This is a genomic window from Streptomyces zhaozhouensis (genome assembly GCF_900230195.1).
Taxonomy (GTDB): Bacteria; Actinomycetota; Actinomycetes; order Streptomycetales; family Streptomycetaceae; genus Streptomyces; species Streptomyces zhaozhouensis.
Genome location: NZ_OCNE01000003.1, coordinates 55,845 through 168,722, shown reverse-complemented (window position 1 = coordinate 168,722; position 112,878 = coordinate 55,845). Strand labels below are relative to the sequence as shown.

Here is a 112,878-nt window from a genome sequence, read left to right as displayed (position 1 = left end):
GCCCAGGCGGTGGGGCTGCCGATCGAGCGGGCGCTGCCGCTGGAGGACCCGGACGGCAGGCCCTGGTGGCGGCTCACCGACCCGTACGGCGGGCTGGCGACCCGCACCGGTCAGCCGGAGCGGAACCTCTTACTGCCCGGCGCGCGGGAGGTGCTGGTCTCCGCGCGCTACGTCAGGGACCGGCCCTCGGGGGAGGTGACGCGGCTGGTGGTCACGTTGCGCGGCACCGAGGCGCGCCAGCGTACCGAGCGGGGGAACGCGGAGCTGATCGCCACCGTGGCCCACGAGTTGCGCTCGCCGCTGACCTCGGTGAAGGGCTTCACGGCGACGCTGCTGGCGCGCTGGGAGCGGTTCACCGACGACCAGAAGCGGCTGATGCTCCAGACCGTCGACAGCGACGCGGACCGGGTCACCCGGCTGATCACGGAGCTGCTTGACGTCTCCCGGATCGACTCCGGCCGGCTGGAGATCCGCCGGCAGCCCGTCGCGCTGGACGAGGCGGTGCGGCGGCGGGTGGACGCGCTGATCAACGGTGGTCTGGACCCCGAACGCTTCCTGTTGGACATCCAGGACGAACTGCCCAGCCTCTGGGCCGACCCGGACAAGATCGACCAGGTTCTGGTCAACCTGCTGGAAAACGCGGTGCGTCACGGAAGCGGTAGGGTCACCATTGGGGTGCACCGAGCACCCGCGACCAGGACCCGCCAGGAAGGGACGGCCGTCACCGTGAGCGACGAGGGCCCCGGCATCCCCGAGGACGCCATGCAGCGGGTCTTCACGCGTTTCTGGCGCGGCAGCCAGCACGGCGGCACCGGCCTCGGGCTCTACATCGTCAAGGGCATCGTCGAGGCGCACGGGGGCACGGTCACCGTCGGCCGCTCCACGGGGGGCGGCGCGCGCTTCCGATTTATCCTGCCCGCGGGCACCCCGGCCTTTCTCCGCTGACGTCCCACCGGACCAGCGCGGCCGGCCCCGTGGGCCCACCCAGGCGTGTCCAGGCCGCCGCACACCCCCCTTAGACTCGGGTCCCGGGTCCGCGCGGGGCCGCGGCGGAGCCCAAGCCATCAGGAAGCACGGGAAGAGATGTCGGCACCCAACAAGTCGTACGACCCGGTCGAGGTCGAGGCACTGAAACCAGAGGAGATCGACGGGGCCAGGGACGCGGCGCTCGCCGCGTTCGAGGCCGCCGCCGACCTGGAGGCGCTGCGCGAGGCCAAGATCGCGCACACGGGCGACCGTTCGCCGCTGGCGCTGGCCAACCGGGAGATCGGCGCGCTGCCGCCGCAGGCCAAGGCCGCCGCCGGCAAGCGCGTGGGCCAGGCGCGAGGCGCGGTCAACAAGGCGCTCGCCGCCCGGCAGGCCGTGCTGGAGGCGGAGCGGGACGAGCGCGTGCTGGTCGAGGAGGCGGTGGACGTCACCCTCCCCTACGACCGCGCGCCCGTCGGCGCCCGGCACCCGTTGACCACCCTCTCGGAGCGGATCGAGGACATCTTCGTGGCCATGGGCTACGAGGTGGCCGAGGGGCCCGAGGTGGAGACGGAGTGGTTCAACTTCGACGCGCTCAACCTGGACCCCGACCACCCGGCGCGCTCCACGCACGACACCTTCTTCGTCGCCGACGAGCGGGGCGGCCCGGACTCGGGCCTGGTGCTGCGCACCCACACCTCGCCGGTGCAGATCAGGTCGCTGCTGGACCGCGAGCCGCCCGTCTACGTGATCTGCCCGGGACGCACCTACCGCAGCGACGAGCTGGACGCCACGCACACCCCGGTCTTCGGGCAGGTCGAGCTGCTGGCGGTCGACGAGGGGCTGACCATGGCCGACCTCAAGGGCACGCTGGACCACATGGTCCAGTCGCTCTTCGGCCCGGAGATGCGGACCCGGCTGCGGCCCAACTACTTCCCGTTCACCGAGCCCTCCGCCGAGATGGACATGGTCTGCTTCCGCTGCCACGGCGAGTCCGTGGGCGACCCGGACCGGCCCTGCCGCACCTGTGCCAGCGAGGGCTGGATCGAGCTGGGCGGCTGCGGCGTGGTCAACCCCAGGGTGCTCGTCGCCTGCGGGATCGACCCGGAGCGCTACAGCGGCTTCGCCTTCGGCTTCGGCATCGAGCGGATGCTGATGTTCCGGCACGGCGTCGCCGACATGCGGGACATCATCGAGGGTGACGTGCGGTTCACCCGGCCGTTCGGGAGTGAGATCTGATGCGCGTGCCCCTTTCCTGGCTCCGGGAGTACGTCGACCTGCCGTCCGAGGTCGACGGGCGCGAGGTGGCCACCCGGCTGATCTCCGCCGGTCTGGAGGTCGAGCTGGTCGAGCGCCTGGGCGCCGACCTGACCGGCCCGCTGGTGGTCGGACGGGTCCTCGCCATCGAGGAGCTGACCGAGTTCAAGAAGCCGATCCGCTACTGCCAGGTCGACGTCGGCCAGGCCAACGGCACCGGCGAGCCGCAGAACATCATCTGCGGCGCGACCAACTTCGCCGTCGGCGACAAGGTCGTCGTGGTCCTGCCGGGCGCGGTGCTGCCCGGCGGGTTCAAGATCTCGGCGCGCAAGACCTACGGACACGTCTCCGAGGGCATGATCTGCTCGGCGCGCGAGCTGGGCGTCGGCGAGGACCACGACGGCATCATGGTGCTGCCGCCCGAGCACGAGGTGGGCACGGACGCCATCACGCTGCTCGAACTCCTCGACGAGGTGCTGGACATCGCGGTCACCACCGACCGCGGCTACTGCCTGTCGATGCGCGGCGTCGCGCGGGAGACGGCCACCGCGTTCGGGCTGCCGCTGCGCGACCCGGCGCTGCTGGACGTGCCGGCGGCCGGCGGCCCGGGGCACCCGGTGCGGATCGAGGACGAGACGGCCTGCGACCGCTTCGTCGCCCGCACGGTCTCCGGGGTGCGGCCCGACGCCAGGTCGCCGATCTGGATGCGCCGCCGGCTCCAGAAGTCGGGGATGCGGCCGGTGTCGTTGGCCGTCGACATCACCAACTACGTGATGCTGGAGCTGGGTCAGCCCCTGCACGCCTACGACGCGGCCCGGCTGAACGGCACGATCGTGGTCCGCCGCGCGGCGGAGGGGGAGCGGCTGACGACGCTCGACGGCGTCGAACGGAAGCTGCACCCGGAGGACCTGGTCATCGCCGACGACCGGGGGCCCGTCGGCCTCGCCGGCGTGATGGGCGGCGCGGACACCGAGATCGCGGACGCCCCGCACGAGCCGCGCAGCCCGCTGGCGCCCGAGGTGGGCACCACCGACATCGTGGTCGAGGCCGCGCACTTCGACGCGGTCACCATCGCGAGGGCCTCCCGCCGCCACCGGCTGAGCAGCGAGGCGTCGCGCCGCTTCGAGCGGGGCGTGGACCCGGCGGCGGCCGGCGCCGCCGCGCAACGCGCCGTGGACCTGCTGGTGTTGCTCGCCGGCGGCACGGCGGGCGAGGGCGTCACCGACGTCGGGACGCCGGCCCCGCCGGCCACCGTCGAGATGCGCGCCGACCACCCCGACCGGGTGGCGGGCGTGACCTACGGCCGGGAGGTCGTGGTCCGCCGGCTCCAGGAGGTCGGCTGCGCGGTCGACGGCTCCGACATCCTGGACGTCACGGCGCCGACCTGGCGTCCCGACCTGACGGAGCCGAACGACCTGGCCGAGGAGGTGCTGCGGCTGGAGGGCTACGAGTCGCTGCCCTCCACGCTGCCCAGGCCCCCGGCCGGGCGCGGCCTGACCGAGGGGCAGCGGCTGCGCCGCCGGGTGGGCCGCGCGCTGGCCGGCGCCGGCTATGTCGAGACGCTCAACTACCCGTTCGTGGGCGAGAAGGCGCTGGACGCGCTGGGCCTGCCGGAGGACGACCCGCGGCGCCGCGCGGTGCGGCTGGCCAACCCGCTCTCCGAGGAGGAGCCGCAGCTGCGCACCACGCTGCTGCCGGGGCTGCTGGAGACGTTGCGCCGCAACCACGGGCGGGGCGGCGGTGACCTGGCGCTCTTCGAGAGCGGCCTGGTCTTCCGGCCGACCGGCCTGGAGCCGGCGGCGATCCGGCCGCCGGTCACGCGTCGGCCGACCGACGAGGAGATCGCCGCGCTCCGGGCGTCGGTGCCGCCGCAGCCGCGTTCCGTGGCCGTGGTGCTGGCCGGCGCCAGGGAGCCCGGCGGCTGGTGGGGGAGCGAGCGCCCCGCCGCCTGGGCCGACGCCGTCGAGGCCGCCCGGGTGGTGGCCCGCGAGGCGCGGGTGGAGCTGATCGTGGAACGCGACCAGCACGCCCCCTGGCACCCCGGTCGCTGCGCGGCGCTGCGGATGCGGGTGGCGGGCGAGCGCCTGCTGGTCGGGCACGCGGGCGAGCTGCATCCCCGGGTGGTGAAGGCGCTGGGGCTCCCGGAGCGCTCCTGCGCGATGGAGCTCCACCTCGACCTGCTGAAGGGCGCCTCCGGCGGCCCGGTGGCCGCGCCCGACATCTCCACCTTCCCGGTGGCCACCCAGGACGTGGCGCTGGTGGTGGACAACGCGGTGCCCGCCGCCGAGGTGGAGGGTGCGCTGCGCGCCGGCGCCGGCGAACTGCTGGAGTCCGTGCGGCTGTTCGACGTCTTCACCGGCGAACAGCTGGGCGCCGGACGGAAGTCGCTGGCCTACGCGCTGCGCTTCCGCGCCCCCGACCGGACGCTGACGGCCGAGGAGGCCACCGCGGCCCGCGAGGCGGCCGTGGCGACGGCGATCTCCCGCACGGGGGCGACGCTGCGGGGCGCGTGACGCCGGGGGCGTGACGCCGGGCGGTGCGGCGGCGCCGCCGCACCGCCCGGCGTCGTCGCCCGGGGCTCCAGGCGCACGCGCACCGGTGCCGCGACCGGCCGTGCGGGGGCGCGGGGAACCACGCGGTCGGCCCGCCCTGCGCGCCGGTCACGACAGGCCACCGGGGCCGCCCGGCGCCGCGACCGCTGTCGACCGCGCCCCGCCACCGAGGCCCCCGGTGGGGCGTGCGACGCCGGGGAGAGCCCCGCCCGCGTTCAGTCCGGCAGCGGCGCCGCCTCGGTGCGGGCGGCCAGCGGCGCGAAGAGGTCGCCCAGCCGCTCCAGCCTGGCCGGCAGCTCGGCCAGCGTGAACGCCAGCTCCTCGGGGCGCCCGCACTCCTCGATCTCCTCCCAGGTGACCGGCGCGGAGAGCGTCGGCAGCGGCCGGGCGCGCAGCGTGTACGGGGTGGCGGTGGTCTTCCGGGCGGCGTTCTGGCTGTGGTCGATGAAGACCTTGCCGGGCCGCAGCCGGCGGGTCATCACCGCGAGCGCCAGTTCGGGCAGCTCCCGCGCGGCCTCGGTGGCCAACCTCTTGGCGTAGGCGGAGGTCTCCCGCGACGACGCCGGCTCCACCGGGCACAGCAGGTGCAGCCCCTTGGACCCCGACGTCTTGGCGTAGCAGGTCAGCCCGTCGGCACCCAGCCGCTCCCGCAGCCACAGCGCCACCCGGCAGCAGTCGACGACCGTCGCCGGCTCACCCGGGTCCAGGTCCAGCACCAGCCGGTCGGCGACGTCGGGCGCGTCGAGCGTCCACTGCGGGGTGTGGAACTCGACGACCAGGTTCGCCGCCCACACCAGCGAGGGCAGGTCCGCGACGACCAGCTGCCGCATCGTGCCCCCGCCGGAACGCGGCACCTCGCCCGTTCTCACCCAGTCGGGCGTGCCGGGCGGCACGTTCTTGGTGAAGAAGCGCTGCCCGGTCCCGCCGTCCGGATAGCGCAGCAGGCTGAGCGGGCGATCGACGAGGTGGGGCAGGAGCAGCGCGCCGTTGCTCGCGTAGTGGTGCAGCAGCTCGCCCTTGGTGGTGCCGTCGGAGTAGAGCACCTTGTCCAGGTTGGAGAGCGTCAGTCGACGGTCCTCCACGGTGACCACAGGCATACATTGAGACTGGCATGGTTGGCGCGAAAGGGGCAGATCATGCGATCCATCTGGAAAGGGTCCATCTCCTTCGGTCTGGTGACCATTCCCATCAAGGTGGTCAGCGCGACCGAGAACCACTCCGTCTCGTTCCGGCAGGTGCACGCCGTCGACGAGGGCCGGGTCCGCTACCGCAAGGTGTGCGAGCTGGACGGCGAGGAGCTGAGCGGCGACGACATCGCCAAGGCGTACCAGGCGGCCGACGGGACGCTCGTCCAGATCAGCGACGCCGATCTCGGGGCGCTGCCGCTGCCCACCGCGCGGACCGTGGAGATCCTCGGCTTCGTGCCGATCTCCGGCGTCGACCCCTACCAGCTGGACCGTTCCTACTACCTGGCGCCCGACAGCGGCGCGGCCAAGCCCTATGTCCTGCTCCGCGAGGCGCTGCGCCGTTCCGGGCAGGCGGCCGTCGCCAAGCTGGCGATGCGCGGCCGGGAGACGCTGGCCCTCGTCCGCACCAGGGAGGACGAGGACGTGCTGGGGATGCACACCCTGCTGTGGCCGGACGAGATCCGTTCCTCGGAGGGGCTGGCGCCCACGGAGAAGGTCACCGTGCGCGACGCCGAGCTGGACATGGCGGACACGCTCATGGACACGCTGGGGTCGGTGGACATGTCGGAGCTGCGCGACGAGTACCGGGCGGCGGTGGAGACCCTGGTCAACGCGAAGCTGGAGGGCATCGAGCCGCCCAGCCCCGGCGAGGAGGCGGAACGGGGCGGGCGGGTGGTCGACCTGATGGCCGCGTTGGAGGACAGCGTGCGCAACGCCAGGGAGTCGCGGGGGGAGGGCGGCGAGGAGGCCACGGTCACCGACATCTCCGGCGGATCGGGCGGCGCGGGCGGTTCCGGCGGAGGGAAGAGCGGCGGGAAGCGCGCGGCCAAGAAGTCGGCGGCCAAGAAGTCCTCGTCTGGCGGCTCCGCCAAGAAGACGGCGGGCAAGCGGAGCGCCGCGAAGAAGACCGCCGACAAGAAGGCGACCGCGAAGAAGTCGACCGCCAAGAAGAGCACGAGCGGGAAGACGTCGGGCGGCAAGACCGCCGCCGCACGCCGCCGCGCCTCCTGACCGCGCCTCGCGCCGGCCGGGCCGCCGCCCGCTCCCGGCGGCGACCGGCGCGGCCGTGCCCCCACGGGAGCCCCCGGCGGATGGACCGCGCCGGCCCGGTCGGCCGGGCGGTCGCTTCCGGGGCCGTCGGTCCGAGGACGTCGCTCAGGTCGGTCAGCCCGGGTAGGAGTAGAAGCCGGCGCCCGACTTCCGCCCCAGCTGGCCGGCGGCCACCATGCGCAGCAGCAGCGGCGGGGGAGCGTACAGCGGCTCCTTGAGCTCCTCGTACATCGAGGCGGCGATCGACGCCACGGTGTCGAGCCCGATCAGGTCGGCGACCTTCAGCGGCCCCTGCGGGTGGGCGCAGCCCAGTTCCATCCCCGCGTCGATGTCGTCACGGCTGGCCGCGCCCGCCTCGTACATCCGCACGGCGGAGAGCAGATAGGGGATCAGCAGCCCGTTGACCACGAAGCCGGAACGGTCCTGTGCCCGGATCGCGTGCTTGCCCAGCACGCCGGTCACCAGGGCCTCCGCCCGCTTCATCACGGCCTCGCCGGTGGTCAGCGCGGGGACCAGCTCCACCAGCCGCTGCACCTGCGCCGGGTTGAAGAAGTGCACGCCGAGAACCTGTGCGGGGCGACTGGTCGCCACCGCGAGATTGACCAGTGGAATGGCCGAGGTATTGGAGGCCAGGATCGCGTCCTCCCTGGTCACCACCTGGTCAAGCACCTGAAAGATCTCGGTCTTGACCTGTTCGTTCTCGACGACGGCCTCGATCACCATGTCGCGGTCGGCGAACTCGCCCAGGTCGGTGGTGAACGACAGCCGCTCCAGCGCCGCGTCCCGGCCGGCGACGTCGATCTTGCCGCGCTCGACGGCCCGCTCCAGCGAGTTGACCAGCCGGGTCCTGCCCAGCTCCAGCGCCTCGCCGGTGGTCTCCGCGACCCGCACCTCAAGCCCGGCCCGCGCACACACCTCGGCGATGCCGGCCCCCATCTGCCCGCACCCGACCACGCCCACGCGCTCGATATCCGTCACACCGTGCCCCTTCGCCTGAAACCGTTCGAAGCCGGACGCCGTCCCGCCGTCCGCCAGGGGCCCGACGTTACCCGCGCGGTGCTCCGCGACCGGCGCCCGGGTCCAGCGCTGCTTCTTCCGGGTCAGTCCTCAAGGACGATCGGCTCGTAGGCGCGGGCGTAGTCGGACAGGAACTCCGTCGCCTCCCGCGGGAGGGGGAGGCGCACGGAGACCGAGTACTCCAGGACGCGCTTCCTCGCGCCGTAGCGCCACACCTCGTAGTCGGGGGCGGCCTCCCAGAGCCCCGGGTAGCGCTCCGCGCTCCCCAATGCTCCCAGCAGCCCGGCCAGGTCCATGGCCGGGACCTCCTCGCCCGGCACGTCCGCCGGCAGCCGGACCCGCTCGCCACCGCCGGCGAACCACGCCGGCCGCCCCTCCGCCAGGGCGGCGAGCTGCTCGGGGCCCAGCGTGTACCAGGGGCCCTCCTCGGTCAGCACCAGCCAGCGGTCGGAGCCGGTGTGGCGGAAGATGTCGCAGCTCTCGCCTTCGAGGACACGCTCGCCGTAGTGGTAGCCGGGCTGGCGCACGGTGTGCGGGGTGCCGCCGGCCTCGACCGTCAGACTCCGCCCGTACCCGGTCATGATCGTTCGGAACTCGGCAAGGAACGCGTCCCTGTGCTCCCAGTCGGTCAGACAGGAGAGGTGCAGCGCCCCCTGGAAGAACGAGGCGCCCGGCCGCCACGTCGCGCGCAGCAGCGTGTAACTCTCCACCAGTGCGGTCCAGCCCGGAACCTGCAGCACGAAGGCGCCGCAGATCTGGCAGCTGGTGAAGTCGTCGGCCATCGGTGGACACCTCTCTCACGGGCTGGGGATCAGCCTAGACGCGGCACGGGAACGATGTATCCCCGGTCGTTGACCGGGCCGTTCGGCGGGAACTCCCCCGGCGGGAACACCCCGTCGCCGTCGAAGAAGCGGAGCTGGTCGTCACGGCTGATGACCACCTCGGTGTGGTCGGTCGTCTTGTAGTCGAGGTCCCGGCTCATGCTGTCCCGCTGGCCGAGCAGCCGCTCCATGTCGTTCGGCGGCCCGGGAAGCCGGTCCTCCGGGTGGGTGTGCGCGATGAAGTCGAACCCCTGGCCACGCAGGTCCCGCGGGATGGCGGAGGTGAACTCCGTGCCCCGGAAGAGGCGCAGCTGGCCGGCGGGGTTCTGGATGATCGCGTGCTCCACGCCCGCGAACCGCTGCAGCTCGGCCATGTGGGAGACGTTCACCTCGGCCGTCCTGATCGGGATGTGCCCGTGCAGTTCGAGGTCGCGGGCGAGCTGCCGCGCCTTCGGGCTGAGCTCCCGGAACGGGATCTGGCCGCCGGGCAGCCGCGAGGAGCCCTTGAACACGTTGGCCATGCCACGCATCCCGGCGGCCACGTCGCCGAGGCCGCCGGTGGCGAGCCCCTTGACGCCGCGCAGCAGGCCGCCCGCCGTGGTGATGCCCTTGAAACCGGGGATGCAGTCCAAAGCGGCGAACGCGACGTCGAGGAGTCCGGCCTCCCCGCGCGCGTACTTGATCAGGGTGTCGGCGAGGACGACGAGCGCGGCGGCGAGGACGACCCAGGCCAGCGGGCCGCCGATGATCATCACGACGATGCCGAGGACCGCGACGACGACCTTGCAGACCTCGACGAAGGTGTCCCAGTTGTCGGTCACCCACTTGATGGCCTTCTCGTACCACTTGCGGTTCTGGATGCCGGCGTCGGAGGCCTCGTCGATGTCGCGGGCGCACTCGCGCGCCGCCTCCTCGCGCATCTCCTGGGCGTCCAGCGCGAGTTGACGCGCGGCCGAGAGCCGTTCCTCCGCGTCGTGCACCCTGCTCTGGGCGGCGCCGGCCGCCGCCTCGGCGGCCTGGCGGTCCCGGGACGCGGCGCGGACGTCCGCCTCGTCCGGCGGCTCGACGTCGTCGCGCTCGCCCTCGCGCTGGAGCCGCTCCGCCTCCTCGCCGGCCCGGCCCACCCAGTCCTCGGCGTCCCCCAGCGCCGACCGCGCGGCGGCCAGGTCCGCCTGTGCCGTGATCGCCCGGTCCAACGCGCGGTCGGCCATGCCCTGCGCGTTCTGGAGCCTGGGCCAGTACGTCTGGAGTGCCCGGGAACAGAGGTCGTAGGAGTCCTCCAGCTTCGTCAGGTTGTCCGGCACGCCCTCGAACTCCCGGCGGAACGCCTCCGCCGACAGCCCCGCCCACTCCAACATGGCGCGTTCGCCCGCCATGCCCCGGATCTTCCCCAGCGCCTCGCCGACGTCGTCCGCGAACTCCTGGAGCTCGTCGGCCAGTTCACGCACCTCGTCCGGATCCCCCGGCGTCGGGTCGCGGTCCATGTCCACCGGAGACCAGTCAGCTGGTCGCGCCACCCGTCCCACCCCCTCGCGTACGCCCCCTGGGCACGCTCCTCTCCTCACACGCTCCGGGAGCCCGGACGGTTCCCCGTCGGCGGACGCGTTCTCGCCACCGCTCCCGGCCCGGCGTCAACCGGGCGGCGCGCCCGGCGGTGTGAAAACCCGAAACCCGGGCGCCCCCGGGTGTGTCAACGGTGGGGGAGCGCCTGATTCCGTCACGCTGTGCTGGGCATGTAGAACGGAACGGACGCGTCTGGGGGTTCACTCATGGGTCGGATCAGCCGCCGGGGCTTCGCCCTGGCCTCGATGGCCACGCTGGTCGGCACGTTCAGCACGGGATCGGTGGCCGGGGCCAGGGAGCGGGGCGGTGCCGTGCCCGCCGCCGACGGCGCCGGGGACGGCGCGGTGCCGCTCGCCGAGGAGTTGCGCGGGATGTGGATCGCCTCGGTCAGCAACATCGACTGGCCGGCCCAGCCGGGGCAGTCGGCCGACACCGTCCGCTCCGACCTGGTCAAGCTGCTGGACGTCGCGGTCCGCTGGGAGTTGAACACGGTCTTCCTCCAGGTGCGGCCCACCGCCGACGCGTTCTGGCCCTCGCCGCACGAGCCCTGGTCCGAGTGGCTGACGGGCACCCAGGGCGAGGACCCGGGCTGGGACCCGCTGGCGTTCGCCGTCGAGGAGGCGCACGCGCGGGGGCTCGCGCTGCACGCGTGGTTCAACCCGTACCGCGTCGCCACCCACACCGACCCGTCCCGGCTGGCGGCCGACCATCCCGCGCGCCGCGAGCCGAGCTGGGCCGTGCCCTACGGCGGGCGGCTGTACTACAACCCGGGGCTCCCCGAGGTGCGGGAGTTCGTGCAGGACGCGATGATGCACGCCGTCACCTCCTACGACATCGACGGCGTGCACTGGGACGACTACTTCTACCCGTACCCGGTGGCCGGCGAGTCGTTCGACGACGACGACGCCTTCGCCGAGCACGGTGGCGACTTCGCCGACAAGGGCGACTGGCGCCGGAACAACATCGACCTGCTGGTGCGCGAGATGCGGGACCGGGTCGCCGAGGCCAAGCCGGAACTGCCCTTCGGCGTCAGTCCGTTCGCCGTCTGGCGGAACAAGTCGACCGACCCGCTCGGCTCCGACACCCGGGGCGGCGTGCAGACCTACGACGACCTCTACGCGGACGTGCGCACCTGGGTGCGGGAGTCCTGGGTCGACTACGTGATCCCGCAGATCTACTGGGAGATCGGCAACGAGGCCGCCGACTACGCGGTGCTCGCCGCGTGGTGGTCGGAGGTCGCCGACGGCACGGACGTCGCGCTCTACCTCGGCGAGGCGGCCTACAAGGTGGGCGACCCGGCGCAGCCGGCGGCCTGGCAGGAGCCGGGCGAGCTGTCCTCGCACCTGGCGCTGACCGCGGAACGGCACCCCCAGGTCGGCGGGCATGTCTTCTACTCGGCCAAGCAGGTCGCCGCCGACCCCCTGGGCGCGCTCACCCGGGTCTGGGAGGACCACTACCGCTCCGGTTCCTGAGGAGGGGGTCCCGCCACCGGGTCGCGCTGTTCGCGAGTGGCTACTCGGAACCGGTGCCCGGCTCAGACGGTCGGAACGGTGCCGCCGTCGATGACGTACTCCGCGCCCACGGTGGACGAGGCCCGGTCCGACACGAGGAAGCCGACCAGGTCCGCGACCTCTTCCGTCGTCGCGAACCTTCCGATCGGAACCCCTCCGAGGGAATCCATCAGGCTCCGCTCCGCCTCTTCGCGGGTCAGTCCGTTGCCCTCGGCGAGCTGGTCGATGAAGCCCGCATACGCTCCGGTCCGAATCCCCCCGGGGCTGACGGCGTTCACTCGCACGCCTCGTGGGGCCAGTTCGTTCGCGAGACCCTTGCTGTACGTACGCAGGGCACCCTTCGCTGACGCGTACGGCAACGTCGCGTCGTGCAACGGCATCTGACGCTGAATCGACGTGACGTGGACAACCACTCCCGATCCCGCCTCCACCATGGCCGGCAGCAGTGCGCGATCCAGTCGGACGGCTCCCAGGAAGTTCAGGTCGAGTTCCGCCAGCCAGTGCTCCTCAGTCGCCGCGGCGAATCCGCCAGGCGGGGTCGACGATCCTCCGACGACGTGCACCAGGATGTCCAGCGCACCTCCCTCGGAGATCCTGGACACCACAACCTCCACACCGCCCACCGTGGAAGTGTCCGCCTCGATGAACCGGTCGGGGCGCTCGTAACCGCCGGGCATAGTGCGTGCCGTGGTCCACACGTCGGCACCCATCTCTCGCAGTCTCTCTACGACGGCCTTGCCCGAGCCCTTCGAACCGCCCGTGACCAGCGCCCGGCGACCGTTGAGACGATCGCGATCTGAACGAGACATTTTTCTCTCCGCTGAAGATTGGTAATGGGGCGCGTGCGGTCAGGCCGGGTGGTTGGCGATGACGAGTTCGGCGATGAGGTCGTCCCGCAGCGCGAACCGGTAGTCGAGCTCGGCGACGCCTCCCGGGAAGGTGCCTTCGAGCCGCACGGTGACCACCCAGTGGGTGTCATCGACGCGGTGAGCGCCGATCCGCTCGGTCGTGTACGCGAACTCGGACCCGGCGTCCCGCAGGAACGCGTAGGTCTCCTCCCGGCCGCGGAAGGTCTCGTCCTGGTCGACGATCACCGCGTCCTCGGCGAGGAACGACGAGGCGGTGTCAGCGTCGCGGACGATGTGGGCGCCCAGGAACTGGCGCACGGCGGTCGGGAGCAGAGCGGACGGAAGACCGGTGTGCTGTGTCATGAGCCCACCGTGTGACCTCGCGGCGCGGGAGGGTCAAGCCGTGGACCCTCCCCCGGGGGGAACGTTCAGAATGAGGGCGTGCTGACCATCGGCGAGTTCTCGCGGCTGACCCACTTGAGCGTGCGGACCCTGCGCCGGTATCACGAGGCGGCCCTGCTGGAACCCGCCGTGGTGGACGAGGCCACCGGTTACCGCTACTACGGCGTCGATCAGATCCCGACCGCGCAGGTCATCCACCGGCTCCGCGAGCTCGACGTCCCCCTGAGCGATGTGCGGCAGATCCTGCGGACCCCCGACCCCGGTGTCCGGGCGGCGCTGGTCGCGGAGCACCTGCGACGCCTCGAAAACGCGCTCGACCGCACCCGGGCCGCAGTCGTGTCGCTGCGCCGCCTCCTCCGGCCCGACCCCGCGCCCATCGACGTCGAGCTGCGTGCGGAGCCCGCACGGACGGTCGCGGCGGTGGAGGCCGTGGTCGGGCATCGCGACATCGAGACCTGGTACGCGGGCGCGATGGCCGAATTGGAGGCGGCCGTCGCCGGCGACGTGACCGGACCGCCGGGCGGCAGCTACGACAACGCCCTTTTCGAGCAGGAGCGCGGTCACGCGCTCGTCTACCTGCCGTCAGCCGCGCCGCCTCGCACCGGACGCGTGCACCCCGTGAGTCTGCCGGCCGCGGAACTCGCGGTCACCACCCATGTCGGCGAGCACGACGACATCGAGGTCACGTACGGCGAACTCGGGACCTGGGTGGTGGAGAACGCGATGTCGGTGGCCGGGCCGGTGCGGGAGGTCTACGTTGTCGGCCCCCGTGACACGAGCGACCCCGCTGCGTGGCGCACCGAGATCGGCTGGCCGGTCTTCCGAGTCACCTGAGGCGGTCGGTGCGGTGCGGAGCCTGGGAACGACGGGGCGCACACGTTGAGCCTCGCGCACTCACGAGGGGGGCACCGAGGCTCGATACCGTACGCGAGCCGGCCTGGACACCGCGATGTCAGCGGCGCTGATGCCGTGGCGGAAGCCGAGGGCCGTCCACGATCCGGGCAAGGTCCTCCTGGAGGTGGTCCTGACGGTCGCCTTGGCCGGTGACTGCCTCGCGGATGCCGGCGCCGCGGGCGGAGCCGGCTGGGTGCGGGCCGGTGGCCTCCGGCCCGACGGCCTCCCGCCTCATCGACACCCTCGCCGCCTCCGACGAGAAGGCCCCGGCGGCGGTCCGTGCCGCCCGGGCCGAAGCGCGCGCCCGCGTCTGGGAGTCGGCCGGCGAGCGGGCGCCGGACGCGGACGGGGCGGTGACCGGGGGCCCGGCAACCCGCACCCCCTACGACAGCAGCCCGCCACCGGAGGAGTGGAACCCGGCGTCACCCCGAGACGAGCCCCGGGCCCCCGCCTGACCACCCGCGATCCACGGCACGAAACGGCCCACCGACTCCGTCGGCGGACCGTCATGAAACCGCGAGGCTGGGCGGGCGGGGGAGCCCGGGGGAGCGGACCGGAGAATTAACGCGCGGGTAGTGGTCTACTCCTCAAGGTGTTCGTACCATCACGCCCATGCTGGTAACGCTGATAGCCGCTGCCCGCAGTTCCTCGCTTCTGGACGCCCGGTTCGACGACGAGCGCCCCCTGGACGCGGCCGGATGGCAGGCCCTGGAGCACGCCATCCCGATGCTGCTGCCGCTGGCGGCGGCCGAGTTGCGTTACTGCTCCCCGACGCCGTGCAGTCGCCAGACCGGGGAGGCGCTCGGTCTGGCGCCGTTGGCCCAACTCGCCCTGCGCGACTGCGACATGGGCCGGTGGCGCGGCATGACCCTTCAGGAGGTGACGCTGCGGGAGCCGCAGGCGGTCGACGTCTGGCTGGCCGACCCGAGGTCCGCGCCGCACGGCGGGGAGTCTTTGCTGGCCTTCGTCTCCCGGGTCGGGACCTGGCTGGACACCCGGCCCGTCGAGGGGGAGGGGCTGATCGTGGCGGTCACCGAACCGGCCGTGATCAGGGCGGCGATGCTCTACGCGCTCAAGGCGCCGCCCGCCTCCTACTGGCGCACCGAGGTCCATCCGCTCTCCGTGGTCAGCCTGAGCGGCTGCCGGGGGCACTGGACCCTGCGTCTCGGGTGAGCCGCTCCACCCCCTCGCCGGTCCACTGGTCAGGGCCCGCGCCGACCCGGGCGGCGCCTCCCCCCACTCGAACGCCGCCCCCGCCGCCCCCGCCGGACGCGGGTCGGGCACCATGGAGGCATGAACGCGCGACCGGTGCTGGTCTTCGACGGCGACTGCGGTTTCTGCACCACCTCGGTGAACTTCGCCGAGCGTCGGATCAGACCCGACTGCACGACGGTCGCCTGGCAGTTCGCCGACCTCGACGCGCTCGGCGTCACGGAGGAACGCGCGCGGCACGAGGTGCTGTGGGTGACGCCGAACGGCCGGGTGTACGGAGGGGCCGCCGGCGTCGCGAAGCTGCTGATGCGGGCCGGCGGCGTCTGGGCGCCGCTGGGCGCGGCGCTGATGATCCCGCCCGTCAGCTGGCTGGCGGCCGGCGTCTACCGGCTGGTCGCCCGCAACCGCCAGCGGCTGCCGGGCGGCACCGCCGCCTGCGCCCTGCCTCCGCCCCCGGGCGCCCGGCGGTAGCCGACCCGGGTCAGCGGTAGACCAGCAGCGCGGGCAGCCCCTGCTCGCGGCTGGAGAACTCCTCGCTGACCAGGGCGAACGTCGCGGTCTCCGGGTGCCACAGCGGCGCCACCGGCCGGCTCGTCACCACGCCGGTCTGCCGTACCATCGCCGTCTCGCGCTCCGCCGCGTCCTCGTCCAGGCGCATCACCGTGCGGGACTCGCCGGTCTCGACCGAGAGGGCCACCAGCGCCCCGGGGAGGGCGCCCACGGACGGCTGGTAGGCGTGGAGCGAGTCGCCGGGCCCCAGGAACGGGATGAGCTCCTCGTGCCCCTCGGTCGGCGCGGCCTCCCACGTCGGGGCTCCGGTGGTCAGGTCGAAGGCGACCAGTTCGCCGCCGGTCTCGCCCGGGGTCGAGGTCGGGACGAGGAGCAGCTCTCCCTCCCCGTCCGACACCACGGGGCAACGCACGCTCGGGGCCGCGCAGTCGGCATGGCGCTCGGGGTCGAAGTCCACCCGGTGGGAGACGGCGGCGAGGTTGTCGCTTACCACCAGGACCGCGTCGTCGCCGACGCCTCCCTCGCCGTCACCGAGGGAGGCGGTGACGGTGAGCGGCTCCAACGCCAGGACCCCGTCGACGGACAGCGTCCCGTCCTCGTACTCCGGGGTGTACTCCCAGGCCCACGACTCGCCGCCGTCCTCGTCCAGGCCCCGGACCGAGCCGCCGGCTCCCGCGTCGTGGACGGCCTGCTCGCCGCAGCCGCGCCGGGCCACCAACTCGCCGTCGAGCACCTGGTATCCGACGTCGGCGCAGCCGTCCTCGTAGCGGTTGGCGTACCAGAGCTGTTCACCGGTGCTGATCCGGTAGCCGGCGCCGCCGGTGGCCGAGCCGCCCGCGAGGGCGACCGTGTCGCCGATGATCGCCGGCTCGTCGAACGGGCCGGGGGGCGCCGGCAGTTCCACTGGCCAGGTGACCAGTTCCTGACCTGTGGTCAGGTCCAGCACCGTCAGCATCTCGCAGTGGCCGCCCTGGAGCAGCGCGATCCGGTTCTCGTCCGCGTTCGCCGAGACCGGGCACTCCCGTTGACTGCGGTCGGTGTTCCGCTCGACGTTCACACGCCACAGCTCCTCGCCGGTGCCCGGGTCCATGGAGACGACCGCGCTGTCCACGACCCGGACCAGGGCGCCGTCCACGAACCACGCGCCGCGCGCCACCAGCGGGGACCGCTCGGGGGAGACCCCCGGCGCCGACTCGGACAACACCAGGGAGCCCTCCGCCGGTTCGAGGTCCCTCGGGGCGTCCTCGACGGTGGTGTCCGTGTCCCCGTCGTCGCCGCCGAGCAGCAGCCAGGCGACGCCCCCGCCACCGGCGAGCGCCAGCACCAGGGCGACGGCGAGCAGCGCCCCGGGGACGCGCCGACGGCCGGGCGGCGGGGAGGGGGGCGGGCCGAACCGCCCCGGCGGCGGCGAGTTCGGCGGCCCGGGGAGCGGGGCCCCCGAGTACGGGTTGGTCCCTGGCTGTCGCATGGCGGATCCCTCGGGAAGGTGACGGACGGCGGGGCGGTGCCCGTCGCCCGACTGCGACGGCGCGGAACGGGCGCACGAGGCGTACAGCCCCTCGTCGGTCACGACGCTCGGCGGACCGTGTCGGTTCCGGCGCGGGGGGATCGGACAGGCGTCCGACCGCGCGCCGGGCGGGGCGGCGCGCGGGGGAGGCGTCAAAGGGGGCACGCGCCAACGGAGTTGACTACGCAAAGTGTCCAGTTGATTTCAGCCATCCCCGAACGCCGCGCACCGGAACCGTCACCCGGGGGATCTGTCCGGTGGCTCGCCGTGCTCGTCCGGCTCGGGGCGGACCGCGGTCATGGCCGAGATCTCCCTGATGTCCCGTCCGGTGAGGGTGATCTGCCCCGCGCCCCGGTTGTGCGGGACCTCCCGCAGCCGCGCCTTGCGGCGCAGCCAGCGCGCCGACCACGGCAGCCAGCGCGCGGCCTCCTCGGGTGTGTAGTGGAACAGCTCGCCCTCCGGAGTCCCAGGTGCGGGCACGTCCCGCTCGGGTTGGGGTGGTGGCGGCGGTTCGTCGTCGGCCCGGAGCAGGTCGGCGACCGGCACCTCAAGCGCCGTGGCGATCCGGTGGAGGCTCGCCTCGCTGGCGCCGGCCAGGCCGCGTTCCAGACGGGAGATGTGGCCTCGGTCCAGATCCGTGAGCCGGGCCAGTTGTCGCAGGCTCATCCGTCGCACCACGCGGATGGCACGGATCGCGGTGCCGTTCGGTGTCACGTTCAGAGGATAGGGGCACGCACGATGCGTGAGCAACTATTGAAGATCAGTAACTATCCATTAAGGCATTGTAGTTGCTTATTGGGAAGGCCCGGTAAACCTCGGTCAACCTGGGGGCGTGGCACATGCTGATCCATGGCTGATTTGGGGCTGGTGCGTTGCCCTCAGGTGCGGCAACCTACAGTGCATGACTCAAGACTGGGCACGACTGGGAACGATGTTGAAGCGCGCGCGGGAGAGCCGTGGGCTTCAACAAAAGTTCGTCGCCAAGTCCCTGACCGTGGAGCGCGGCGCCATCTACAACATCGAGAAGGGCGCCATCAAGAAGCTCACCGGCACCATCAACCGCTATGCGGAGATGGTCGGTTGGGCGCCGGAGTCGCTGCGGCTCGTCCTGGAGGGCGGGGACCCGGTGACCGTCGACGACATCGAGCGGTCCACGGCGGGCAAGGGGCAGGCGGAGCCGGCCGTCGCCGGCGACCCCGGCCAGGCGGGGCTGTCCCTGGTGGTACGCAAGGCGCTCTCGCAGGGAGAGTTGATCGACTCCGAGGTTCAGTCTCTGGGCACACCGGATGGACAGATCCAGGTGGCGATCGTCGCCAGGGCTCAGCCCGGCGCGACGGCGGCCCAGCTCGACCAGGCCGGCATGGTGTGGGCGCGGGTGCGCCTCGCGCTGATCAAGGCCCTCGACGAGGAACAGGGCGGCGGACGCTAGGCGCTCCGCCCGCGCGCACGATCTGCTGAGTTGCCTTGAGGCATCGTGTGAGCCCAGTAACCAGACGTCTGAGCCCCCACCCGTTCCCCCGGAGAGAAAGGCTCCGCAAACGCCGTCCCCGACCCCAGGGCCGCGCGGCCGCCCCGGCCGCGCGGCCCGCGTGCGTGCCGGCAGGGGAGGGTGGCGCCGGGCTGTCGGGTCACGGGGGCGCGCCCTCAGGGAGCCGGGAGGGGCACGGGGGTGAGTGCGCGCAGGCGCGCCCAGCGGTTGGAGCGGAGGAACGCCGCTGCCCGTTCCCCCGTCGCCCGGTCGACGGTGGCGCCCGTCTCGTTGCCCGTGCCGAGGTCCCTGGCCGTGACACGCAGGATGTCGTTGGCGTCGCAGTCGGCCGTCACCTCGATCCGGGGCACGCCGCGGGGAGCGGGTGGCAGGGCGAGTTCGAGCACCGCGAGGGTCCGGTTGCGCGCCGCTTCCTTGAGCTCGCCCTCCACGACGTGGAGCACGGCCACGGGCTGGTCGTCCGTGTGCGTGGTGAAGATGTCGGAGCGCTTCGTGGGGATCGTCGTGTTCCGCTGGAGCAGCTTGGTGGTCGTCCCCCCGTTGGTCTCGACGCCGATGGAGTAGGGGGCGACGTCGAGGAGCATCATGTCCCGCACCGCGCCGGTCAGGACGCCCGCCTGCAGGGCGGCGCCCCCGGCGACGGCCCCGGGGGCCAGGCCCCGGTGGGGCTCACGGCCGTCCGTGAGCCGGCGGATCAGGTCGCCCACCGCGGGCATCCGGGCGGCGCCGCCCGCCACGACCACCTGGTCGATGTCGGCGGGCGTGTACTCGGCGTCGGCGAGGACGTGCTCGACGGGGGCGCGGCAGCGTTCCAGCAGGTCCCGGGTGAGCGTCTCGCACTCCTCGCGGGTCAGCTCCTCTTCGAGGTGGACGGGGCCGTCCGGCCCGGTGGCCAGGTAGGGCAGCCGGACGGTCGCGGCGCGCGCCGCCGACAGCTCGATCCTCGCGGCCTCGGCCGCCTCGCGCAGCCGCTCGGCCGCGGCGGCGTCGCCGGCGAGGTCCACGCCGTGCCGCCGCCGTACGCGCTCGGTCAGATGCCTGACGATCCGCCGGTCCCACTCGTCGCCGCCGAGCCAGCTGTCGCCCGCGGTGGCCTTGATCTCCACGACGCCGTCGCCGAGTTCGACCAGGGAGACGTCGAGGGAGCCGGCGCCGAGGTCGAAGACGAGGACGGTGCAGTCGTCACGGTGCGCTCCGTAGGCCATCGCCGCGGCCGAGGGCTCGTTGACCAGCCGCAGGACGTTGAGCCCGGCCCGTTCGCCGGCCCGCAGCAGCGCGGCCCGCTGGTCGCGACGGAAGCCGGCGGGCACCGCCAGCACCGCGTCGGTGACCGGGTGGCCGAGGTAGCCCTCGGCGTCCTCGCGCAGCCGGGCGAGTACCTGTCCGGCGACGTCCTCGGCGGTCAGCCGGACGTCCCCCCGCGCGAGGCGCCGGCCGGTGCCCAGCCACAGCTTGGCGGCGCGCGCGGTGTGGCCGGGGTCGGTGAGGGCCTGCCGCTCGGCGGCCGTGCCGACGAGGACGTCCCCCTCGGCGGTGAGGGCCACCACGCTGGGGGTGGTGAGCGCGCCCTGGGCGTTGGGGACCAGCGAGACCTCGCCGCCCTCCAGGACGGCGACGGCCGCGTGCGCCGTGCCGAGGTCGATGCCGACGGCCCGACGCGCCCGACCCGCCCGCCGCGCAGTGTCCGGTCCGCCGTCCGGTGCCGCCGTCGCCCCGGCGGTCTCGGTGGCCTCCGCGGCGCCTGCCGTCCTGGCGTCCCCGGCCGTTCCGGCGTCCCCGGCCGTTCCGGCGGCCTCGGTGTAGGGGGCGGTCGGGGGCGCGGCGTGCCGCTGGATGAGGGTGGTGACGGCGTCCGGCCAGGGGGTGGAGCCGAAGAGGTCGTCCTCCGGTTCCCAGTGCGCGCCGATCCGCTCCAGCAGCGCGGTGAGCGTGGGCCGTTCGCCGGGCGTCTTCGCCAGGCAGGCGTCGACCAGTTCGCGCAGCGGCCCCGTGAGCCCGTCCAGCCGGGGCCGCGCGTTGACCACCCGGTGGAGCACCGCCAGCGGTGGGCCCTCCCCGAAGGGGCCGGACCCCGTGGCGGCGAAGGCGATCACCGCACCGAGCGCGAACACGTCGCCGGCCGGGCCGATCTCGCCGCCCTCGGCCTGCTCGGGCGACATGAAGCCCGCCGTCCCCACCACCAGGCCGGTCGCCGTCAGCGCGGTGTCCTCCCGCGTCCGCGCGATCCCGAAGTCGATCACCCGCGGCCCGTCGGCGGCCACCAGCACGTTCGACGGCTTCAGGTCCCGGTGCAGCACCCCCACGGCGTGGATGGCCCCCAACGCCTCCACCAGCCCCGCCGTCAGCCGCCACACCGCGTCGTCGGGAAACGGCCCCGCCGCGCCGACCGCCGCCGCCAGATCGGGTCCCGGGACATAGGCGGTCGCGACCCACGGCGGGTCGTCCTCCGGCCCGGCGGCCATCACGGGGGCCGTGAACGCCCCGCCCACCGCCCGCGCCGCCGCCACCTCCCGCGCGAACCTCCGCCGGAACTCCGCCTGCCGCGCCAGGTGCGGGTGCACCGTCTTCACCGCGGCCGCCCGCCCGCCCGGCGACCGGCCGAGGAACACCTCGCCCATCCCGCCGGCACCCAGCCGGCCCCGCAACCTGAACCCGCCCACCTGCTCCGGGTCCCCGGCCCTCAGCGGCTCCACCCCGGCCTCCTTCGTCACGCCCCACCCAACGGACCGGTGCCAACGCCCGGTGTCCACAGGCAGGTTACGTTCCCCGGCGCCCGCGGTGGCCGGCCGGAGGGCCGGGGCGGGCGGCGCGGCCAGGGGGTGTCCGCCCCGGGGCGCCATTGCATAAACGTGCCTGGCTACGTATAGTCATGCTATTCCACGGAGGAGGCGATGGCAGTGCGGGCTGCGGTGGCGGGCGCCAGCGGGTACGCGGGAGGCGAGGTGCTGCGGCTGTTGTCGGCGCACCCGGAGATGGAGATCGGCGCGGTCACCGCGCACGCCAACGCCGGGCAGGCCCTCGGCGGCCTCCAGCCGCACCTGGTGCCGCTGGCCGACCGGGTGCTCGCACCGACCTCGGTCGAGACGCTGTCCGGGCACGACGTCGTCTTTCTCGCGCTGCCGCACGGCCAGTCGGCCGCCGTCGCCGAGCAGTTGGGCGACGACGTGCTGGTCGTCGACTGCGGCGCCGACTTCCGGCTGCGGGACGCCGCCGTCTGGGAACGCTTCTACGGCACCCCGCACGCCGGCACCTGGCCCTACGGCCTGCCCGAACTCCCCGGCGCGCGCGAGGCGCTGCGCGCCACCCGGCGCGTCGCCGTGCCCGGCTGCTACCCGACCGCCGTCAGCCTGGCGCTCTTCCCCGCCTACGCGGCCGGCCTTGTCGAGCCGGAGGCCGTGGTCGTCGCCGCCTCCGGCACCTCGGGCGCCGGCAAGGCGATGAAGCCGCACCTGCTGGGCAGCGAGGTGATGGGCTCGATGAGCCCGTACGGCGTGGGCGGCGGCCACCGCCACACCCCCGAGATCGCGCAGAACCTCTCCGGACTCGCCGGCGAGCCCGTCACCGTCTCGTTCACCCCGACGCTCGCGCCCATGCCGCGCGGCATCCTCGCCACCTGCACGGCCCGGGTCCGCCCCGGCACCACGGCCGCCGCGATCCGCGAGGGCTACGCCGAGGCGCTGGCCGGCGAACCGTTCGTGCGGCTGCTGCCCGAGGGGCGGTGGCCGGCGACGGCGGCCGTGGTCGGCTCCAACGTCGCGCTTCTCCAGGTCACCCTCGACGAGGCCGCCGGCCGGCTGGTCGCCGTCAGCGCGATCGACAACCTCACCAAGGGCACCGCCGGCGGCGCCGTCCAGTCCATGAACCTCGCGCTCGGCCTCCCCGAGGAGACCGGCCTGCCGCTGAACGGGACCGCCCCGTGAGCGTCACCGCCCCCGTCGGCTTCACCGCCACCGGCGTCGCCGCGGGAGCCGCGCCCGACGGCGCGCCCGACCTGGCGCTCGTCGTCAACGAGGGCCCCGGCCTGGCCGCCGCCGGGGTGTTCACCACCAACCGCGTCAAGGGCGCCCCCGTCCTGTGGACCGAGCAGGTGCTGCGCGGCGGCGCGGTCGCCGCCGTGCTGGTCGACGCCGGCTGCGCCAACGCCTGCACCGGACCACTCGGCTTCCAGGACGCCCACGCCGCCGTCGAGCACACCGCGCGGCTGCTGGACCGCGACGCCGCGCGGATCGCGCTGGCCGCCACCGGCCCGATGGGGGTGCGGCCCGCGATGGACCGGCTGCTGCCCGGCGTGGAGGCGGCCGCCGCGCGGCTCTCCGAGTTCGGCGGCGACCGCGCCGCCCGCGCGATCATGACCACCGACACCCAGCCCAAGACGGCCGCCGTGCGCGGCGGGAGCGGCGCCGGCTGGACCGTCGGCGGCATGGCCAAGGGCGGCGCGATGCTCGCGCCCTCCCTCGCCACGCTGCTGGTGGTGCTCACCACCGACGCCGACCTTCCCGCGCCCGAGCTGGCCCGCGCGCTGCGCGCCGCGACCCGCGCCACCTTCGAACGGATCGACGCCGACGCCGTCGCCTCCCCGAACGACACCGTGCTGCTGCTCGCCTCCGGCGCCTCGGGCATCGCGCCCGCCCCGGAGGAGTTCGCCGAGGCGGTGCGCGCCGTCTGCGCCGACCTGGCGCGGCAGTTGGTGAAGGACGCGGAGGGCGCCACCAAGGAGATCGCCGTCGAGGTGACCGGCGCCGTCGACGAGGAGCAGGCGCTGACCGCCGCCCGCGCCGTCGCCCGCGACCCGCTGGTCAAGGCGGCGCTGCGCGCCGAGGACCCCGCCTGGCCCCGCGTGGTCGCCGCCGTCGGCGCGAGCGGCGCGGCCGTCGAGCCGCACCGGCTCGCCGTGGCGGTCAACGGCGTCCCGGTCTGCCGCGACGGCGCGCCCGCCGAGGACGCCGCCGCCGTCGACCTGCGCTTCCGTGAGGTCAGGCTCACTGTCGACCTGGGTGCGGGGGACCGGTCCGCCTCCCTGTGGACCACGGACTGGGCGGCCGGCGCCGCCCGTTGAGCCCACCGACCCGCCCCAGCACACCCGCCCGCAGCATTCCCACCCGAGCCGAAAGCGTGTGATGACGGTCAACGCACCCAAGGCCGAGGCGGCCCCCGAGGCCGCTCCCGACTCCGACACGTCCCCCGCCGCCGACGAACCGGGCGCGCGCGGCGCGCGCCGGCACACCGCGCTGCCGAAGGCGCGCATCCTGATCGAGGCCCTGCCCTGGCTCACCCGCCACCACGGCAGGACGGTGGTGATCAAGTTCGGCGGCAACGCCATGGTCGACGAGGAGCTGAAGGCCGCCTTCGCCCAGGACGTCGTCTTCCTGCGCCACGCGGGACTGCGCCCGGTGGTGGTGCACGGCGGCGGCCCGCAGATCAGCCGGCAGCTCGCACGCCTGGGCCTGGAGTCCGAGTTCAAGGCGGGCCTGCGCGTGACCACCCCCGAGACCATGGAGGTGGTCCGGATGGTGCTCGCCGGTCAGGTGCAGCGCGAGCTGGTCGGCCTGCTCAACCGGCACGGCCCGCTCGCCGTCGGCATGACCGGCGAGGACGCCCACATCCTCACCGCCGTCAAGCGCCTGGCCGAGGTCGACGGCGAGCCCGTGGACCTCGGCCGGGTCGGCGAGATCACCGCCGTCGAGACGGGCGCCGTCCGGGCGCTGCTGGACAACGGGCGCATCCCCGTCATCTCCTCCATTGCCCGCAGCGCCGACGACGACCACGTCTACAACATCAACGCCGACACCGCCGCCGCCGCGCTCGCCGCCGCGCTGGGCGCCGAGACGCTGATGGTCCTCACCGACGTCGAGGGCCTCTACGCCGACTGGCCGGCCAGCGACGAGGTCATCAGCCGGCTGACCGTCAGCGAGCTGGAGCGGCTGCTGCCCGAGCTCGCCAGCGGGATGGTGCCCAAGATGGAGGGCTGCCTGACCGCCGTCCGCAACGGGGTGCGCACCGCCCGCGTCATCGACGGCCGGGTGCAGCACTCCATCCTGCTGGAGATCTTCACCGACGAGGGGATCGGCACGATGGTCGTCCCCGACGACCACCCCGTCCCGAACGCGGCCGCCCCCGCCGCCGCCCACGCCGCGCCCACCGAGGGAGAGTCCTGATGAGCAACGAGTCCCTGCACGCCAGGTGGCAGGCGTCCCTGATGGACAACTACGGCCGGCCGAGGGTGCCGTTGACGCGCGGTGAGGGCGCCAGGTTCTGGGACGCCGACGGACGCGAGTACCTGGACTTCGTCGGCGGCATCGCCGTCAACTCGCTCGGCACCGCGCACCCCGCCGTCGTCGAGGCGGTCTCCCGCCAGGTCGCCTCGCTCGGCCATGTCTCCAACCTCTTCGTCGCCGAGCCGCCGGTGGCGCTCGCCGAGCGGCTGCTCGAACTGGCCGGCCGGCCAGGACGGGTCTACTTCTCGAACTCGGGCGCCGAGGCCAACGAGGCCGCGTTCAAGCTGGGCCGGCTCACCGGGCGGCGGCACATGGTCGCCGCCGAGGGCGGCTTCCACGGGCGGACGGTGGGCGCGTTGGCGCTCACCGGGCAGGCCGGCAAGCAGGACGGCTTCCTCCCGCTGCCCGGGGACGTGACCCATGTCCCCTACGGCGACGCCGAGGCGCTGCGCGCCGCCGTCACGGAGGAGACCGCGCTGGTGGTCCTCGAACCGGTGCAGGGCGAGAACGGCGTGGTCGTCCCGCCGGACGGGTACCTCGCCGCGGCCCGCGAGATCGCCACGGCCAAGGGCGCACTGCTGGTGCTCGACGAGGTGCAGACCGGGATCGGCCGCACCGGGCACTGGTTCGCCGGCCTGGCCCAGGGCGTCGAGGCCGACATCGTCACCCTGGCCAAGGGGCTCGGCGGCGGGCTGCCCATCGGCGCCACCCTGGCGTTCGGACCTGCGGCGGAACTCTTCACCCCCGGCCGGCACGGCTCCACCTTCGGCGGCAACCCGGTCTCCTGCGCCGCCGCGCTGGCCGTGCTGGACACCCTCGCCGCCGACGACATCCTCCGGCGGGTGAAGGCGACCGGCGAGCTGCTGCGGGACGGCGTCGAGCGGTTGGGGCACCCGCTGGTCGAGGGGGTCAGGGGCGCCGGGCTGCTGCTCGGTATCGTGCTCACCGAGCCCGTCGCCGCACGGGCGCAACGATTCGCCCAGGACGCGGGGCTGCTGGTGAACGCCGTCGCGCCCGACGTGCTGCGGCTGGCGCCCCCGTTGATCATCGGGAGCGCGGAGGTCGACGCGTTCCTGGCCGCGCTGCCGGCGGCGCTGGACGCGGCGGCCGAGGCGGCCGGCGGGGGCGAAGGATGACAACCGGAGAGGGAGCATGACGGAGCAGGCGCAGCCCAGGGGCGGATCGGGCAACGGGCCCGCGGTGCCCCAGACGCGAACGGCCCGGCACCGCAGGATCGTCGAGATCCTCAACCGGGGCCCGGTGCGCTCCCAGAGCCAGCTCGCCAAGCTGCTCGCCGACGACGGGCTGAGCGTCACCCAGGCGACGCTCAGCCGGGACCTGGACGAGCTGGGCGCGGTGAAGATCCGCAACGCGAGCGGTGAGTTGATCTACGCCGTGCCGAGCGAGGGCGGTTACCGCACGCCGAGGGCGCCGCTGGGGGAGTCGGCCAAGGAGGAACGGATGGCCCGCCTCGCCGGCGAGCTGCTGATCTCCGCCGAGGCCTCGGCCAACCTGGTGGTGCTGCGCACCCCGCCGGGCGCCGCGCAGTTCCTCGCCTCGGCGATCGACCAGGCGGAGGTCCACGACATCCTCGGCACCATCGCCGGCGACGACACCCTCCTCCTCATCAGCCGCGCCCCCGACGGCGGACAGTCCCTGGCCGACCATCTGCTGCGGCTGGCCCAACGCGACGAGTAGCCCCGTGCCGGGGGTTCGCCGACGACCCACCTTGCCGGTGACGAACCGTTGTCGTCCGCGGCCGGCCGCGGACGCGGCGCGCCGTTCCCCGCGCCCCCGGGGGCGTTGCCGGTGCGCGGGGAAGTACGCGAGCAACTGCCCACCGGGCTGGTAGCCGACAACGCGCCTGGTGCCCCGGCTCCGTTGTCGTCCCCGGCGCGACCGTCCACGGACCGGCAGCCGACGACCCACCCGACCACCCGGGCCGCCCGCGTCAGCTGGAGCGGCGGCAGGCCATCTCCGCCAGGGAGAGCAGGCGTTCGACGGGCTCGCCCGTGGTCGGGAGGGGCGCCAGCGCCTCCTCCGCGAGGGCGAGCTGCTCGGCTGCCGCGCGCTCGGCCCAGGCGCGGCCGCCGGCCTCCTCGACCAGCGCGGCGAGGGCCTCCACCGTGGGACCGCCCTCCGCGCCGTCCCCGGGCTCCTCGCCGTCCACCGGCTCCTCGTCGGTGTACAGCTCGGCCAGCCGCCGCGCCGCCGGCGTCCCGGAGTCCAGCGCGGCGACGACCGGCAGCGACTTCTTCCGGCTGGCGAGGTCGGCGCCGGCCGGCTTGCCCGTGACCTCGGGGTCGCCCCAGATGCCCAGCAGGTCGTCCGTCAACTGGAAGGCCATGCCCAGGTGGTGCCCGAAACGGCGCAGCGCGTCGACCGCCCGTTCCTCCCCGCCGCCCCACAGCCCGCCCAGGGCGCAGGCGCAGGCCAGCAGGGCCGCTGTCTTGCGTTCCGTCATCAGCAGGCACTCGCCGAGCGAGACCTGGGAACGTTCCTCGAAGTGCAGGTCGGACTGCTCGCCCTCGATCAGCTGGGTGGTGGCCTCGGTCAACCAGCGCACGCCGGTGAGGGCGTGCGCCGGCGCGTCCGCCTCGGTGAGCACCCGGACGGCCTGGTTGAGCAGCGCGTCGCCCGCCAGCAGCGCCGAGGAGGAGCCGAAGACCGCCCAGGCGGTGGCACGGTGCCGGCGGGTGGTGTCGCCGTCGAGGATGTCGTCGTGGAGCAGCGAGAAGTTGTGCGTCAGCTCCACCGCGACCGCCGGCGCGAGCGCGTCCTGCGCGCGCCCCCCGACGGCCTCGGCGGCGGCGAAGACCAGGGTCGGCCGCAGTGCCTTGCCCGCCGGCGCGGTGTCGGGCCGGCCGGCGCTGTCCGTCCAGCCGAAGTGGTAGGAGGCGACCCGCGCCACCGGCGGCGGTAGCCGCCCCACCCAGGCCCGCAGCTCCGGATCGAGCAGCACCCGCGCCTCGCGCAGTGCCCCGCGGGCGGTGTCGCGCTCGTCCTGGGTATCGGGAACGGTCGTCATCGGCGGACTCCCTCGCAGGCGGATCGTCTGGCAAACGCTCGCGTCCAGCTTGGCCGCAGCGCGGCGGTACCAAAACGGTGCCTGCCGCCGCGCGACCCCGCCCCACGGCGTGGCGCGCGCCGGCGCGAACCGCACGCGCCCGAGCTGACCAGGGGTTCCCCGTCGGCGGTCGGACGCGCCCCGCCGTCCAGGCCGGGCCGGTGATCTACCCGTGTGGGTTAACGCGCACGGTGCCGGGGGTGACGCGGGTCGTCCGCCAAGTCCCTTTCGGGAGGGCCCAGTTCGTCCGTGCTCCCGCCGCCGTGCCGTCGCGGGGCGGCGCGCCGTTCCCGCGCGGTCTCCGTTGACCAGCAGGTTTGACGAATCATGCAGAGGCTCGCATACTTATTCCTCAGTTCCTCTTGTGAAGCCCAGCGCGGTACCAGCACTGCTTGCCCTAAGGAGACACCGTGACCCAGCGCGTCGTACTCGCCTACTCCGGCGGCCTTGACACGTCGGTCTGCATCGGTTGGATCGCCGAGGCCACCGGCGCCGAGGTGGTCGCCGTCGCCGTCGACGTCGGTCAGGGCGGCGAGAGCCTGGACGTGATCCGCAAGCGCGCGCTGGCCTGCGGCGCGGTCGAGGCCGAGGTGGTCGACGCCAAGGACGAGTTCGCCGAGGAGTACTGCCTCCCGGCGATCAAGGCCAACGCGCTCTACATGGACCGTTACCCGCTGGTCTCCGCGCTCTCCCGGCCCGTGATCGTCAAGCACCTGGTCGCCGCCGCCCGCAAGCACGGCGCCGACACGGTCGCCCACGGCTGCACCGGCAAGGGCAACGACCAGGTCAGGTTCGAGGCGGGCATCGCCTCCCTGGCCCCCGACCTCACCTGCATCGCGCCCGTCCGGGACTACGCGATGACCAGGGACAAGGCCATCGCCTTCGCCGAGGAGAAGGGCCTGCCGATCGCCACCTCCAAGAAGTCGCCCTACTCCATCGACGCCAACGTCTTCGGGCGCGCCGTGGAGACCGGCTTCCTGGAGGACATCTGGAACGGCCCGATCGAGGACATCTACGAGTACACCCAGGACCCGGCCGTCGCCCGGGAGGCCGACGAGATCGTCATCACCTTCCGCGAGGGCGCGCCCGTCGCCCTCGACGGCCGCCCGGTCACCATGCTGCAGGCCATCAAGGAGCTGAACGAGCGGGCCGGCGGGCAGGGCGTGGGCCGGATCGACATGGTCGAGGACCGGCTGGTGGGCATCAAGTCCCGCGAGGTCTACGAGTCCCCGGGCGGCATCGCGCTGATCGCGGCCCACCAGGAGCTGGAGAACGTCACCGTCGAGCGTGAGCTGGCCCGCTACAAGCGGCAGGTCGAGCAGCGGTGGAGCGAGCTGGTCTACGACGGCCTGTGGTTCTCCCCGCTCAAGCGCGCGCTGGACGGCTTCGTCGACGAGGCCAACCAGCACGTCAGCGGCGACATCCGGATGACCCTGCACGGCGGTCGCGCGGTGGTCACCGGCCGGCGCTCCGAGCAGTCGCTCTACGACTTCAACCTGGCCACCTACGACACCGGCGACAGCTTCGACCAGTCGCTGGCCAAGGGCTTCATCGACCTGTTCTCGCTCTCCAGCAAGATCGCCGCCAAGAGGGACGTCGCCCCGTGACCGAGCAGCAGCACACCGGCGGCGGGCAGGCCGAAGGCGGGCAGAACGGCGGCGGGCAGACCGGCGGCGGGCCCGAGGTCCGGCTCTGGGGCGGCCGGTTCGCCCACGGCCCCGCCGAGGCGCTGGAGAAGCTGAGCGCCTCCGTCCACTTCGACTGGCGGCTCGCCCCCTACGACATCGCCGGCTCCCGTGCCCACGCCCGCGTCCTGCACCGCGCCGGGCTGCTGGACGAGGAGGAGCTGACCGCGATGCTGGCCGGCCTGGACCGGCTGGCGGCCGACGTGGCGGACGGTTCGTTCACCGGCACCGTCGCCGACGAGGACGTGCACACCGCCCTGGAGCGCGGCCTGCTGGAGCGGCTCGGCCCGGAGCTGGGCGGCAAGCTGCGGGCGGGGCGCTCGCGCAACGACCAGGTGGCCACCCTCTTCCGGATGTATCTGCGGGACCACGCCCGGATCATCGCGGGGCTGCTGGGCGACCTCCAGGAGACCCTGATCGCGCTGGCCGAGGCCCACCCCGGCGTGGCCATGCCGGGCCGCACCCACTTCCAGCACGCGCAGCCGGTGCTCTTCGCCCACCATGTCCTCGCGCACGTGCAGGCGCTGTCCAGGGACGCGGAGCGGCTGCGGCAGTGGGACGCCCGCACGGCCGTCTCGCCCTACGGCTCCGGCGCGCTGGCCGGCTCCTCGCTCGGGCTGGACCCGGAGGCGGTCGCCGCCGAGCTGGGCTTCGAGGGCGGCTCCTCGGCCAACTCCATCGACGGCACCTCGGCCAGGGACTTCGCGGCGGAGTTCGCGTTCGTCACCGCGATGATCGGCGTCGACCTCTCCCGGATCGCGGAGGAGGTGATCGTGTGGAACACCAAGGAGTTCTCCTTCGTGACCCTGCACGACGCGTTCTCCACCGGCAGTTCGATCATGCCGCAGAAGAAGAACCCGGACATCGCCGAGCTGGCCAGGGGCAAGTCGGGCCGCCTCATCGGGAACCTGACGGGCCTGCTCGCCACCCTCAAGGCGCTGCCGCTGGCGTACAACCGCGACCTCCAGGAGGACAAGGAGCCGGTTTTCGACTCCTGCGACCAACTGGAGGTGCTGCTCCCGGCGTTCACCGGGATGCTGGCCACCCTCACGGTCAACGCGGAGCGGATGGCCGAGCTGGCGCCGGCCGGCTTCTCGCTGGCGACCGACATCGCCGAGTGGCTGGTCAAGCGCGGGGTGCCGTTCCGCGACGCGCACGAGACGGCGGGCGAGTGCGTCAAGGCCGCGGAGGCCGAGGGCGTCGAGCTGGACGGGCTGACGGACGAGACCTTCGCCAAGATCTCGCCCCGGCTGACCCCCGAGGTCCGCGAGGTGCTGACCGTCGAGGGCGCGCTGGCTGCCCGCTCCGCGCGGGGCGGCACCGCCCCGGTCGCGGTCGCCGCCCAGCTCGCCGAGGCCCGTGCCGACCTGGGCGAGCAGCGCGGCTGGCTCGCCGCCCGGCCCGGCCTGGTCTGACCCCTTCGCGTTCGCGTACGACGAGGGCCCGCCCCCACTGTGGGGGCGGGCCCTCGTCGTGCTTGGCCGCGCGGGGCGCGAAGACCCGTCCCCTGCGCTGCCGGGGCCGCCGCTCCGGAAGCTGAGGCGCGCGGTCGTCCTCGGCCCGGTGGGTGGTTGCTCGCGCCGTTCCCCGCGTCCCGAGCCGCCCAGCGGGCCGGTCCCGGCCGGCATGGCACCGCGCCGTTCCCCGCGTCCCTGCCCGCGGCCGACCGCTCCCTATCCGATACCCATGGGTATCGGATACCCGTGGGTATGCTACGGTGTGCGCATGGACGAGACGGAGAGTCATGGCAATCCGCCGGAGCCGGTCCCGCGTCTTCCCCGTGAGGAGGTGCGCCGACGCGTGCTCGTCGCCGCCGAGCGGGTCTTCGCCGAGCGCGGCTACGCCGACAGCAAGCTGGAGGACATCGCCCACGCCGCCGGCTTCACCAAGGGGGCCGTCTACTCGAACTTCGGCAGCAAGAAGGCGCTCTTCGGCGCGATCCTCGAGGCGCGCGCCGACGCGGAACTGGCCGCCGTGATGGCCGGCCTCGACGAGGCCGAGGACGTCTCCGCGCTCGTCGACCAGGCCGCGCGCCTGGTCGCGCTGCGCATCGCGCGGGACACGGTGCGAGGCCGCCTCGGCCTCGAATTCGCCACCCGCGCCCTGCGCGACGAGGAGACCAGGGCCGTGGTCGCCCCGATGCGTCGCGCCCAGCGCGCGGCGGCGGCGGGCGCCGTCCGCACCTACACCGAGCGCGCCGGAGTCACACCCCCCATCGACCCCGAGCTGGCGGGAGTGATCCTGCACTGCCTGACCAACGGCCTGTCGATGGAACACCTCGTCGACCCCGAGGGGATCGACGCCACGACCTCCGAGCGGGCGCTGCGCGCCCTGCTGGGCTGGCTTACCGGAGAGGCGCCCTCATGAAGCGCAGAGAGTACATCGACTGGCTGCGGAACCTGGGGATCCTCTTCCTCTTCCCCTTCCACACGGCCAGGGTCTTCAACGACAATCCGGAGTTCTATGTGAAGGGCGCGGAAAGCGCCTTAGCCTCCGCGCTCATCAACGTCTCCGCCTTCTGGTTCATGCCGCTGCTCTTCCTGCTGGCAGGCATGTCGAGTTACTACGCACTGCGCAAGCGGGCCGCTCGGAGCTATGTGCGCGAGCGCTATCTGCGGCTGCTGGTGCCGTTCTTCTTCGGCTGTCTCGTCATCGTGCCGCCGCAGGCCTACTACGCGATGAAATTCCACCAGGGATACCGGGGGAGTTACCCCGACTTCCTGTGGTCCTACTTCACCGACTTCTCCGACTGGACGGTGCTCACCGGGATATCCCCGGCGCACCTGTGGTTCATCCTCTTCCTCTTCCTGATCTCGGTCGCCCTGCTGCCGCTCATGCTCGCGGTGATCCGGCGCCAGACCACGCCCGCCTGGCTGCACGACCCCGTCCTCGTGCTGCTGCCCGCGCTCGGCCTCGCGGCGCTCTCCCTCATGCCGGAAATAGGCGGGGAGAACATCCTCGTCTACGCCGGATACGTCATGCTCGGCTTCCTGATCGCCACCAGCGACACGGTCATCGACATGCTGGAGCGGTACCGGCGCCGTTATCTGTGCGTTGCCGTGCCGGGGGCCATCGGCATAGCCGCCCAGAGATTCGCCACCGACATCCAGGAGAACCCGCTGTCCGCCGTCTGGCACTCCCCGGTGTGCTGGGTGACGCTGCTGGCCATGCTCGGCTACGGGAAGCGGTATCTGAACCGCCCGTCGGCCTTCATGCGCTACTTCAACCCGGCGGCGTTCCCGGTCTACATCCTGCACCAGACCTATCTGATCATCGCCGCCTACTACGTTCTCCGGGAGGTGGAGAACACGGCCGTCGCGTTCCCGGTCATCCTGGTGGTGCCCTTCTGCCTCAGCATTCTGAGCTACGAGGTCATCCGCAGGACACCGGGACTGCGGACCATGTTCGGCCTGCGAGCCCCGCGGCCGCCCGCCCGCGCCCACGCGCGGCCCGACTCCCGGGTCGCCTGACCGGCACCGGCACCGGCACCGGCACCGGCACCGACACCGGGCCGCGCGGCCCGGTGCCGGTGCTCGTCCGCGGCCAACGGCCGGGCCGCGGGCTCACTCGCCCGGGTAGCGCAGGCCGATCTCCCTTCGGGCCGCGTCCAGCGTGCGCATCACGGCCAGCGTTCCGTCCAACGGCACCAGCGGGGACTCCAACTCGCCGGCCCGCAGCGCCCGTCCGACCTCCGCCGCCTCGTGGGCGTAGCTCATCGCGGGACCCGGCGCGGTGAACTCCTCGGGCGCGTCCGCGCCCGCGCGGTGCAGCACGAAGCTCTCCGGGTGCAGAAAGCCCCGGGGGACCTCGATCCGGCCCCGCGAGCCCGTGACCACGGCGGTCCGCGCCGTGTCCGCCACGAACGAACACGTCAACGCAGCGACCGCGCCGGACTCGTAGCCCAGCAGCAGCCCGGTGTTCTCGTCCGTGCCGCCCGACATCGCCGCCCAGGCCCGCACCTCGCTCGGCTCGCCCAGCACCAGCTGCGCGAACGACACCGGGTACACCCCCAGGTCAAGCAGCGCCCCGCCGCCCAGCTCCGGGTCGCGCAGCCGGTGCGCCGGGTCGGTGGGGGCCACGAACCCGAAGTCGACATGGACCGACCGCACCTCGCCGATCGCGCCCTCCGCGATCACCTCCACCATCCGCCGCACCACGGGGCTGCAGTAGGTCCACATGGCCTCCATCAGGAAGACCCCGCGCTCCCTCGCCAGCGCCACCAGCTCGGTCGCCTGCGCCGCGTTCAGCGTGAACGGCTTCTCGCACAGCACCGGCGTGCCGGCCTCCAGACACAGCCGCACCGGTTCGGCGTGCGCGCTGTGCGGGGTCGCCACATAGACCACGTCGACCTCGGGGTCCTCGGCCAGCGCCGCCCAACTCCCGTGCGCGCGGGGGATGCCGTGCGCCGTGGCGAACCGTTCCGCCGACTCCGCCGTCCGCGAGCCGACGGCCACGATCTCGGCGTCCGGCAGCTTCGCCACGTCGGTGACGAAGCTGCGGGCGATGCCGCCCGTCGCGAGGATGCCCCACCGGACCGGCCGCCCGGTCAGTCCGCCCTGCTCGTCAGCCATCCGTGCTCCCTCGTCGTGCCAGGCCACCCGGCGGGCGGCCACCGGCGGATCATCGTAGTTCGCGCCGTCGACGCCGCCACGGCCGCCGCCGGGACACTGCCGGTACGGTGAGCATCGCCCGACCGAGAACGGGCGCCGCGACAGCCCGGCAGCCGCGAGACAGAAGCGAGAACAGCCGCGAGAGCAGGCGTGAAAGGGGACGCGATGGCGTTCACACGGTTCCACCCCGAGGCCACCCCGACCGCCAGGATCGGCCTCGGCCTCGCCGCCGTCGGCCGCCCCGGCTACCTCAACCTCGGCCGGGCCGCCGACCTCCCCGCCGAGCGCACCCCCGAGGCGCTGCGGGAACGCACCCACCGGCTGCTGGACGCCGCCTACACCCAGGGCGTGCGCTACGTCGACGCGGCGCGCTCCTACGGCAGGTCGGAGGAGTTCCTGGCCGGCTGGCTGGAGAGCCGCGCCGAGGCGGCCAAGGAGCTGGTCGTCGGCAGCAAGTGGGGCTACACCTACACCGCCGGCTGGCGGACCGAGGCCGACGTCCACGAGGTGAAGGACCACTCGGCGGCCACCCTCGACCGGCAGTACGCCGAGACCACGGCGCTGCTCGGCGACCGGCTCGACCTCTACCAGATCCACTCGGTGACGCCCGAGAGCCCCGCGTTGAGCGACCCGGCCGTCCAGGCCAGGCTCGCGCGGCTGGCCGAGGCGGGGGTCAGCGTCGGACTCTCGACCAGCGGACCCGCCCAGGCGGAGGCGATCCGGGCGGCACTGGAGGTGACGGTCGCCGGTCGGCCGCTCTTCACCACCGTGCAGGCGACGTTCAACCTGCTGGAGCCGTCGGCGGCGCCCGCGCTCGCCGAGGCCCACGAGGCGGGCCGCACGGTGATCGTCAAGGAGGCGATGGCCAACGGCCGGCTGGCCGGCGAGGCGGCGCCGCCCGAGCTGCTGCGGCTGGCGCAGGAGACCGGGACCAGCGCCGACGCGGTCGCCCTGGCCGCCGTGCTGGCCCAGCCGTGGGCGGGGATCGTGCTCTCCGGCGCGGCGACCGTCGCCCAGCTGAACGACAACGTGGCCGCCGCCGCGCTCAGCCTGGACCCGGCGCCGCTGACCTCGTTGGCACGGCTGGTGGAGGCGCCCGAGACCTACTGGCGCACCCGCGCCGCGCTGCCCTGGCGGTGAACCGCCGTCAGCGGGTCGCGCGGCCGGGCGGATCAGGCGGCGCGCGCCTTGGTGGCGTACATGTCGACGTACTCCTGACCGGAGAGGCGCATCACGTCCGTCATCACCTCGTCGGTCACGGCCCGCAGCACGTAGCGGTCCCGGTCCATGCCCTCGTAGCGGGAGAAGTCCAGCGGGTCGCCGAAGCGCACGGTGATCCGCCGCCCCGCGCCCAGCCTCGGCAGGCCGCGGCCGCCCGGCTGCACCCGGTCGGTGCCGATCATCGCGAACGGCACCACCGGCGCGCCGGTCATCAGCGTCAGCCGGGCGATCCCGGTACGGCCCCGGTACAGCCGCCCGTCGGGCGACCTGGTGCCCTCCGGGTAGATCCCGAACATGTCGCCGCGCTCCAGCACCCGGCGCCCCGTCATCAGCGCCGCGACCCCGCCGCGCCCGCCGTCGCGGTCCACGGGGATCATCCCGACGGCGGTGAAGAACCACGCCATCAGCCGCCCCTTGAGTGAACGGCCCTTGACGTACTCGTCCTTGCCGATGAAGAAGACCTGGCGCTCGCAGACCAGCGGGAGGATCACCGAGTCGATGAAGGTCAGATGGTTGCCGGCGAGAATCACCGGGCCGCTGGCCGGAATCCGCTCCAGCCCCTCCACCCGGGGGCGCAGCAGCAGCTTCAGCAGCGGGCCGAGCAGCACCTTCAGCACAACGAAACGGGACAACTTCCCCTCCGGTCGGTCATGGTCGCGCGCGGGGCGTCACGATCCGGGGGACCGTGACGCATAGGGACGATACTCGCGCGCACGGCGTCTTCCCGCACAGGGTTCACCCCCTGGTGCGGAGAACATCACATCACGGGGGCCTCGGCGGCCGGCGCCCTCCGGGCCGCGCGCTCGACGACGCACCGTGCCGGTGTCGGACCGTCGTCCTCCTCCCGCCACGGACGCACCGCGCGACCCGAACCGCGGTCGTTCCCGCGCGCCGCGGCGAGCAGCATTCGCCCAGAGTTCGCCCGCGCTTCCTGGCCACGGCCGCCCCCGCCTCCTAGGGTCGGGCGACGCTTCGTGGAGCAACGACGAGGGAGACGAGATGGCAGCGCGACAGGAGACGGGGTCCGAACGAGGCCGGCCGGGCCGCCGCGCCGTGCTGGGCGCGGCGATGGCGGGGGCCGGGACGGCGGGGCTGCTGGGCGCCGGCACCGCCCGGGCGGCCGGCGGCCCCGGCCGCCCCGGCGGCGGCCGCGACCGGCTGCCGGTCCCCGCCGTCGTCGCCCACCGGGGCGCCTCCGGCTACCGTCCGGAACACACGCTCGGCTCCTACCAGTTGGGCCTCGACCTCGGCGCCGACATCATCGAGCAGGACCTCGTCCCGACCCGCGACGGCCATCTCGTCTGCCGCCACGAGAACGACATCACCGGCACCACCGACGTCGCGGACCACCCCGAGTTCGCCGACCGCCGGACCACCAAGAGCATCGACGGCGTCGAGCTGACCGGCTGGTTCACCGAGGACTTCACCCTCGCCGAGCTGAGGACGCTGCGCGCCACCGAGCGCATCCCAGGGCAGCGCCCCCACAACACGCTCTACGACGGGCGTTGGGCCGTTCCCACCTTCGAGGAGGTGCTGGAGTGGGCGGCCGAGCGCGGCCGGGAGCGGGGCCGGCCGGTGTGGCTGTACACGGAGACCAAGCACCCGAGCTACTTCCGTTCCCTCGGCCTCGGCCTGGAGGAGCCGCTGGCCCGGCTGCTGCGCCGGCACCGGCTGCACCGCGCCGACGCCCCGCTCCTCCTCCAGTCGTTCGAGCCCGGCAGCGTCCGGCGGCTCGCCGAACTGGTCGACACTCCCGGCGTGGTGCTGCTGGGCGCGGCCGACGACCGGCCGTGGGACTTCGTGGAGTCCGGCGACCCGCGCACCGTCGCCGACCTGATCACCCCTCAGGGGCTGGCCGAGATCGCCGGCTACGCGCACGGCGTCGGCCCCACCCTCGACCTGGTCATCCCGCGCGCCGAGGACGGGTCGCTGGCCGAGCCCTCGTCCCTGGTCGCCGACGCCCACCGCGCCGAGCTGCTGGTGCACCCCTACACGCTGCGCAACGAGAACGCGTTCCTGCCCACCGACTTCCGGCGCGGCACGGACCCCAACGGCTACGGCGACGTCTTCGGTGCCGCCCGCGCCTACTTCGAGGCCGGCGTCGACGGCATCTTCGCCGACCACCCCGACACGGCCCTGCTGGCGGCCGAGGACTTCCGGGGCTGACGCCGCGTCAGCGCCGCGCCGCCCGGCTGCTTCACCCGAACGAGGGGCACGGTGGCGCGCGCCGTTCGCCGTCCGTTTCCCGGCCGTTTCACACGACTCGGGGCGGCCGGAACGGTGAGTGAGTCGTGAATCTCACAGCGCAGTTGGCCCGGAGGCATTCCCCCACGGGCCGCTCCCTAGCACAATGCTGACGGCGCGGGTTCTGACCTGCGCCGTCAGGGCTGTTGCCGGTCCGCGCGCACCCTCACCTCAGCGCGGCCGGCCGAACTCCTCACCTGGAGGCGTGTGCAATGGGCATGAGCGTCACGATCGAGCCGGCGACCGAGCGGGACGTCGAGCAGATCCTCAAACTCCAGTACCTGTGCTACCAGTCGGAAGCCGAGCTGTACGGCGACTACGGCATCGAACCGCTCACCCAGACCCTCGACGAGCTGCGCGCCGAACTGGCCGAGAGCTGCGTCCTGGTGGCGCGGCTCGGCGACGAGGTCGTCGGCTCGGTGCGCGGCACGGTGGAGGCCGACGGCACGGCCCCGATCGGCCGGCTGATCGTCCACCCGAGGATGCAGCGGCACGGGCTCGGCGGGCGGCTGCTGGTCGCGGTCGAACGGCGGCTGGCCGCCGAGCGTTCCGCCGCCCGCTACCGCCTCTCCACGGGGCAGCGCAGCGCCGCCAACCAGCGGCTCTACCGCCGCCTCGGCTACGCCCCCGTCTCCGTGGAGCAGATCTCGCGCCACCTGTCCCTGGTCACCATGGAGAAGCCGGTGGCCGTCCCGCGGCCGGAGCGCACGGTCGCCGCGTAGCGCCCTCGGCCGGGCGGTGGCCTCCCCGGGGGCGCCGCTTGGCGTGGGTCGTCGGCTGTATCCCGGTTCTCGGTTGCTCGCGCGGTTCCCCGCGCCCCCTGAGGGGGTGGGCGTTCGCGGTCAGATGCGGGTCCACATTCGGCAGGTGGCGGCCTGTCTGGGGGCGCGGGGAACTGCGCGGTGCGTGTGCGGCGGGTCGTGGTCGACTACTGACCTTGCCGGTCGGGGTGGGTTGTCGTCCTCGGCCCGGTGGCCGGTTGCTCGCGCGGTTCCCCGCGCCCCTTGAGGGGGTGGGCGTGGTCGGTCACGTGGCCCCGTCAGGGGGGCGGTGCGTGTGCGGCGGGTCGTGGTCGACTACTGACCTTGCCGGTCGGGGTGGGTTGTCGTCCTCGGCCCGGTGGGGGCGGCCGCTCCGCGGAGCCAGCGCAGGCCCGTGAGGGGGAGGATCAGGGGCAGCAGGACGTACCCCAGGCCGTAGTCGGACCAGACCGTCGCGTCGGGGAAGGCGCCGGGGTCGACCAGTGACCAGGTGCCGACGGTCAGCACGCCCACCAACTCGACGGCGCAGCAGACGAGTCCGACGCGCCGCGCGCGTTCCCCGCCCCGGGCCAGGCAGAAGGTGATGACGGCGTAGACCACGGCGGCCACCGCCGACAGCAGATACGCGACCGGCGCCTCGTCGAACCTGGTCGACAGCTGGTAGATCGAGCGGGAGGCGGCGCCCACCGCGAAGATCCCGTACAGCAGCACCAGCAGCCGCCCCGGTCCCCGCTTCAGGTCGAGTCCTGCGGTGGTCGCGGTCTCAGACACCGGCCGCCCCCGCCCACACGTCGGCCAGCCGCAGCTCCAGCACCGCCGCCACGGCCGCGCCGACGGCGACCGTCGCGGAGCCCCAGCGGTTCCGTTCGGTGAAGGAGACGACGACCGTCAGCGGCAGACACAGCGGCACCGCGACCAGGTAGCAGACGAAGACGACCGTGCTGCCCTCGCCGGCCGGCCGGTCGCCGCCCGCGAGGGCGACCGTGGAGACCACGGCCTGTGCCAGGGCGAACACCTCGACCAGCGCCGCGCCCCCGTAGTGCCAGTCCTTGACCGGCTGGTCGCGGAAGGACGCGTACCCGCACCAGACCGCCAGCAGCAGCCCGGTCACCACGACCGTGACCGTCAACGGGGTGAACATGGCGACGACTCTAGCCCGGCCCGCGACCCCGCCGGCCCCCGGGGCGGGCCTTCCCGGCCCGGGGAACGCCGCCCGCCGGGGCCGGCGCGGCGTGGTGTTGGCCACAGCGCCCCGGACGGTGGTGATAACGCTCTGACCGGTCTGTTTTACTGGACGGCATGACACCGACGAGCAGCCCCCACGCGGCGACCGAGGCACGGATGCTGCCCGGTGCTCACTGTCCGTGTCGAATGTGTGCCCGCTGAGGGCCCCCACCGAGCGCCTCGCGCCCCGAAGCGAACCCGCCGCCGCGCCGGCCTGCCCGCGCGCCGTCGGACCGGCCGCACCTGACCGGCCGCCTCCCGCTCACGCGCTCCCCACCTGACACCCCCGCCAGGGCCCACGGCTGCCGTGCGCCCGCCTACAGCGATGGAAGCCAGTGATCACCACCACGGATCTCACCAAGGTCTACCGCTCACGTGGCCGCGAGGTCACCGCACTCGACGGCGTCAGCCTCCATGTCGAGCCGGGCGAGATGTACGGCGTCATCGGTCGCAGCGGGGCGGGCAAGTCCACCCTGATCCGTTGCGTCAACCTGCTGGAACGCCCGGACTCCGGCACCGTGACCGTTGACGGGCAGGACCTCACCGCCCTGCCGGGCCCCCGGCACCGGGCGGGCCGTTCGCTGCGCCGGGCGCGCACCGGCATCGGCATGATCTTCCAGCACTTCAACCTCCTCTCCTCCCGCACGGTGCGCGGCAACGTGGAGCTGCCGCTGGAGATCCTCGGCCTCACCCGGCGCGAACGCGCCAGGAAGGCGCTGGAACTGCTCGACCTGGTGGGCCTGGCCGACCACGCCGCCGCCTATCCGGCGCAGCTCTCCGGCGGCCAGAAGCAGCGCGTCGGGATCGCGCGGGCGCTGGCCGGCGACCCCAAGGTGCTGCTCTCCGACGAGGCCACCTCGGCCCTGGACCCGGAGACCACCCGTTCCGTGCTGGGGCTGCTGCGGGACCTCAACCGGCAGCTCGGTCTGACGGTGCTGCTGATCACCCACGAGATGGACGTCGTCAAGGCGGTGTGCGACTCGGCCGCCCTGATGGAACGCGGCAGGATCGTGGAGGCCGGGGTGGTCTCCGAGCTGCTGGCGACGCCGGGCTCGCGGCTGGCGCGTGAGCTGTTCCCCGTCGCCGGGCCGGTCGCCGGCGACGGGCGCACCGTCGTGGACGTCACCTTCCACGGGGAGAGCGCGGGCCAGCCGGTCATCTCCCATCTGGCGCGGGTGCACGACGTCGACGTGTCGATCCTCGGCGCCGCCATGGACACCGTCGGCGGCCGCCAGGTCGGCCGGATGCGGATCGAGCTGCCCGGCGCCCCGGAGAACAACGCCGAGGCCCTCGCCTATCTGCGCGAGCGCGGCCTGACCGTGGAGCCCGCCGCGCTGCCGACGCCCGCGCCCCGGGAGGACCCGGCCGACGGCGGAACCGACGAAGACCCCGGGCCCCGGCCCGCCGACGCACTCGCCCCGGAGGGCACCCGATGACCTGGTCCCAGATGGAGCCGCTGCTCACCCAGGGCACGATCGACACCCTGTACATGGTCGGCTGGGCCACGTTCTACGCCGTCCTCGGCGGCCTGCCGCTCGGCGTCCTGCTGGTCCTCACCGACAAGGGCGGGCCGCTGCGCAACGTGGTCGCCCACCGCGTGATCGGCGTCGTCGTCAACGTCGGCCGCTCGCTGCCGTTCATCATCCTGCTGGTGGCGCTGATCCCGTTCACCCGCTTCGTCGTCGGAACGGCGATGGGGCCGACGGCCGCCGTGGTGCCGCTGGCGATCGCCGCCATCCCGTTCTTCGCGCGGCTGGTGGAGACCGCGCTGCGCGAGGTCGACCACGGGCTGGTCGAGGCGGCGCACGCGATGGGCGGCGGCACCTGGACCGTCGTCGGCAAGGTGCTGCTGCCGCAGTCGCTGCCGTCACTGGTCGCGGGGCTGACCACCACCGTGATCGCGCTGATCGGCTACTCGGCCATGGCCGGCGCGGTCGGCGGCGGCGGGCTCGGCACCCTCGCCTACACCTACGGCTACCAGCGCTTCGAGGACGAGTTCATGCTGCTGACCGTCGTCGTCCTGCTGGTGATCGTCACCGCCGTGCAGTTGCTCGGCGACGGGGTGGTCCGTCTCCTCGCCCGCCGCACCCGCACCGGCTGACCCCCCCCGCCGCTCCGCGAGGGCGGAGCGGCCCCCAGACCCCGGGACGACTCCCGGACCCTGTCACCACCCGCAAGCGAAAGGCACTCTTCGTGCGTACCCACCTCAGGCACGGCGCCGTTCTCGCCGCCACCACCGCCCTCGCCCTGGCCCTGACGGCCTGCGGCACGGACTCCGACCCGGACACCGGCGGCTCGGGCGACGGCGCCAACGCCGACCCGTCGCAGCCGCTGAGCGTGGCGGCCAACCCCGTCCCGCACGCCGCGATCCTGGAGTTCGTCCGCGACAACCTGGCCGAGGAGGCCGGGCTCGACCTGGACATCCGGGAGGTCACCGACTACGTGACCCCCAACACCCTGGTCAACGACGGCGACGTGGACGCCAACTTCTTCCAGCACCAGCCCTACCTGGACGACTTCAACGCCCAGCAGGGCACCGACATCGCACCGGTGGCCAACGTCCACCTGGAGCCGCTCGGCCTCTACTCCAGCGAACTGGCCGGCGTCGACGAGCTGGGGGAGGGGGCCACGGTCGCCATCCCCAACGACGTCACCAACGGCGGCCGCGCGCTGCACCTGCTCGCCTCCGAGGGCGTCATCGAACTCGCCGAGGGCGTCGGCGCCGAGGCCACCCCGGCGGACGTCACCGAGGACAACGGCATCACCTTCCAGGAGCTGGAGGCCGCCTCCCTGCCGCGCGCCCTGGAGGACTTCGACGCCGCCGTGATCAACGGCAACTACGCGCTGGAGGCCGACCTGGCCCCCGCCGAGGACGCGCTGATCCTGGAGGAGGCCGAGGGCAACCCGTACGCCAACTTCCTGGCCGTCAGGGCGGGCAACGAGGACGACCCCCGGGTCGAGCGACTGGCCGAACTGCTGAACTCCGACGAGGTGCGGCAGTTCATCGAGGACACCTACGAGGGTTCCGTCATCCCGGCCTTCGGCGCCCCGGGCGCCTGACGCGCGCCGTTGCCCGACGCCTCCCGGGCCGCCGCCCCCGCCTCCGCGCGGGGGCGGCGGCCCGCCTCCGCGCCGTCCCCGTCGAGGAACGCCTGGCGCGACTGCGCGCGCCGCACGTCGAACCACCCCTCGCCCTCGGTGGCCAGCGCGGCCAGCACCCGGAACCCGGCCGTGATCCCCGACGTCTCCAGCGCGACCTCCCGCAGCCGGCCGAGGTCGGCGCCGGCCGTCACCAGCTGGTGGTGGTCCTCGATCCGCACCTCCAGGTCCTCCTGGTTGTTCAGCACCAGACGCAGCACCTCCCCGGCCCGGACCCGGGTCTCGGACGCCGCGCCCAGACCGGTCGTGCCGGCCCGGGCCGCGGCGGTCTGGAGCACCACCGAGCTGATCGAGTCGAAGCGGAAGACGAAGTCCCTGCGCCCGTCGTGCACCGCCGTCGCCGCGTCGATCTCCCAGGTGCAGACCCACACGCCCGCCGTGGTCAGCACGAACAGCTTCAGGCCGTAACGCGAGTAGCGCGGCGGCCCGTTCGGCACCTTGGCCCGCACACAGCCGGGCGCCGGCTCCAGCACGGAGAACGTGAAGAGGATGCCGTGGCGCCGCATCCGGTGCTCCCGCAGCACGTCCCTCAGCAGCGCGCGCTGCTCCAGGTCGATCCACCGCCCCACCAGCTCGTCGGCCGGCCTGTTGGCCCGCAGGAAGGCGCCCCACTCGGCGTGGGCCCGCCGCTCGTCGGCGAAGTCGGCCGACTCCCGGGCCACCATGCCCACCTCGACCAGCCGGACACCCACGGCGAGCGCCGTCCACAGGGACGCCCCCCACAGCCCGAGCACCAGGAACGCCATCGACGGCGAGGCCAGGGCCAGCGGCAGCACCGGCACCGCGAGCGCCACGGCGAGCAGGACCAGACCCGCGCGCGCCCAGGCCCACTGCTGGTAGGCCGGGGGCGGCGCCGGGGGGAGGTTCCCGCTGTGCGCCGCCGCCTGCCGGGCCCGCAGCTGGAGCAGCCAGTCCAGCCCCTCGGGCTGCCCGGTCCGCCAGTAGCGCACCGACAGTCTCTCGACCAGCTCGGACCTGAGATGGGCCGTGGCGAACTGCCAGCCGTCGGGATCGGGACCACCCGCCGGCCGCGCCTCGGCGAAGCGGGCGGCGGCCAGCGCCGCCAGCCGGGCGCGGAAGGCGTGGAAGGCGAGCGCTTCCCCCGTCTGCCGCGCCGCCCCCGACGCCTGCTCGAACAGCTCCCTGCGCCGCGCCTTCTCGGGCGACACCGGCCGCCCCTCCCGCAGCCACGGCGGCCGGCGGCGCTGGCGCGCCCGCCTGCGCAACTCGCCCTGCCCGCCGACGGACAGCAGCGCCACCGCGGGGCTCGCGAAGATCGCCAGGATGACCAGCACGGACGCGGTGAGATCGCCCAGTTCCGAGAGGACCAGCACCAGGCCGGCCACGAAGAACGCGCCGGCGATCCCGAGCACGGTGGCCGCGCCCGCCCGGTCGCCCGGCAGCGCCGAGTCCTTGACCGGCGGCGGCTCCACCAGCGGCAGCGGATCGGGAGTGAAGAACAGCGGAAGGCGCGCCGCCCGCACACCGCTGGCCTCGGGCGTCAGGCTCGCGTCGATCTCCGCCGACTCCACGGAGCTGAGCACCGACTGCTCGACCCGCTCCCACACCTTGCGCAGATGGTCGGCCATGTCGGCCCGCCGCGCCGGCGGCAGCGCGGCCATCCGCAGCTCGAACACCGCGGCCGGTGTCCCGCCCGCCTCCCCCGAACCACCCGCGTCGCGCGGGGTGATGGCCGCCGTCAGCAGGTCGTCGACCAGCGCCGCCGCCTCCGTGTACCCGCCCTCGTCCGCCGGCCCGTCCGACGCCTCGGAGGCGGAGCGCCGCACCCCGCTGAGGGCCGTGCGTAACGGGTGCCACTCCTCGTCCGTGAGGTCCTCGGGGGAGCGCCGACTGATGATCGTCAGCGCCCAGCCGTAGAACAGCTCGCGGGAGTGCGGGTGGCCCCTGCCGATCGCGTCCTCCACCAACTTCCTGGCCCGATCCCGCAGCCCGGCGGCCAGGCAGCGCATCCCCTCCGCGAAGATCTGCTCCGGCGAGGCCGACGGGTCCAGCACGTACTGGTTGACGTACTGGTCGCCGTGGAGCACGCCGACGCCGCCCTCGGTGATGTCCCCGTTGAGGGCGCCGATGCCGCTGTTGTCCGTGATCACCGGTCCGTTCACTCTCCACCCCGCAGTGTCTCGATCAGTTGCCTCACCGGCTCGGCGACCGACGCGACGCCCGCGACCAGCGCGCCGAGCTTCACCAGCGCGCGGGTGAGCGTCCCCCGGCTCTCCCGGTCCCCCGCCTCCGCGCACCCCTCGGCCGTGTCCAGCTCGTGCGCGGCGTCCCGGTAGGTGCCGTCGTCGATGTCCCTGCGCTCCAGGGCCTCCTTCAACAGCCCGCGCAGCGCCTCCAGTTCCCGCGCCAGCCGCTCCTCGTCCCGCCCCGGCGGCCGCGCCGCGCGCTCGCCGAACACCTGGTGGACCGACCCGTGCATCACGCCTATCCCGCCTTCCGCGATGCTGTGGACAAAGCCGATGCCGGAGTTGTTCTCGATGCGGACGCCCCGGGACTCCGGCTCGGCCGGTTCCCTCGCCGCCCGCTCGCGCCGCGCCCAGTCCGCGCGGGGGTCGTCCGCCCCCACCGGCGCCGCCGGCGGGGACCACGCGTGCCCGGGGACCCGCACCCAGACCGTCTCGCCGGAGATCTCCTTGGCGTCGAACCGCACCGGCCGGTACTCCCGCGCGTCGATCCCCGGATGCGCGTGGCTGATCACCTTGCGGTGCCACTCGTCCGAGACCGCGACCACCAGCTCCGCCCCCGGCACCGAGGCCAACGCGTCCCGCAGCGGCTGGTGGTCCACCATGCGGCAGGCGGTGTTGAGGTCGGCGCCCACCCAGCCGTGGCCGTCGTGGCCGACCTCGCCGCCGTGCAGCGCCAGCCGCAGCCGCAGCCGGCCCGCCTCGCCGCTGGTCCGCGCGTGGGCGATCAGGCCGTGCCGCAACCGCTCCACGAAGGGACCGGTGACATCCTCCTTGGGCACCGTCCCGGGCAGCAGCAGAAAGCAGCCGTCTCCCCGGTCGACGGGCGCCGGTCCCGCCTCCCAGTCGATCCCGGCGCCCCCCAGCGCGTCCTCCCACAGCTCCCGCAGCCGCTCCCGCAGCCACGACTGCACGGTGTTGGGCCGCCGCCCGAAGCCCTCGACATCGAGGACCACGATCGTGTGGTACGTGTACTTGACCGGCATGGACTTCCCCTCGTGATCGTCCTGACACCCCCTTCGTGAGCGAGGCGGGCCGCCCCCCGTCGTCGACCGGCCCGCCCGCTCGACCCCAGCAAACCGCTCGACGCCCGTCCGCACAGCGTCAGATGACGCGTCGGGGCCGACACGTTCAGTCCCGGCGCCACTCCCGCAGCCCCTCCAGGTCCACCACCAGCGTCTGGCCCCGGCGGCGGACGATCAGTCCCTCGGCCGCCAACTCGCCCAGCGCCCGCACCAGGGACTCCCGGGACGTTCCGGCCGCGCCCGCCAACTCCTGCTGCGTCACCCGCACCGCCAGCGCGCCCCGCGGCTCGTCCACCCTCCTCCCGTGCCGCACGGCCATCTCCCACAGCACCCCGGCCACCCGCACCCCCGCCGGATAGGCGCCGTGTTCGGCCCGCAGCCGGTCGGAGTCGCGCAGCCGCACGGCGACGCTGCGCAGCACCGCGAGCGCCAGCGTCCCGTGCGCCGCCAGCAGCCGCCGGAACCGCTCGCCGGGAACCACCGTGCCGCGCACCGCGCCCAGCGCCGTCACCGTCGCCGAACGCGGCCCGCCGTCCAGACAGGACAGCTCGCCCAGCAGCTCCCCAGGACCGCGCACGGCGAGCACGCTGGTGTAGCCGTTGGCCGACACCGACGTCACCTTCACCAGCCCCGACTCGACGAGGATCACGTCCCGCGCCGGGGCGCCCTCGCTGACCACCACCTCCCCGCGTGCCCAGGAACGTTCGCTGCCCGCACCGTGGAGCAGGCCCAACTGGTCGGGCGTCAGGGCTCCTTGGACCACCGTGGGACCTCCGGGGGCTCGTCCTCCGCAGCAGGGTAGAGGGCGGCGGCCCGGGAGGACCCCGTTTTGCGGCGACACACAGCCGGGGCCCGAGGGCCGGGCGCGAGACGGGATGCGCCATGCTTGGCGTGAATCCCAGGCCAGGCGATGGAGCGACGTATGACACCCACCTTCCCCGACATCTCCCTCAGCACAGAACGCCTGACGCTCCGCCCGTTCGAGGAGGCCGACGCGCCCGAGCTGGCCGCGATGATGAGCGACGAGCTGAGCGTCGCCTGGACCACGGCGCCCATCCCCTACACCCGGCGCGAGGCGTACGACTGGATCACCCGAAGAGCCCCCGCGGAACGCGTCGGGGGCCGGGGCATCGTGCTGGCCGTCGTCGAGTACCTCACCCACCGGCTGGTGGGCAGCGTCCACCTGATGAACACCGACTGGCGCACGCTGAGCACCGAGGTCGGCTACGTGGTGGCGCCCTGGGCCAGGGGAGAGGGCTACGCGGCCGAGGCGGTGCTGGCGGTCGCCCAGTGGCTCTTCCGCGACCAGAAGTTCGAACGGCTCGAACTCCGCACCGCCGCCGGCAACACCGCCTCCCAGCAGGTCGCGCAGAAGATCGGCTGCATCAGCGAGGGAGTGCTGCGCAACGCGCTGATAGTGCGCTCCCGCACCGAGGACGGCGGCTGGGCCGACATCCGCACCGACCTGATCGTCTGGGGCCTGCTGCCGGAGGACGTCGAGGACCTGGGCGACGCGGGGGACGCGACGACCGAGGGCTGACGGGCGGGGTAGGCTCAACTGCCGTCCACCCAACGCTCGCCCCGCAGGAGACCCCTGACCATGGCCGACCGCGTCACCGTGATCGGATGGGACGGGTCGCCACTCGCCCCGGCCGCCGTGACCGCCCTCAGGGCGGCGACCCTGGTGGCCGGAGCGCCCCGCCACCTCGCACTGCCGGGCATCCCCCCGCACGCCGAGCGCGTCGTGCTGGGCAGCCTTCCCCTCGCCGCCGAACGGATCGCCGCGCACCGGGGCACCGCCGTCGTGCTCGCCGACGGCGACCCCGGCTTCTTCGGCGTGGTCCGCGCGCTGCGCGCCCCGGCCCACGGCCTGGAGGTCGAGGTCGTGCCCGCCGTGTCGGCCGTCGCCGCCGCCTTCGCCCGCGCCGGGATGCCGTGGGACGACGCCAGGATCGTCGTCGCCGGCGAGCGCACGCTGCGCCGCGCGGTCAACGTCTGCCGGGCCCACCCGAAGGTCGCCGTCCTCACCTCGCCCGACGCAGGCCCCACCGAGATCGCGCTGCTCCTCGGGCCCGAGCAACGCACCTTCGTGATCTGCGAGTCGCTGGGCACCGACGCCGAACGGGTCTCCGTCCTCACCTCCGACCGCGTCCCCCAGCACCGCTGGCGCGACCCCAACGTGGTCATCGTGATCGGCGGCAACGTCCCCCACTCCAGCACCAGCAGCTGGCTCGCCGGGCTCGCCACCGGCGACGTTCCCGAGGGCCCGCGCGGCTGGGGCCTGCCCCCGGCCGACTACGGCCAGCCGGTGCCCGCCCCCGACGCCGAGGGCGCGGGACGGGACCGCCGGCTGCGCGCCCTCGAACTCGCCGCGCTCGGCCCGCGCTTCGGCGACCTGCTGTGGGACGTGGGCAGCGGCGACGGACTCACCGCGATCGAGGCCGCCCGGCTGGGCGCGGCGGCCATCGCCGTGGACCGCGACCCGAACGCCGCCGCCCTCGCCGAGGCCACGGCCCGCCGCGTCGGCGTCCAGGTCAGCTGCGTGCGGGGCGCGGCGCCGCAGGTGCTGAGCGACCTGCCGCAGCCGGACCTGATCCGGGTGGGCGGCGGCGGTCAACGGGTGCTGGTCGCCTGCGCCGACCGCAGGCCCCAACGGCTCGTCACCCACGCCATCAACCGCGACCAGGCCGAGGAGGCCGGACGGGTGCTCACCGGCGCCGGCTACGCGGTGGAGTGCACGCTGCTCCAGTCCGTGGAACTCGCCGCCCAGGACTGGTCGGAACGAGGGCGGAGCGTTGTCTTTCTGCTCGCCGCGCGCCTGTTGTCGTCGGTGACCTGACAAAAGCGGATCATCCGGGGCCAGTCGCCCACCCCGCGGCCGGTCGCGCTCCCATCCCGGGTAGGCTGATCGACCGTTGTGCCATCGGCCGACCGTGCGGTTTCGTCCCGCTTGGTCCGGCATGTGGCAACGGAAGGAGCACGTGCGATGGGCGAGGTGGACGCATGACGGACGCCCCGGGTGAGATTCCCGAGCGGGAACAGCCGGAGCAGCCGGGCGGGTTGGAGCCTTCCACTCCCGCCGCCTACCCGTACCAGGGGCAGCCCGTCGCGGGGCATGTCCCGGTGGCCGACGACGAGGAGGCCGAGGAGGAGGACCTGCTGATGCCCGGCAGCGCCGCCGCCTGGGGCGAGTCGGCGGCCGCGCAGCCGGTCCCGCCGGCGCCACTGCCCCGGCAGAACGTCCGCCCGGTGGCGGGCCCCGGCCCGCACCCCACGGAGCCGGAGTACCTGGACGTTCCGATGACCCGTGCCGACGAGCCGTCAGCGGCGGACGCGGTGCCGGCGGAGCCGGCGGCGGAGCCCGTCGCCGAGCCGGTCGCGGAGGCGGCGCCCGAGGCGGCGCAGCGGCCGGTGGCCGAGGAGCCCGTCGCGTCCGAGGAGCCCGTCGAGCCCGTTCCGGCCGTCGAGCCCGCCGCGCCGGAGCCCGAGGCCGTCGCCGTGCGGGAGGTTCCCGCCGCCGAGGGGGAGGCGACGTCCGCGCCCGTCCGGCCGGAGCCCGCTGCCGCGCGGCCCGGGACGGCCGAGCCCGCACCGGCCCCGCAGACGCCGGCCGAGGAGGCCCCGGCCGAGAGCGCCCCGGTCGAGGAGGCCCCGGCCGCGCCCTCCGCGACGGAGCCGGAGCCCGCCGTGGCGTCGGCCGTTGCCGCGCCCGAGTCGGTCGAGGTTCCGGCCGAGCAGGCCGACGTCGCGGAGCCCGCCCCCGAGCCGGAGCCGGTCGAGGCGTCGGGGGACGCCCCCGCCGCGCCCGTGCCTGCGCAGCCCGTGCCGGCCGAGGCCGAGACCGTCGTGGTCACCGCCCCGCCCCGGAACCAGCCTGCCGAGCAGGACGGGACGGCCGAGCCGGCCGGGACCGACGAGCGGCCCGCCGGCGGGTACCCCGAGTCCGAACGGGACGCCGTGCACCGCCTGATGCGCGACCGCCGCGACGTCCACCACGGCTTCCGTCAGGACCCGGTCCCGCCGGAGGTGCTGCTGCGCGTGCTGGAGGCCGCCCACAGCGCGCCCAGCGTCGGCCCCGCCCAGCCCTGGGACTTCGTGCTCATCAAGTCCGCGGAGACCCGCGCCACCATCCACGAGCTGGCCCGTCGCCAGCGCGACTCCTACGCCAAGTCCCTGAGCCGGGCCAGGGCCCGGCAGTACCGGCAGCTCAGCGTGGACGCCATCCGGGACACCCCGGTCAACATCGTGGTGACCGCGGATCCCACCCGTGGCGGCCGCAACACCTACGGCTGGCACCCGCAGCCGCAGACCACGCCCTACTCCTCCGCGCTCGCCGTCGAGAACCTCTGGCTCGCCGCCCGCGCCGAGGGCCTGGGCGTCGGCTGGATCGGGTTCTTCGACGAGCGCGAACTCGTCCACACCCTCGGCCTGCCCGAGCACCTGGAGGTCGTCGCCTACCTGTGCGTCGGCTATGTCGACACCTTCCCCGAGGAGGCCGAGCAGGGCCAGGGCGGATGGACCCACCGCCGGCCGCTGTCCTGGGTCGTCCACGAGGAGTCCTACGGCCGCCGCGCCCTGCCCGGCGCCGAGCCGCACGACCTGCTGAGCGAGACGCTGGCCGAGATCCGCCCGCTGGACGCCCAGGCGCTCGGCGAGGCGTGGGAACGCCAGAAGCGGATGACCAAGCCGGCCGGCTCGCTCGGCGCGCTGGAGGTCATCTCGGCGCAGCTGTGCGGCCTCTCCCGGAGCTGCCCGCCGCCCGTCCCCGAGCCGGCGGCCCTGGCGATCTTCGCCGCCGACCACGGCGTCCACGCCCAGGGCGTCACCCCGTGGCCGCAGGAGGTCACCGGCCAGATGGTGGCCAACTTCCTCGGCGGGGGAGCGGTCTGCAACGCCTTCGCCGCGCAGGTCGGCGCGGAGGTCTGCGTCATCGACGTGGGCGTCAGGGACGAGCTGCCGACGATGCAGGGGCTGATCCCGCGCCGGGTCAGGCCCGGCACCAACGACCTCAGCATCGGCCCCGCGATGACCCGCGACGAGGCGCTGCGCGCCGTCGAGATCGGCATCGAGATCGCCCGCGACCTGGTGTCGGCCGGCAACCTCGCGCTGCTCACCGGCGAGATGGGCGTCGCCAACACGACGCCCGCGGCGGCGCTGGTCGCCGCGTTCACGGGTGCCGAGGCCGCCGAGGTCACCGGGCGCGGCAGCGGGGTGGACGACGAGACCCACGCCCGCAAGGTGGACGTCGTCCGCCGGGCGCTCCAACTCCACCAGCCGGACCCGGGCGACCCGTTGGGCGTGCTGGCCGCCGTCGGCGGGCTCGAACACGCGGCGCTGGCCGGCCTGATCCTGGGCGGCGCGGCGCAGCGCGTCCCGGTGCTGCTGGACGGCGTGAGCGCCGGCGCCGCCGCGCTGGCGGCCCGCGCGATCGCGCCGGAGGCGGTCTCGGTCTGCGTCGCGGGCCACCGCAGCTCCGAGCCCGGCCACCAGGCCGCGCTCACGGCGCTCGGCCTGCGCCCGATGATCGATCTCGATCTGCGTCTCGGCGAGGGCAGCGGCGCGCTGCTGGCGCTGCCGGTGGTGCAGAGCGTGGCCCGCGCGATGCGGCAGGTGGCCACCTTCGACTCGGCGGGCGTCACCGACAAGAACTAGCCCCCGGCCGGCCTCGCGGGCGGCCCCCAGCCGGCCGGTGCCGCTCCGTCGTCGTCCGCGCCCCGCCACCCACGTAGCGCCGGCGGGCCGCCGGACGACGCGTCACCCGGTCCGGCCGGGACGGTCGTCGTCGGCGGCCTGCCGGGAGGCCCTCTCGTTCTCCTCGTCCAGAAAGCGGGCGAACGGCTCGCCCGTGAGATAGGCGTCGCGCCACCCGTTCTCCCGCAGCGCCGTCTGCCACTCCTCGCTCGCGTGCAGCGCGTCCAGCGCGTCGAGCAGCCCCTCGCGTTGGCTGTCCGTCAGCCCCGGGGGAGCGAGCAGCCCGCGCCAGTTGACGAACTCCCACGCGTAGCCCAACTCCCGGAACGTCGGCGCCTCCAGCCCCGGAACCCGTTCGGCGCCCGTGACCGCCAGCACCCGCAGCTCGCCCGCCGCCAGCGCGTGCCGGTACTCGCTGACGCCGGTCATGATGGCGTCCACGTCGCCGTTCAGCAGCGCGCCGAGCAGCGCCCCGCCGCCGTCGTAGCGGGCCACCGGGCCCGCCTCGGGGGCGAGCCCGGCGGCCCGCGCGGCCTCGCGCCACGCCAGGTGGTCGGGGCCGCCGACATGGGAGCCGATCCCGGTGGTGAGGTCGCCGGCCTCCCAGCCGGCGAGCAGCGCCTCCACCGAGACCAGCGGGGAGTCGGTGGGGACGATCAGCGCCTCCGGCTCCTCCACCAGCCGTGCCAGCGGCTCCGCGTCGCCGACGCCCGGCGCCCGCGGCGTGGCCTGCGCGCTGCCGACCAGGCCCAGGCCCATCAGCAGCACCAGCCGGTCGTTGCCCCGCTCGTGCAGCAGCCGGGAGAGCGCCACCGTCCCCGAGCCGCCGGTGAGGTTGAACGCCTCGGCGTCGGTGATCCCGGCCTCCCGCAGGCTGACGACCAGCGTGCGGCCGGTGACGTCGTAGCCGCTGCCCGCCGTGTTGGGCACCATCACCCGCAGCGCGGCGCCGGGTTCTGGGCCGGCGAGACACCCCGCGACCGTGGCCAGGGTCACCAGGACCCCGGCCACCCGGGCCGCGGCCGTTCCCCGCCCGCGCCATGTCATCCGCCCATCCTGCCCCCACCGCCGGCCCCCGGCGGAAGGCGCCCTCACCCCACGGGCTCGTCCACCGCGCGCTCCCGTGCCCGTGCCCGCAGCCGGGTCACCACGGCCAGCACCAGCCCGGCCAGCAGCAGCCCGTAGAGCGCGCGGGTGATCCCGCTGTCGAAGAGCGCGGTCACGTCGCCCTCGCTGACCGCCAGCGCGCGCCGCAACTCCGTCTCGGCCAGCGGGCCGAGGATGACGCCGATCAGCACCGGCGCCAGCGGCAGCCCGTGGCGGCGCATCAGCAGCCCCAGCAGCCCGATCGCCAGGACCAGCACCAGGTCGAACGTCGAGGCGCCCGTCGCGTAGACGCCCAGGCCGCAGCAGACGGTGATGCCGGCGTACAGGTGGTGGCGGGGGATCAGCAGCAGCTTCGCCCACAGCGGGGCGAACGGCAGGTTGAGCACCAGCAGCACCACGATGCCCAGGAAGAGCGAGGCCAGCAGCGTCCACACCAGGTCGGCGTTCCGTTCGAAGAGCAGCGGCCCCGGCTGCATCCCGTACTGCTGGAACCCGGCCAGCATGATCGCCGCCGTGGCCGAGGTCGGCAGGCCGAGCGCCAGCAGCGCGCCCATGGCGCTGCCCGCCGTGGCGCTGCCGGCCGCCTCGGGGCCGGCCACGCCCTGGATCGCCCCGCGCCCGAACCGGGGCCGCGCGCGCCGCCGGTCCAGCCGCCGCTCGGCGCTGTAGGCGAGGAACGTCGGCATCTCCGAGCCGCCGACCGGGATGACGCCGAACGGGACGCCGAAGCCGGTGCCCCGCAGCCACGCCGGCCAGGCCAGCCTGAGGTCGGCGCGGGAGAGCCAGGGCCGCCCGACGACGGCCGGCGCCGTGACCGCGCCCTCCCGCCCCCGCGCGGCGACGTGCAGCACCTCGCCCAGCGCCAGCAGACCGACGGTGATCACCACGATCGCGATGCCGTCGAACAACTGCGTCTGCTCCAGCGTGAAGCGCGTCGCGCCCGAGGTCGGGTCGACGCCGACCAGCGCCAGCGACAGTCCGATGGCGAGCGAGACGCAGCCCTTCACGGGGGAGTCGGCGACGATGGTGGCCGTCGCGGCGAAGGCGAAGACCGCCAGCGCGAAGTACTCGGCCGGGCCGAACAGCGCCGCCCAGTCGACCAGTCGGGGCGCGAAGAAGACCATCAGCGTGGTGGCGATCAGCCCACCGGTGAAGGCCCCGATCGCCGCGGTCGCCAGCGCCTGCGGCGCCCGGCCGGCCAACGCCATCCGGTGCCCCTCGATGGACCCGGCGATCGCCGAGCTGTTCCCCGGCGTGTTGAGCAGGATGCCGGCCGTGGAGTCGCCGAACAGCCCGCCGTAGTAGACGCCGGCGAACATGATGAACGCCCCCGTCGGGTCGAGGCCGAACGTCACCGGCAGCAGCAGCGCCACCGCCATCGCCGAGCCGAGACCGGGCAGCACGCCGACGGCGGTGCCCAGCACCGCGCCGACGAGGAGCAGCAGCAGGTTCAGCGGCGTCAGCGCCTGCGCGAACCCGTCACCCAGCAGCGAGAAGGTGTCCATCAGAAGGCCCCCTCCAGCACGCCGGCCGGCAGCGCCAGCCCGAGGCCGGCGGAGAACGCCAGCTGGAACGCGGCCGAGACCGACAGCGCGACCCCCGCGTCGAAGAGCGGGCGTCTGCCGCCCAACGCGTATCCCGTTCCCCAGAACAGCAGCGCCGCCGAGAGCAGCCAGCCGAGCGGCGACAGCAGCGCCGTGAACGCCAGGAACGACACCACCACGACGCCCACCGCGCGCCAGTCCGTCCCCTCGCCGGCCGGGGCCGGCCGGGGCTCGGACGCGGCCCGCGCGCCCCGCGTCGCGCGCGCCACCTGGGCGGCCATCAGCGCGGCCAGCACGAAGGTCAGCACGGTGACGATGACGGGCACGAAACGGGGGCCGGGCGAGCCGGAGTTCTCCGGCACGTCCATCGTGGCCGTGCCGTGCGCGAGAAACGCGCCAAGCGCCAGCAGCAGGACGACGACGGCCCAGTCGCCCCGGCCCGCCGACGCCTCGGCGCCGCCCGGCAAAACCGGCTCCGGCGGCTCGTCGTCCAGCCCCCTCGCGCCCTGCTCCACGGTGCCGCTCACAGTCCCAACTCCTCGATGATCTCGTGCACGCGACCGGTCTCGTCGGCGAGGAACGCCTCGAACTCCTCGCCGACCATGAAGCTGTCCGCCCACCGGTTGCGTTCCAACGTGTCCTCCCACTCCGGGGAGCGCGCCAACTCGGTCGCGATCTCCTCCAGTTCGGCGCGCTGCTCCTCGCCCACCCCCGGAGGGGCGAGCAGCCCGCGCCAGTTGGGCAGCGAGACGTCGTAGCCCTGCTCGACGAACGTGGGCACGTCGATGCCGTCGACGGGGGCGTCGGCCGAGAGGGCCAGCGCCCGCATCCGGCCGGCCTCGATCTGGTCGGAGAAGTCGTTGTAGCCGCTGACGCCGGCGACGACCGTGTGCGAGAGCAGCGAGGTGGTCACCTCGCCGCCGCCCGGATAGGCGATGTAGTTGAGCTGCTCCGGGTCGATGCCGGCCTCCCGCGCCAGCAGCCCCGCGATCAGGTGGTCGGTGCCGCCGATGGAGCCGCCGCCGATGGCCGTCCCGTGCGGGTCCCGGCGCCACGCCTCCACCAGGTCGTCCAGCGTCCGGTACGGGGAGTCGGCCGGCACCACCACGGCGCCGTAGTCGTCGGCGAGCCGGGCGATCGGCGTCACGTCGTCGAACGTGGTGCCGTTCCCCGACAGCTCGATCCCGCCGACCATCACCGCGCCGGTGATCATCATCAGCGAGCCCTCGCCGGAGCGCTGCGCGATCTGGCTCAGCCCGATGGTGCCGGCCGCGCCCGGCACGTTGACCACCTCGACGCTGTTGACGACCCCCGCGCCGCGCAGCGCCTGCTGGGACTCGCGGGCCGCCAGGTCCCAGCCGCCGCCGGGCGCGGCCGGCGCCATCAGGGTCAGATGGGTCCTGGCGCCGCCGCCGGAGTCGCCGCCACCGGCGTCCCAGACCGCGAGCGAGACCAGGACGGAGACGACGGCCGCGTAGGCTACCCTGCCCAGCGTTCGCCGGCGCGGGTCAGGTCGCTTGGTGAACATGACGGCTCATCGTGGTGGCGCCGTCGGGCGCTGTCAGCAGCCGTGCGCGTTGTTGACGGTTGCGCTGGTTGTGGTCGTTGTGCTCACGGGACGTTCCCCTCGCGCCGCCGGCGGGGGAGCGCCCGGCGGAAGGGGAGGGGCGATGCGCGGACGCGCACCCGGGCTGCCCAGGCTCACCCTCGCCGGACGGTTCCTCGTGCTCCAACTCGGCCTGATCGTCGTCGTGCTGGTCGTCGTCGCGGCCGTCTCCATCGCCCAGGCCGACCGCGACCTGCGGCGCAGCGAGAGCGGGCGGCTGCTGGGCGTGGCCGAGTCCGTCGCCTCCCAGGAGGCCGTGCGCGTGGGCCTCACCGACGTGGCCAGGCGGGGCATCCTGGAGGCCACGGCCGAGCACGCCAGGGGCGTCTCCGGCGCCTCCTCCGTGGAGATCGCCGGCCTCGACCGGCGGGTGCTGACCTCGGCCGACCCGCGCCGGGTGGGCACCGGCGTCGTGCCCGAGGACAGCCCGGTCTTCCGGGGCCGCTCCTGGACGGGCACCACGACCACCGAGGAACGCACCTCGGTCGCCGCCCACGTTCCCGTCTTCGCCGAGGACGGCCGTCAGTTGGGGGCCGTCGTCGTCGCCAGCGAGGCGCCGAGCCCGAGCGAACGCGTCACCGCCGCCGTGCCCGACCTCGCGCTCTACGTCTCGGTCGCCAGCCTGCTGGGCGCCGCCGGCTCGGTGCTGCTGGCCCGCCGCATCAAGCGGCAGACGCTCGGCCTGGAGCCGGGCGAGATCACCAGCCTGGTGGAGCACCGCGAGGCCATGCTCCACGGCATCAGGGAGGGCGTCCTCGGCCTGGACGGGCAGGGCCGGATATCCCTGGCCAACGACAGCGCCCGCGCGCTGCTGCGGCTGCCCGCCGACGCCGACGGGCGGGCCCTGGCCGAACTGCCCGTGGAGGCCGGGCTGCACGACGTGCTGACCGGCCGGACCAGTGGTCACGACCAGGTGGTCTTTACCGGTGAACGGGTGCTCACCCTCAACCGCAGGCCACTGGTCACCCGCGGCCAGTCGGCCGGCTCGGTGACCACGATGCGGGACCTGACCGAACTGGCCTCCCTCCAGCAGCAGTTGGCGGCGACCCGCAGTGTCACCGACACCCTGCGGGCCCAGGCTCACCAGTTCTCCAACCACCTCCATGTCATCGCCGGGCTGGTCGAGCTGGGCGAGTTCCCCGAGGTGACCCGCTATGTGCGCGGGGTCAGCGGCGCGCACGCGGAACGGACCTCCGAGGTGCTCACCCGCGTCGCCGACCCCTCCCTCGCCGCGCTGCTCATCGCCAAGTCCAGCCTGGCCGCCGAGCAGGGCGCCGCGCTCCGCGTCACCGAGCGCAGCAGCCTCGGCCCGGTGCCCGAGACGCTCTCCGCCGACCTCGTCACCGTCACCGGAAACCTCGTGGACAACGCGCTGGACGCGGTGCGCGGCCGCCCCGACCCCTGGGTGGAGGTCGAGATCACGGTTGGCGGCGCCGCCGACCGCAGCGAGGTGACCCTGCGGGTCACCGACTCGGGGCCGGGCGTCCCGCCCGACCTGGTCGACGAGGTCTTCCGGCAGGGGTTCACCACCAAGCCCGCAGGGGACGCGGCCGGGCGCGGCCTCGGCCTGGCCATCACCCGGCTGGTGTGCGCCCGGCGGGGCGGCGGGGTGACCGTGTCGGGCGCCGAGTTCACCGCCGGGCTCCCCTGGGACGGCCCGGCCGCACGCCCCGGAACGGCGGGAGAAGGGGAACGGGACCGATGATCAGCGTGCTGGTCGTGGACGACGACTTCATGGTGGCGCGGCTCCACCGCAAGCTGGTGGAACGGACGCCCGGCTTCACCGCGGCGGGCGAGGCGCACACCGGCGCCGAGGCCCTCAGCGCGGTCGCGCGGCTCCGCCCCGACCTGGTACTGCTCGACCTCTATCTGCCCGACCTCTCCGGGCTCGAGGTGCTGCGCAGGCTGCGCGCCGCCGACGACACCGCGGGCGCCGAGCCCGACGTGCTGGTGGTGACGGCGGCCCGCGAGGTCGACTCCGTGCGCGGCGCGCTGCGCGGCGGCGCGGTGCACTACCTCATCAAGCCGTTCGACGGCCCCGTGCTCCAGGAGCGCCTGCGCGACTACGCGCGCCGCCGGGGCCAGTTGGCGGCGCTCGACGCGCCGGGCCAGGACGACGTGGACCGGGTCTTCGGCGCGGCCGCCGTCTCCCGGCTGCCCAAGGGCCTCAGCCGCGAGTCCGCGGCCCTCGTCCGCCGCGCGCTGACGGAGGCAGGGGGCGACCTGTCGGCCACCGAGTGCGCGGAACGCAGCGGGCTCTCCCGCGCCAGCGCCCGCCGCTACCTGGAGTACTGGGTCAGCACCGGCCGCGCCGGGGTCTCCCTGCGCTACGGCGCCACCGGCCGCCCGGAACGCCGCTTCCACTGGTCGGGCGGCTGACCACCGCCGAACCGGCCGTCCGCCGGGCGCCGCCGCCCGCCCCGTAAGCTGACCCGGCGGAGCACCGGCGCCCCGCGCCCCCGTTCCCCGCGCCCGGCCCGCAGCCGTCCGGGCGCCGCCCCGCGTCAAGGAGCCCTCACCTTCGATGTCTGACCACCCCGCCTACCCCGTCGGGCTGCGCCTCGCCGGCCGCCGTGTGCTGGTTCTCGGCGGCGGCGCCGTCGCCCAGCGGCGGCTGCCGGCGCTGCTCGCCGCCGGCGCCGACGTCACCCTCGTCGCCCCCGAGACGACCCCGTCCGTCGAGGCCATGGCCGAGGCAGGCGCGCTGCGCTGGGAACGGCGCGGCTACCGTGCCGGCGACGTCGAGGGCGCCTGGTACCTGCTGATCGCCACCGACGACCCGGAGGTCAACGCCGCCGCCTCCGCCGAGGCGGAACGGCTCCGCGTCTGGTCGGTCCGCAGCGACGACGCCGAGGCCGCCACCGCCTGGACCCCCGCGACCGGACGCAGCGACGGCGTCACCGTCGCCGTGCTCACCGGCCGCGACCCCCGCCGCTCCGCCGCCGTCCGCGACGCCGTCGTGGAGGGGCTGCGCGAGGGCACCCTCGCCGCGCCCCGGCACCGCGACCGGGCGCCGGGCGTCGCGCTGGTCGGCGGCGGGCCAGGCGACCCCGACCTGATCACGGTCCGCGGCCGCCGGCTGCTGGCCGAGGCGGACGTGGTGATCGCCGACCGGCTCGGCCCGCGCGACCTGCTCGACGAACTCCCGCCCTCCGTCGAGGTGATCGACGCCGCCAAGATCCCCTACGGCCGCGCCATGGCGCAGGAGGCGATCAACGCCGCGCTCGTCGCCCACGCGAAGGCCGGCAGAGCCGTGGTGCGGCTCAAGGGCGGCGACCCCTACGTCTTCGGCCGCGGCCGGGAGGAGGCCCAGGCGCTGGCCGAGGCCGGCGTGCCCTTCACCGTGGTGCCGGGCGTCACCAGCGCCGTCTCGGTCCCCGCCGCCGCCGGGGTGCCCGTCACCCACCGGGGGGTGGCACACGAGTTCACCGTGGTCAGCGGCCACCTGGCGCCGGACGACCCGCGTTCGCTCGTCGACTGGCCGGCGCTGGCCCGGCTGCGCGGCACGCTGGTGCTGCTGATGGCCGTGGAACGGATGGCCGCCATCGCCGCGACGCTGCTCGCCCACGGCCGGGACCCGGAGACGCCCGTCGCGGTGATCCAGGAGGGCACCACCCCCGCCGAGCGCCGCGCGGACGCCACCCTGGCCACCGTGGCGGAACGGATCGCCGAGGCCGGTATCCGTCCGCCGGCCGTCGTCGTGGTCGGCGACGTGGTGGCCGTCCCGTGAACGCGCCCGACGTGGCGGCGCGGTTGACCCCCGTCGAGGACCCGGCCGACCCCCGGCTCGCCGACTACGCCGGGCTGACCGACGTGGCGCTGCGCCGCCGCGTGGAACCGGCCGAGGGCCTGTTCATGGCGGAGGGGGAGAAGGTCATCCGCCGCGCGCTGGACGCCGGCCACCCGATGCGCTCGATGCTGCTCACGCCGCGCTGGGTCGAGGTGATGGGCGACCTGATCGCCCGCACCGAGGCCCCCGTCCTCGTGGTCAGCCCCGAGCTGGCCGAGTCCGTCACCGGCTACCACGTGCACCGGGGCGCCCTGGCCGCGATGGGCCGGCTGCCGCTGCCGGAGGCGGGCACGCTGCTGACGGGCGCCCGGCGGGTCGCCGTCTTCGAGGACATCGTCGACCACGCCAACCTGGGCGCGGCCTTCCGCAACGCCGCCGCCCTCGGCATCGACGCGGTGCTGCTGACCCCGCGCTGCGCGGACCCGCTCTACCGGCGCGCGGTGAAGGTGTCGATGGGCGGGGTCTTCCGGGTCCCGTGGGCGCGGTTGGCGGAGTGGCCCTCGGAGGTGGGGCTGCTGCGCTCCGCCGGGTTCGCGGTCGCCGCGCTCTGTCTGAGCGAGCGGGCCGTCACCCTGGACACGCTCGCGGCGCGACGCCACCCCCGGCTGGCCCTGGTCTTCGGGACCGAGGGCGACGGGCTCACCCGGCGCACCCTGGCCGCCGTGGACACGCATGTCCGCATCCCGATGGACGCGGGGGTGGACTCCCTGAACGTGGCCGCCGCCTCCGCCGTCGCGTTCTACGCCACCCGGCCGCCTGGCCAGGACCGGCCCGTCGGACCCGGCGAGCCGGCCGGCGCGGCGGCCGGGCGGGCGGTCAGGGAACGACCCTCGGGGTGACGGCCCGGCCGTCGGCGCTACTCCGTCCGCCCCGGGTGGGACGCGGGTCGCGGGTCGTGGTGCGGCGGCGCAGCCACCGGTCGGTGCCGTCGTGGCGCGGCCGGGACGGCCCCCGGCCGTGCACCGCGCGGTAGTCGTCCGGCAGCGGCGGGTCGCCGGCGTCCAGCGCCGCCGGTACCGGCCCGGAGGCGAGCGCCGACGCGGCGCGGCGGTCCCCCGGCAGCGCCCGCGTGGAGGGCGGGTCCAGCCGCAGACAGGGCGCGTCGGGGGAGCCGAGGAGCGCGGGCCGCACCGTGGACAGCGCGGCGTCGCCGATCCGGAAGCGCGGCTCGCTCAGCGTCGCGACGTCGAGGGCGGCCAGGTCGAGGCAGTCCACCGAGGCCACGGTGGTGGGCACCGCGGCGCCGACCCGTCGCACCGGTCGTCGTGGAACGCGGCAGCGCGGCGATCGGACTCGCTCCGTCCGGTGGAACGCGTCGGGACATGCGGCAGAACCCGTCCCTCGCCGGGAACGCGGTCCAGAAACTTCGAACGGGTCGGGAAAGCCGTATTCCCGATGCCCGCGCGACAGTTCCACGACGGCGCGGCGGGGAACTCCGCCCGATTTCTCCGAGGCGCGCCCAGGGGAGCGCGCGCCCTTTCCACCCTGTTCGCGCCCGGGGCGGGCAAGGGCCGCGTGGGGGCGTGCGACCGCCGAAAGCCAACGGTTGCACACCTCGCGTGCGGGCCCCCGCACACCGCCGCGCTCGCTGTCAACTGTGCGCTCTCACAAGGGGGTTGGCCTCTGGCGCGGCCATGACGGGTGGCGCATGATGAGTTTCGGGGCGCGCACGGCGCGCGTTCCCCACGCGTTCCGGCGGCGTGCCGTAACGCGCCCACCGACACCGCGCTTCTCTACTCCCGGTGCCCCGGGACAGCCCGCGCGGTGCGCGTCAGGTCAGAACGGGTGACAGATGAGGATCGCCGTGGTATCCGGTGACGGGCTTCCCGTCAGCGGACTGTTGACAGTGTTGCGGAACGTGGTCCATCTCGGGCGGGAAATGGGCGTCGTCGAGTCCCCGATCACCGCCGACCTCGGTTATTCCTGGCGCCCCGACAAACCCGCCTGCTATCCCAGGGGACTTCCCGACTCCCGTTATCCGGACTTTCTCCGGGTGCGGAAGGACACCCCGGCGGCCTCCGACGGCCTCGCCGCCGAACTCCTCGCGCTGCGCGAGGAGGTGGCCGCGCCCACCGGGCGGGGCCCCGACTGGCGGGCCGCGCTCGACGCCCGGATCGAGGCCGTGGCGGAACCCTACGAGGCGTACTTCCGCGACTGGTTCGCCGAGGAGGACGTCGACTGGGTGTGGGCGCTCAACATGACACTCTCCGACGCCGTCCCCGTCACCCTCGCCCTGCACCGGGCCGCCGCCGGACGCTGGGGCCCGGGGCGCCGCCCCGGCGGGGTGCTCTTCTGGGACCACGACCTCTTCGGCAGCTACGCCGTCCGGGAACACGGCGCCCGCGTCTACCCCGTGGCGCCCGGCGAGGTCACCCCGCTGCCCGGGGGCGAGCCCGGCCACCTGTGGGCCGTGGTCTCCGACGACCTGGCCAAGGAGGCCGCCGGCTACCCCACCTCGGCGGTCCCGACGGTGGTGCCCAACGTGCTGCCGACGATCCCCGAGGGCGGGCTCGACGCACGGCACCTGGCGTTCCTGCGGGGGATCGGCGTCCCGCCGGAACGTCCGGTGGTGGTGGCCCCGGTGCGGGTGTTCCGGGTCAAGGGGGTGGAGATCTCGCTGGCGCTGCTGCGCGCCGTGCGCGAGGAGTCGGCCCGCCGCGGCGAACCGGCGCCCCATCTGCTGGTCTTCGGGAGCATGGCCGAGGACCCGGAGTACGCCGCGGAGGTCAGGGTCGCCGCCGCCGAGCTGGGCGTCGCGGACGCGGTGACCTTCCTGGACGGGGTGCCGTTGGAGAGCCACCGGGACGCCGGCGGCGCCTGGCGGCTGGACGAGATCGACCTGCTGCGGGTGGCGGCGGCGACCGGCGGTGGTGTGTTCTTCACCCCCAACCGCACCGATGTGGAGAGCGTCGGGCTCGGCCCCGCGCTGGCCGCCGTCGCCGGGGTGCCGTGCGCCGTCACCGGCTTCGCCGCCCTGCGCGCGGTCTACGGCGACGACCACCGCCTGGCCGTGGTGGGGGAGGGGGAGCGGGGACTGGCCGAGGCGGCGCGGGACTTCGTCGCGCTGACCGCCGGCAACCGCTCCGGCGACGGGGAGGTCCGCGCCGCACTGGCCCGCAACAGGCGGCAGATGGCCCGCTTCTTCCCCGAGGAACCGTGGCGCCGGCTGCTGGAGCGGATGACGGAGCCACTCGACGGGCGGCCCGTGCGGGCCGCCGTCTCCGCGCCGGAGGCAGAGGCATGACCGACACGACCGACTCCGCCACGTCCAGGACCCGCGTGCTCTGCCGGGTCCCCGTCCCGCGGTGCGAGACGATCAGCGTGACCGCGCCCGCGCCCGTGCCCCGGGCCAGCTCTCGCGACCTGGCGACGCGGCGCTCGAAGCCGACGTGCGGGTAGTGCGCGTCCAGGCAGGCCGTCGACTCGTCCGCCACCAGCGGCACCACCCCCGGCGCATGGCGGGCCCTGGCCAGGGCGCCCCGCCGAAGGCGGCCCCGGGCTCTGTCCGGGGCTCGTCCGGGAGGCGGGGCGATCTGCTCGGCGTCGGCCTCGGCGAGCGCCCGGTCCACCGCGTCGGCCCCGGCCGCCAGGTCCTCCGGCCGCACCGCCTCGCCCGGGCGACCGGGCGGCGGTCGAAGTCTCGGAACGCCGCGCTCATCCGGCCCACCAGGGCCGGGCGGCTGACGACGGACCGACCTAGAGCGGCCCCTGACACCCCTGCGCGAGCGTGATGCCCAGCGCCACCACGAGCGTCACCGTGACGAAGACGAACACCCGTTGCCGCAGCAGCCGTTGGTCCGCGGCCCGCCGCGCCGCCGAGGGCCCCGGCTGGCGGCGGGCCCGGGCCGGCGGCCGCTCACGGCCCCGTTCCCGGCCGCCGCCGCTCCCCGCCGCCTGCGGAGCCTCCGCGTCCGCCGCCGCCGGGACGGCGACCCGCTGCCGGCGGGCCGGCTGCGGCACGCCCCGCGCCTCCCGCGCCGCGATCTCCTTCAGCCGCAGCGACAGCCGCATCGTGCTGGGCCGCTCCTCGGGCGACTTGTCCAGACAGGTCCGCAGCAACGGCGCCAACGCCGCCGGCACACCGTCGAGTTGCGGTTCCTCGTGCACCACCCGGTAGAGCATGACCTCCGAACTGCCCTGCCCGAACGGGGAGTCGCCCAGCGCCGCGTACGCCAGCGTGGCGCCGAGCGAGAAGACGTCGCTGGCCGGCGTCACGCCCTGCCCGCGCACCTGCTCGGGCGCGAGGAAGCCGGGCGAGCCGACGGCCGTCCCGACGTGGGTGAGGGTGCTGGCCCCGGTGGACCAGGCGATGCCGAAGTCGATGATCCGGGGGCCCTTGGGGGAGAGCAGGATGTTGGACGGCTTGAGGTCGCGGTGCACGACGCCCGCCTCGTGGACCGCGACCAGCCCCTCGGCGAGCGCGGCGCCGATCGCCGCCGTCTCGGCGGCCGACAGCGGGCCGTGCTCCAGCACCCGGTCGTGCAGCGAGGGCCCCGGCACGTACTGGGTGGCGAACCACGGCCTGCTGGCCTCCAGGTCGGCCGCCACCAGCCGGGCGGTGCAGCCGCCCCTGATCCGCCGGGCCGCCGACACCTCGCGGGCGAACCGGGAGCGGAACTCCTGGTCCTCCGAGAGGTCGGGCCTGATCACCTTGAGTGCGACCCGCTGCCCCCGACGGTCGGAGCCGAGATAGACGACTCCCATGCCGCCGGCGCCCAGCCGTCGGTGCAGGCGGAAGGCCCCAACGACTCGCGGGTCCTCGCGCCGGAGCCGCATCATCGCCATGTCCACCTCGCTGCCCGGTGCTTGTGATGGCCACAGCTTACGGACTGTGCGCCCGCATCGGGGCAAGGCCCGCGCGCGCCACGGTGACGTTCCCCCGCGCCACGGTGACGTGCGCGCGCGGTGGTGACGCCCTCCCGGGCGGTCGGTGACGGTGCGCGCACCCCTGGGGGCAAACCCTCGGCCCCCCGCGGACCTTGTCCACCCTGAGGAGTAGGAGAGGCGGCGCGCCGTCATCCTGGGGGAGGCCAGATGTCGGTACGCCGGGTTGACGTACCGGGAGTGGCCCGCTGCCTAGAGTTGAGGTGCAGCGGCGGACGTAGCCCGTCCCCCGAGGTCAATCGTCCGCCGCTGACCAACAGACGGACTGGAGTGCGGAGATGACACGCATGAGCACGGCAGAGCGGGCCCCCCACCCGACCACCGACAGGCGTCACCCCCTGGTGGCGGCCGCGATGGTGCTGCCGTTGGCGTTCGCTCTCGCTTTCATGACGGGCGGCATCGACGCCGTCGTCACCCAGGCGTCGTCCGTGGCCGGCACGCTGGGGCGCTGAGCGGCGCCCCGGGCTCGGGAGAGCGGCCCGGGTCGGGGACACCGGCAACACCACCCCGTGGGGACGGGGAGACGGACGGCATTGTGCCCGGGCGGCTGGGGAGCCGCCCGGGCACCTTTGTCTTTCCGCCCGGTCCACGCGGTCCACGCGGTCCGCCCGGGTCCGCGCCCGTTCCATCCGCTCCGCCAGGCCCGCCCGGCCCCCTCGACGGCGACGGCACCCGCCTCGGGGGTCCTCCTCCTCAGGGATGAGAGCGGACCGGATCGCGTACGGAGAACGGCCGAGGGCCCGGAAGCGGTGAGCTTCCGGGCCCTCGGCCGTTGACGCTGGTGCGCGATACTGGGATTGAACCAGTGACCTCTTCCGTGTCAGGGAAGCGCTCTCCCGCTGAGCTAATCGCGCGTGCGGGTCCTCGCGGACCCAGTGGACGATACTGGGATTGAACCAGTGACCTCTTCCGTGTCAGGGAAGCGCTCTCCCGCTGAGCTAATCGTCCGAGGTGGAGACGGGATTTGAACCCGTGTAGACGGCTTTGCAGGCCGTTGCCTCGCCTCTCGGCCACTCCACCGAATGAGGGCAACCGCCCTCTTCGAGCGGACGACGAGATTCGAACTCGCGACCTCCACCTTGGCAAGGTGATGCTCTACCAACTGAGCTACGTCCGCAGGTGTCCTCCGGGCCCTAGGTCTGCGACCCGGCGACGTCATGAACTCTAGCGGATTCGCCCGCCAGCTCAAACTCACCTTCCGGACGCCCCCCTCGTAGACTCGCGCAGGTGTACGAACACCCTCCGCTCGCCCGCTTCGGCGGGATGCTCGCGACCGACCTCGTCGACGTCACCGACGACCCGGCGGCGCTGGACTCCGAGGGCTGGTGGGCGGTGGTGGCCGGCTTCGACGGACGGCTGGTCTGCGCGCGGTTCGCCACCCTGCGCACCGCCCCGGCCGCGCCCCCGCCCGCGCGCTGGCGCGGCCCGGACCCGGCGGCCTGGACCAGCTCGCTCGACCGCGCCGCCTATGTGGCCGGCGTCGCCGCGGTCCACGACCGGATCGCGGCCGGCGAGGTGTACCAGGTCAACCTCTGCCGGGTGTTGTCCGCGCCGCTGCCCGACCCGGCCGCCGACATCGACGCGTTGCGCGCCCAGCTCGCCACGCGCCATCCCGCGCGCTACGCGGGGAGCGTGCGCCTCCCCGCGCACGGCGTCGAGGTCGCGACCGCCTCACCCGAGCTGTACCTCCGCCGCGACGGGGAACTGGTGGAGTCGGGCCCCATCAAGGGCACGGCCCGCACCACCGAGCTGCTGCTGCCCAAGGACCGGGCCGAGAACGTGATGATCGTCGACCTGGTCCGCAACGACCTGGGCGCGGTCTGCGCCCCGGGGACGGTCGCCGTTCCCCAGCTCTGCGGCCCCGAGGAGTACCCGGGACTGGTGCATCTCGTCTCCCGGGTGACCGGCCGGCTCGCCGCGGGCGCCGGCTGGCCCGAGCTGCTGGCCCACACCTTCCCGCCGGGCTCCGTCACCGGTGCCCCCAAGTCCAGCGCGCTGCGCGCCATAGCCGCGCTGGAGACCGCGCCGCGCGGCCCCTACTGCGGCGGTGTCGGCTGGGTCGACGCCGACCAGGGCGTCGGCGAGCTGGCCGTCGCCATCCGCACCTTCTGGATCGACCGCGCCGGCCCCGGCCGGGGCCCCCGGCTGCGCTTCGGCGCCGGCGCCGGCATCACCTGGGACTCCGACCCCGCCGGCGAGTGGGCGGAGACGGTGCTCAAGGCCGAGCGGCTCCTTCGGGTAGCGTCGGTGCCGGGGGAGCGGGAAGAAGCCAACGCGAGGTGAGGAAGCCGCCATGACGCTGATCTGGCTGGACGGCGAGTTGCGGGACGCGGACAGCGCGCGGGTCTCCGTCTTCGACCACGGACTGACCGTCGGCGACGGGGTGTTCGAGACGCTGAAGACCGAACGGGGGCGCCCGTTCGCGCTCCGCCGCCACCTCGACCGGCTCGCCTCCTCGGCCGCCGGCCTCGGCCTGCCCGACCCCGACCGGGACGAGGTGCGGCGCGCGATCGACGCGGTGCTGGAGGCCGTCCCGCTGGCGCGCGGCCGGGTGCGGATCACCTACACGGGCGGCCACTCCCCGCTCGGCTCCGACCGGGGCGACGCCCGGCCCACCCTCGTCGTCGCGCACGCCGAGGCCAAGGCGCCGCCGGAGACCACCGCCGTGATCACCGTCCCCTGGACGAGGAACGAGCGCGGCGCGCTCACCGGCCTGAAGACCACCTCCTACGCGGAGAACGTGCTCGCCCTCGCCCGCGCCCGTCAACAGGCCGCCTCCGAGGCGCTGTTCGGGAACAACGCCGGCCAGCTCTGCGAGGGCACCGGCACCAACGTCTTCGTCGTCCTGGACGGGGTCGCCCACACCCCGCCGCTCTCCTCCGGCTGCCTGCCAGGCGTGACCAGGGCCCTGGTCGTCGAGTGGACGGGCGCCAAGGAGACCGAGCTGCCGATGGACGTCCTGGACCGCGCCGACGAGGTCTTCCTCACCTCAAGCACCCGCGACGTCCAGGCCGTGCGCCGGGTCGACGGCCGCGAGGTCCCCGGCGCCCCCGGGCCCGTCACCGCCGAGGCGCTGCGTGTCTTCCGCGCCCGCGCGGCCGACGACCAGGACCCGTGACCGGCGGGGCCCCGGGCCCCGCCGTGGCCGGGGAGTAACGGCCCGTCGCTGGGTAGACATCCGGCGATGACCACCACGCTGCGCCCCACGGGTCCCGAGGAACGCACCGCCGACGGCGGCCGCGCCCGCGCCTTCGCGATCACGGTCAACGGCCGCCCGGTCGGCGGCCTCAGGCTCACCACCGACGCCCGCTTCGGGCACCACGCCGGCCGGCTGGCCGACCTGACCGTGGTGCCGGCGGAGCGCGGTCGCGGACGCGGCACCGTCGCCGCGCTCGCCGCCGAGGAGGTGCTGCGCTCCTGGGGCTGCGGCCAGGCGGACGTCACCGTCCCCGACACCTCGACCGGCGCCCTGCGGCTGGCCAACTCCCTCGGCTACACGGCGCGTTGGCGCACCCTCGGCAAGGAGCTCGCCGACCCTCCGCCACCGCCGCCCGAGGGGAGCGTGCCGCGGCCGCTGACCGGGGCGGAGTTCCACCCCTGGCTGGCCGCCGAACGCGCCTCCTACGCCCGCTCCTGGACCGAGCGCGGACTGCCGCCGGAACGCGCCGCCTTCCGCGCCGACGCCGCCACGGCCGCCGCCCTCCCGGACGGCCTCGCGACGCCCGGCGTGCTGGTGCGGGTGCTGGAGCACGACGGGGTGCCCGTCGGCAGCTGCTGGCTCACCAGGACCGGGGAGAACGCCGAGGGCGACCCGGCGGTGATGGGCGTCAGCGTCGCCCCCGACCACCGCGGGCTCGGGCACGGCCACACGCTGCTGGCCCACGCCGAGCGCCTCGCCGCGGAGCGCGGCGCCAAGCGCCTCGCGGCCCACGCCTTCGCCGGCAACCTCCCCGCCACCCGGCTGGCCGCCTCCCTCGGCTATCGGCCGCTGCGCCACCACCTGAGCAAGCCGCTGCTCTGACCCCCGCCCTCCCGCTCAGTCCGCGGCGACCAGGCGCTCGACGATGCCGGCGATCCGCTCGCCCAGCCCCTCCTGCGACTTCCCGCCGTCGAGCCGCTGCCCGTCGATCAGGTAGGTCGGGGTGCCCGTCACGCCCAGCGCCTTCCCCTCGGCGTGATCGGCGTCCACCTGCAACAGGTGCCGGCCGTCGATCAACGCGGTCTCGAACTCCTCCGCGTCCAGGCCCAGTTCACCCGCGAGCTCCAGCAGCACCGGCTCCCCGCGCCGCCCCAGCTCGACCGTCCTGCCCAGCAGCGCCGTCCAGTAGTCGTCCCCGCGGCCCTGGGCGAACGCCTCCTCCGCGGCCTGCGCCGCCGCCAGCGCGTGCTTGTGCCCGGGAAGCGGGAAGTGCCGCCGCCTGATCTCCAGCGCCGGGCCGAACCGCTCGCCCAGCGCGCTCAGGTCACCCTCCGCCCGGTGACAGTCCGGACACTGAAGGTCACACCACACCTCAAGAACGGCCTGACCGCTCGTCTCGTTCATGGCGGTCAGTCTCGCATCCGCCACCGACAACCCCGAGATCTCCCTGATCCGCACCCCTGACGCTGGCCCCCCGGGCATCCGTTGGGCACGATGGAAAGATGTTGACTGGCACCGTATGTACTCTGCTGTCCGTCGCCGGCCTGGGGCTCTCGCTGCTGGTGGCCAAGCGCCGCCGGTACGCCACCGCGATGCGGCTGGCGGCGGTGTCGCTGGTGCCGGTCGGCCTCGCGATGACGGGCATCCTGCGCCTGATCATCAACATGACCTTCAACCCGATCGCCTGGGTCGGCGTCGGCGTGCTCGGCTTCGCCGTGCTGCTCTTCCTCTGCGCCCGCTTCGCCGACCGCGACCGCGGCCAGGCCCCCTCCCCGGCGGCCGCCGAGCCCGGCTCCCCGCCGGTCAGCTCCCGGGGCGCCGGCACCCCGGCCCTGCCGGCCACCGGCCGCAAGGGCAAGGAGGCGGCCGGCGGCGCCGACGACTTCTCCGACATCGAGGCGATCCTCAAGAAGCACGGCATCTGACGCGCGGCCCTAGCACGAGAGACCCGGTCCACACCGGGAGAACGGCGCATTGTCGCGCGAACGAGACCCCCCCGATCGCGGCGCCACTCGACGCTGCGCCATGATCGCGGGCGTCATGCCCCACATCACCAGGGAGCACGCTCCCGAACGCCCCGCCACCGCGCCCACGCCCCTTCGCGTCGAGGCGCCCCCCGAGGAAGCGGCCGCCGAGCCGAAGGGCTGCCTCTTCGCGGTCTCCCAGCCCCCGCTGATGCTCTTCCTCACCGTCATCTGCACCCTCCTGCTGATCGCCGGCGTCCACGACCAGTTCTGGCTCTGACGCGCGGGGTGACGACGGTGGCGCCGGGCCCCGGGCGGACGGCCGCTCCCCTCCGCTCCGCCGCACAGAAAGGCACCGCCGCGGTGGGTGTTCCGCGACGGTGCCGTGGTGGGGGAGCCGGTCCCGCGCCGTCGCCCCGAGTTCAGACGGTGCGGGACCGGCGGGTCGTCAGCTCTCCGCGAGGATGTGGGAGAGCTCCGTGTCCAGATCGAAGTGTCGGTCCTCCGTGCCCGGGGGCACGGCCGCGTCGGTCCGCTTGAGGAACGACTCCAGGGCTCGGGCCGGGGCCTCAAGCAACGCCTCTCCCTCGGGAGAGCTGAGGGCGATGCAGACCACCCCCTGCCCGTGGCTGCGGGAGGGCCATACCCGTACGTCGCCCGTTCCCGTCGGCCGGTGCAGCCCTTCGGCCAACAGATCGCGGGCGAATACCCATTCGACGGTTTCTTCGGCTCCGGTGTGAAATGTGGCGTGTACGGCGTAGGGGTCCGCCGTGTCATACCGCAGCCCCGCGGGTACAGGAAGTGAGGACTCGCTCGACACAACGAGGCGCAGGTGCAGCTCGCAGCTGACCGTGGTGTTCATAAGCGCCAGGGCCTTTCGCTCAGTGTGCGCTCGGGGATTCGCACGTCGGCCAAATCGAGATGCCACATACCCGCCGGTTGTAAACCGGTCTGCCCGCATTGCTCCCATTAAGGTCATTCGAATGGTCGAGCCGGTGACGGGGGTACATGCCTAGAGTGACGAACATGTCTCATGGCTGGTGGAGTCGCTATCAATTCGGTGGTGTCTGGCGTGTCGCCGCGCCGGCCGGCGACGTGTTCGCGGTGCTGAACGAGCCGATGGACTATCCCCGCTGGTGGCCCGAGATCCGCGAGGTGGTCCGTACGGGGGAGGAGAGCGGGACGGCCCGGTTCCGTTCGTTCCTCCCCTACGAGCTGCGGGTCGGGGTGCGTGCGGGGGAGCGGGACGAGGCGCTCGGGCGGCTGGAGATCCGGCTCTCGGGGGACCTGGAGGGGTGGCTGTGCTGGTCGCTCTTCCCGCAGGGGCGCGGGACGCTGGTCGTCCACGCGCAGGACTGCGTGGTCACCGGCGGTCTGCCGCTGCGGCTCGGGCCGCTGGCCAGGCCCGTGTTCCGCGCCAACCACGCGGCGATGATGCGTTCGGGAGAGCGGGGTCTGCGCGCCTGGACACGTGGCCGGCGGGGTCCGCGGGACCCTCGGGGGAGCCGGCCGTGAAAGCCGGTTTGGACGTCAGGTGACCTGCCCTGTATGGTTCTTCCCGTGCCGAGGGGCACAGAAAACCCGGGCGATTAGCTCAGTGGGAGAGCGCTTCGTTCACACCGAAGAGGTCACTGGTTCGAACCCAGTATCGCCCACCCCGGGATGAGGCCGGTCCGCAGCTGCGGACCGGCCCTCGTCATGAGGGGCCGGGCCCGAGGCGGGGGTCCCGCCGCTCGGTACCATGCCGTGCGGGAGCGGGAGTCCCCGCAGTTCCAGGCCGTATAGGGGCGCGACGCGCTGGCGTCGTGCCCGACCGAGACGGGAGAGCACCGGTGGCGGATGTCCGAGTATCCGTAACGCGCGACGGCGAGCGTGAGGAGCGCGTCGTGCCCACGGGGACGACGGCCGCCGCGCTCTTCGAGGGCGAACGCACGGTGGTGGCCGCCCGGATCGGCGGCGAACTGCGCGACCTCACGCACCCGCTGACCGACGGCGACGAGGTCGCCCCGGTCGAGCTGGCCTCGCCCGACGGGCTCGACATCCTGCGCCACTCCACGGCCCACGTGCTGGCCCAGGCGGTCCAGGAGCTGTACCCCGAGGCCAAGCTCGGCATCGGCCCGCCCATCAAGGACGGCTTCTACTACGACTTCGACGTCGCCGAGCCGTTCACGCCCGAGGACCTGGGCCGCATCGAGAAGCAGATGCGCCGCATCCAGAAGCAGGGCCAGCGCTTCGTCCGCCGGCCGGTCAGCGACGAGGAGGCCCGCGCCGAACTGGCCGACGAGCCCTACAAGCTGGAGCTGATCGGGCTCAAGGGCGCCGCCGCCGAGTCGGCCGAGGGCGCGGGCGCCGAGGTCGGCGCCGGCGAGCTGACCATCTACGACAACGTGGACCCCAAGTCCGGCGAGCTGTGCTGGCGCGACCTCTGCCGGGGCCCTCACCTGCCGAACACCCGACTGATTCCCTCGTTCCGGCTGATGCGTTCCGCCGCCGCGTACTGGCGCGGCAGCGAGCGCAACCCGCAGCTCCAGCGGGTGTACGGCACCGCCTGGCCGAGTCAGGACGAGCTGAAGGCGTATCTCGCGTTCCTCGCCGAGGCCGAGAAGCGTGACCATCGGAAGCTCGGCGCCGAGCTGGACCTGTTCTCCATTCCCGAGGAGCTGGGCTCGGGACTGGCGGTCTTCCACCCGAAGGGCGGCACCGTCCGCCGGGTGATGGAGGACTATTCGAGGAAGCGGCACGAGGACGCCGACTACGAATTCGTCAACACGCCGCACATCACCAAGCGCAAGCTCTTCGAGACCTCGGGTCACCTCCCGAACTACGCCGAGTCCATGTTCCCGCCCATGGAATTCGAGGGGCAGGACTATTACCTCAAGGCAATGAACTGCCCCATGCACAACCTGATTTTCAGGGCGCGTGGGCGTTCCTACCGGGAATTGCCGCTGCGGCTCTTCGAGTTCGGCACGGTCTACCGGTACGAGAAGTCGGGCGTCGTCCACGGGCTGACCAGGGCGCGCGGGTTCACGCAGGACGACTCGCACATCTACTGCACCAAGGAGCAGATGCCCGAGGAGCTCGACGAGCTGCTCACCTTCGTGCTCGGGCTGCTGCGCGACTACGGCCTCGACGACTTCTACCTCGAACTCTCCACCAGGGACGACTCGGACAAGTTCATCGGCGAGCCCGGGGAGTGGGCCGAGGCCACCGAGGTGCTGCGGCAGGCCGCCGAGAAGCAGGGCCTGGAGCTGGTGATGGACCCGGGCGGCGCCGCCTACTACGGGCCGAAGATCTCCGTGCAGGCCAGGGACGCCATCGGCCGCACCTGGCAGATGTCCACCCTCCAGGTGGACTTCCAGCAGCCCAAGCGGTTCGCCCTGGAGTACACGGCCGCCGACGGCAGCCGGCAGACGCCGGTCATGATCCACCGGGCGCTCTTCGGCTCCATCGAGCGCTTCTTCGCCGTGCTGCTGGAGCACTACGCGGGCGCCTTCCCTCCCTGGCTCGCCCCGGTCCAGGCCGTGGGCATCCCGGTCGGGGACAACCACGTGCCGTATCTCAGCGAGTTCGCCGCCGAGGCGAAGGCGGCCGGGCTGCGCATGGAGGTCGACGCCTCGGCCGACCGGATGCAGAAGAAGATCCGCAACGCCCAGCGCGCCAAGGTGCCGTTCATGCTGATCGTCGGCGACGACGACCAGGCGGCCGGCACCGTCAGCTTCCGTTACCGGGACGGCACCCAGCGCAACGGCGTCCCGCGCGCCGAGGCCCTGGCCGAGATCGCGGACGCGGTGGCCAGGCGCGTCCAGGTCTGAGCGGCCCGGCGCCCGGCGCCGGGAGGTCTCGTCCCGAACGGCGATCTTCGGCCGTCGTGTGGCCCCCGGGCCCGACCCGGGGGCCCCCTGCCCTCCGGACGCCATATGCTGGCCGTCATGAGCAGCGAGCCGGAGCAGCAGATCGGGGTGGGGACACCGGACGCGTTCCAACGCCTCTGGACGCCCCACCGGATGGCCTACATCCAGGGCGAGGGCAAACCGAGCGGCCCCGGCGCCGACGACGGCTGCCCCTTCTGCTCGATCCCCGCCAAGAGCGACGAGGACGGCCTGGTGATCACCAGGGGCGAGACCGTCTACGCGGTGCTCAACCTCTACCCGTACAACGGCGGCCACCTGCTGGTCGTCCCCTACCGTCACGTCGCGGACTACACCGACCTGACGGCGGCGGAGACCGCCGAGTTGGCGACCCTCACCAAGCAGGCGATGACCGCGATCCGCACCGCATCGGGCGCGCACGGCTTCAACATCGGGATGAACCAGGGCGTCGCCGCCGGCGCCGGCATCGCGCCCCATCTGCACCAGCACGTGGTGCCGCGCTGGGGCGGCGACGCCAACTTCATGCCGGTCGTGGGCCACACCAAGGTGCTGCCCCAGCTGCTCGCCGACACCCGCCGGATGCTCGCCGAAGCCTGGCCCGCGTAGCCGAGGCGTGTGACGGGGGACCGCCGGGACGGCGGCCCCCGGCCGCCCGGCTCACATCCCGTACTCGTCCGCGTGCTTCGGCGACAGGTCCTGGATCGCGCCGCTCAGCGAGGCGGCCCTGGCGTCGAACGGCGCCATGTCCACGCCGTTCTCGCGCAGCACCTTGAACGCCGCCGACAGCGCGACCCGCAGCACCGGCGTCGCGGTGCGCAGCACGTCGTCGACCATGAAGCGGTGGTTCCACGGCTTGGTGGCCCAGGTGTGCCGGAGGCCGAACGGCTCGGGCAGCGCGATGGTGCCACCCCACTTGTCCAGCGTCTTCGGGAACCAGGTCAACGGCGCCCGCGCCGCCAGCCGCACCGCCTCGGAGGCGTTCACCACCGGCTGGGGCACGTCGCGCTTGGTCCAGAACTTCGGGAAGCCACGCACCGACTTCGTCGGCGGGCTGGGCTTCTTGCCGAAGAAGCCGTCCAGCGGGCCCAGCGCGTAGCCGGAGACCTCGATTCGCAGCGTGTGGTGGAGGACCGTCACGGTGATCATCATGGTGATCACCAACTCGCCCTCCCAGAGCACGAACTGAACACCCAGGTAGTGCCGGTCGCCCGCGCCGTACTGCTGCTCGTTGCAGATCCGCTCCACCTCGATCTTGCTGAAGCGGTACCCCTCGGCGTCCGGCCCCTCCGGCCGCCCCACCTCGCCGGCGCCCTCGCCCACGTGGCGCACCACCCAGTGCGTTATCACCGGCGCGGAGAAGCCGCCGGTGTGCAGCGGGCCGCGCTCCAGCAGCCGCATCTGGTCGCCGATCGCGCGGGCCACGTCCCAGCTGCGGAACGGGTCGATCTCCCGGCCCGGGTCGCGCGGCCGCAGATCCTCCGCCAGATGCCAGTGGCCCCAGCGGACGCCCATGCCGAGTATCCCCTTGGTGCCGGCGTAGTACGTCAGGTTGCTCTCCTGCTCGGCCGCCAGCTTGGCCAGCCCGATCCGCAGCCGCTCGGCGTCCGCGTCGTTCGGGTTCTGCGGGACGGCCTCGGGCACCACCACGCCTGAGCCGCCGCCGCCCGCCAGGTCGGCCCAGTGCGCCCGGAGGTTCTTCGCGGTGCGCTCGGCGACCTGCTTGGCGAGGAACCAGCCGATCACCGGCGCCGGGAGCATCGCCCACAGATAGATCTGGAGCACCCCGGTCACCGGGGCCCGGAGCACCAGCAGCACGACCAGGGCGGCGATCGCCAGCAGCAGCGCCGAGCCCAGCGCGCCGGCCCGCCGGTCCTGGGAGCCGGCGAAGGTGCGGCGCAGCTGGAAGAGGCCGAGCCAGACCGCGACGCCCGGCAGGAAGAGCAGTCCGAAAACCGCCATGATCACCGTCAGCCGCCGGTCGCGCTGCCGCCGGATGCGCTTGGCCGCCAGCGCGTGCTCGACCACCACCTGGGGCTCCGCGCCGAACGCCTGGATCAGCGGCTTGCGGCCGTCGGCCAGCATCCGGGTCTCGACGGCACGGGTGAACGCCTCGCCCAGGTCCGGCTCCAGCAGGGTGAACTTGCCCTCGTTGACCTTGGCCCCGTCGTTCGGCTCCTTGATCTGGGACGGCGAGCCGTCCCGGTAGGCCACCGAGGCGATGCGTTGGCTGAGCCCCGTTCTCCCGCTGCCCGCGCCGGACAGCGGGACCTGCGCGCCCGGCGCGAAGTCGAACTCCACGCCCGCCGCGTTCCGCAGGTCGTCAAGCGCCGTCATGACCGACCCCACTCCCTGAGTCGTCCGACGGGACGCCCCGCCGGGGAACCTTCCTCCGCGTCGCACCGGGCGACCGAGGCAACCGAGGACCGCCGGGCACCGCCCTTGGGCCCGCTGACGAAACCGCCCGCCACCCCGCTCACCGCCCTCGCGCCGCCCGCCCGTGGGCACCGCACGCGCACCACGCGCGACGAACCCGTCACCGACAGGCCCGTTCCCCTCCTCGGGACCCGGCAACCCTGCCGGTGCCAGCCTATCGGCGCGGGGTGCAACGGCGCTGCCGGATAGGCCAGTTCCCGCCGTGGAGGCGGGGCGGGACGGCGCCCGTCCGGCGCGTGACTACGATGGGCTCTCCGGTGGCCGCCCGACCAAGCGCGGCCCGCTGCGACCCCTGGGAAGGACATGCTCAACAAGTACGCGCGTGCATTCTTCACGCGTGTCCTCACCCCGTTCGCCGCCCTGCTGCTCAGGCTGCGGGTGAGCCCGGACGCGGTGACCCTCATCGGTACCGCCGGAGTGATGGCGGGAGCGCTGGCCTTCTACCCCAGGGGCGAGTTCTTCTGGGGCACCGTCGTGATCACCCTGTTCGTCTTCTCCGACCTGGTGGACGGCAACATGGCGCGGCAGCTGGGCGTCTCCAGCCGCTGGGGCGCCTTCCTCGACTCGACCCTGGACCGGGTCGCGGACGCGGCCATCTTCTCCGGCATCGCGCTCTGGTACGCGGGCGGCGGGGACAACCAGGTCCTCTGCGCGGTCACGCTGTTCTGCCTCGCCAGCGGCCAGGTCGTCTCCTACACCAAGGCCAGGGGCGAGTCCATCGGCCTGCCGGTCGCCGTCAACGGCCTGGTGGAGCGCGCGGAGCGGCTGGTGATCACCCTGGTGCTCGCCGGGTTCGCCGGCTGGGAGCGCACCTTCGACGTGCCGCACATCGGTCTGCTGCTCCCGCTCGCGCTGTGGGTGGTCGCCGTCGGCAGCCTGGTGACGCTGGTCCAGCGGATGGTCACCGTGCGCCGCGAGTCCGCGGAGGCCGACGCGGCCGAGGCCGCCCGGACCAGCGAGGCCGCCGACACGCCGCCCGAGGCGAAGCGCGAGCAGGCATGAGGGAGCGCCTGGCCGATCTCGGCTACCAACTCGGCTGGAGCACCGTCAAACGGCTGCCCGAGCCGGTCGCGATGTCGCTGGGCCGCCGGGCCGCCGACCGCACCTGGCGCCGACGCGGCCCGCGGGTGCGGCAGTTGGAGGCCAACCTCGCCCGGGTGGTGCCCGAGGCCGACGAGGCGGAGCTGCGCGCGCTGTCCAGAGCCGGGATGCGCAGCTATCTGCGGTACTGGACGGAGTCCTTCCGGCTGCCCGTTTGGAGCAGGGAGCGGCTCGGCGCCTCGCTGCGCCTGGAGGACGCCCACCACCTGACCGACGCCGTCGCCTCGAAACGGGGCGCGGTGCTGGCCCTGCCCCACCTGGCCAACTGGGACCTCGCGGGCGGCTGGCTGGCGAGCGAGCTGGGCATCCCGTTCACCACCGTCGCCGAGCGGCTGAAGCCCGAGCGGCTCTTCGACCGCTTCATCGCCTATCGCGAGAGCCTGGGCATGGAGGTCGTCGCGCACGACGGCGGCTCGGCCTTCGGCGTGCTCGCGCGCCGGCTGCGGGCGGGCGGCGTCGTCGCCCTCGTCGCCGACCGCGACCTGTCGGCCTCCGGGGTGCCCGTCACCTTCTTCGGCGAGGCGGCCAGGATGCCGGCCGGTCCCGCGCTGCTCGCCCAGCAGACCGGAGCCGCGCTGCTGCCCGTGCGCCTCTGGTACGACGAGACGCCGGTGATGCGCGGCCGGGTCGGCGCCCCGCTGCCCGTCCCCGAGGACGGCACCCGCGCCGCACGCACCGCCGCGATGACCCAGGCCCTCGCCGACAGTTTCGCCGAGGCCATCGCCGACCACCCGCAGGACTGGCACATGCTGCAACGCCTGTGGACGGCCGACCTCGCCCCGCGCCCGGCGACCGCCGAGCCCGCGGGGGAGGCCCGCCCGTGAGAAGCCGCGCATGAGAAACCGACGACCCACGAGACGGTGAGGACGCGACCATGAGGATCGGCATCGTCTGTCCCTACTCCTGGGACGTTCCGGGCGGGGTCCAGTTCCATGTCAGGGACCTGGCCGAGCACCTGATCGAACGGGGCCACTCCGTCTCGGTGCTGGCCCCCGCGGACGAGGACACCCCGCTGCCGTCCTACGTGGTCTCCGCGGGCCGCGCCGTCTCCGTGCCGTACAACGGCTCGGTGGCCCGGGTGAACCTGGGCCTGACCTCCGTCAGCAAAGTGCGCCGCTGGGTCAAGGACGGCGACTTCGAGGTGCTGCACATCCACGAGCCCGCCGTCCCCTCGCTGGGGCTGCTGACCTGCTGGGCGGCGCGCGGCCCGATCGTCGCCACGTTCCACACCTCCAACCCGCGCTCCCGCGCGATGGTCGCCGCCTACCCCATGCTCCAGCCGGCGTTGGAGAAGATCAGCGCCCGCGTCGCGGTCAGCGAGTACGCCCGTCGAACCCTGGTGGAACACCTGGGCGGGGACGCGGTGGTGATCCCCAACGGCGTGGACGTCGACTTCTTCGCCGACGCCGAGCCGCGCTCCGAGTGGCAGGGCGGCACCCTCGGCTTCATCGGCCGGATCGACGAGCCGCGCAAGGGGCTCCCGGTGCTGATGCGGGCCCTGCCCGCCATCCTGCGGGAGCGCCCCGACACCCGGCTGCTGGTCGCCGGACGCGGCGACGAACGCGAGGCGCTGGCCCCGCTGCCGGCCGAACTGCGCGCCAACGTCGAGTTCCTGGGCATGGTGAGCGACGAGGACAAGGCGCGGCTGCTGCGCAGTGTGGACGCCTACGTGGCGCCCAACACCGGCGGCGAGAGTTTCGGGATCATCCTGGTCGAGGCACTGTCGGCCGGCGCGCCGGTGCTGGCCAGCGACCTGGACGCGTTCGCTCAGGTGCTGGACGGCGGCACGGCGGGCGAGCTGTTCGCCAACGAGGACGCCGACGCGCTCGCGGCGGCCGCCGTGCGGCTGCTGGGCGACGCCGACCGGCGGGCCGAGCTGACCGAACGCGGCAGCCGCCATGTGCGCCGGTTCGACTGGGACACGGTCGGCGCCGACGTGCTGGCCGTCTACGAGACGGTGACGGCCGGGGCGGGCGCGGTGGCCCCGGACGACCGGGTCGGGCTGCTGTCCCGGCTGGGCTTTCGCGACTGACCCCGCGCGCGGCGCGGGGCGCGGGTAGGGTGGCCGGGCGTGACCACAGTCATCGTCATCGTCGCCGCGCTGTTGCTGGTCGGCGTCTACCTCAGCTGGACCGCAGGCCGCCTCGACCGGTTGCACGCCCGCATCGACGCGGCCAGGGCCGCGCTCGACGCCCACCTGCTGCGGCGCGCCTCCATCGCGCAGGAGCTGGCCACGGCGGGGGTCTTCGACCCGGCCGCCTCGATGGTGCTCTACCAGGCCGCGCACGGCGCGCGGCTCGCCGAGGACGAGCGGCGCGAGGTCGCCGAGAGCGAACTGACCCAGGCGCTGCGGGCCGTCTTCGCCGAACAGGCGCAGCTGCGGGCCGTGTTGGAGGCGCCCGGCGGGGAGGCCAGCGCGGCGGAGCTGGTCGCGGCGGTGCGCCGGGTGCCGATGGCCCGCCGCTTCCACAACGACGCGGTCCGCGCGGCGCGGGCGGTGCGCCGCCACCGCACGGTGCGCTGGCTCCGCCTCGCGGGGCACGCGCCGTTCCCCCTGGCCTTCGAGATGGACGACGAACCCCCGCCCTCCCTGCTCGAACCCCTGGCCCCGGGCCCGGCCCGTTGACGCCGGGGCGAGGGGCGCCGCGCCTGCCCGGTCGGGGCTCGCCCAGGGGGTGAGGGGGCGCGGGAACCGCGCCGGCAACCGCCCGCCGGGGTGCGGAACGACGCCGTGCCGGCACCGCGAGGACCGTCGGCGCCCGCGCCGGTCGGGCAAGGGCGCCGGTGGACCGGGCAGGGGAGCCACCGAGGGACGATTGGCCCTTCCGGCGGCGCCGCCGAAGCGGTCCAATGGAGGGCGACAACCCGCCACCCCTACCGCGTCGAGTGAGGTCCCGTGTCGAGCACGCCCGCAAGCAGCACCCCCGCCACCCCGGAGACCGGCACCGCCCGGGTCAAGCGCGGCATGGCCGAGCAGCTCAAGGGCGGGGTGATCATGGACGTCGTCACCCCGGAGCAGGCCAGGATCGCCGAGGACGCCGGCGCGGTGGCCGTCATGGCCCTGGAGCGCGTGCCCGCCGACATCCGCAAGGACGGCGGCGTCGCCCGCATGTCGGACCCCGACATGATCGACGGCATCATCGAGGCCGTCTCCATCCCGGTGATGGCCAAGTCCAGGATCGGTCACCTCGTCGAGGCCCAGGTCCTCCAGGCGCTGGGCGTCGACTACATCGACGAGTCCGAGGTGCTGACCCCCGCCGACGAGGTCAACCACACCGACAAGTGGTCGTTCACCACCCCGTTCGTCTGCGGTGCCACCAACCTGGGCGAGGCGCTGCGCCGCATCGCCGAGGGCGCGGCGATGATCCGCTCCAAGGGCGAGGCCGGCACGGGCAACGTCGTCGAGGCCGTGCGCCACATGCGGCAGATCAGGGGCGAGATCGGCAAGCTGCGCGCCCTGGACAACCACGAGCTGTACGCGGCGGCCAAGGAGCTGCGCGCGCCGTACGAGCTGGTCCGCGAGGTCGCCGAGGCCGGCCGGCTCCCGGTCGTGCTCTTCTCCGCCGGCGGCGTGGCGACCCCGGCCGACGCCGCGCTGATGCGGCAGCTGGGTGCCGAGGGCGTCTTCGTCGGCTCCGGCATCTTCAAGTCGGGCGACCCGGCCAAGCGCGCCGCCGCCGTCGTCAAGGCGACCACGTTCTACGACGACCCCAAGGTGGTCGCCGACGTCTCGCGCGGCCTGGGCGAGGCCATGGTCGGCATCAACCTCGACACCCTGCCCGACGGCGAGCGGTACGCCTCCCGTGGCTGGTGACACCGGGGCCGGGGCACCCGAGGTCGGCGTGCTCGCCCTCCAGGGCGACGTGCGCGAGCACCTCGCGGCCCTGCGCGCGGCCGGGGCCTCGCCCCGGCCGGTGCGCCGGCCCGAGGAGCTGGCCGGCGTCGCCGGTCTGGTGATCCCCGGCGGCGAGTCGACCACCATCTCGAAGCTGGCCACCGCCTTCGGCCTGCTGGAGCCGCTGCGCGCGCGGGTCGCCGAGGGGCTGCCGGTCTACGGCTCCTGCGCCGGGATGATCATGCTCGCCGACAAGATCCTCGACCCGAGGTCGGGCCAGGAGACGGTCGGCGGGATCGACATGATCGTCCGGCGCAACGCCTTCGGCCGGCAGAACGAGTCCTTCGAGGCGGCCGTCGAGATGGCGGACGTGGCGGGCGGACCGGTGCACGGCGTCTTCATCCGCGCCCCCTGGGTGGAGTCCGTCGGCGCCTCGGCCGAGACGCTCGCCGCCTACGACGGGCACCCGGTCGCCGTGCGCCAGGGCAACCTGCTGGCGACCGCGTTCCACCCCGAGTTGACCGGTGACCACCGGGTGCACGCGCTGTTCGTCTCGATGGTGCGCGCGGCCGGCCGGTGAGCTGCCGGTAGGATCGCTGGGCACTGACGCACGGGAAACATCTGGCGACATCGAAGGAGCAGCGCTGTGTCCGGCCACTCCAAGTGGGCAACCACCAAGCACAAGAAGGCCGTGATCGATGCCAAGCGCGGCAAGCTGTTCGCCAAGCTGATCAAGAACATCGAGGTCGCGGCCCGCACCGGCGGCGGCGACCCGGACGGCAACCCCACGCTCTTCGACGCCATCCAGAAGGCGAAGAAGAGCTCCGTCCCCAACACCAACATCGACCGCGCGGTCAAGCGGGGAGCGGGCCTGGAGGCCGGCGGCGCCGACTACCAGACGATCATGTACGAGGGGTACGGACCGAACGGCGTCGCGGTGCTCATCGAGTGCCTGACGGACAACCGCAACCGCGCCGCCTCCGACGTGCGCGTGGCGATGACCCGCAACGGCGGCTCGATGGCCGACCCGGGCTCCGTCTCCTACCTGTTCCATCGCAAGGGCGTGGTGATCGTCCCCAAGGGCGGGCTGTCCGAGGACGACGTCCTCACCGCGGTGCTGGAGGCGGGCGCCGAGGAGGTCAACGACCTGGGCGAGTCCTACGAGGTGGTCAGCGAGGCGAGCGACCTGGTGGCGGTCCGTTCCGCGCTCCAGGGCGCGGGGATCGACTACGACTCGGCGGAGGCCAGCTTCGTCCCCACCATGCAGGTGGAGCTGGACGAGGACGGCGCCCGGAAGATCTTCCGGCTGATCGACGCGCTGGAGGACAGCGACGACGTGCAGAACGTCTTCGCCAACTTCGACGTCCCCGACGACGTGATGGCCGAGGTCGACGCCTGACCGTCGCCGCCCCGCCGCGTGGCGCCCCGTTCCCGGCGGGCCGTCGCGGCCCGGCCCTCGGGCCCCGGTCGCGAGGACCGGGCCGCGGCCCCCGCGACGCCGGCCCGCCACGCCGATTCCCGGGCGTGCGACGCCCGTTGTCAGTGGTCGCCGGTAGCCTGCCAGGCGGCCGGTCGAGGGATCGGGTGAGGGGTCGAGGCATGAGGAGATCCGGTGCGGGTGCTGGGAGTTGACCCGGGGCTGACCCGCTGCGGGGTGGGCGTGGTGGAGGGCGTCGTCGGCCGGCCGCCGACGATGCTCGGGGTGGGCGTGGTCCGCACCCCGGCGGAGATGGACGTCGCCGAGCGGCTGGTGCTGATCGAGCGCGGCCTGGAGGAGTGGCTGGACGCCCACCGGCCCGAGTCCGTCGCCGTGGAGCGGGTCTTCAGCCAGCACAACGTGCGCACCGTGATGGGCACCGCCCAGGCCAGCGCGGTCGCCATGCTCTGCGCCGCCCGGCGCGGGCTGCCGGTGGCGCTGCACACCCCGAGCGAGGTCAAGGCCGCCGTCACCGGCAGCGGGCAGGCGGAGAAGGCGCAGGTGGGTGCCATGGTCACCCGGCTGCTCCGGCTGTCGGCCCCGCCCCGCCCGGCGGACGCCGCCGACGCCCTGGCCCTGGCCATCTGCCACATCTGGCGCTCCCCGGCCCAGCGGCGCGTCGCCGCGGCGCGGGCCCGCGCCGCCGGCCGCCCGTCCACCGCCGTCACCCCGCCGAAGGGCAGCGCCCGCACATGATCGCCTTTGTCTCGGGTCCCGTCGCCGCCGTAGCGCCCGACCACGCCGTGGTCGAGGTCGGCGGTGTGGGCATGACCGTCCAGTGCACCCCCGGCACCCTCGCCGCGCTGCGGGTCGGCCAGCCCGCCAGGCTGGCCACCGCCCTGGTGGTCAGGGAGGACTCGCTCACCCTCTACGGCTTCGCCGACGACGACGAGCGCCAGGTCTTCACGCTGCTCCAGACGGCCAGCGGGGTCGGCCCCCGGCTCGCCCAGGCGATGCTGGCGGTGCACTCGCCCGACTCGCTGCGGCTGGCCGTCTCCACCGGCGACGAGAAGGCGCTGACCGCCGTCCCCGGCATCGGCAAGAAGGGCGCGCAGAAGCTCCTGCTGGAGCTGAAGGACCGGCTGGGCGCCCCCGTGCACACCGGTGCGCCCCTCCCGCAGGCGCGCGCCGCGGCCCCCGCCGGGTGGAGCGAGCAACTGCACGAGGCGCTCGTGGGGTTGGGCTACCAGCCGCGCGAGGCGGAGCGCGCCGTCGAGGCGGTGCGGCCGGAGGCCGAGGCGAAGCTCGCCGAGGGCGGGACACCGGCCGTCCCCACGCTGCTGCGCGCCGCGCTCCAGTCGCTCAACCGCGCCCGCTGACCCGGCGGTTCGCCCCACCGTTTCCGAACAGCCCGCCGCAGGACCCAGGAGGAGAGAGCCACGTGAGCCCGGACGACGACAGCGTGCCCGGCGGCGCCGACCGGCTGGTCGGCGCGGTGGCCGACGGGGAGGACCTGGCCGTCGAGGCCGCGCTGCGCCCCAGGGACCTGAGCGAGTTCATCGGCCAGGGCCGGGTCCGCGAGCAGCTCGACCTGGTGCTGGCCGCCGCGCGCGCCAGGGGCGGCACCGCCGACCATGTCCTGCTGTCGGGGTCACCCGGGCTCGGCAAGACCACCCTTTCGATGATCATCGCCGCCGAGATGGCCGCCCCCATCCGCATCACCTCGGGCCCGGCCATCCAGCACGCGGGCGATCTGGCGTCGATCCTCTCCTCGTTGACCGAGGGCGAGGTCCTCTTCCTCGACGAGATCCACCGGATGTCCAGGCCCGCCGAGGAGATGCTGTACATGGCGATGGAGGACTTCCGGGTCGACGTCGTCGTCGGCAAGGGGCCGGGCGCCACGGCCATCCCGCTGGAGCTGCCGCCGTTCACCCTGGTCGGCGCCACCACCAGGGCCGGGCTGCTGCCGCCGCCGCTGCGTGACAGGTTCGGCTTCACCGGGCACATGGAGTTCTACGAGCCGGCGGAGCTGGAGCGGGTGGTGCACCGTTCCGCCGGGCTGCTGTCCGTGGAGGTCAGCGCCGAGGGCGCCGCCGAGATCGCCTCCCGCTCCCGGGGGACGCCCCGCATCGCCAACCGTCTGCTGCGCAGGGTCAGGGACTACGCGCAGGTCAGGGCGGACGGCGTGGTCAACAGGGAGGTGGCCGCCCGCGCCCTGGAGGTCTACGAGGTGGACGCGCGGGGTCTGGACCGGCTGGACCGGGCGGTGCTGCGCGCCCTGCTGGACCTCTTCGGCGGCGGGCCGGTCGGCCTGTCCACGCTGGCGGTCGCCGTGGGGGAGGAGCGGGAGACCGTCGAGGAGGTGGCCGAGCCGTTCCTGGTGCGGGAGGGGCTGCTGGCCCGCACCCCCAGGGGCCGCGTCGCCACCCCCGCGGCCTGGCGTCACCTGGACCGCACGCCCCCCGCGCCGGCCGCCGGCGGACAAGGAGGACTGTTCGGGACGTGATGCCGCCTCGCGCCCGGCGAATCACGCCGCGTGGAACTTCGATAGCATCCAGGACGTTGTTCCCCCGGCGAAGCCTCGCTTAGACTCCGCCGATGCCATCCGCCCCCAGGACGGCACCCTGACCCCCGACATCCCGGCCGTCTCAGCGGCCGAACAAAGGAAACTCCTCCGCCGTGGACATCGCGTTTCTCTTCCCCTTCATCCTGCTCATCGGCGTCATGTTCCTGATGACGCGCTCCGCGAAGAACCGCCAGCGCCAGGCGCTGGAGATGCGGGACTCGATGGAGCCCGGCTCGGGCGTCCGGACCATCGGCGGCATGTACGCCGAGGTCAAGGAGGTCCGCGAGGACACGGTGCTGCTGGAGGTGGCCCCCGGGGTGCACGCCATCTACGCGAAGAACGCGATCGGCGCGGTGCTGGACCCCGAGGAGTTCGAGCGGATCGTCGACGGTGACCTGCCCGAGGAAGAGGAGGACGGCGTGGTCGTTCCCGACGACGCGTCCTCGCTGACCTCCGACGAGGACGAGAAGCCCGTCGGGCTGGAGAAGTCCGACCGCGAGGACACCGCGCGCGCGGACGAGGACCGGGCGGACGAGGACGCGACCGCCGAGTCCGAGGACACGGCCTCCCGTCGGCGTGACGAGGGCGAGGGCGGCTCCAAGGCGTGAAGGCGACGGCACCGGCCGTCCGTCAGTCATCCCGCTGAGCCCCGCCGCGAGCAGCGGGCGCGCGGGTCTTTGGACAGGAAGAAGACGACAAGGTGGCGACACCGAAGAAGGACCTCAGGTCCTCACGAAAGCGGGATGTGAAGTCCCGGGGCCAGGGCAAGCCCGGACGGGCGCTGGCGTTGATCCTGCTGATCGTGATCGCGCTCACCGCGGGGATGTTCGCGTCGGGACACACCACCCCCCGACTCGGCATCGACCTCGCCGGCGGCACCAGCATCACGCTGACCGCCCGCCCCGACGCGGACGACGAGGACGCGGTCAACCCGACCAACCTGAACACGGCGGTCTCGATCATCGAGCGCCGGGTCAACGGTCTGGGCGTCCAGGAGGCCGAGGTCCAGACCCAGGGCGACGAGAACATCATCGTCAACATCCCCAAGGGCACGGACGAGCAGGCCGCCCGCGAGCAGGTCGGCACCACCGCCCAGCTGGGCTTCCGCCCGGTGCTCAGCGCCATGGCGGCCGCCCCGCCGCCCGAGGAGGGCGCCGAGGACGGCGGCGGCGAGGAAGGCGCCGGTGAGGAAGGCGCCGAGGACGGCGAGGAGCAGCCGGGCGACGAGCCGACGGACGAGCCCACGGACGGCACCGGCGAGGAGGAGTCCTCCGACGAGCCGACCGAGGAGGCCACCGACGACGCCACCGAGAACCAGTCGGCCCCCGCCCCCGAGGCCCGCGACGACGCCGGCGGTCTCTCGCCCGCCTCCTACCGCACCGACGAGGGCGACGAGGAGCAGTCGAGCGACGAGCCGGCCGACGACGCCACCGACGAGCCGACGGACGAGCCCGCCGAGGAGCAGCAGGAGGGCGGCGAGGGCGATCCGGCCGCCGACGCCGCCGCGCTCCAGACCCAGCTCGCCGAGCTGGACTGCACCACCGAGGAGTCCAGGCTGGCCGCCAGCCGTGCCGCCTCCGAGGCGAAGGACGAGGAGACGGTCGTAGCCTGCGACACCGACGGCGTCGCCAAGTACGCGCTCGGCCCCGTGGCCGTCCCCGGCACCGACGTCGACGACGCCAGCTCCGTCTACGACACCCAGCGCGGCCAGGGCTGGATCGTGCAGATGGAGTTCAACGGCGCGGGCGCCGACAAGTTCGCCGACGTCACCGCGCAGCTGTCCTCCCAGGCCCAGCCGCAGAACCAGTTCGCCATCGCGCTGGACGGCGAGGTCGTCTCCGCCCCCAGCGTCTCCGAGCGCCTCGGCGGCGGTCGCGCCGAGATCTCCGGCACGTTCGACCAGGAGTCGGCCGAGGAGCTGGCCAACATCCTCAAGTACGGCGCGCTGCCCCTGAGTTTCGAGGAGGCGTCGGTCTCCACCGTCTCCCCGATGCTCGGCGGCGAGCAGCTGCGCGCCAGCCTGATCGCCGGCGGCATCGGGCTCGCGCTCGTCGTGCTCTACATGCTGGTCTACTACCGCGGCCTGTCCGCGATCGCCATCGTCAGCCTGCTCGTCTCGGCGGCGATGACCTACTCGATCATGGCCCTGCTCGGCCCGGCGATCGGCTTCGCGCTCAACCTGCCGGCCGTCTGCGGCGCCATCGTCGCGATCGGCATCACGGCGGACTCCTTCATCGTCTACTTCGAACGGATAAGGGACGAGATCCGCGAGGGGCGTTCGCTGCGCCCCGCCGTGGAACGGGCCTGGCCGCGTGCCCGGCGCACCATCCTCGTCTCCGACTTCGTCTCCTTCCTCGCCGCCGCGGTCCTCTTCGTGGTCACGGTCGGCAAGGTGCAGGGCTTCGCGTTCACCCTCGGGCTGACCACGGCCCTGGACGTGGTCGTGGTGTTCCTCTTCACCAAGCCGCTGATGACGCTGGTCGCCCGCCGGAAGTTCTTCTCCAGCGGTCACCCGTGGTCCGGCCTCGACCCCAAGAGGCTGGGAGCGCCCCCGCCGCTGCGGCGCGGCCGCCGTCCCGCGCCCGTCGTTCCCTCCGACCCGAAGGAGGCCTGAGATGTCACGGCTCGGTGACCTCGGCGCCCGGCTCTACCGCGGCGACGTCAGCCTGGACATCGTCGGCGCGCGGAAGATCTGGTACACGGTCTCCGTCCTCATCACGGTGCTCGCCTTCGCCGCGCTGCTGGTGCGCGGGCTGCACATGGGCGTCGAGTTCGAGGGCGGCGCGGTGTACACCACCCCGCCGAACAACGCCTCCGTCGAGGACGTCCGGGACGTCGCCGAGGAGTCCTCGGGCAGCATCGCCCTGGTCCAGACCCTGGGCGACGACGGAACGATGCGCATCCAGGTCAGCGGTCTGGACACGGAGACCTCCAACGAGACCAGGGAGGCCCTCGCCAGCGAGCTGGGCATCCCCACGGAGGAGCTGAACGCGGAAGTGATCGGCCCCAGTTGGGGCAAGCAGATCGCCAACCGCGCCTGGCAGGGCCTGGCCATCTTCATGGTGCTGGTCGTGGTCTACCTCGCCCTCGCCTTCGAGTGGCGCATGGCGCTGGCCGCGCTGATCGCCCTGATCCACGACCTCACCATCACCGTGGGCATCTACGCCCTGGTGGGCTTCGAGGTCACCCCGGGCACCGTGATCGGCCTGCTGACGATCCTCGGATACTCGCTGTACGACACGGTGGTGGTCTTCGACGGCCTGAAGGAGACCACGCGCAACGTCACACGCCAGTCCCGCTACACCTACACCGAGTTGGCCAACCGCAGTCTCAACAGCACCCTGGTGCGCTCGATCAACACCTCGGTGGTCGCGCTGCTCCCGGTCGCGGGGCTGCTCTTCATCGGCGGTGGCGTGCTGGGCGGCGGGATGCTCAACGACATCGCGCTGTCGATCTTCGTGGGCCTCGCCGCCGGCGCCTACTCCTCGATCATGATCGCCACCCCGCTGGTGGCCGACTTCAAGTCGCGTGACCGGGAGATCGCCGCCAACGACCGCCGGGTGCTCAACAAGCGCGCCAAGCGGGCCGAGGCCGGCGAGGACGGGGACGAGGACGGCGAGCCCGGCGCGGAGCGGGCGGCCGGGGACGACGCCCCGGACGGCCCGGACGACGACGACCGGGACGAGAAGGCGGGCGTGGGCGCCGGCGGCGAGCGTCGGGGGCCCCGGCGGCAGCCGGTCTCCCGTGGCCGCGGCCGCGGGCGCCCCTCGGGCAAGCGGCGGTGACGGTGTCCACGCACGAAGAGCTGTCCGAGCTGCTCGGCTCCCGGGTGCGGGACATCCCCGACCACCCGAAGCCGGGGATCGTCTTCAAGGACATCACCCCGCTGCTGGCCGATCCGGCGGCCTTCGCCGCCCTGACCGAGGCGCTCGCCGCCACGGCCGGGCGGCTGGGCGCCACCAAGGTCGTCGGCCTGGAGGCCAGGGGCTTCATCCTGGGCGCCCCGGTCGCGCTGGCCGCCGGCGTCGGGTTCGTCCCGGTCCGCAAGGCCGGCAAGCTGCCGGGCGCCACCCTCTCCCAGACCTACGACCTGGAGTACGGCAGCGCCGAGATCGAGATCCACGCCGAGGACCTCACCGCCGAGGACCGGGTGCTGATCGTCGACGACGTGCTCGCCACCGGCGGCACGGCCGAGGCCGCGATCGGCCTGGTGCGCCGCACCCCGGCGCGCCTGGTGGGCCTGGCGGTGCTGATGGAGCTGGGATTCCTGCCGGGCGGCGCGCGGGTGCGCGAGGCTCTGGGAGAGGTCCCCTACCAGGCCCTTCTCACCGTCTGATTCCAGCCGTTCACACGGGGGCGCTCGCCGGGAGGGCGGGCGCCCCCGCTTGTGTGCCGGTTGAACGGGAACGCTTGGCCCGGGCTCGTTACCATGGCAGTCCGATCGTTCCTCGGCCGGACTCTTCTCCGAGCCCAAGCTGTCCGAAAAGGCCCGGAGGACCGTTCTCCCCGCCGACGCCAGCGCCGACGGGGGGCCGCACAAGGAGTGCCCTTGCCCGACGACGCCCAGCCGCTCACCTCGACGCAGCGGAAGAACAGCAAGCCGGCCACCGCCCTCAGACGCGAAGGCGGCGGGGAGGGGCGCGCACAGCCCCCCGCCGTCCAGGGGGCCACCCCCGCGGTCTCCGGGGTCTCCGGCCGCTCGGGCTCGTCGAACCGCGTCCGCGCCCGGCTCGCCCGGCTCGGCGTCCAGCGCTCCACCCCGTACAACCCGGTGCTCGAACCGCTGCTGCGGGTCGTCCGGGCCAACGACCCCAAGGCGGACACCGCCGCGCTGCGCACCATAGAGCGCGCCTTCCAGGTCGCCGAGCGCTGGCACCGGGGGCAGAAGCGCAAGAGCGGGGACCCGTACATCACCCACCCGCTGGCCGTCACCACCATCCTGGCCGAGCTCGGCATGGACTCGGCGACGCTGATGGCCGGGCTGCTGCACGACACCGTGGAGGACACCGAGTACGGCCTGGAGACCCTGCGCCGCGACTTCGGCGACCAGGTGGCGCTGCTGGTGGACGGCGTCACCAAGCTGGACAAGGTCAAGTTCGGTGAGGCGGCGCAGGCCGAGACGGTGCGCAAAATGGTCGTCGCCATGGCCAAGGACCCCCGGGTCCTGGTCATCAAGCTCGCCGACCGGCTGCACAACATGCGGACCATGCGCTTCCTCAAGCGCGAGAAGCAGGAGCAGAAGGCCCGCGAGACGCTGGAGATCTACGCGCCGCTGGCCCACCGGCTCGGGATGAACACGATCAAGTGGGAGCTGGAGGACCTGGCGTTCGCCATCCTCTACCCCAAGATGTACGACGAGATCGTGCGCCTGGTCGCCGAGCGCGCGCCGAAGCGCGACGAGTACCTGGCCACGGTGATCGACGAGGTCCAGTCCGACCTGCGCGGCGCCCGGATCAAGGCGACCGTCACGGGGCGGCCCAAGCACTACTACAGCGTCTACCAGAAGATGATCGTGCGCGGTCGCGACTTCGCCGAGATCTACGACCTGGTGGGCATCCGCGTCCTGGTGGACACCGTCCGCGACTGCTACGCGGCGCTCGGCACCGTCCACGCCCGGTGGAACCCGGTCCCCGGGCGGTTCAAGGACTACATCGCGATGCCCAAGTTCAACATGTACCAGTCGCTGCACACCACGGTCATAGGACCGGGCGGCAAGCCCGTCGAGCTGCAGATCCGCACCTTCGACATGCACCGGCGCGCGGAGTTCGGCATCGCGGCGCACTGGAAGTACAAGCAGCAGGCCGTCGCCGGCTCCTCCAAGGTGCGCACCGAGGGCGCCAAGCGCTCCGGCGACAAGAACGGCACGGTCAACGACATGGCCTGGCTGCGCCAGTTGCTCGACTGGCAGAAGGAGACGGAGGACCCCGGGGAGTTCCTGGAGTCGCTGCGCTTCGACCTCTCGCGCAACGAGGTCTTCGTCTTCACCCCCACCGGCGACGTGATCGCCCTGCCCGCCGGCGCGACGCCCGTCGACTTCGCCTACGCCGTGCACACCGAGGTCGGCCACCGCACGATAGGCGCCAAGGTCAACGGGCGGCTGGTGCCGCTGGAGTCCACCCTGGACAACGGCGACACCGTGGAGATCTTCACCTCCAAGGCGGACGGCGCCGGGCCCTCGCGGGACTGGCTGGGGTTCGTCAAGTCGCCCCGGGCGCGCAACAAGATCCGCGGCTGGTTCTCCAAGGAGCGCAGGGACGAGGCGATCGAGCAGGGCAAGGACCACATCGCCCGCGCGATGCGCAAGCAGAACCTGCCGATCCAGAGCGTCCTCACCGGGGACTCGCTGGTCACCCTCGCCCACGAGATGCGCTACCCCGACATCTCCTCGCTGTACGCCGCGATCGGTGAGGGACACGTCTCGGCTCAGAGCGTGGTCCAGAAACTGGTCCAGGCGGTCGGCGGTGAGGAGGCGGCCAGCGAGGACCTCGCCGAGACCGCGCCCCCCGTGCCCTCCGGAGCCAGGCGGCGCTCGGCGGCCGACCCCGGCGTGGTGGTCAAGGGCGTCGACGACGTCTGGGTCAAGCTGGCCCGCTGCTGCACCCCCGTCCCCGGCGACCCGATCATCGGGTTCGTCACCCGGGGCAACGGGGTCTCCGTGCACCGCGCGGACTGCGTCAACGTGGACTCGCTCTCCAGGGAGCCGGAACGCATCCTGGAGGTCGAGTGGGCGCCCACCCAGTCCTCGGTCTTCCTGGTCGCCATCCAGGTCGAGGCGCTGGACCGCTCGCGGCTGCTCTCCGACGTCACGCGGGTCCTCTCCGACCAGCACGTCAACATCCTGTCGGCGGCGGTGCAGACCTCGCGGGACCGGGTGGCCACGTCGCGCTTCACGTTCGAGATGGGTGACCCGAAGCACCTGGGGCACGTGCTGCGCGCGGTCCGCAGGGTCGAGGGCGTCTACGACGTCTACCGCGTCACCTCGCGCCGCCCCTGAACGGAACGGGCCGCGGTCGACAACCCCCGGTCGATGCGGGGCGGTTGTCGACCGCGGCCGTTCAGCTCAGTTCAGCTCAGTTCGGTTCAGTTCGGGGGCGGCCCGGCCGAGTTCGGCGACGGCTCAGCCGCCGAACTCCTGGAGACCCTTCAGGGCCTGGTCCAGCAGCGCCTGCCTGCCGGCCAGCTCCTGCTCCAGCTTCTCGGCCTTCGCTGTGTTCCCCGCCGCGCGCGCCTTGGCCACCTGCTCCCGCAGCCGGTCCACCGCGTCCTGCAACTGCCCGGTCAGCCCGGCCGCCCTGGCACGCGCCTCGGGGTTGGTGCGGCGCCACTCGGCCTCCTCGGCCTCCCGCACCGCACGCTCCACGGCGCCCATCCGGCCCTCGATCCCGGCCCTGGCGTCCCGGGGCACGTGCCCGACGGCCTCCCAGCGCTCGCCGATGGACCGCAGGGCGGCCTTGGCCGCCTTCAGGTCGGTGATCGGCAGCAGCTTCTCCGCCTCGGCGGCCAGCTCCTCCTTGCGGGTCAGGTTCTCCCGCTGCTCGGCGTCGCGCTCCTCGAAGACCGAGCTCCGCGCCTGGAAGAACACGTCCTGCGCCGCGCGGAACCTGGCCCACAGGTCCTCCTCGGCGTCCCGGTGCGCCCGCCCGGCCGCCTTCCACTCCCGCATCAGCTCGCGGTAGCGGGAGGCCGTGGGGCCCCAGTCCGTCGAGCCGGAGAGCGCCTCGGCCTCGCCGATCAGCTTCTCCTTGCGGCGCCTGGTCTCCTCCCGCTGCGCGTCCAACGCGGCGAAGTGCGACTTGCGCCGCTTGGAGAACGCGGAACGGGCGTGCGAGAAGCGGTGCCACAGCTCGTCGTCGGTCTTGCGGTCCAGCCGGGGCAGGCCCTTCCAGGTGTCGACCAGCGCGCGCAGCCGCTCGCCCGCGGAGCGCCACTGGTCGCTGCCGGCCAGCTCCTCGGCCTCGGCGACCAGCGCCTCCTTGGCCTCCCGCGCCTCCTCCGACTGCCGCGCCCTGGCCGCCTTGCGCTCCTCGCGGCGCGAGTCGACCGAGGCCACCAGCGCGTCGAGGCGCCCGGCCAGCGCCGCCAGGTCCCCCACCGCGTTGCCCTCGTCGACCTGCGCACGCAGGCTCTCGATGGCGGAGGTCGCGTCCTTGGCGGAGAGGTCGGTGGTCTTCACACGCCGTTCCAGCAGCCCGATCTCGACCACCAGGCGCTCGTACTTCCGCTCGAAGTAGGCGAGTGCCTCCTCGGGAGAGCCCGCCTGCCAGGAGCCGACGACCTTCTCCCCGTCGGGTGTCCGCACGTAGACGGTCCCCGACTCATCAACACGGCCCCACGGCTCGCTGCTCACAGCGCCTCCTCTTTTGATGCGCGACGGGGTCAACGCCCCCGGCATCGTCCACAGTTCTCACCGGCCCAGACCCGGGCTGCCGGGCCCGCGCCCCCAAGCGCCTGACCCCGCACAGGGCCAAACATAGGCGACAGCCCGCCCGGCTGTCCGCACCTTGCCGGGCGGAAATTGCCCCTGGCCGGGGGCGCGTGCGTCAGGCCGCGGGCTCCACCGTCGCCTCGTTGATCACGACCGTGGCGTTCGGCGCGGTGTTCCCACTGGTCGGGTCCGGCTCCGAGGCGCCGGCCTCGGCGATCGTCTCCAGCACGTCGAGCCCGCCCGTGACCTGGCCGAACGGCGTGTAGTTCGGGGGGAGTTGGCTGTCCTGGTAGACCAGGAAGAACTGGCTGCCGCCGGTGTCGGGACCGCTGTTGGCCATCGCCACCGTGCCGGCCGGATAGACACCCTCGCTGACCTCGGGCGCGTCCAGGTTCTCGTCCGGCAGCTCGTAGCCGGGGCCGCCCTGGCCGGTGCCGGTGGGGTCGCCGCACTGCAGGACGTAGAGACCCTCGGTGGTCAGCCGGTGGCAGGGAGTGTGGTCGAAGTAGCCCTCGCCGGCGAGGAAGTCGAACGAGTTGACCGTGCGCGGCGCGGCCTCCGGATCCAGCGTCAGCTGGATGTCGCCGCAGGTGGTGGCCAACGTCATCACCTGTTCCGTCCCGGTGTCCACCGTCAACTCCGGCTCCTCGTCCCACTGGTCGCCGGACGGCTCGCCCTCGGCGGGCTCGGCGCAGGGGTCCTCCACCTCGGGCGTCTCCTCGGTCGGCCCGTCGCTCGGCGAGGAGGCCGCGTCCGCGGGGGAGTCGTCGTCGCCCCCCAGCCACAGCACCAGACCCGTGGTGCCGCCGGCCACCGCCAGGACGCCGACCACGGCCGCGATCACCCGGTACCTGCGCCCGCGCCGGGCCCGCTCCGCCCGGCGCCGCTCCTGGCGTTCGTACTTGGCCCGCGCGAGCTCCCTGCGCCGCCGCTCCTTGCTGGACACCGCGCTCTCCTTTGTTCAGAAGTCACTCAGACTTGTTCAGAAGCCATTTAGAAAGACACCTCCGGCGAAAAGAATCCCGCCGAACGCGCGCACCCCGCACCATGCGTCACCGTATACGGGTTCGCCCGCCGCGCACCGCCGCCGGTAGGCTTCGGGCGCATCCGCCCGACGACCCACCGAGAGGGCCGACCCTTGCTCATCGCAGGCTTCCCCTCAGGCGCCTGGGGAACCAACTGCTATCTGGTCGCCCCCGCCGCCGGCGAGGAGTGCGTGATCATCGACCCCGGGCACCGCGCGGCGCCCGGCGTCGAGGAGGCCATCGCCCGCCACCGGCTCAAGCCGACGGCGGTGATCCTCACCCACGGACACATCGACCACGTCGCCTCCGTCGTCCCGGTCTGCGGCGCGCACGACGTGCCGGCCTGGATCCACCCCGACGACCGCTACATGCTCGGCGACCCGGAGAAGGCGCTCGGGGCGACCATCGGGCAGCCGCTGCTGGGGGAGTTGACCATCGGCGAGCCCGACGACCTGCGGGAACTGGCCGACGGCGCCACGCTGTCGCTCGCCGGCCTGGACTTCACGGTGGCGCACGCGCCGGGTCACACGCCGGGCTCCGTGACCTTCGCGACCCCCGAGCGCGCCGACGTCCCCCCGGTGCTCTTCTCCGGCGACCTGCTCTTCGCCGGCGCCATCGGCCGCACGGACCTGCCGGGCGGCGACTCCGAGGCGATCATGCGCTCGCTGGCCCGCGTCTGCCTCCCGTTGGACGACGCCACGGTGGTGCTCGCCGGGCACGGCCAGCAGACCACCATCGGCAGGGAGCGCGCGGCCAACCCGTTCCTGCGCCAGGTCGCCGCCGGGCTCACCCGGCCCGACACGGGGGCGCCGCCGCCCCGCAGGGGTCTGTGACCCGGGACGCCCGCCCGTCGCTCGGGCGTCGTCCGGCCGCCGCTGGGTCAACTCCGCGCCTCGGTGTTCCTCCGCGCAGGCGAATTCGGTGACCGTCGGTGCCGGGGCGCAACACGGGGCGTACCGGGGCGGAAGTGGCCTTCGCCGCCCGGGACTTTGACGGCGCCCTTACACCGGGCCCGGTTGACTGGTACAGAATGGTGGACCCCTGGCCCGGCAGCGCGGACGACGGAGCGGATAGGCGACATGGCAGCAGACGCGGCGGTGGACGAGGTGCGCGCGGACGAGGGTCCCGCGCGGAGTGAAGGGGACGGCGGCGGCGGTCCCGTCGGCGCGGGGCGCGCGTTCGCCCTGACGCTGGTGATCTCCGGCTTCGCCGGCCTGCTGGCGGCCTGGGTCATCACCCTCGACAAGTTCCACCTGCTGGAGGACCCCGACTTCACGCCGGCGTGCAGCTTCAACCCGGTGGTCTCCTGCGGCTCGATCATGGAGAGCGACCAGGCCGAGGTCTTCGGCTTCCCCAACCCGATGCTGGGGATGGTCACCTACGGCATGGTCGTCGCCATCGGCATGGGGCTGCTGGCCGGCGCGCGCTACCGGCGCTGGTTCTGGCTCGGCCTCCAGGCCGGCACGCTCTTCGGGGTCGCCTTCTGCACCTGGCTGATGTACCAGTCGCTCTACGAGATCAACGCGCTGTGCCTGTGGTGCTGCCTCGCCTGGGTCGCCACCATCGTGATGTTCTGGTACACGACCTGGCACAACGTGCGCCAGGGCTTCCTGCCCGCGCCGCGCGGCGTGCGGAGTGTGCTGGAGGAGTTCCACTGGCTCTTCCCGACGGTGCACGTCGGCGTGATCGGGATGCTGATCCTGACCCGCTGGTGGGACTTCTGGACCAGCTGACCCGCGGTCTCCCGGGCCTTCGCCGTCCGGCCTCGGCCGTTGTCGGTGGCGTGGCTTAGGGTCGGGAGACGTGGAGCACGATCTGTTCACCGCCGCCGCCGAGGACCGCGCCGAGCGGGTTCCCGCGGCCCGCCCGTTGGCCGTGCGGATGCGCCCCCAGAACCTCGACGAGGTGCTGGGCCAGCGCCATCTGCTGCGCCCGGGCTCGCCGTTGCGCCGCCTGGTCGGCGAGGGCGGGGGCGGCCCCGCCGGGCCCTCCTCCGTCATCCTCTGGGGCCCTCCGGGCACGGGGAAGACGACGCTGGCGTATGTCGTCAGCCAGGCCACGGAGAAGCGTTTCGTCGAGCTGTCGGCGATCACCGCCGGGGTGAAGGAGGTGCGCGCCGTCATCGACGGCGCGCGGCGCAGCTCGGGCGGGTTCGGCAAGGAGACGGTGCTCTTCCTCGACGAGATCCACCGTTTCAGCAAGGCCCAGCAGGACTCGTTGCTCCCCGCCGTGGAGAACCGCTGGGTCACCCTGATCGCCGCCACCACGGAGAACCCCTACTTCTCGGTGATCTCCCCGCTGCTCTCCCGCTCGCTGCTGCTGACGCTGGAGTCGCTGACCGAGGACGACCTGCGCGGGCTGCTGCGCCGCGCGGTCGCCGACGAGCGCGGGCTCGGCGGCGCGGTGACGCTGCCGGAGGAGACGGAGGCGCACCTGCTGCGGATCGCCGGCGGGGACGCGCGTCGGGCGCTGACCGCGCTGGAGGCGGGCGCGGGCGCGGCGCTGTCCGAGGGGGAGTCCGAGATCGCGCTCGCCACCCTGGAGGCCGCGGTGGACCGGGCGGCCGTCGCCTACGACCGGGACGGCGACCAGCACTACGACGTGGCCAGCGCGTTGATCAAGTCCATCAGGGGCTCGGACGTGGACGCCGCGCTGCACTATCTGGCGCGGATGATCGAGGCGGGGGAGGACCCGCGGTTCATCGCCCGGCGGCTGATGATCTCGGCCAGCGAGGACATCGGCCTGGCCGATCCGACGGCGCTGACGACGGCGGTGGCCGCCGCGCAGGCGGTGGCGTTGATCGGCTTCCCCGAGGCGGCGATCACGCTGAGCCAGGCGACCATCGCGCTGGCGCTGGCCCCCAAGTCCAACGCGGCGGTGGTCGCCATCGGCGCGGCCCAGGCGGACGTGCGCGCCGGCCTGGCCGGCCCGGTGCCGGCCCATCTGCGGGACAGCCACTACAAGGGTGCCCAGAAGCTGGGTCACGGTGCGGAGTACCAGTACCCCCACGACCTGCCGGGCGGCATCGCGGCCCAGCAGTACGCGCCGGACGCGGTGGACGGCAAGCGGTACTACCAACCGACCCGCCATGGAGCGGAGGCCCGTTACGCGGACGTCCTGGAGCGGGTGCGCGAGCGCCTCACCGACCGCTGAGCCGCTCGCCACGGCGGTACCGAGCCGCCCACCGGCGTGCAAGGGGCGCGGGGACGGCGCGGGCGACCTGACGCGGTGCCGCGGTCGGCTACCGACCCGGGCCGCCAGGTCGGGGTGTCGTCCGCCGCCCGTCCCGGACGCGCCGCGCCGTTCCCCGCGCCCCTCGGGCCCTCCGTGGGGGCCGCGCACCGCCCGGTTCCGTGGGCGTCCGCGGCCGGCGGGAAGGGCTACCCCGCGGATTCGAAGAGCCAGCGCATCGCGCGGCGCAACTGCGCCACGTCCGTGACCGGTTCGGGGAAGTCGAAGCGCGCGTCGAAGCACCGCCCCTCCGCGCGGCAGCGGAGCCGCAGACCGAAGCGGTCCAGGCTGAGCGGAGCGACGCTCAGTCCCGCGCCGCGGGGCGCGTCCGGCACGGCGTCGCCCAGCAGCCGGCACAGCGAGCCGAGTTGGTCCTGGTGGCTGGCCGCCAGGTGCTGCAGCAGCTCCGACTCGTGGCGGGCCAGCGGGTCGGGGGCGGCCTCGGTGAACGCGTCCGGCTCCACCGGCTCCTCGCCCCACAGGTCGTCGACGTAGGCCTCGCCGACCTCCAGCCGCAGCAGCGTCCACGCGGCGCCGGGCAGGGGGCCCGACGGATGGGCCCTGGCCAGCAGCCGGCGGCAGGCGCCGCTCTCCTCGGCCGGCACGGCCGTCAACCAGCCGGCGACCCCCGCCTTCCCCCTGATGCGCTGGGGCACCGAAACCGGCGCGACATCTGTGATCTCCATCACCGCGGTCATCTCGTCGTGGTGGGCGTGTACCGCCGTACGGCCCGCCAGCGAGTCCGCGGGCACCAGCAGAAGGACGTCCCCGCGTGGAGTGACCGCCCGCGCCTCCGGCACACTGGGGACCGGATTGTCGAAGGTGTCCCGCTCAGCGCCCGGAATGGTGAGGGTGGCCGACGCGTTCGACTCCACCAGGGTGCGCACCCGCTCGGCGGCCGTCGGCTGTCGGGCTTCCTCCGTGGGACGCGGCTGGCCCGTCTCCCGGCTCCGGTCTCCGGTGTCGGGCAGGGGGCTCCCAGGTCGAATCATGCGCGCTCCTCAGCTAAGGTAAGGCTCACCTAACTTACTACGGAGGTCCGTTCCACGTGAACCAGTCGCGTCCCAAGGTCAAGAAGTCGCGCGCACTCGGCATCGCGCTCACCCCGAAGGCGGTCAAGTACTTCGAGAAGCGCCCCTACCCGCCGGGTGAGCACGGCCGTGGGCGCAAGCAGACCAGTGACTACAAGGTCCGGCTGCTGGAGAAGCAGCGCCTGCGCGCCCAGTACGACATCAGCGAGCGCCAGATGGTGCGCGCCTACGACCGCGCCCGCAAGGTCACCGGCAAGGCCGGCGAGGCGCTGATCGTCGAGTTGGAGCGGCGGCTGGACGCCCTGGTGCTCCGCGCCGGCCTCGCGCGCACGATCTACCAGGCCCGCCAGATGGTGGTGCACGGCCACATCGCCGTCAACGACCGCAAGGTCGACAAGCCCTCCTTCCGGGTGAGGCCCGACGACGTGATCACCGTGCGCGAGCGCAGCCGCGACAAGCACCCGTTCCAGGTGGCGCGCGAGGGCGGCTACGCCGGCGAGGGCGAGACCCCGCGCTACCTCCAGGTCAATCTCCAGGCCCTGGCGTTCCGCCTGGACCGCAACCCGAACCGCAGCGAGATCCCGGTCATCTGCGACGAGCAGCTCGTCGTCGAGTACTACGCCGGCCGCTGACGCCGTCCACCGGGCGCGTCCCCCGGGCCACGTCCCACGGAGCCGGCGGCCCCCGCGCTCACTGCGGCGCCGCCCGCCGCCCCGCCCTCGGTGGCGGCGGCGGGCCGGCCATCGCCGGCCGCGGGGCGGCCGCCGCGCCACCCCGCACGCGCAGCGCCCTGGCGACGGCGGCGTCGGTGTCCAGCCGCTCGCCCTCCCGCAGGCACTCGCGGAAGCGCGTCTTGCCCAGCAGCTCGGCCACCTGCTCGGCGCTGCGCGCGTGCGGGTCGTTGAAGTACTCCGAGCCGAACAGCGGCATCCCCACCGAGCGCCACAGCCGCGCCGCCGCGCCCTGGAGCACCGCCGCCTCGGCGGCGTCCCCCTCGCTCGCGGTGATCCCGGCCAGCAGCTCCAGCGCGAAGACCGTGCCCACCAGGTCGCGGAACGCGTAGTTGACCGGCAGCGACTCCTCCAGGATCCGCCGCGCCCCCGCCGTGTCGCCGTCCGACCAGGCGGCGAACCCCAGGACGTGCAGCGCGTAGGAGCGCGCCCACTGCTCGCCGTGCTCCTCGCAGACGTCGCGCACCTCCTCGCAGAGCGCCGCCGCGCCCGCGATGTCGCCCTGGAAGGCCAGCGCCATGGCCAGCTTCACGCGCCCCATCAGCACGTTGCTGTTCAGCTCGCCGATCTCCTCGTAGCGCTCCATCGCCGCGCGCAGCAGCGACTCGGCCTCGCCCGCCTCGTCGTTGATCAGCGCCAGCGCCCCGCTGTGGTGCAGCGAGTAGGCCAACGCGCGCGCGTCGCCCGTGCGTTCCGCCGCCTGGCGGCACTCGTGCAGCGCGGTCAGCGCCGCGACCGTGTCGCCCTGGAGCACCGCCACGTACCCGACCGCCCACAGCGCGCGCAGCCTGGTCTCCTCGTGGTCGGTGCCCAGTGCCAGCGCCCGGTCCAACCAGTGCCGGCCCTCGGCCAGCCGGCCGCACGCCACCCAGCAGAACCAGAGCGTCGCCGCCAGGTAGAGCCCGAACCTGCCGTCCTCGTCCTCCTCCATCGCGAACTCGAACGCGGCCCGCAGGTTGGGAAGTTCGTCGTGGACCCGGCGCGCGACCTCGGACTGGCGCGGGCTGAACCACTCCAGCTCGCACCAGGTGACCAGTCCGGTGCACCAGTCCCGGTGCCGACGGCGCAGCCGGTCGGTGTCGCCGGTGGCCCCGAGCCAGTCCGCCCCGTAGGCGCGGACGGTGTCGAGTATCCGGTAGCGCACCCCCGAGGGCGCCTCCTCCCGGCTGACCACCGACTGGGCCACCAGCTCGGTGAGCACGTCGAGCACCTCGTCGGCCGGCAGGTCGGGGCCCGAGCAGACGTACTCGGCGGCGTCCAGGTCGAAGTGGCCGGCGAAGACCGACAGCCGGGCCCACAGCAGCCGCTGCTGCGGGGTGCACAACTCGTGGCTCCAGCCCATCGCCGTGCGCAGCGTCTGGTGCTGCGGCGGCGCGCCCGCCCCGCCGCCGACCAGCAGCCGGAAGCGGTCGTCGAGCCGTTGCAGCGTCTGTTCCAGCGACAGGGTGCGCAGCCGGCCGGCCGCCAGCTCCAGCGCCAACGGGATGCCGTCCAGCCGGTGGCAGAGCTCGGCCACCACCCGCCGGTTCTCCTGGGTGATCGTGAAGCCGGGCAGCACGGCCGCTGCCCGGTCGGCGAAGAGCCAGGCCGCCTCGCCGAGCGGCACCCGCGCCGCCTCGGCGCAGGCCGGCACCGGCGCGGTCATCGGCGCCAGCGGGTAGAGCCGTTCGCCGACGATGCCCAACGGCCGCCGCCCGGTGGCGAGCACCCGCAGCCCCGGCACCCGGCGCAGCAGCTCGTGCGCCAGCGCCGCCGACGGCTCGACCAGGTGTTCCACCCCGTCCAGCACCAGCAACATCCGCCGTCCGACGAGCTGTTCGAGGAGCACGGTCAGCGGCGGCCGGCCCGACTGGTCCGTCACGCCGAGCGCCTCGACCACCGCGTGCTCCAGCAGCTCGGGGTCGCGCAGCCCCGCCAGCTCCACCAGCCACACGCCATCGCAGAAGCGTTCCTGCAGAAGCCGCGCGGCCTGGAGCGCGCACCGCGACTTCCCCACGCCGCCGACGCCGGTGACGGTGACCAGCCGCTCGTCGGCCAACGCGGCCGTGAGCGCGCTGACTTCGGCGCTGCGGCCGATGAACCTCGTCAGCTCCGTCGGAAGGTTGCCCGGACGGCAGCCGTCCGGACGGGTCCCCCGAACCGTCTCCCGAGCCGGAGGCTCGGACCCCTGAAAGCCTCGCATAAGACACGCAGGGTACGCGTAGGTAAGCAGAACGTACAATTGTCGCCGGTCCCTCTTGGCAGACGCGGAGGAATGCGGTACGAGCCCGCGCGGGGAGCGCGATAGGGTCGGGACCTGCCGTCGAGCGGGGAGAACGGTGGGGAGGGGAATGCCCTCCCGGCCGGTCGCGGCCGGCCGACCGTCGACCCCGAGGCGGCGAAACTACCCATCCGAGGGAAGCGGTGCGTTCGTGTCCGGTGGCGAAGTGGCCGGCCTGCTGGTGGCCGTCTTCTGGGCGATCCTGGTCTCGTTCCTGGCCGTGGTGCTGTACCGGCTGGCCCGGACGCTCCGGGCGGCGACCGAGCTGGTCAGCTCGCTCACAGAACGCGTCGTCCCCCTGCTGGGCGAGGCGTCCCGCACGGTGCGCAGCGCCCAGTCGCAGCTGGAGCGGGTCGACGACATCACCGCCGACGTGCGCGATGTCGCCGCCAACGCCTCGGCGTTGTCCACCACGGTGGCCAGCACCTTCGGCGGGCCGCTCGTGAAGGTCGCGGCCTTCGGGTACGGGGTGCGCCGCGCGTTGAGCCGCAGAGCGGCGCCCGAGCCGCCGCCCCGGGTCGTGCCCGCGCCCCGCCGCCGTCGTCAGGGAAGGACCGACCGCCGATGATCCGCCGCGCGTTCTGGTTCACCACCGGTGCCGTCGCCGGTGTGTGGGCCACCACCAAGGTCCAGCGGAAGCTGCGTAGCCTGGCCCCCGACAGCCTCGCGCTGCGCGCCGCCGACCGCGCCGTCGCCGGCGGCCAGCGGCTGCGGCTCTTCGCCGGCGACGTCCGGGCCGGCATGGTCGAGCGCGAGGACCAGCTCCACGACGCGCTCGGCCTGACGGCGCCCCCCGACGGCGAACGGGCGCTGCCGCTCGAGGCGGGCCGCACCGAGCCGCCGGCCCCGGCGGCGGCCCCGCCCGCGCGGCCCCGCGTGGTCCGCGCCGCCCGCACAGAACGCACCATCCGACCGCACGCACCGAAGCGACTGACCGGAAAAGAGGACCACTGATGGAGTCGGCTGAAATCCGCCGCCGCTGGCTCGGCTTCTTCGAGGAGCGCGGGCACACCGTGGTGCCCTCGGCGTCGCTGATCGCGGACGACCCGACGCTGCTGCTGGTCCCCGCCGGGATGGTGCCGTTCAAGCCCTTCTTCCTCGGCCAGGCCACCCCGCCCTACGAGCGGGCCGTCAGCGTCCAGAAGTGCGTGCGCACCCCGGACATCGAGGAGGTCGGCAAGACCACCCGGCACGGCACGTTCTTCCAGATGTGCGGGAACTTCTCCTTCGGGGACTACTTCAAGGAGCGGGCCATCACCCTGGCCTGGGAGCTGATGACCACCTCCCAGGACGAGGGCGGCTACGGCCTGGACCCCGAGCGGCTGTGGGTGACCGTCTACGAGGAGGACGACGAGGCGTACCGCATCTGGACCGAGGGTGTGGGCGTCCCGGCCGAGCGGGTCCAGCGCCTCGGCAAGGGGCCGAACTTCTGGGACATGGGCGTGCCGGGGCCCTGCGGCCCCTGCTCGGAGATCAACTACGACCGGGGCCCCGCCTTCGGCCCCGAGGGCGGCCCCGAGGTCAACGACGAGCGCTATGTCGAGCTGTGGAACCTGGTGTTCATGCAGTACGAGCGCGGCCCCGGCGGCGGCAAGGACTACCCGATCATCGGTGACCTGCCCTCGCAGAACATCGACACCGGGCTCGGCCTGGAGCGCCTGGCGATGGTCCTCCAGGACGTGCGCAACATGTTCGAGACGGACACCCTGCGCGTCGTCATCGACAAGGCCGCCGCCCTCACCGACGTGCGCTACGGCGCCGCCGACGAGAGCGACGTCGCCCTGCGCGTGGTCGCCGACCACATGCGCACCTCGGTGATGCTGATCGGCGACGGGGTCACCCCCGGTAACGAGGGCCGCGGCTACGTGCTGCGCCGGATCATGCGCCGCGCGATCCGCAACATGCGGCTGCTGGGCGCCGACGGGCCGGTCGTCGGCGAGCTGGTCGACACCGTGATCGGCATCATGGGCGAGCAGTACCCCGAACTGCGCACCGAGCGCGGCCGGATCGAGACCGTCGCGCTGGCCGAGGAGGCCGCGTTCCTGAAGACCCTCAGGGCCGGCACCAACATCCTGGACACCGCCGTCACCGAGGCCAAGGCCGCCGGCGGCAGCGTGCTCGGCGGCGACCAGGCGTTCCTGCTCCACGACACCTGGGGCTTCCCGATCGACCTCACCCTGGAGATGGCCGCCGAGCAGGGGCTCTCCGTGGACGAGGCCGGGTTCCGCCGGCTGATGAAGGAGCAGCGGGAGCGCGCCAAGGCCGACGCCAGGTCCAAGAAGCAGGGCCACGCCGACCTCACCGCCTACCGGGAGTTCGCCGACGCCGCCGGGCCCTCCGAGTTCATCGGGTACACCAGCGTCAGCGGCGAGTCGAGCGTCGTCGGCCTGCTGGTCAACGCCGCCTCCGCGCCCGTCGCCGTGGAGGGCGACGAGGTCGAGGTGGTGCTCAGCCGCACCCCGTTCTACGCCGAGGGCGGCGGGCAGTTGGCCGACACCGGCCGGATCAGGACCGACAGCGGCGCCGTCGTCGAGGTCCGGGACGTCCAGCAGCCGGTGCCGGGCGTGATCTCGCACAAGGGCGTCGTGCTGGTCGGCGAGGTGGCGGTCGGCGCCGCCGTGGAGACCGAGATCGACGTCCAGCGGCGCCGCGCGATCGCCCGCGCCCACAGCGCCACCCACCTCACCCACCGCGCGCTGCGCGACGCCCTGGGCCCGACGGCCGCGCAGGCCGGCTCGGAGAACGCCCCCGGCCGGTTCCGGTTCGACTTCGGCTCGCCGACGGCCGTGCCCGGCACCGTGCTGGCCGACGTCGAGCAGAAGATCAACGAGGTGCTCGGCCGCGAACTCGACGTCTCCGCCGAGGTGATGTCGATGGACGAGGCCAGGAAGCAGGGCGCCATCGCCGAGTTCGGCGAGAAGTACGGCGACCGCGTGCGGGTGGTCACCATCGGCGACTACTCCAAGGAGCTGTGCGGCGGCACCCACGTCCACAACACCTCCCAACTCGGCCTGGTCAAGCTGCTCGGTGAGTCCTCCATCGGCTCCGGGGTGCGCCGGGTCGAGGCGCTGGTCGGGGTCGACGCCTACCGCTTCCTGGCGCGCGAGCACACGGTGGTCGCCCAGCTGACCGAGCTGCTCAAGGGACGGCCGGAGGAGCTGCCGGAGCGCGTCTCCGGGATGCTGGGGCGGCTGAAGGACGCGGAGAAGGAGATCGAGCGGTTCCGCGCCGAGAAGGTCCTCCAGGCCGCCGGCGGCCTGGCCTCCGGCGCCCGCGACGTGCGCGGCGTCGCGCTGGCCAGCGGCCGGGTGCCGGACGGCACCACCGCCGACGACCTGCGCAAGCTGGTGCTCGACGTGCGCGGCCGGCTGGCCGGCGACCGCCCCGCCGTGGTCGCGCTCTTCACCGTGACCGGCGGGCGGCCGCTGACCGTGGTGGCCACCAACGAGGCGGCCAGGGAACGCGGTCTGAAGGCCGGCGACCTGGTCCGCACCGCGGCCAAGGCGCTGGGCGGCGGCGGTGGCGGCAAGCCCGACGTGGCGCAGGGCGGCGGCCAGGACCCGAACGCGGTGGACGAGGCGCTGGCCGCGGTGGAGCGCCAGGTCGCGGACGTCGCCTGATGCGACGCGGCAGGCGGCTGGCGGTCGACGTCGGCGACGCCAGGATCGGGGTCGCCTCCTGCGACCCCGACGGGCTGCTGGCGACCCCGGTGGAGACGGTGCCCGGGCGCGATCTGCCGGCCGCCAGGCGGCGCCTGGGGCAGTTGGTCGCCGAGTACGAGCCGATCGAGGTCGTCGTCGGGCTCCCGCGTTCGTTGAACGGACGCGAGGGTCCGGCGGCCGGCCGGGTGCGCGCCTTCGCGGAGGAGCTGGCGCGCCAAGTGGCGCCCGTTCCCGTGCGGTTGGTCGACGAGCGGATGTCGACCGTGGCCGCGGCGCGTGACATGCGCGCCTCGGGGGTCTCGGCGAAGAAGGGGCGCTCCCGCATCGACCAGGCGGCGGCGGTGGTGATCCTGCAGAGCGCGCTGGAGACCGAGCGCGGTGCGGGGCGCCCGCCGGGGCAGTGCGTCGAAGTGGTTGTCTGATCGCGATACGGTAACGTTCCGCGCGACACGGCAGTTTGCTGCTTGGGGGGTACGGGGCTGCCACCTTGCTGCACTAGGGGATCGATGACTGATTACGGCCGGGGCTCCGGCTCCGAACCGTGGTACCCGGACGACCCGCTCTACGGTGAGCGTGACTGGCCCGAGGGGTACCCGCCCCCCGGGCAGGGTCATCCGCCGCAGGGCGCCGGGGACTTCGACGCGTACGGCCGGGGGCCGGGCGGTCAGCAGGCGGCGGGTTACCCGCAGGGCTACCAGGACCCCTCGTACCAGGATCCCTCCTACCAGAACCCCTCCTACCAGGGCCAGGGGTATCCGGGGCAGGGCTATCAGGACCCGGGGCACCAGGGTGCGCGGGGCGGTCAGCAGGGCTGGGACGGCGGCGTTCCGCAGCAGCAGTACCCGGGCGACCAGGGGCATCAGGGCCACCCCTCCCAGGGGCAGGGATACCCCTCGGACGGCTACGACACCGGCGCCCACGGGTACGGCGGAGGCCAGCAGCAGGGCGGCTACGGCGGGCAGGGCTACGGCTCGGGCGGCTACGAGTCCGGCGCGTACGACACCGGCGGCTACCAGACGGGCGGCTACGACACCGGCGGTTACCAGACCGGCGGCTACGACACCGGTTCCTACCGCGCGGGCGGCTACGACACCGGCGGCTTCGCGTCGCCCGGCTACGACACCCAGGCCAGGGGCGGGGCGCCCTACCCCGACCAGGGCACCGCCCAGCACGACCTCTCCCCGCCCGCCCCGCGCCACCCCCACGACCAGGGGGGACACCCGCACCAGGGCCAGCACCCCGCACCGGGGGACCAGGGGGAACAGGGGCACGGCGCGACCCAGGCGATGCCGGCCGTCGAGGTGCCGCACGCCAGGGACGGCAACGACCCGGGGCCCGACCCCGAGACGGGCTGGGACCCGGGCCCCGACGCCGGCGAGTCCGACTTCTTCCGCCGCCGGGACGACGACGAGGACGACCGGGGCGACGACGGCGGCCGCCGCGAGCGCGGCTCCCGGCGCAGGGGCGGCTGCGGCTGTCTGCTGCTGGCCGCCGTGGTGGTGGCCGGTGTCGGTGGGGCCGGCTGGTACGGCTACGGCTTCTACCAGGACCGCTTCGGCCCGGCACCCGACTACTCGGGCGAGGGCACGGGCGAGGTCGAGGTCGAGATCCCGGCCGGCTCCGTCCTCTCCGACATGGGCAACATCCTCAAGGGCGCCGACGTGGTCAAGAGCCACGACGCCTTCGTGGAGGCCGCCGAGTCCGCCGAGGCGTCCATCCAACCCGGGGTATACACGCTCCGCCAGCAGATGTCGGCCGAGGCCGCCGTCGCCGCCATGACCGACCCCGAGGCGCTCAACACCCTGACCATTCCCGAGGGCAAACGCGCCACGGACATCTACGCGTTGATCGACGAACGCCTCGGGCTCGGCGAGGGCGAGACCGAGCAGGTCGCCGAGTCGGCCGACCTGGGCCTGCCCGACTGGGCCGAGGGCGACCCGGAGGGCTTCCTCTTCCCCTCCCGCTACGACGTGGGCGGGGACGTCACCGCCGAGGAACTGCTGACGGAGATGGTCGACCGCGCGGAGGCCGAGTTCGACGGGATCAGCCTGGAGACCGCCGCCGAGCAGCTGGGACACACCCCGCGCGAGGTGCTGACCATCGCCTCGCTGATTCAGGCGGAGGCGCAGGAGGACGACGAGTTCGGCAAGGTCGCGCGGGTGGTCTACAACCGGCTGGACATCGACATGAAGCTCCAGTTCGACTCCACCATCAACTACGCGCTCGGCCGCTCCACGCTGGACGTCTCCCTCGACGACACCAATCTGGACTCGCCCTACAACACCTATGTCGAGTACGGGCTCCCGCCGGGGCCCATCGACAACCCGGGCCACCAGGCGCTGGAGGCCGCGCTCAACCCCACCGAGGGCGACTGGCTGTTCTTCGTCACCGTCGAACCGGGCGACACCCGGTTCACCGCCGACGACGAGGAACACGAGCGCAACGTCCAGGACTTCAACGAGGTCCAGTCCCGCAACCGCGAGGAGAGCGGCGGATGACAGCCACCCCACGCCCCGCCGGCACCCGCCGCGCCGCCGTGCTCGGCTCGCCGATCGCCCACTCGCTCTCCCCGGCGCTGCACCTGGCCGCCTACCGGGCGCTGGGGCTGACCGACTGGAGCTACGACAGGTTCGAGGTCGGGGAGGACGCACTGGCCCCCTTCCTCAGCGGGTTGGGCCAGGAGTGGGCCGGCCTGTCGCTGACCATGCCGCTGAAGCGCGCGGCGATCCCGCTGCTGGACGAGGTCAGCGACACCGCCGCCTCGGTCTCCGCCGTGAACACCGTGGTCCTCACCGACGACGGGCGCGCCCTCGGCGAGAACACCGACATCCCCGGCCTGGTCGCCGCCCTCGCCGAACGGGGCGTCACCGAGGTCGAACGGGCCACCGTGCTGGGCGCGGGGGCCACCGCCGCCTCCGCGCTGGCCGCGCTCGCTCGGCTCGGGGCGCGCGAGGTCACCGCCTGTGTGCGCAGCGAGGCGCGCGCGGAGGAGATGCGCGCCTGGGGCGAGCGCCTGGGCGTGCGCGTGGTCGCCGCGCCCTGGGCGGAGGCGGAGCGGGCGCTGCGCGCCCCGCTGGTGGTCGCCACCACCCCGGCGGGGGCGACCGACGCCCTGGCCGGCGCGGTGCCGGCCGACCCCGGGGTGCTCTTCGACGTGCTCTACGAGCCGTGGCCGACGGCGCTGGCCGGGGCCTGGTCGGCGGCCGGCGGGCGGGTGGTCGGCGGCCTCGACCTCCTGGTCCACCAGGCGGTCTGCCAGGTCGAGTTGATGACCGGCCTGGCGCCGGCACCGGTCGCCGCGATGCGCGCGGCCGGCGAGGCGGCGCTCGCCGCTCGCTGAGCGCCGGCCGTCCGCGCCCCCGGGCGCCCGTCTCGCGAGGCAGACGGGTGAGCCGGCTGTCGGCGGGGCGTGGCAAGATCGGGGTGACACGCAGGGTTTTCGCATCCGAGGAGCACCGTTGAGCAGGCTGCGCTGGCTGACCGCGGGGGAGTCACACGGCCCCGCACTGGTCGCGACGTTGGAGGGGCTGCCCGCCGGGGTGCCGATCACCACCGAGCTGGTGGCCGACGCCCTGGCACGCCGCCGCCTCGGCTACGGCCGGGGCGCCCGGATGAAGTTCGAGCGGGACGAGGTCACCTTCCTCGGCGGCGTGCGGCACGGCCGCACCCTCGGCTCGCCCGTGGCGATCATGGTGGGCAACACCGAGTGGCCCAAGTGGGAGAAGGTGATGGCCGCCGACCCGGTGGACCCGGCCGAGCTGGCCGAGCTGGCGCGCAACGCGCCCCTCACCCGTCCCCGCCCCGGCCACGCCGATCTCGCGGGGATGCAGAAGTACGGCCTCGACGACGCCCGCCCCATCCTGGAGCGCGCCTCCGCCCGGGAGACGGCGGCCCGCGTCGCGCTCGGCACCGTCGCCCGCTCCTACCTCCGGGAGACCGCCGGGATCGAGCTCGTCTCGCATGTGGTCGAGCTGGGCGGCGCCAAGGCCCCCGCCGGCGTTCTGCCGCGCCCCGAGGACGTGGCGGCGCTCGACGCCGACCCGGTGCGCTGCCTGGACGCCGAGGCCAGCGAGGCGATGGTGGCCGTCATCGACCAGGCCCACAAGGACGGCGACACCCTCGGCGGGGTCGTCGAGGTCGTCGCCTACGGCGTCCCGGTCGGCCTCGGCTCCCACGTGCACTGGGACCGGCGCCTGGACGCCCGGCTGGCCGGCGCCCTGATGGGCATCCAGGCCATCAAGGGCGTCGAGTTGGGCGACGGCTTCGACCTGGCGCGCGTGCCCGGCTCCCAGGCGCACGACGAGATCCACGCCACCCCCGAGGGCATCCGCCGCGCCTCCGGGCGCTCCGGCGGCACCGAGGGCGGGCTGTCCACGGGCGAGGTGCTGCGGGTGCGGGCGGCCATGAAGCCCATCGCCACCGTGCCCCGCGCGCTGGCCACGGTCGACACCGCCACCGGCGAGGCCGCCGCCGCCCACCACCAGCGTTCCGACGTCTGCGCGGTCCCCGCGGCCGGGATCGTCGCCGAGGCGATGGTGGCCCTCGTCCTCGCCGACTCGCTCGCGGAGAAGTTCGGCGGCGACAACGTGGCGGAGACCCGCCGCAACGTCGAGTCGTTCCTGGCCCACCTGGAGATCAGGTGAGCGCCCCGGCCGTGGTCCTGGTGGGCCCGCCGGGATCGGGGAAGACCACCGTCGGCACCCTGCTGGCCGAGCGTCTCGGCGTCACCCTGCGCGACACCGACGCGGACGTCGAGGCCGAGGCGGGCAAGCCCATCCCCGAGATCTTCCTGGACGACGGCGAGCCGGCGTTCCGCGCGCTGGAGGCCGCCGCGGTCCGCCGCGCGGTCGCCGAGCACGACGGGGTCCTCTCGTTGGGCGGCGGCGCGGTCCACGACCCGGAGACCCGCGCGCTGCTGGCCGGGCTCCCGGTCGTCTTCCTCGACGTGGCGCTGGCCGAGGCGGTCCGCCGCGTCGGCCTGGACGTGCCGCGCCCCCTGCTCGCGATCAACCCAAGACAGCGCTGGCGCGCCCTGATGGAGGAGCGCAGGCCCTGGTACACCGAGGTCGCCAGGGCCGTGGTGGAGACCGCGGAGCGCACCCCGGACGAGGTCGCCACGGCCGTCATCGACGCATTGGAGCACCACCCGGCATGAGCAGCGGCACCACCCCACAACCCTCCGTCGAGCCGGCCGCGCCCCTGCGGGTCACCGTCGGCGGCAGCGCCGGCACCGCCCCGTACGAGGTGCTCATCGGGCGCCGACTCCTCGGCGAGCTGCCGGCGTTGGTCGGCACGGCCGCCCAGCGCGTCGCGGTGCTGCACCCCGAGGCGCTGGCCGAGACCGGGCAGGCGCTCCGCGAGGACCTGGCGGCCCAGGGGTACCAGGCGATCACGGTCGAGGTGCCCAACGCGGAGGACGCCAAGCAGGCCGAGGTCGCCGCCTACTGCTGGTCGGCGCTGGGGCAGACCGGGTTCACCCGGAGTGACGTGATCGTCGGTGTCGGCGGCGGCGCCACCACCGACCTGGCCGGCTTCGTCGCGGCGACCTGGCTGCGCGGGGTGCGGTGGATCGCCGTGCCGACGACGGTGCTGGGCATGGTCGACGCGGCCGTCGGCGGCAAGACCGGCATCAACACCGCCGAGGGCAAGAACCTGGTCGGCGCGTTCCACCCGCCGGCCGGGGTGCTGTGCGACCTGGCGGCGCTGGACTCGCTGCCGGTGCACGACTACGTCTCGGGCCTGGCCGAGGTGATCAAGGCCGGCTTCATCGCCGACCCGGAGATCCTGCGCCTGGTCGAGTCCGACCCGGAGGCCGCCAGGACCCCGGCTGGCCCGCACACGGCCGAGCTGATCGAGCGCTCGATCCGGGTCAAGGCCGAGGTGGTCTCCGAGGACCTGAGGGAGTCGGGCCGCCGCGAGATCCTGAACTACGGCCACACCCTGGCGCACGCCATCGAGAAGAACGAGCGCTACCGCTGGCGGCACGGCGCCGCGGTCTCCGTCGGCATGGTCTTCGCCGCCGAGCTGGGCCGTATCGCCGGCCGGTTGGACGAGGCGACCGCCGCCAGGCACCGTGACGTGCTGGCCTCCGTCGGCCTGCCGGTGACCTACCGGGGCGACCAGTGGCCCCGGCTGCTGGAGACCATGCGCGTCGACAAGAAGACCAGGGGCGACCTGCTGCGCTTCATCGTCCTGGACGGGCTGGCCAGACCCACGGTGCTGGAGGGCCCCGACCCGGCGGCGCTGCTGGCCGCGCACGCGGAGATCGCCGACTGATGACAGAACGCACGGCAACGCGAGGGGAGTCGCGCGCGTGAGCGGAGCCGAGACCACCACCGACCGCCGGGTCCTGGTGCTCAACGGGCCGAACCTGGGCCGGCTGGGCTCCCGCGAGCCCGACGTGTACGGAAGCACCTCCTACGCGGGGCTGGTGGCCCGCTGCACGGCGCTGGGCGCCGAGTTGGGCCTGTCCGTCGAGGTGCGGGAGACCAACGACGAGGGCGAGCTGGTCCGTTGGCTGCACGAGGCGGCCGACGGCTCGGTGCCCGTGGTGCTCAACCCGGGCGCGTTCACCCACTACTCCTACGCGATGCGGGACGCCGCCGCACAGCTCACCGCGCCGCTGATCGAGGTGCACATCTCCAACCCGCACCGGCGGGAGGAGTTCCGGCACACCTCGGTGGTCGCCGAGGTCGCCACGGGCACCGTCGCCGGCTTCGGCATCGACTCCTACCTGCTCGCGCTGCGCGCGCTGGTGGCGGAGCCGGCGGGCTGAGGCGCCCGTCGAGCGGCTGCCGCCTCCCGGACCGCGCCCGGGGAGCGGTACCGTGTGTCACACCGGAACGGGTGCGCGAGCCGGGGCTCGCGCAGGGGAGAAAACGGAGTGGGGAGCGGATGCAACAACCCGGTGGAATGCCCTCACCACCGCCCGCGCCGCTCGACGGCGGCACTGCCGGGCACCTCCGACTGCCGCCGGGCCACACGGTCCCGGCCCCGGCGCCCGCCACGGTGCTGCCCGACGTGCACCACGCGGGCGTCGCCGTGCTGCTGATCGGCCCGGCCGGCGCAGGCAAGACCACGGTCGCCCGCTACTGGGCCGACCGCCGCCAGGTGCCCACGGCGCACATCAGCCTGGACGACGTGCGCGAGTGGGTGCGTTCCGGCTTCGCCGACCCGCGCACCGGCTGGGACGACAGGTCCGAGGCCCAGTACCGGCTGGCACGCAGGACCTGCGGCTTCGCCGCGCGCAACTACCTGGCGAACGGCATCTCGTGCATCCTCGACGACGCGGTCTTCCCCGACCGCCCGGCCGTCGGCCTCGGCGGCTGGAAGCGCCACGTCGGCCCGGGGCTGATCCCCGTGGTGC

Annotated in this window: 101 protein-coding genes, 5 tRNA genes and 1 pseudogene (2 of these 107 running past the window's edge); 73 read left to right on the top strand and 34 right to left on the bottom strand. The window is 74.0% G+C overall.

Going from position 1 to position 112,878, the window contains the following annotated elements; all coding sequences use genetic code 11:
* From CRP51_RS06605 to pheT, 3 genes are all read left to right on the top strand, one after another.
* Window positions 1–945 carry the 3' portion of a sensor histidine kinase gene (locus CRP51_RS06605; RefSeq protein WP_097230066.1) on the top strand. It extends 138 nt beyond the left edge of the window, so only the last 945 of its 1,083 coding nucleotides appear in the window; its start codon lies off the left edge, out of view; the stop codon is at window positions 943–945.
* A 138-nt stretch (window positions 946–1,083) separates the two neighbouring features.
* A complete protein-coding gene (gene pheS, locus CRP51_RS06600; protein ID WP_097230065.1) occupies window positions 1,084–2,205 on the top strand; it encodes a phenylalanine--tRNA ligase subunit alpha in 1,122 nt (373 codons plus the stop codon).
* Window positions 2,205–4,736, top strand: a complete 2,532-nt coding sequence (gene pheT, locus CRP51_RS06595) for a phenylalanine--tRNA ligase subunit beta (RefSeq protein WP_097230064.1) — start codon at window positions 2,205–2,207, stop codon at window positions 4,734–4,736. Before pheS ends, pheT begins: the two co-directional genes overlap by 1 nt.
* Window positions 4,737–4,990: 254 nt before the next feature.
* On the opposite strand, the gene ligD is transcribed toward pheT, so the two are convergent.
* On the bottom strand, window positions 4,991–5,872 hold the full coding sequence (ligD, locus tag CRP51_RS06590; RefSeq protein WP_097230063.1) for a non-homologous end-joining DNA ligase: 882 nt from the start codon (window positions 5,870–5,872) through the stop codon (window positions 4,991–4,993).
* Window positions 5,873–5,911: 39 nt separating this feature from the next.
* Between ligD and ku the strand changes: the two genes are divergently transcribed.
* Window positions 5,912–6,973, top strand: coding sequence for a non-homologous end joining protein Ku (gene ku, locus CRP51_RS06585; protein ID WP_097230062.1), 1,062 nt, complete (start codon window positions 5,912–5,914; stop codon window positions 6,971–6,973).
* Window positions 6,974–7,126: 153 nt separating this feature from the next.
* Here the strand turns inward: ku and CRP51_RS06580 are convergent, their stop codons facing one another.
* The 3 genes from CRP51_RS06580 to CRP51_RS29335 form a co-directional block, all read right to left on the bottom strand.
* Complete coding sequence (locus CRP51_RS06580) at window positions 7,127–7,990, bottom strand: 3-hydroxybutyryl-CoA dehydrogenase (RefSeq protein WP_097230061.1); 864 nt, start codon at window positions 7,988–7,990, stop codon at window positions 7,127–7,129.
* A 122-nt stretch (window positions 7,991–8,112) separates the two neighbouring features.
* Complete coding sequence (locus CRP51_RS29920) at window positions 8,113–8,811, bottom strand: hypothetical protein (protein ID WP_097230060.1); 699 nt, start codon at window positions 8,809–8,811, stop codon at window positions 8,113–8,115.
* A 29-nt stretch (window positions 8,812–8,840) separates the two neighbouring features.
* On the bottom strand, window positions 8,841–10,367 hold the full coding sequence (locus CRP51_RS29335) for a WXG100 family type VII secretion target (protein ID WP_245880409.1): 1,527 nt from the start codon (window positions 10,365–10,367) through the stop codon (window positions 8,841–8,843).
* Window positions 10,368–10,619: 252 nt separating this feature from the next.
* Between CRP51_RS29335 and CRP51_RS06565 the strand changes: the two genes are divergently transcribed.
* Entirely contained in the window at window positions 10,620–11,885 is a 1,266-nt protein-coding gene (locus CRP51_RS06565) for a glycoside hydrolase family 10-like protein (protein WP_097230059.1), read from the top strand.
* Window positions 11,886–11,947: 62 nt separating this feature from the next.
* On the opposite strand, the gene CRP51_RS06560 is transcribed toward CRP51_RS06565, so the two are convergent.
* Together CRP51_RS06560 and CRP51_RS06555 are read right to left on the bottom strand one after the other, a co-directional pair.
* Window positions 11,948–12,733, bottom strand: a complete 786-nt coding sequence (locus CRP51_RS06560) for an SDR family oxidoreductase (RefSeq protein ID WP_097230058.1) — start codon at window positions 12,731–12,733, stop codon at window positions 11,948–11,950.
* A gap of 39 nt (window positions 12,734–12,772) precedes the next feature.
* The gene (locus tag CRP51_RS06555) at window positions 12,773–13,135 is read right to left on the bottom strand and encodes a nuclear transport factor 2 family protein (RefSeq protein WP_097230057.1); all 363 of its coding nucleotides are present in this window, start codon (window positions 13,133–13,135) and stop codon (window positions 12,773–12,775) included.
* Between the two features lie 78 nt (window positions 13,136–13,213).
* Between CRP51_RS06555 and CRP51_RS06550 the strand changes: the two genes are divergently transcribed.
* From CRP51_RS06550 to CRP51_RS06535, 4 genes and pseudogenes are all read left to right on the top strand, one after another.
* Complete coding sequence (locus CRP51_RS06550; RefSeq protein ID WP_097230056.1) at window positions 13,214–14,008, top strand: MerR family transcriptional regulator; 795 nt, start codon at window positions 13,214–13,216, stop codon at window positions 14,006–14,008.
* Window positions 14,009–14,102: 94 nt separating this feature from the next.
* A pseudogene (locus CRP51_RS06545) lies at window positions 14,103–14,424 on the top strand (transposase); the annotation flags it as partial.
* A gap of 256 nt (window positions 14,425–14,680) precedes the next feature.
* Window positions 14,681–15,241 (top strand): histidine phosphatase family protein, encoded by a 561-nt coding sequence (locus CRP51_RS06540; RefSeq protein ID WP_097230055.1) that lies wholly within the window; start codon window positions 14,681–14,683, stop codon window positions 15,239–15,241.
* Between the two features lie 120 nt (window positions 15,242–15,361).
* On the top strand, window positions 15,362–15,751 hold the full coding sequence (locus tag CRP51_RS06535) for a thiol-disulfide oxidoreductase DCC family protein (protein WP_097230054.1): 390 nt from the start codon (window positions 15,362–15,364) through the stop codon (window positions 15,749–15,751).
* 10 nt (window positions 15,752–15,761) lie between these two features.
* Here the strand turns inward: CRP51_RS06535 and CRP51_RS06530 are convergent, their stop codons facing one another.
* Window positions 15,762–17,258, bottom strand: a complete 1,497-nt coding sequence (locus CRP51_RS06530; protein ID WP_141514557.1) for an outer membrane protein assembly factor BamB family protein — start codon at window positions 17,256–17,258, stop codon at window positions 15,762–15,764.
* 276 nt (window positions 17,259–17,534) lie between these two features.
* Window positions 17,535–18,011: a helix-turn-helix domain-containing protein gene (locus tag CRP51_RS06525; RefSeq protein ID WP_141514556.1), complete on the bottom strand. Its 477-nt coding sequence runs from the start codon at window positions 18,009–18,011 to the stop codon at window positions 17,535–17,537.
* A 187-nt stretch (window positions 18,012–18,198) separates the two neighbouring features.
* Between CRP51_RS06525 and CRP51_RS06520 the strand changes: the two genes are divergently transcribed.
* Window positions 18,199–18,726: a helix-turn-helix domain-containing protein gene (locus tag CRP51_RS06520; RefSeq protein ID WP_107500836.1), complete on the top strand. Its 528-nt coding sequence runs from the start codon at window positions 18,199–18,201 to the stop codon at window positions 18,724–18,726.
* Window positions 18,727–18,941: 215 nt separating this feature from the next.
* Here CRP51_RS06520 and CRP51_RS06515 read toward each other — a convergent pair whose 3' ends face one another.
* Window positions 18,942–21,479 (bottom strand): Hsp70 family protein, encoded by a 2,538-nt coding sequence (locus CRP51_RS06515; protein ID WP_097230050.1) that lies wholly within the window; start codon window positions 21,477–21,479, stop codon window positions 18,942–18,944.
* A 198-nt stretch (window positions 21,480–21,677) separates the two neighbouring features.
* On the opposite strand from CRP51_RS06515, the gene argC reads away from it, so the two are divergent.
* The 5 genes from argC to CRP51_RS06490 all read left to right on the top strand — a co-directional run bounded on the left by argC (window position 21,678) and on the right by CRP51_RS06490 (window position 26,699).
* Window positions 21,678–22,706 carry an N-acetyl-gamma-glutamyl-phosphate reductase gene (gene argC, locus CRP51_RS06510; RefSeq protein WP_097230049.1) on the top strand — a complete coding sequence of 343 codons (1,029 nt, stop codon included), beginning with the start codon at window positions 21,678–21,680 and terminating at the stop codon, window positions 22,704–22,706.
* Window positions 22,703–23,842, top strand: a complete 1,140-nt coding sequence (gene argJ / locus CRP51_RS06505; RefSeq protein WP_097230048.1) for a bifunctional glutamate N-acetyltransferase/amino-acid acetyltransferase ArgJ — start codon at window positions 22,703–22,705, stop codon at window positions 23,840–23,842. Before argC ends, argJ begins: the two co-directional genes overlap by 4 nt.
* Window positions 23,843–23,903: 61 nt before the next feature.
* Window positions 23,904–24,941 carry an acetylglutamate kinase gene (argB, locus tag CRP51_RS06500; RefSeq protein WP_097230047.1) on the top strand — a complete coding sequence of 346 codons (1,038 nt, stop codon included), beginning with the start codon at window positions 23,904–23,906 and terminating at the stop codon, window positions 24,939–24,941.
* A complete protein-coding gene (locus CRP51_RS06495; RefSeq protein ID WP_097230046.1) occupies window positions 24,941–26,137 on the top strand; it encodes an acetylornithine transaminase in 1,197 nt (398 codons plus the stop codon). Before argB ends, CRP51_RS06495 begins: the two co-directional genes overlap by 1 nt.
* A 16-nt stretch (window positions 26,138–26,153) precedes the next feature.
* The gene (locus CRP51_RS06490) at window positions 26,154–26,699 is read left to right on the top strand and encodes an arginine repressor (RefSeq protein WP_097230045.1); all 546 of its coding nucleotides are present in this window, start codon (window positions 26,154–26,156) and stop codon (window positions 26,697–26,699) included.
* A gap of 253 nt (window positions 26,700–26,952) precedes the next feature.
* Here the strand turns inward: CRP51_RS06490 and CRP51_RS06485 are convergent, their stop codons facing one another.
* Complete coding sequence (locus CRP51_RS06485; protein ID WP_097230044.1) at window positions 26,953–28,029, bottom strand: polyprenyl synthetase family protein; 1,077 nt, start codon at window positions 28,027–28,029, stop codon at window positions 26,953–26,955.
* 449 nt (window positions 28,030–28,478) lie between these two features.
* Here CRP51_RS06485 and CRP51_RS06480 point away from each other — a divergent pair, with 449 nt between their 5' ends.
* From CRP51_RS06480 to CRP51_RS06465, 4 genes are all read left to right on the top strand, one after another.
* The gene (locus tag CRP51_RS06480) at window positions 28,479–29,675 is read left to right on the top strand and encodes an argininosuccinate synthase (protein WP_097230043.1); all 1,197 of its coding nucleotides are present in this window, start codon (window positions 28,479–28,481) and stop codon (window positions 29,673–29,675) included.
* Window positions 29,672–31,168 (top strand): argininosuccinate lyase, encoded by a 1,497-nt coding sequence (gene argH / locus CRP51_RS06475; protein ID WP_097230042.1) that lies wholly within the window; start codon window positions 29,672–29,674, stop codon window positions 31,166–31,168. The genes CRP51_RS06480 and argH overlap by 4 nt, the downstream gene beginning before the upstream one ends.
* Window positions 31,169–31,478: 310 nt before the next feature.
* Entirely contained in the window at window positions 31,479–32,120 is a 642-nt protein-coding gene (locus tag CRP51_RS06470) for a TetR/AcrR family transcriptional regulator (RefSeq protein WP_170970451.1), read from the top strand.
* On the top strand, window positions 32,117–33,223 hold the full coding sequence (locus CRP51_RS06465; RefSeq protein ID WP_097230040.1) for an acyltransferase family protein: 1,107 nt from the start codon (window positions 32,117–32,119) through the stop codon (window positions 33,221–33,223). The genes CRP51_RS06470 and CRP51_RS06465 overlap by 4 nt, the downstream gene beginning before the upstream one ends.
* A gap of 93 nt (window positions 33,224–33,316) precedes the next feature.
* Here CRP51_RS06465 and CRP51_RS06460 read toward each other — a convergent pair whose 3' ends face one another.
* Entirely contained in the window at window positions 33,317–34,324 is a 1,008-nt protein-coding gene (locus tag CRP51_RS06460) for a Gfo/Idh/MocA family protein (protein ID WP_170970450.1), read from the bottom strand.
* A 204-nt stretch (window positions 34,325–34,528) separates the two neighbouring features.
* Between CRP51_RS06460 and CRP51_RS06455 the strand changes: the two genes are divergently transcribed.
* Window positions 34,529–35,503, top strand: coding sequence for an aldo/keto reductase (locus CRP51_RS06455; protein WP_097230039.1), 975 nt, complete (start codon window positions 34,529–34,531; stop codon window positions 35,501–35,503).
* 32 nt (window positions 35,504–35,535) lie between these two features.
* Here the strand turns inward: CRP51_RS06455 and CRP51_RS06450 are convergent, their stop codons facing one another.
* The gene (locus CRP51_RS06450) at window positions 35,536–36,216 is read right to left on the bottom strand and encodes a lysophospholipid acyltransferase family protein (RefSeq protein WP_097230038.1); all 681 of its coding nucleotides are present in this window, start codon (window positions 36,214–36,216) and stop codon (window positions 35,536–35,538) included.
* 367 nt (window positions 36,217–36,583) lie between these two features.
* On the opposite strand from CRP51_RS06450, the gene CRP51_RS06445 reads away from it, so the two are divergent.
* The gene (locus CRP51_RS06445) at window positions 36,584–37,750 is read left to right on the top strand and encodes a glycerophosphodiester phosphodiesterase (RefSeq protein ID WP_097230037.1); all 1,167 of its coding nucleotides are present in this window, start codon (window positions 36,584–36,586) and stop codon (window positions 37,748–37,750) included.
* Between the two features lie 290 nt (window positions 37,751–38,040).
* Window positions 38,041–38,550: a GNAT family N-acetyltransferase gene (locus CRP51_RS06440; protein WP_097230036.1), complete on the top strand. Its 510-nt coding sequence runs from the start codon at window positions 38,041–38,043 to the stop codon at window positions 38,548–38,550.
* A 354-nt stretch (window positions 38,551–38,904) separates the two neighbouring features.
* On the opposite strand, the gene CRP51_RS06435 is transcribed toward CRP51_RS06440, so the two are convergent.
* Window positions 38,905–39,360 (bottom strand): hypothetical protein, encoded by a 456-nt coding sequence (locus CRP51_RS06435; RefSeq protein ID WP_097230035.1) that lies wholly within the window; start codon window positions 39,358–39,360, stop codon window positions 38,905–38,907.
* Window positions 39,353–39,730, bottom strand: coding sequence for a hypothetical protein (locus CRP51_RS06430; protein ID WP_097230034.1), 378 nt, complete (start codon window positions 39,728–39,730; stop codon window positions 39,353–39,355). Before CRP51_RS06430 ends, CRP51_RS06435 begins: the two co-directional genes overlap by 8 nt.
* A 418-nt stretch (window positions 39,731–40,148) precedes the next feature.
* On the opposite strand from CRP51_RS06430, the gene CRP51_RS06425 reads away from it, so the two are divergent.
* The 3 genes from CRP51_RS06425 (at window position 40,149) to CRP51_RS06415 (ending at window position 42,873) form a co-directional block, all read left to right on the top strand.
* Window positions 40,149–41,249 carry a methionine ABC transporter ATP-binding protein gene (locus CRP51_RS06425; RefSeq protein WP_097230033.1) on the top strand — a complete coding sequence of 367 codons (1,101 nt, stop codon included), beginning with the start codon at window positions 40,149–40,151 and terminating at the stop codon, window positions 41,247–41,249.
* Window positions 41,246–41,914 carry a methionine ABC transporter permease gene (locus tag CRP51_RS06420; RefSeq protein WP_097230032.1) on the top strand — a complete coding sequence of 223 codons (669 nt, stop codon included), beginning with the start codon at window positions 41,246–41,248 and terminating at the stop codon, window positions 41,912–41,914. Before CRP51_RS06425 ends, CRP51_RS06420 begins: the two co-directional genes overlap by 4 nt.
* A gap of 92 nt (window positions 41,915–42,006) precedes the next feature.
* Window positions 42,007–42,873, top strand: coding sequence for a MetQ/NlpA family ABC transporter substrate-binding protein (locus CRP51_RS06415; RefSeq protein ID WP_097230031.1), 867 nt, complete (start codon window positions 42,007–42,009; stop codon window positions 42,871–42,873).
* Here the strand turns inward: CRP51_RS06415 and CRP51_RS06410 are convergent.
* The 3 genes from CRP51_RS06410 to CRP51_RS28740 form a co-directional block, all read right to left on the bottom strand.
* The gene (locus CRP51_RS06410) at window positions 42,828–45,095 is read right to left on the bottom strand and encodes a hypothetical protein (RefSeq protein ID WP_097230030.1); all 2,268 of its coding nucleotides are present in this window, start codon (window positions 45,093–45,095) and stop codon (window positions 42,828–42,830) included. The genes CRP51_RS06415 and CRP51_RS06410 overlap by 46 nt on opposite strands.
* Window positions 45,092–46,162 (bottom strand): hypothetical protein, encoded by a 1,071-nt coding sequence (locus CRP51_RS06405; protein ID WP_097230029.1) that lies wholly within the window; start codon window positions 46,160–46,162, stop codon window positions 45,092–45,094. The genes CRP51_RS06410 and CRP51_RS06405 overlap by 4 nt, the downstream gene beginning before the upstream one ends.
* A 145-nt stretch (window positions 46,163–46,307) precedes the next feature.
* Window positions 46,308–46,964, bottom strand: a complete 657-nt coding sequence (locus tag CRP51_RS28740) for a Crp/Fnr family transcriptional regulator (protein WP_170970449.1) — start codon at window positions 46,962–46,964, stop codon at window positions 46,308–46,310.
* Between the two features lie 159 nt (window positions 46,965–47,123).
* Here CRP51_RS28740 and CRP51_RS06390 point away from each other — a divergent pair, with 159 nt between their 5' ends.
* From CRP51_RS06390 to cobT, 3 genes are all read left to right on the top strand, one after another.
* Window positions 47,124–47,741: a GNAT family N-acetyltransferase gene (locus tag CRP51_RS06390; protein ID WP_097230028.1), complete on the top strand. Its 618-nt coding sequence runs from the start codon at window positions 47,124–47,126 to the stop codon at window positions 47,739–47,741.
* A 60-nt stretch (window positions 47,742–47,801) separates the two neighbouring features.
* On the top strand, window positions 47,802–49,040 hold the full coding sequence (gene cbiE / locus CRP51_RS29330) for a precorrin-6y C5,15-methyltransferase (decarboxylating) subunit CbiE (RefSeq protein WP_245880408.1): 1,239 nt from the start codon (window positions 47,802–47,804) through the stop codon (window positions 49,038–49,040).
* Between the two features lie 164 nt (window positions 49,041–49,204).
* Window positions 49,205–51,853: a nicotinate-nucleotide--dimethylbenzimidazole phosphoribosyltransferase gene (gene cobT / locus CRP51_RS06385; RefSeq protein ID WP_245880407.1), complete on the top strand. Its 2,649-nt coding sequence runs from the start codon at window positions 49,205–49,207 to the stop codon at window positions 51,851–51,853.
* Window positions 51,854–51,955: 102 nt separating this feature from the next.
* Here the strand turns inward: cobT and CRP51_RS06380 are convergent, their stop codons facing one another.
* Genes CRP51_RS06380 through CRP51_RS06365 form a run of 4 tightly spaced genes read right to left on the bottom strand, consistent with a single transcriptional unit; the run spans window position 51,956 to window position 56,071 of the window.
* Entirely contained in the window at window positions 51,956–52,939 is a 984-nt protein-coding gene (locus CRP51_RS06380; protein WP_097230027.1) for a Bug family tripartite tricarboxylate transporter substrate binding protein, read from the bottom strand.
* 44 nt (window positions 52,940–52,983) lie between these two features.
* Entirely contained in the window at window positions 52,984–54,504 is a 1,521-nt protein-coding gene (locus tag CRP51_RS06375) for a tripartite tricarboxylate transporter permease (RefSeq protein WP_097230026.1), read from the bottom strand.
* On the bottom strand, window positions 54,504–55,070 hold the full coding sequence (locus tag CRP51_RS06370; RefSeq protein ID WP_212615846.1) for a tripartite tricarboxylate transporter TctB family protein: 567 nt from the start codon (window positions 55,068–55,070) through the stop codon (window positions 54,504–54,506). The genes CRP51_RS06375 and CRP51_RS06370 overlap by 1 nt, the downstream gene beginning before the upstream one ends.
* The gene (locus tag CRP51_RS06365) at window positions 55,067–56,071 is read right to left on the bottom strand and encodes a Bug family tripartite tricarboxylate transporter substrate binding protein (protein ID WP_097230025.1); all 1,005 of its coding nucleotides are present in this window, start codon (window positions 56,069–56,071) and stop codon (window positions 55,067–55,069) included. Before CRP51_RS06365 ends, CRP51_RS06370 begins: the two co-directional genes overlap by 4 nt.
* A gap of 142 nt (window positions 56,072–56,213) precedes the next feature.
* On the opposite strand from CRP51_RS06365, the gene CRP51_RS06360 reads away from it, so the two are divergent.
* The 4 genes from CRP51_RS06360 (at window position 56,214) to CRP51_RS06345 (ending at window position 60,778) form a co-directional block, all read left to right on the top strand.
* Entirely contained in the window at window positions 56,214–57,854 is a 1,641-nt protein-coding gene (locus CRP51_RS06360) for a sensor histidine kinase (protein ID WP_097230024.1), read from the top strand.
* Window positions 57,851–58,528 (top strand): response regulator transcription factor, encoded by a 678-nt coding sequence (locus tag CRP51_RS06355; protein ID WP_097230023.1) that lies wholly within the window; start codon window positions 57,851–57,853, stop codon window positions 58,526–58,528. The genes CRP51_RS06360 and CRP51_RS06355 overlap by 4 nt, the downstream gene beginning before the upstream one ends.
* Window positions 58,529–58,673: 145 nt before the next feature.
* Window positions 58,674–59,879: a uroporphyrinogen-III C-methyltransferase gene (cobA, locus tag CRP51_RS06350; protein WP_097230022.1), complete on the top strand. Its 1,206-nt coding sequence runs from the start codon at window positions 58,674–58,676 to the stop codon at window positions 59,877–59,879.
* Window positions 59,876–60,778, top strand: a complete 903-nt coding sequence (locus tag CRP51_RS06345) for a TrmH family RNA methyltransferase (RefSeq protein ID WP_245880406.1) — start codon at window positions 59,876–59,878, stop codon at window positions 60,776–60,778. The genes cobA and CRP51_RS06345 overlap by 4 nt, the downstream gene beginning before the upstream one ends.
* On the opposite strand, the gene CRP51_RS06340 is transcribed toward CRP51_RS06345, so the two are convergent.
* Entirely contained in the window at window positions 60,756–61,175 is a 420-nt protein-coding gene (locus CRP51_RS06340; protein ID WP_141514554.1) for a Fe(II)-2OG oxygenase family protein, read from the bottom strand. The genes CRP51_RS06345 and CRP51_RS06340 overlap by 23 nt on opposite strands.
* 556 nt (window positions 61,176–61,731) lie before the next feature.
* Here CRP51_RS06340 and CRP51_RS06335 point away from each other — a divergent pair.
* Complete coding sequence (locus CRP51_RS06335) at window positions 61,732–63,183, top strand: glycosyltransferase family protein (protein ID WP_141514553.1); 1,452 nt, start codon at window positions 61,732–61,734, stop codon at window positions 63,181–63,183.
* Between the two features lie 452 nt (window positions 63,184–63,635).
* Here CRP51_RS06335 and CRP51_RS06330 read toward each other — a convergent pair whose 3' ends face one another.
* Window positions 63,636–64,730 (bottom strand): serine/threonine-protein kinase, encoded by a 1,095-nt coding sequence (locus CRP51_RS06330; RefSeq protein WP_097230019.1) that lies wholly within the window; start codon window positions 64,728–64,730, stop codon window positions 63,636–63,638.
* Between the two features lie 380 nt (window positions 64,731–65,110).
* Here CRP51_RS06330 and CRP51_RS28735 point away from each other — a divergent pair, with 380 nt between their 5' ends.
* Complete coding sequence (locus tag CRP51_RS28735; protein ID WP_170970443.1) at window positions 65,111–65,275, top strand: hypothetical protein; 165 nt, start codon at window positions 65,111–65,113, stop codon at window positions 65,273–65,275.
* 327 nt (window positions 65,276–65,602) lie between these two features.
* Here CRP51_RS28735 and CRP51_RS06325 read toward each other — a convergent pair.
* The 4 genes from CRP51_RS06325 to CRP51_RS06310 form a co-directional block, all read right to left on the bottom strand.
* Window positions 65,603–65,677, bottom strand: a tRNA-Val gene (locus CRP51_RS06325).
* 22 nt (window positions 65,678–65,699) lie between these two features.
* Window positions 65,700–65,771 (bottom strand) — tRNA-Val (locus CRP51_RS06320).
* A gap of 1 nt (window position 65,772) precedes the next feature.
* A tRNA-Cys gene (locus CRP51_RS06315) sits at window positions 65,773–65,843 on the bottom strand.
* Between the two features lie 24 nt (window positions 65,844–65,867).
* Window positions 65,868–65,940, bottom strand: a tRNA-Gly gene (locus CRP51_RS06310).
* Between the two features lie 110 nt (window positions 65,941–66,050).
* Between CRP51_RS06310 and CRP51_RS06305 the strand changes: the two genes are divergently transcribed.
* The 3 genes from CRP51_RS06305 to CRP51_RS06295 all read left to right on the top strand — a co-directional run bounded on the left by CRP51_RS06305 (window position 66,051) and on the right by CRP51_RS06295 (window position 68,844).
* Window positions 66,051–67,106, top strand: a complete 1,056-nt coding sequence (locus tag CRP51_RS06305) for a chorismate-binding protein (protein WP_097230018.1) — start codon at window positions 66,051–66,053, stop codon at window positions 67,104–67,106.
* A 10-nt stretch (window positions 67,107–67,116) separates the two neighbouring features.
* A complete protein-coding gene (locus CRP51_RS06300; RefSeq protein ID WP_097230017.1) occupies window positions 67,117–67,941 on the top strand; it encodes an aminotransferase class IV in 825 nt (274 codons plus the stop codon).
* Between the two features lie 66 nt (window positions 67,942–68,007).
* Window positions 68,008–68,844 (top strand): GNAT family N-acetyltransferase, encoded by an 837-nt coding sequence (locus tag CRP51_RS06295; RefSeq protein ID WP_097230016.1) that lies wholly within the window; start codon window positions 68,008–68,010, stop codon window positions 68,842–68,844.
* 15 nt (window positions 68,845–68,859) lie between these two features.
* On the opposite strand, the gene CRP51_RS06290 is transcribed toward CRP51_RS06295, so the two are convergent.
* The gene (locus CRP51_RS06290; protein ID WP_097230309.1) at window positions 68,860–69,366 is read right to left on the bottom strand and encodes a DsbA family protein; all 507 of its coding nucleotides are present in this window, start codon (window positions 69,364–69,366) and stop codon (window positions 68,860–68,862) included.
* Between the two features lie 98 nt (window positions 69,367–69,464).
* On the opposite strand from CRP51_RS06290, the gene CRP51_RS06285 reads away from it, so the two are divergent.
* Entirely contained in the window at window positions 69,465–69,887 is a 423-nt protein-coding gene (locus CRP51_RS06285) for a hypothetical protein (RefSeq protein ID WP_097230015.1), read from the top strand.
* A 115-nt stretch (window positions 69,888–70,002) separates the two neighbouring features.
* Window positions 70,003–70,206 (top strand): hypothetical protein, encoded by a 204-nt coding sequence (locus CRP51_RS06280; RefSeq protein ID WP_245880405.1) that lies wholly within the window; start codon window positions 70,003–70,005, stop codon window positions 70,204–70,206.
* A 168-nt stretch (window positions 70,207–70,374) separates the two neighbouring features.
* Here CRP51_RS06280 and CRP51_RS06275 read toward each other — a convergent pair whose 3' ends face one another.
* On the bottom strand, window positions 70,375–70,788 hold the full coding sequence (locus tag CRP51_RS06275) for an SsgA family sporulation/cell division regulator (RefSeq protein ID WP_097230014.1): 414 nt from the start codon (window positions 70,786–70,788) through the stop codon (window positions 70,375–70,377).
* A gap of 164 nt (window positions 70,789–70,952) precedes the next feature.
* Here CRP51_RS06275 and CRP51_RS06270 point away from each other — a divergent pair, with 164 nt between their 5' ends.
* From CRP51_RS06270 to CRP51_RS06255, 4 genes are all read left to right on the top strand, one after another.
* Window positions 70,953–71,441 carry an SRPBCC family protein gene (locus CRP51_RS06270; RefSeq protein ID WP_097230013.1) on the top strand — a complete coding sequence of 163 codons (489 nt, stop codon included), beginning with the start codon at window positions 70,953–70,955 and terminating at the stop codon, window positions 71,439–71,441.
* Between the two features lie 68 nt (window positions 71,442–71,509).
* A tRNA-Val gene (locus CRP51_RS06265) sits at window positions 71,510–71,581 on the top strand.
* A 177-nt stretch (window positions 71,582–71,758) separates the two neighbouring features.
* Entirely contained in the window at window positions 71,759–73,738 is a 1,980-nt protein-coding gene (gene thrS / locus CRP51_RS06260; protein WP_097230012.1) for a threonine--tRNA ligase, read from the top strand.
* A gap of 105 nt (window positions 73,739–73,843) precedes the next feature.
* Entirely contained in the window at window positions 73,844–74,401 is a 558-nt protein-coding gene (locus tag CRP51_RS06255; RefSeq protein WP_097230011.1) for an HIT family protein, read from the top strand.
* Between the two features lie 51 nt (window positions 74,402–74,452).
* Here CRP51_RS06255 and CRP51_RS06250 read toward each other — a convergent pair whose 3' ends face one another.
* On the bottom strand, window positions 74,453–76,129 hold the full coding sequence (locus CRP51_RS06250; RefSeq protein ID WP_097230010.1) for an AbeC-like domain-containing protein: 1,677 nt from the start codon (window positions 76,127–76,129) through the stop codon (window positions 74,453–74,455).
* Between the two features lie 402 nt (window positions 76,130–76,531).
* On the opposite strand from CRP51_RS06250, the gene pgsA reads away from it, so the two are divergent.
* The 15 genes from pgsA to CRP51_RS06175 all read left to right on the top strand — a co-directional run bounded on the left by pgsA (window position 76,532) and on the right by CRP51_RS06175 (window position 92,141).
* The gene (pgsA, locus tag CRP51_RS06245) at window positions 76,532–77,230 is read left to right on the top strand and encodes a phosphatidylinositol phosphate synthase (protein WP_097230009.1); all 699 of its coding nucleotides are present in this window, start codon (window positions 76,532–76,534) and stop codon (window positions 77,228–77,230) included.
* Window positions 77,227–78,153 carry a phosphatidylinositol mannoside acyltransferase gene (locus CRP51_RS06240; protein ID WP_097230008.1) on the top strand — a complete coding sequence of 309 codons (927 nt, stop codon included), beginning with the start codon at window positions 77,227–77,229 and terminating at the stop codon, window positions 78,151–78,153. The genes pgsA and CRP51_RS06240 overlap by 4 nt, the downstream gene beginning before the upstream one ends.
* Window positions 78,154–78,203: 50 nt before the next feature.
* On the top strand, window positions 78,204–79,361 hold the full coding sequence (locus CRP51_RS06235; RefSeq protein WP_097230007.1) for a glycosyltransferase family 4 protein: 1,158 nt from the start codon (window positions 78,204–78,206) through the stop codon (window positions 79,359–79,361).
* 39 nt (window positions 79,362–79,400) lie between these two features.
* The gene (locus tag CRP51_RS06230) at window positions 79,401–79,955 is read left to right on the top strand and encodes a LemA family protein (protein WP_097230006.1); all 555 of its coding nucleotides are present in this window, start codon (window positions 79,401–79,403) and stop codon (window positions 79,953–79,955) included.
* Window positions 79,956–80,225: 270 nt separating this feature from the next.
* Window positions 80,226–81,143: a pyridoxal 5'-phosphate synthase lyase subunit PdxS gene (gene pdxS, locus CRP51_RS06225; RefSeq protein ID WP_097230005.1), complete on the top strand. Its 918-nt coding sequence runs from the start codon at window positions 80,226–80,228 to the stop codon at window positions 81,141–81,143.
* Window positions 81,133–81,744 (top strand): pyridoxal 5'-phosphate synthase glutaminase subunit PdxT, encoded by a 612-nt coding sequence (gene pdxT, locus CRP51_RS06220; RefSeq protein WP_097230004.1) that lies wholly within the window; start codon window positions 81,133–81,135, stop codon window positions 81,742–81,744. Before pdxS ends, pdxT begins: the two co-directional genes overlap by 11 nt.
* A gap of 66 nt (window positions 81,745–81,810) precedes the next feature.
* On the top strand, window positions 81,811–82,563 hold the full coding sequence (locus CRP51_RS06215; protein ID WP_097230003.1) for a YebC/PmpR family DNA-binding transcriptional regulator: 753 nt from the start codon (window positions 81,811–81,813) through the stop codon (window positions 82,561–82,563).
* Between the two features lie 213 nt (window positions 82,564–82,776).
* Window positions 82,777–83,337, top strand: a complete 561-nt coding sequence (gene ruvC, locus CRP51_RS06210) for a crossover junction endodeoxyribonuclease RuvC (RefSeq protein ID WP_097230002.1) — start codon at window positions 82,777–82,779, stop codon at window positions 83,335–83,337.
* The gene (ruvA, locus tag CRP51_RS06205) at window positions 83,334–83,960 is read left to right on the top strand and encodes a Holliday junction branch migration protein RuvA (protein ID WP_097230001.1); all 627 of its coding nucleotides are present in this window, start codon (window positions 83,334–83,336) and stop codon (window positions 83,958–83,960) included. Before ruvC ends, ruvA begins: the two co-directional genes overlap by 4 nt.
* 62 nt (window positions 83,961–84,022) lie before the next feature.
* Window positions 84,023–85,087 (top strand): Holliday junction branch migration DNA helicase RuvB, encoded by a 1,065-nt coding sequence (gene ruvB / locus CRP51_RS06200; RefSeq protein WP_097230000.1) that lies wholly within the window; start codon window positions 84,023–84,025, stop codon window positions 85,085–85,087.
* Between the two features lie 173 nt (window positions 85,088–85,260).
* Window positions 85,261–85,755: a preprotein translocase subunit YajC gene (gene yajC / locus CRP51_RS06195; RefSeq protein WP_097229999.1), complete on the top strand. Its 495-nt coding sequence runs from the start codon at window positions 85,261–85,263 to the stop codon at window positions 85,753–85,755.
* A gap of 92 nt (window positions 85,756–85,847) precedes the next feature.
* Complete coding sequence (secD, locus tag CRP51_RS06190; RefSeq protein ID WP_245880404.1) at window positions 85,848–87,761, top strand: protein translocase subunit SecD; 1,914 nt, start codon at window positions 85,848–85,850, stop codon at window positions 87,759–87,761.
* A gap of 1 nt (window position 87,762) precedes the next feature.
* Window positions 87,763–88,932 (top strand): protein translocase subunit SecF, encoded by a 1,170-nt coding sequence (gene secF / locus CRP51_RS06185; protein WP_097229998.1) that lies wholly within the window; start codon window positions 87,763–87,765, stop codon window positions 88,930–88,932.
* Between the two features lie 2 nt (window positions 88,933–88,934).
* A complete protein-coding gene (locus CRP51_RS06180; RefSeq protein WP_097229997.1) occupies window positions 88,935–89,483 on the top strand; it encodes an adenine phosphoribosyltransferase in 549 nt (182 codons plus the stop codon).
* 213 nt (window positions 89,484–89,696) lie between these two features.
* Window positions 89,697–92,141 (top strand): RelA/SpoT family protein, encoded by a 2,445-nt coding sequence (locus CRP51_RS06175; RefSeq protein ID WP_099459289.1) that lies wholly within the window; start codon window positions 89,697–89,699, stop codon window positions 92,139–92,141.
* 123 nt (window positions 92,142–92,264) lie between these two features.
* Here CRP51_RS06175 and CRP51_RS06170 read toward each other — a convergent pair whose 3' ends face one another.
* Window positions 92,265–93,494 (bottom strand): DUF349 domain-containing protein, encoded by a 1,230-nt coding sequence (locus CRP51_RS06170; protein ID WP_097229996.1) that lies wholly within the window; start codon window positions 93,492–93,494, stop codon window positions 92,265–92,267.
* 193 nt (window positions 93,495–93,687) lie between these two features.
* Window positions 93,688–94,518 (bottom strand): peptidylprolyl isomerase, encoded by an 831-nt coding sequence (locus CRP51_RS06165; RefSeq protein ID WP_097229995.1) that lies wholly within the window; start codon window positions 94,516–94,518, stop codon window positions 93,688–93,690.
* 192 nt (window positions 94,519–94,710) lie between these two features.
* On the opposite strand from CRP51_RS06165, the gene CRP51_RS06160 reads away from it, so the two are divergent.
* From CRP51_RS06160 to CRP51_RS06150, 3 genes are all read left to right on the top strand, one after another.
* Window positions 94,711–95,430 (top strand): MBL fold metallo-hydrolase, encoded by a 720-nt coding sequence (locus tag CRP51_RS06160; protein ID WP_097229994.1) that lies wholly within the window; start codon window positions 94,711–94,713, stop codon window positions 95,428–95,430.
* A 246-nt stretch (window positions 95,431–95,676) separates the two neighbouring features.
* Window positions 95,677–96,330, top strand: coding sequence for a vitamin K epoxide reductase family protein (locus CRP51_RS06155; RefSeq protein ID WP_097229993.1), 654 nt, complete (start codon window positions 95,677–95,679; stop codon window positions 96,328–96,330).
* A 70-nt stretch (window positions 96,331–96,400) separates the two neighbouring features.
* Window positions 96,401–97,750 (top strand): replication-associated recombination protein A, encoded by a 1,350-nt coding sequence (locus CRP51_RS06150; RefSeq protein ID WP_097229992.1) that lies wholly within the window; start codon window positions 96,401–96,403, stop codon window positions 97,748–97,750.
* Between the two features lie 227 nt (window positions 97,751–97,977).
* Here the strand turns inward: CRP51_RS06150 and CRP51_RS06145 are convergent, their stop codons facing one another.
* Window positions 97,978–98,820, bottom strand: a complete 843-nt coding sequence (locus CRP51_RS06145; protein WP_170970448.1) for a DUF2470 domain-containing protein — start codon at window positions 98,818–98,820, stop codon at window positions 97,978–97,980.
* Window positions 98,821–98,876: 56 nt separating this feature from the next.
* Between CRP51_RS06145 and rpsD the strand changes: the two genes are divergently transcribed.
* Window positions 98,877–99,491 carry a 30S ribosomal protein S4 gene (gene rpsD, locus CRP51_RS06140; RefSeq protein WP_097229991.1) on the top strand — a complete coding sequence of 205 codons (615 nt, stop codon included), beginning with the start codon at window positions 98,877–98,879 and terminating at the stop codon, window positions 99,489–99,491.
* Window positions 99,492–99,549: 58 nt separating this feature from the next.
* Here the strand turns inward: rpsD and CRP51_RS06135 are convergent, their stop codons facing one another.
* A complete protein-coding gene (locus CRP51_RS06135) occupies window positions 99,550–101,772 on the bottom strand; it encodes an ATP-binding protein (protein ID WP_097229990.1) in 2,223 nt (740 codons plus the stop codon).
* 229 nt (window positions 101,773–102,001) lie between these two features.
* Between CRP51_RS06135 and CRP51_RS06130 the strand changes: the two genes are divergently transcribed.
* The 11 genes from CRP51_RS06130 to CRP51_RS06075 form a co-directional block, all read left to right on the top strand.
* Window positions 102,002–102,418, top strand: a complete 417-nt coding sequence (locus CRP51_RS06130) for a DUF948 domain-containing protein (RefSeq protein ID WP_097229989.1) — start codon at window positions 102,002–102,004, stop codon at window positions 102,416–102,418.
* Window positions 102,415–102,804: a DUF6167 family protein gene (locus tag CRP51_RS06125; protein WP_097229988.1), complete on the top strand. Its 390-nt coding sequence runs from the start codon at window positions 102,415–102,417 to the stop codon at window positions 102,802–102,804. Before CRP51_RS06130 ends, CRP51_RS06125 begins: the two co-directional genes overlap by 4 nt.
* Complete coding sequence (alaS, locus tag CRP51_RS06120; RefSeq protein ID WP_097229987.1) at window positions 102,804–105,470, top strand: alanine--tRNA ligase; 2,667 nt, start codon at window positions 102,804–102,806, stop codon at window positions 105,468–105,470. The genes CRP51_RS06125 and alaS overlap by 1 nt, the downstream gene beginning before the upstream one ends.
* Complete coding sequence (gene ruvX, locus CRP51_RS06115; RefSeq protein WP_097229986.1) at window positions 105,470–105,934, top strand: Holliday junction resolvase RuvX; 465 nt, start codon at window positions 105,470–105,472, stop codon at window positions 105,932–105,934. The genes alaS and ruvX overlap by 1 nt, the downstream gene beginning before the upstream one ends.
* Window positions 105,935–106,018: 84 nt before the next feature.
* On the top strand, window positions 106,019–108,010 hold the full coding sequence (gene mltG, locus CRP51_RS06105; RefSeq protein WP_097229985.1) for an endolytic transglycosylase MltG: 1,992 nt from the start codon (window positions 106,019–106,021) through the stop codon (window positions 108,008–108,010).
* Window positions 108,007–108,852: a shikimate dehydrogenase gene (locus CRP51_RS06100; RefSeq protein WP_097229984.1), complete on the top strand. Its 846-nt coding sequence runs from the start codon at window positions 108,007–108,009 to the stop codon at window positions 108,850–108,852. The genes mltG and CRP51_RS06100 overlap by 4 nt, the downstream gene beginning before the upstream one ends.
* A gap of 118 nt (window positions 108,853–108,970) precedes the next feature.
* Window positions 108,971–110,155: a chorismate synthase gene (gene aroC, locus CRP51_RS06095; protein ID WP_097229983.1), complete on the top strand. Its 1,185-nt coding sequence runs from the start codon at window positions 108,971–108,973 to the stop codon at window positions 110,153–110,155.
* Window positions 110,152–110,667 (top strand): shikimate kinase, encoded by a 516-nt coding sequence (locus CRP51_RS06090; RefSeq protein WP_097229982.1) that lies wholly within the window; start codon window positions 110,152–110,154, stop codon window positions 110,665–110,667. Before aroC ends, CRP51_RS06090 begins: the two co-directional genes overlap by 4 nt.
* Window positions 110,664–111,788 (top strand): 3-dehydroquinate synthase, encoded by a 1,125-nt coding sequence (gene aroB, locus CRP51_RS06085; RefSeq protein ID WP_097229981.1) that lies wholly within the window; start codon window positions 110,664–110,666, stop codon window positions 111,786–111,788. Before CRP51_RS06090 ends, aroB begins: the two co-directional genes overlap by 4 nt.
* 37 nt (window positions 111,789–111,825) lie before the next feature.
* The gene (aroQ, locus tag CRP51_RS06080) at window positions 111,826–112,287 is read left to right on the top strand and encodes a type II 3-dehydroquinate dehydratase (RefSeq protein WP_097229980.1); all 462 of its coding nucleotides are present in this window, start codon (window positions 111,826–111,828) and stop codon (window positions 112,285–112,287) included.
* A 71-nt stretch (window positions 112,288–112,358) separates the two neighbouring features.
* Window positions 112,359–112,878, top strand: partial view of an AAA family ATPase gene (locus CRP51_RS06075; RefSeq protein WP_425472758.1) — the 5' portion only. Its footprint extends 218 nt past the window's final position; the window shows 520 of its 738 coding nt (coding positions 1–520); it begins with the start codon at window positions 112,359–112,361; its stop codon lies off the right edge, out of view.

Bases quoted from the DNA above. Each gene is read 5' to 3' on its own strand.
- pheS (WP_097230065.1), top strand. From the start codon at position 1,084: ATGTCGGCACCCAACAAGTCGTACGACCCGGTCGAGGTCGAGGCACTG.
- pheT (WP_097230064.1), top strand. From the start codon at position 2,205: ATGCGCGTGCCCCTTTCCTGGCTCCGGGAGTACGTCGACCTGCCGTCC.
- ligD (WP_097230063.1), bottom strand. From the start codon at position 5,872: ATGCCTGTGGTCACCGTGGAGGACCGTCGACTGACGCTCTCCAACCTG.
- ku (WP_097230062.1), top strand. From the start codon at position 5,912: ATGCGATCCATCTGGAAAGGGTCCATCTCCTTCGGTCTGGTGACCATT.
- CRP51_RS29920 (WP_097230060.1), bottom strand. From the start codon at position 8,811: ATGGCCGACGACTTCACCAGCTGCCAGATCTGCGGCGCCTTCGTGCTG.
- CRP51_RS06565 (WP_097230059.1), top strand. From the start codon at position 10,620: ATGGGTCGGATCAGCCGCCGGGGCTTCGCCCTGGCCTCGATGGCCACG.
- CRP51_RS06560 (WP_097230058.1), bottom strand. From the start codon at position 12,733: ATGTCTCGTTCAGATCGCGATCGTCTCAACGGTCGCCGGGCGCTGGTC.
- CRP51_RS06555 (WP_097230057.1), bottom strand. From the start codon at position 13,135: ATGACACAGCACACCGGTCTTCCGTCCGCTCTGCTCCCGACCGCCGTG.
- CRP51_RS06540 (WP_097230055.1), top strand. From the start codon at position 14,681: ATGCTGGTAACGCTGATAGCCGCTGCCCGCAGTTCCTCGCTTCTGGAC.
- CRP51_RS06535 (WP_097230054.1), top strand. From the start codon at position 15,362: ATGAACGCGCGACCGGTGCTGGTCTTCGACGGCGACTGCGGTTTCTGC.
- CRP51_RS06530 (WP_141514557.1), bottom strand. From the start codon at position 17,258: ATGCGACAGCCAGGGACCAACCCGTACTCGGGGGCCCCGCTCCCCGGG.
- CRP51_RS06520 (WP_107500836.1), top strand. From the start codon at position 18,199: ATGACTCAAGACTGGGCACGACTGGGAACGATGTTGAAGCGCGCGCGG.
- argC (WP_097230049.1), top strand. From the start codon at position 21,678: ATGGCAGTGCGGGCTGCGGTGGCGGGCGCCAGCGGGTACGCGGGAGGC.
- argB (WP_097230047.1), top strand. From the start codon at position 23,904: ATGACGGTCAACGCACCCAAGGCCGAGGCGGCCCCCGAGGCCGCTCCC.
- CRP51_RS06495 (WP_097230046.1), top strand. From the start codon at position 24,941: ATGAGCAACGAGTCCCTGCACGCCAGGTGGCAGGCGTCCCTGATGGAC.
- CRP51_RS06490 (WP_097230045.1), top strand. From the start codon at position 26,154: ATGACGGAGCAGGCGCAGCCCAGGGGCGGATCGGGCAACGGGCCCGCG.
- CRP51_RS06485 (WP_097230044.1), bottom strand. From the start codon at position 28,029: ATGACGACCGTTCCCGATACCCAGGACGAGCGCGACACCGCCCGCGGG.
- CRP51_RS06470 (WP_170970451.1), top strand. From the start codon at position 31,479: ATGGACGAGACGGAGAGTCATGGCAATCCGCCGGAGCCGGTCCCGCGT.
- CRP51_RS06465 (WP_097230040.1), top strand. From the start codon at position 32,117: ATGAAGCGCAGAGAGTACATCGACTGGCTGCGGAACCTGGGGATCCTC.
- CRP51_RS06460 (WP_170970450.1), bottom strand. From the start codon at position 34,324: ATGGCTGACGAGCAGGGCGGACTGACCGGGCGGCCGGTCCGGTGGGGC.
- CRP51_RS06455 (WP_097230039.1), top strand. From the start codon at position 34,529: ATGGCGTTCACACGGTTCCACCCCGAGGCCACCCCGACCGCCAGGATC.
- CRP51_RS06445 (WP_097230037.1), top strand. From the start codon at position 36,584: ATGGCAGCGCGACAGGAGACGGGGTCCGAACGAGGCCGGCCGGGCCGC.
- CRP51_RS06440 (WP_097230036.1), top strand. From the start codon at position 38,041: ATGGGCATGAGCGTCACGATCGAGCCGGCGACCGAGCGGGACGTCGAG.
- CRP51_RS06430 (WP_097230034.1), bottom strand. From the start codon at position 39,730: ATGTTCACCCCGTTGACGGTCACGGTCGTGGTGACCGGGCTGCTGCTG.
- CRP51_RS06420 (WP_097230032.1), top strand. From the start codon at position 41,246: ATGACCTGGTCCCAGATGGAGCCGCTGCTCACCCAGGGCACGATCGAC.
- CRP51_RS06405 (WP_097230029.1), bottom strand. From the start codon at position 46,162: ATGCCGGTCAAGTACACGTACCACACGATCGTGGTCCTCGATGTCGAG.
- CRP51_RS06390 (WP_097230028.1), top strand. From the start codon at position 47,124: ATGACACCCACCTTCCCCGACATCTCCCTCAGCACAGAACGCCTGACG.
- cbiE (WP_245880408.1), top strand. From the start codon at position 47,802: ATGGCCGACCGCGTCACCGTGATCGGATGGGACGGGTCGCCACTCGCC.
- cobT (WP_245880407.1), top strand. From the start codon at position 49,205: ATGACGGACGCCCCGGGTGAGATTCCCGAGCGGGAACAGCCGGAGCAG.
- CRP51_RS06380 (WP_097230027.1), bottom strand. From the start codon at position 52,939: ATGACATGGCGCGGGCGGGGAACGGCCGCGGCCCGGGTGGCCGGGGTC.
- CRP51_RS06375 (WP_097230026.1), bottom strand. From the start codon at position 54,504: ATGGACACCTTCTCGCTGCTGGGTGACGGGTTCGCGCAGGCGCTGACG.
- CRP51_RS06365 (WP_097230025.1), bottom strand. From the start codon at position 56,071: ATGTTCACCAAGCGACCTGACCCGCGCCGGCGAACGCTGGGCAGGGTA.
- CRP51_RS06360 (WP_097230024.1), top strand. From the start codon at position 56,214: ATGCGCGGACGCGCACCCGGGCTGCCCAGGCTCACCCTCGCCGGACGG.
- CRP51_RS06355 (WP_097230023.1), top strand. From the start codon at position 57,851: ATGATCAGCGTGCTGGTCGTGGACGACGACTTCATGGTGGCGCGGCTC.
- cobA (WP_097230022.1), top strand. From the start codon at position 58,674: ATGTCTGACCACCCCGCCTACCCCGTCGGGCTGCGCCTCGCCGGCCGC.
- CRP51_RS06335 (WP_141514553.1), top strand. From the start codon at position 61,732: ATGAGGATCGCCGTGGTATCCGGTGACGGGCTTCCCGTCAGCGGACTG.
- CRP51_RS28735 (WP_170970443.1), top strand. From the start codon at position 65,111: ATGAGCACGGCAGAGCGGGCCCCCCACCCGACCACCGACAGGCGTCAC.
- CRP51_RS06300 (WP_097230017.1), top strand. From the start codon at position 67,117: ATGACGCTGATCTGGCTGGACGGCGAGTTGCGGGACGCGGACAGCGCG.
- CRP51_RS06295 (WP_097230016.1), top strand. From the start codon at position 68,008: ATGACCACCACGCTGCGCCCCACGGGTCCCGAGGAACGCACCGCCGAC.
- CRP51_RS06290 (WP_097230309.1), bottom strand. From the start codon at position 69,366: ATGAACGAGACGAGCGGTCAGGCCGTTCTTGAGGTGTGGTGTGACCTT.
- CRP51_RS06285 (WP_097230015.1), top strand. From the start codon at position 69,465: ATGTTGACTGGCACCGTATGTACTCTGCTGTCCGTCGCCGGCCTGGGG.
- CRP51_RS06280 (WP_245880405.1), top strand. From the start codon at position 70,003: ATGCCCCACATCACCAGGGAGCACGCTCCCGAACGCCCCGCCACCGCG.
- CRP51_RS06275 (WP_097230014.1), bottom strand. From the start codon at position 70,788: ATGAACACCACGGTCAGCTGCGAGCTGCACCTGCGCCTCGTTGTGTCG.
- CRP51_RS06270 (WP_097230013.1), top strand. From the start codon at position 70,953: ATGTCTCATGGCTGGTGGAGTCGCTATCAATTCGGTGGTGTCTGGCGT.
- CRP51_RS06255 (WP_097230011.1), top strand. From the start codon at position 73,844: ATGCTGGCCGTCATGAGCAGCGAGCCGGAGCAGCAGATCGGGGTGGGG.
- CRP51_RS06250 (WP_097230010.1), bottom strand. From the start codon at position 76,129: ATGACGGCGCTTGACGACCTGCGGAACGCGGCGGGCGTGGAGTTCGAC.
- pgsA (WP_097230009.1), top strand. From the start codon at position 76,532: ATGCTCAACAAGTACGCGCGTGCATTCTTCACGCGTGTCCTCACCCCG.
- CRP51_RS06240 (WP_097230008.1), top strand. From the start codon at position 77,227: ATGAGGGAGCGCCTGGCCGATCTCGGCTACCAACTCGGCTGGAGCACC.
- CRP51_RS06235 (WP_097230007.1), top strand. From the start codon at position 78,204: ATGAGGATCGGCATCGTCTGTCCCTACTCCTGGGACGTTCCGGGCGGG.
- ruvA (WP_097230001.1), top strand. From the start codon at position 83,334: ATGATCGCCTTTGTCTCGGGTCCCGTCGCCGCCGTAGCGCCCGACCAC.
- secF (WP_097229998.1), top strand. From the start codon at position 87,763: ATGTCACGGCTCGGTGACCTCGGCGCCCGGCTCTACCGCGGCGACGTC.
- CRP51_RS06155 (WP_097229993.1), top strand. From the start codon at position 95,677: ATGGCAGCAGACGCGGCGGTGGACGAGGTGCGCGCGGACGAGGGTCCC.
- CRP51_RS06145 (WP_170970448.1), bottom strand. From the start codon at position 98,820: ATGATTCGACCTGGGAGCCCCCTGCCCGACACCGGAGACCGGAGCCGG.
- CRP51_RS06135 (WP_097229990.1), bottom strand. From the start codon at position 101,772: ATGCGAGGCTTTCAGGGGTCCGAGCCTCCGGCTCGGGAGACGGTTCGG.
- CRP51_RS06125 (WP_097229988.1), top strand. From the start codon at position 102,415: ATGATCCGCCGCGCGTTCTGGTTCACCACCGGTGCCGTCGCCGGTGTG.
- alaS (WP_097229987.1), top strand. From the start codon at position 102,804: ATGGAGTCGGCTGAAATCCGCCGCCGCTGGCTCGGCTTCTTCGAGGAG.
- ruvX (WP_097229986.1), top strand. From the start codon at position 105,470: ATGCGACGCGGCAGGCGGCTGGCGGTCGACGTCGGCGACGCCAGGATC.
- mltG (WP_097229985.1), top strand. From the start codon at position 106,019: ATGACTGATTACGGCCGGGGCTCCGGCTCCGAACCGTGGTACCCGGAC.
- CRP51_RS06100 (WP_097229984.1), top strand. From the start codon at position 108,007: ATGACAGCCACCCCACGCCCCGCCGGCACCCGCCGCGCCGCCGTGCTC.
- aroB (WP_097229981.1), top strand. From the start codon at position 110,664: ATGAGCAGCGGCACCACCCCACAACCCTCCGTCGAGCCGGCCGCGCCC.